The following is a 113,483-nucleotide window of genomic DNA, read 5'->3' on the forward strand; positions in this document are numbered from 1 at the left end:
GATCCCGGAACCTTCGCAACGCGGCTCATACGACCCAGACCACCGGAAGCGTCGTCTGGAAGCGTGTTCCACGGTCGGACCTCGGTCACTTCACGTGCCGAGGGCCTGTCGAGTAAGATTGCCTCGGCTCGCCGGGGTACCGGCGCTGACCAGCCGGTGTAGCTTCAATTGGTAGAGCAACGCACTTGTAATGCGTAGGTTGCGGGTTCGAGTCCTGTCACCGGCTCCATACGCCCGGCCTTTGGCCGGGCTTTTTCCTTGTCCCAGTTCAGCTTTCGGAGTCGTCGGGCGCGGTCCGGCGGCACCAGGTCCGGGCTTCTGCGGTCGCCATCGAGGCGATGAGGGCGAGTGGGACCAGGACCAGCAGGGCCAGGACCAGCCAGGGGTCGGTGCCGTCCTGGGCGAGGTTCAGGATCGCGGCGATGATGAGCCAGGCCGTATAGGCCGCCGCGAGGACGAGCGTGGCCCAACGGGCCCAGTTCCGGTGGTATGAGAAGGCGATGTTCAAGGCGCCATGGACGATCGCGAGCAGCATGATCGCTCCCGCCGCCCAGGCCGATCCTTCTTCGGCGAGGTCCGCTTCCTCGCCCGCCAGCGCGAGGAGTCCGGTCGAGCCGACGTAGAGGGCGACGCCGGTGGCGGTCCAGAGGATGAGGAGCGAGGCCACGACCTGGTGGGGCGGCTGCGCGGCGCCGCCGATCCTGGGGCTGTGGCGGGGGGCGTCGCAGTCGCACCAGTCGCGTGCGGGGCGCAGGAGCAGGAGGACGAGGAGCAGGGCGAGCAGGAGGGTCCCGGCGGCGCCGGTGCCCGAGTTGACCCCGGTTCCGGTCAGGATCGCGGCGGCGAGGGCGATCGCGGTCACGATGACGACGACGCGGCGGGCCCAGTCGCGGCCGCTGCGGACTTTGACCGCGAAGAGCCCGAAGAGGACGGCCACGGTCGCGATGAGGGCCGGTTCGACGAATTCCAGCGGGCTCCAGGCGCCGGCGTAGCGCACGCTGACTTCGAAGGCGGTGGCCACTGCCGACACGGTCGCGATCCAGGCGGTGAGGATCGCCAGCAGCCAGAGCAGCGTGATCGCGATGAGGACGGTCGCGGGAGTGCGCGGCTTCGGCGCCTGTGCCGCCTTGGGCGGTACGGGCGGTGCCGACGGCGGCTCGGACTCGGGCGACGCGGGCGGTTCGGCTCGGTCCATGTTGCGGCTTTCCCTCGGCTGTGGGCTATTGGCGATGGGATTCCTTCTGACGTTAGGGCATCCGGCGCGTCCGCACCACGTGCGCGCGCGGATCGGTGCGGGCCGGTTGTGAGTGCGGCTCGTGTTCAGGTCGAGTGGCGGACCCGTGTGGGAGGGCCATCCCATTGCTTCGGTCGGTCGGAGGTGGATGCGGGTGGGCACAGGGGCATGCCCTATGCCGCGGCGGGCTGCTCCCTCAGTCCTCCACCGTCGCCGTACCTGAGACCAGGCCCGCTGCGGCCTCGGCCGCGAGGGCCTCCGCGTCCGCCTCCGCCTGGGCGAGTGCTGCCCGCAGGTCCTCCAGCGCCGTGTAGGCCGCGCCGCGCCGCCGCTGGTCCGCCAGGGTCAGCCGCGGGATCTTCACTGAGAGCAGGCGTCGCTTCGCGCCGGTCGCGGTGCGCTTGGTCGCGGTCGGGAGGCGGGCTGCGAGGGCGGCGGCGATCCAGCCGAGGTCGACGGTCGGTTCGCAGCTCACGGTCCACTGGGTCTCGGTGGCCTCGCCGCGCCCGCCGAGGCGCACCTGCGGTTCGCCGACGGGATCGACGATGACGCACCGCACGTCGCCGGCCGCGCTGGACGCGGGTTCCGCGCCTCCCGGGGTGATGATCAGGTGGCCGTCGCGTTCGAGGTCGGCGAGGCTCGTCTCGGGGGCGCTCTCTTCAGCGCCGGTGCCGAAGCGCGGCAACGGGTGCCGTGCGAGTGCGTCCAGCCGGCCGCTGAGGCCCGAGACCGCTTCGGCGAGGCTGGCGGCGTCTCCGGCGGTGCCGGCGAGGTAGACGGCGGGGGAGATGTCGACGTCTTCATCCCAAAGGCGCATGAGCGGCACGGTGGTCGAGTCGGCGGTGGCGAGCGGGGCGTCGGGGGCGGCGGTGAAGGACTGCCAGGCTTCGGCGAAGTCGCCGCCGCCGGAGACGAGGAGTTGGGTGGTTTCGCCGCGGGGGGCGAGGATCCAGATGTGCGCCTTGGCTTCGGGGGAGTCGACGACGGCGCGCAGTGCGCCCCAGCGGAGCAGTTCGGAGCGGATGCGCCGCCCGGTGCGGCGGTGCGCGACCTGGGCGGGCATGCGTACGACGGCGTGGCCGCCGGGGGCGAGGAGGGCGACGCAGTGCAGGGCCCAGGCGAGTTCGGGTTCGGTGCGGGGCGGGGTGCCGTACGCGAGGCGCGGGTCGTCGCCGATCGCGTACTGGTCCGCGCCGCCGTCCTTGACGTTGAACGGCGGGTCGCACACGACCAGGTCGTACTGTTCGGCCGGGACGGGCCGCAGGAGCGAATCGCCCACGCGTGCTGTCACTTCGGCGTGCTCGTCGAGGAGTCGCAGGCGTTGTTCGGCGATCGCGGCGCGGGGTGCGGAGAGGTCTTGTCCGCTGAGGACGCGGCAGGGGCCGGTGTGTCGCGCGACCTCGGCGAGGAGGTCGCCTTCGTCGCAGGCCGGGTCGTGGACGGCGGGGGTCGCGGTGCCCGCGGTGACGACGGCGGCGATCTCGGCCAGGGGCGCGATGCCCGGCGGGACGCCGGTGCCCGCGGCTTCGCGGGCGCGTTCGATGAAGAACTCGAACAGCGCCGCTGCGGGCGTCTCGCGTCGCAAGTCCTTGAGTTCCTTGACGATCGCGGGTTCGCCGTGGCCGTCGAAGGCCGCCGCGACTGCGCCGAGGGCGGCTCCAGCGGTCGGGTGCGAGCCGGCGAGTGCGAACCAGAGACGGTCGGCGCCGGTGAGGTGCAGTGTCCGGCCGTGCCGTTTCGCCCACTGCTCGAGTTCGTGCAGCGAGAACCTGGGGCGCCGGACCGATTCGTCCACGGGGGAGGGGAAGTCGGCTTCGCGGCGGCGCCAGTTGCTGACGGCGTTGCGGCCGACGCCAGCGAGTCGGGCGAGGTCGGTCAGCGTGATGGTCTCGCCTGAGCTGGCGTCACGGGTGGTCATGCGGCTCCCCTGTCTGGATTTATCGAATCGTAACCCACCCCGCGTTGCGGAGGTTCGACACAGTCCATTATTCTCGTGAAGTGAGTTCACAAGACTTGAGCCACGAACACCACTCCACAGAAGGTAGATCATGAACCTCGAATTCCCCGAGTTCTCCAAGCGCCTCCTCGCCGCTTCCGGTGCCGGCCTCATCGCCCTCGCAGCCCTCTCCGCCTGCAGCCCTGAGGACACCGGCTCGGGCGACACCTCGAGCAGCGCCGACGAAGCCGCCACCGAAGCCGCCGCTGAAGAAGAAGCCGCCTCGACCGGCGACGGCACCAGCCCCGACGCCCCGCTCGCCGCGGGCGCCACCCTCGAGGTCGGCGACTGGACCGTCACCGCTTCGGAGGCCACCCTCGACGCGACCGACGCGATCCTCGCGGCCGACGAGTTCAACGAGGCCCCGGCCGACGGCTTCCAGCAGAGCCTGATCACCCTCGACGGCACCTACAACGGCACCGAGACCGGCTCGCTGTGGCTCGACGTGACCTTCGGCGTCTGGGCCGACGGCACCTTCTACGACAGCATCGACTGCATGAACCTCGTCGAGGACGAGATCACCCTCGCCCCCGACGTCTCCAGCGGCGGCACCTCCACAGGCTCGGCCTGCGTCGAGGTCCCCGCGGACGCCGAGTCCTACCTCCTCTACTTCGAGGACATCCTGAGCATGGACGGCACCCAGTACTTCGTCGAGATCGGCTGAGTACTCCTGAACCGGAGGACGCGGCGACCATTGGGCGGAACCCGCGTCCTCCTTTGCGCCCCAAGAAAACCGACGAAACCGTTGAGGTTCCTTCCGGCTTGACCGAATTGCAACCGACGTGATCCTCGCCATGGATATCGTGTCGCGGTTTCACGGCGGTCGCGAATCCCCAGGTCACCAGCGAGACCACCGCTGTGGTAACGATCCCTGCCGCCTCAGTAGTTGAGTCTCTCCCATATCGTCACGCTGAATTCCCGAACACCGCCCCAACCCGAATCGGCGGTGACCCACAGAAAGCAGCTCATGAACCTCAACACCGAGACCTTCGGCCCCATCCGCCGTCTCCTCGCCGTCGGCGGCGTCGCCCTCGCGGGCACCGTCGCCCTCTCCGGCTGCGGCATCCTCGAGGACGCCGCCTCCGACAGCACGACCGGCAACGAGGTCAGCGACGAGCAGGTCGACGCCGTGGCCGAAGCCGCCGCCGGTGACTGCCTGCCCGAAGAGATGATCAGCACGGGCGACACCTTCGCCGTCGACTGCTCCGACCCGACCGCGTTCTGGACCATCACCGCGATCGAGGCCGACCCGGGTCTCACCGCCGCCTCCGACGGCTCCAGCCTCACCGACCCGCAGCCGATCTACGACATGTGCGGCGAGGAAGTCGGCGCGCAGGTCCCCGGCGCGACCTGGACCGACTGGAGCATGGTCTACGACCAGACCACCCTCGACGTCAACTACATCTTCTGCGTCGAGGCGAACGGCGTCCCCAGCACCGAAGGCGTCACGCCGACCGTGCCCGCCAACGCCGGGGACTGCACCCTCACCTCCACCATGCAGTGGAACTATGGCACCATCGACTGCGCCGCGGGCGACGCCGCGATCCTCGACGTGATCGAGGTGCCCCAGGCCGAGTGGGCGACCGCCGACGTCGACACCATCGCCATGGAGTGCACCGGCTCCTCGTACATGGGAGCTGAAGACCAGTTCGGCCGCACCGCTTCGGTGTTCTGCCTGGAGTAGCACCCCGCCGGGCTTCCGGCCCGGCACTCAGCGCGCTCGCGAAGCGGGCGGCGATCTCGGCCCCGAGGCAGCGCCTCGGGGCCATTTCGCTCGCCCCGCTTACGGAATGAAAACGCAGTACTCGCGAAGATGATGCTCGAAGGTCGGGCTGATCTCGATCACCAGCATCACCTCGCCGAGACTGCCGAACGGCCCCGACTGCTGCACCCAGTCCTGGATCTGCCGAGCGCTGCGCTCGGTCACCCCCGGCAGCGTCGTGAGCACATGCAGCGGAGCGTGGTTGAGGTCGACCAGGCCGCCGTCGTCGAATTGGCGCGGCAGGTCCGGCCGCCCGACGCCGAGCCGCTTGGCCAGCATCGGATCCGCCTCGGCCGTGCGGCGGGCCTGCTCGCGGAGCTTGCGCGCCCGGTCCACCACCTCGTCGCTCGGCAGCCGCGCCACCAGCACCTCAGGACCCGAAGGCGCCGCCCACACAGCCGAGCGGATCACCAGCAGGTGCGCGCTGGAACCGAGCGCCGTCAAGGCCATCGTCGTGCTGAAGATCGTGAGGGCCCACGACGGCATGGGATCGCCCGTCGCGTACACGGCGGTGCACCCCGAGAGGATCAGCGCCGAGTGGACGATCAGCGCGATCAGGGTCAACCGGTCGCGACGTCTGCCGAGCGCCGTGCCGAACGCGATCGGCGCGGCGTACCCGCAAGTGAGGAGCGGCATCAGCGCCCAGAGATAGGTGCCGATCGTCCTGAGTCGGCGGCGGCCTGGAGACGGAGGCTGGTGGACGGGCGGGCGGTACGGACCGAGGGCGGTCATCGAGGAGGACTCCCAGGCGAGGTGTGGGGCGGTACCGGCCATGCGGGACCCGCCGGGGGCGACACGGTCCAGGTCCGCAGCAGCCGTTCGGCTTCGATGGTATCGGCATCGGCGGGACCGAGCGCCGCGGCCATCTCGTGTACCACTGTGGAGAGTTCGCGGTGGGCTTCGGGGCCTCTGCCGAGGACGGCGAGGAGGTCGGCGGCCACGCGGCGGGAGCGGAGGGTGGAGCGGGCGCGTTCGCCCTCGAGTCGGCGCTGGCGTTCGATGACGCTGGTGAGGCCGGTGAGCGCGCTGGCGGCGTTCCCGAGGGCCGCAAGGCATTGGGCGGCGCGCATTTGGCAGTGGAGGGCGAGTGCGGGGTCGGGGCTCTCGAAGTCCTTGGCCAGGGTGCGGAATGCGCTGAGGGCGCCGTTGTAGTCGCCGATGCCGAAGGCCCGGTCGGCTGCGGCGATGCGTTCGCGCCGGTCGGGGGCGGCTGGGACGGGCCCTTGCGCGGCGGCGACGGCGGCGACGCGGGCGGGTGCGAGTGGGGCGCGGAACGGCCAGGTCGGGTCGCCGCAGTCGTGCGCGGGTGCTTTGGAGGCGGGTTCGGCGGCGAGGAGCGCGGCGAGTCGCAGATGGATGTGGGCGGCGTCGGAGCCGCGTTCGGCGGGTTCTTTGGAGAGGAGCCGCGAGACGAGTCCGTCGAGTTCGGTGGGGAGGTCGGGGCGGTGGCGGCGTACGGGGTCGGGGAGTTCTTTGAGGTGCGCGGTCTGGACCTCGTAGGCGGAGCCGCGGTCGGCGAAGAGCCGTTCGCCGGTGGCCATCTCGTAGAGGAGGGCGCCGAGGGCGTAGAGGTCGGCGGCGGGCCCGGCGGGCTGGGCGCGGATCTGCTCGGGTGCCATGTAGTTGAGGGTGCCCGGCTTGTCGCCGGTCATGGTGAGGCGCGAGACGTCGGGTTCGAGGACGGCGGCGATGCCGAAGTCGACGACGTGGACGAGTCCTTCCAGGCCGACGATGATGTTGGCGGGCTTGAGGTCTCGGTGGACGACCTGCTTGGCGTGGGCGGCGGTGAGGACGGAGGCGAGTTGCGCGCCGATGGCGAGGGTCCAGTCGCCGGGGAGGGCGCCGGTCTCGTCGAGGAGGTCGCGGAGGTTGAGCCCGGGGAGGTAGGCCATGACGAGGTAGAGCTCGCCGGAGTCCTCGTCGAGTCCGGCGTCGAAGATCGCTGGTACGCCGGGGTGCTGGATCTGGGCGGTGACGCGGGCTTCGCGGCGGAAGCGGGCGGCGGCCTCGTGCCGCTGAGGTCCGTCGAGGAGGTCGGGCTTGACCACCTTGACGGCGACTTCGCGTTCGAGATGCAGGTCGAGGCCTTGCCAGACGCGGCCCATGCCGCCGGCGCCGACCGGCCGGACGAGCCGGTACCGGCCGCCGAAGACCTGGGGAGTGCTCACGGTACAAGCATGCCGGGCGCGGCGCGGAAGGCGAAGGCCGGACCCTCGGGGAGGCGGGGGTCCGGCCTTCGCGGTCGGGAGGCTTCGGTGGAGCTCTCGTCGTCGCAGGCGATCGGGGCGGGCCGCTCGAGCGATAGCGGCTGATGGCGACGACGTCGTGCCGGAACTGGACGTACGCGCCTGCGCCGGTGTCGTCGTACTTGGATTCGATGGCGGGCGGGTGACGGGGTGCTGGATCTGCAGGGTCTCGGACAGGAAGACGCCGACCGTCGGCCACCGGTTGTCCCACGTTGCAGTGATCTGGATTACTTCGCTTGCATCACACTGGAACTCGAAGGAATCCTGCGTGAACGAAGAGCGGCCGGGCCCGCGGTCGGCGGGCCCGGCGCGCGTCGCTCAGTCGCAGATCCAGACGACGGCCTTGAGGATGTGGACGTCGGCCTCGTCCTGGCCGGCGTAGACCTGGCCGGCGATGATCTCGCCGTCGTCGTCGATCTCGGTGGCGTAGTCGCCGAACCAGTTGCCGGCGGGGGCGACGAGGCCCGGAAGCTCGACGACCTTCCCGTCTGCCTCCTGGAAGACCGCGTGCGGCTCCACCGCGCCCGCGACGGTGCCCTCCTCGTTGATCGCGAGGCCCGTGACCACATCGGTGACCTCGACGGTGCCGTCCTCCAGGTTCCAGCGGACGCCGGTGTCGAGGCCCGCCGAGTACACGTTGCCGCCGACCCATCCGTCGGCGATGCTGGAAGCGGTCAGGAACATTTCGGCCGGATCGGTGCCCTCGGGCGCCGGCAGCTCTTCGCCGGTTCCGTCCGGGTGCCACACGTACGGCCGGGAGAGCCCGTCCTCAGTGTGGTAGGTGCCGACGATCGTGCCGTCCTCGTCGATCGACGAGGCGATTCCGGAGACCGCGCCCTTCGGCAGCGGCAGGGTCTCGGCCTTGAGGCTGTCGTCGCGCCAGACGACCGGCTGCGTGTAATCCTCGTCGGAGTAGCCGGCGATGTCGCCGTGCTCGTTGACGTCGGTCGCCTTGCCGCCGCCTTCCACGCCGAGCTCCCACAGCTCGCCGTCGCGGAAGACATACGGGACCAGAAGACCGTCGACCCAGGTCGAGCCGACCGCGACGCCCTCGGAGTTCACCCCGGTCAGAATCTGGTCGATGCCCGGCAGCGGCACTTCGACGGCCTCGCCGTCTTCATAGAGGTAGGTGGCGCGTTCCTGCCCGTCCAGCCCAGGCGGGTAGACACGGTAGGCGATGACGTCGCCGTCGCCGCTCATGGCGGTGACGATGCTGAAGTACCGGTCCGCCGGCATCGGCAGTTCCCGGAGGACGCAGGCGTCGTCGTCCGCGGGGGCCGCGCTCGCGGCCTGGTAGGGGACGACCGTCGCCGCCGCGGCGGCGAGGAATACACCGCCCACAGCGAATGCTTTGCGCCGCTTGAGGTTTCGATTGGAGTGGCGGTCGACGTCGTGCTCGTGCGTGAACGACACGGGGGTCCTTTCGTCGATGTTCCCCGGGCCCGGACGGCCCGATGCCCTCCAGTACGCGGCCCGGTACGACCCGGGTTGCCCGCGCTTCGCCGGATCGTGCCCGAGCCGCCCGTTCGTTGTCGAACGGTGTCGAACGAACGTAGTTACCCGTCGGTTCGTTTCACCTCTCGGGACACTTGCGACTCACGCGCGGCAGCAGTGAAACACCTGCGTAACCCGTAGATAGAACCTTGAAGATTTCCTCTGTCCGCGTTGACTCGGGCATGTGTCGGACGCTACAGTTCTTCACAATCACCCTTCCTAGTGAACGCGCATTCACCCCCACCGGTGAACCCCAAGTGGTAGGGAGCCCTATGCCGACGGCGATCTCAGACCAGCGAAGCGTTCGACTGCGCACAGTGGACGGGCTCAGCGCGCTCGGCATCCCCGCGCCCCCCGCGCAGTTCCCGCTCCCGTTCCCCGCCGGCCAGCTCCCGCGCATGCGCCCCCGAGGGCACGTCGAGGCCCGCGCCGCGATCCTCAACATCGTCCAGGCCCGCGTCTTCGACATGCCCGAGGAACTGGCGATGCGCTGGCTCCTCGACGCGCACGTCCTCGACCACCTCTCCCCGGACGAATGGGGCTTCATCGCCTGCGGCCGCGGCGAACGCTCCCGCTACGCCGACCAGCTCGAGAGCCTCTACACGGTCTCCTGGCTGCTCGGCCTCGTCGACCACCTCGACCCCGCCGTCCCGTGCAGCGAAGAGCTCCCCGAGCTCCTGCCGGACCTGCGCCGGCCCGAGTCCTTCGGAGCCTGGCGGGACCGCCAGCTCACCCCGACGCGCGACCCCGCCGTGATCGCCGAGATGCTCGACCTCTACTACTGCCTCGACTGGGTCTGCGACCAGGCCCGCCGCGCCGGGCAGGCCCCGCCGCGCGGCGTCGACGACAACCTCGTCTGGCACCGCCGCTGGGCCCTCGAATGGGCCGTGGTCTTCGCCGACGAGCGGCCCGTCCACTGGGACGAAGTCCGGCTGTGAGGCAGGCACGCGTCAGCGGCTGACTATATTCATGGGATGAATTCCACGGCTTCGAACGTCCCCACCCATGACCAGCTCCGCGCGGCACCCAAGGTCGTGCTCCACGAGCACCTCGACGGCGGCCTGCGCCCGCAGACGCTCATCGAGATCGCCGACGCGATCGGCCACACCTTGCCCACGACCGACCCCGAGGCGCTCGCCGACTGGTTCTACGACGCCGCCAACTCCGGCACGCTGGAGCGCTACCTGGAGACCTTCGCGCACACGGTCGCCGTGATGCAGACGGCCGACCACTGCTACCGCATCGCCGCCGAAGCCGCCCAAGACCTCGCCGCCGACGGCGTCGTCTACGCCGAACTGCGCTACGCGCCCGAGCAGCAGCTCCTCGGCGGCATGAGCCTCAGCGAGGTCGTCGAGGCCACCCTCGCCGGCTTCGAGGCGGGCGAGCGCCTCGCCGCCGACTTCGGCCACCAGATCAAAGTCCGCACGCTGCTGTGCGGCATGCGGCACACCGACCGCGCCCTCGAGATCGCGAAGCTCGCGGTCGACTTCCGCGACAAGGGCGTCGTGGGCTTCGACATCGCCGGCGGCGAGATCGGCAACCCGCCCGAACGGCACCTCGAAGCCTTCGAATTCCTGCGCCGCGAGTCGATGCCGTTCACCATCCACGCCGGAGAGTCCGTCGGCGTCAAGTCGATCTGGGGCGCGGTCAACGTCTGCGGCGCCAGCCGGATCGGCCACGGCATCAAGATCATGGAGGACGTCACGTCCGGGACCACGGACCAGCTGGGCCGGGTCGCCGAGTACCTGCGCGACCGGCGCATCGCCCTGGAAGTGGCGCCCTCGTCGAACCTCCAGACGGGCGGCGCCGGATCCATTGCCACGCACCCGATCAACGAGCTCTACCGGCTCGGGTTCAACGTCACCGTCAACAACGACAACCGCCTCATGAGCCGCACCCACACCTCCCGCGAGTTCCAGCTGCTCGTCGAGAACTTCGGATGGGACTGGTCGGATGTCCGGCGCTGCACGGAGAACGCCATGGAAGCCGCCTTCCTGCACTACCCCGATCGGGTGGCGATCCTCGATGAGGTGATCCGCCCCGCGTACGCCGCGCTGGAGTCCGTCCACCCTGAGTAAGCTCGGCTCCATGCACGTTTACACCGCCCCTGTCGTCGTCCCCGTCGCGGACGAGCCGATTCGCGAGGGCGCGGTCGGGGTCGACGACGGGCGGATCGCCTACGTCGGCCCCGCCGCCGACGCCCCCGAAGCCGAAGCGACCACCGCCTTCGAAGGCGTGCTCACCCCCGGGCTCGTCAACGCCCACACCCACTTGTGCTACTCCGCGTTCGCCGACATGTACGGCAACGAGAAGGAGTTCTTCGAGTGGATCCAGGACTTCGCGCGCCGCAACCCCGAGACCGCCGACGACGCCTGGAAGGCCTCCGTGCAGCTCGGCATCGACGAGTCGATCGGCCACGGCGTCACCGCCGTCGCCGACATCGTCACGCCCGCAGCCGGATTCGAACCGCTCTTCGCCTCCCGTCTCGCGGGCGTCGCCTACTGGGAGGCCTGCTTCATCGACGGCGCCGCCTGGGAGGTCCGCCGCAGCGCCTGGCGGGAGATCGTCACCGACAGCCGCGCCGTCAACAACTCCGACGTCGCCGTCGGCATCAGCCCCCACACGCTGTACACGCTGGGCACAGAGGTCGGCAAGAGCCTCGCCGAACTCGCGCGCACGCTCGACATCCGGCTGCACCCGCATCTGGCCGAGACCATGCACGAGGACATGTACGTGCGCCGCGGCTCCGGCCCGTTCGCGTTCATGAACCGCCGCGCCGGGCTCGAGCTCGAACTCGCCGACGGCGGCGCCGGGCACTCCCCGGCCGCCCAGATGGAGAAGGTCGGCTGGCTCGGCTCCGAGTCCCATGTCGCGCACGGCGTCCACCTCGACAAGGCCGACCGCGAACTGCTGCGCAACCTCGGCACCGCCGTCGCCCTGTGCGCCCGCTCGAACGCCCGCCTCGAAGCCGGCGAGCCGCCCGTCGCGGCTTACCGCGCCGAAGGCAACGTCATCGCGATCGGCACCGACTCGCGCGCCTCCAGCCCCGACCTCGACGTCGCCGCCGAATGGCCCCTGCTGCGCAGACTCGCGCTCGCCCAAGGGGACGGCGGCGAAGGCCTCAACGAGTGGCTGGTGCGCGCCGCCACCGAAGGCGGCGCGAAGGCCCTCGGCCGCGACGACATCGGCGCCATCAAGGTCGGCGCCCGCGCCGACCTCGCGGTCTTCGACGTCGACACCGAAGGCGACCCGTACGCCGCCCTCGTGAACGACGCCGCCGGGAACTGCGCCGCCACCGTGCTCAAAGGCGATCTCATCCAGCGGTAGACCGTGAATAACGCTTCGATCTCGGCACTTGTCGATCGGCGCCGCGTCCGCAATGCTGAATGGGGCCTGAACGCAGGCTGAACGACTTTCCGCACCGGAGAGGTCCGCCTCTCTGTGTATCCCCTGGAGAAGGCGGGGCGCGCATGCGCGCCCCGCCGTTTTTCATCCCGGACACCGGCCCGCAAAACGGCGGAACCAGCGGTTATCCGACGAACACATACGAGCACGTCGCACCCTGTGACAACCGGCACTCCATTGCTATCGGAAGGGTTACACGGGATAACGGTTCGGCTTCATAGATCGACATCACAGCCTTCATGCGTCAATGTGGTTCTGTAGCGCAGACCGCACTCGGGGGATCTCTCAGGGTCATCCCAGCCGGGATCGACACCGGTCCGCGCACCGGCGAACCGAAGACGACAAGGAGGCGACGATGCACCGCACACCCGCGTACACCGCAGCGCCTTCCGGTGCGCCCCAGGCGCTCCCGTCCCACCCCGAGGTTCGATCCTCAGCTTCCCTACCGGGCGAGCGCGCGGCCGCACCCTGCTCCCTCTTGGCCGCACGCGTCGCGTTACCCCGCGCGCGCCCGATATAACCCCTTGATCCGCCGGGGCCCACACCGACAGGGCTCCGGCGGATTTTCTGTTTCCCGTGTGCAAGGCTGTGCGAGTGATCGAGGCGAACGAAGCGAATACCCCGCGTAAAGAACCCGGCCGCATCGCGGCGATGTTCGACCGGGTCGCGCCGGGCTACGACCGCACCAACACCGTGATGGTCGCCGGGCAGGACAAGCGCTGGCGCAAGGCGACCCGCGAGGCACTGAGCCTCCAGCCGGGCGAGCGCTGCCTCGACCTCGGCGCGGGCACCGGCGTGTCCACGGCCGAGCTCGCGAAGTCGGGCGCCGACGTCATCGGCGTGGACTTCTCGCTCGAGATGCTGAAGCACCACCAGGACCGCCAGGTGCCGCTGGTGAACGCCGACGCGCTGCGCCTGCCGTTCGCCGACGACGCGTTCAACGCCGTCACCGGCTCCTTCTTCATCCGCAACGTCGTCGACCTCGACGCCTGCCTCACCGAGATCCGCCGCGTCCTCGCCCCCGGCGGGCGCATGGTGCTGTGCGAGGTCTCCCAGCCGGTCTGGAAGCCCTACCGCAAGGCCCACGGCGTCTTCGTCAAGCACGTGCTGCCGAAGGTCGCCTCCCGCGTCGCCTCCGACCCGGAGGCCTACAAGTACCTCTCCGAGTCGACCATGGCCTGGCCCGACCAGGCCGAGTTCGCCGACCGCATCGTCAAGGCCGGCTTCCGCAAGGTCGCCTGGCGCAACCTCGCCGGCGGCGCGGTCGCCATGCACCGCGGCTTCAAATAGGCGGCGCTGCAAGTAGACGGCGCGCATAGGTGCGCCGTCCGGCCGCGAGGTGGGTGCGGCGCGGACGGCGCGTGCGGGCTGGGATTTGACGATCACCTGCCCGCGGCTTTCGAGCCCGCCCCGTGGTCGGGCCGAACTTGTATTCAGTTCAACTGGAACGAGCGCTTCGAGAGGCCCATCCAGAAGCCGTCGATGACGGTGGCCGCCGCCTGCTCCTGCTCGGTCGCGGCCCCGTAGGTCACGAACAGCGGCACGTAGTGGTCCACGGTCGGGTGCGCGTACGGCATCCCCGGCGCCTGCGAGCGGTAGCGGGCCAGCTCCTCGATGTCCCCGCGCGCCAAGGCGTCCGAGGCCCAGTCGTCGAAGTCGGCCGACCAGCCGGGCACGTTCTCGGGGCGGTGGAAGTCGATGAACGGCAGACCGTGCGTCATGAACCCCGAGCCGACCACGAGGTAGCCCTCCTCGCGGAGCGGCCGCAGGCGCGCGCCGATCGCCATGAGGCGGTGCGGGTCGTGGGTCGGGATCGACATCTGGAGCACCGGCACGTCCGCGTCCGGGTACATGACCTTGAGCGGCACCCAAGCGCCGTGGTCGAGGCCGCGGCTCGCGTGCCGGTGCAGCGGCTCGGTGTCCGGCATCGCCGCGGCGACGCGCCGCGCCATCGCGCTCGCGTCCGGCGTCTCGTACCGCATCTGGAAGTAGCGCTGAGGGAAGCCGCCGAAGTCGTACACGAGCGGGGTCCCCGCCGCGGGGCTGGAGATCATGAGCGGCGCGGCCTCCCAGTGGGCCGAGACGATGAGGATGCCCTTGGGCCGCGGCAGGCCCTGCGCCCAGGCGAAGAGCTCGCCCATCCACGCGGCCTCGTCGAACAGCGGCGGCGCGCCGTGGCTCAGGTACAGCGCGGGGAGGGCGCCGTCCTCGGGCGTCCAGTCGCGGCGCTCGGCGGCGGCGGGCGCGGTGGTCTCGAGGAAGGCGTCGAACGCGGCGCCGGGACGGTCAGCGCGCATCTACGGCTCGCGAGCTTCGCCGAGGATCATGGGTCACTCCTGCTTCATTGAACCTTCAACCAACCTAGCGCGGGATCCTTGATGTATCAAGTAGTCCAGTTAAGCTTGTTGCATGAGTGATGAAGCGCCTTGGCTCGACGAATCGGAGATGGCGACCTGGTTGGCGTTCATCGGTGTGGTCATGCGGCTTCCCGGGACCCTTGAAGTGCAGCTGCGCCGCGACGCCGACCTCAACCACTTCGAGTACAGCGTCCTCGTCTTCCTCGAGCACGCCGAGGGCGGCACACTGCGCATGAGCGACCTCGCCTTCCTCTGCAACGGCTCGCTCTCCCGCCTCTCCCACGTCGCCCGCCGGCTCGAGAACGACGGCCTCATCGAGCGCTTCGCCTGCCCCGACGACGGCCGCTCGACCCTCGCCCGCCTCACCGACGCCGGCCGCGAACGCCTCGTGAAGGCCGCCCCCGGCCACGTCCGGCTCGTCCGCGAACTCGTCTTCGACGAACTCGACCCCGACGAGATGCGCCAGATGGGCGAGTTCGCCAAGCGCATCCTCGCCCGCATCCAGGCCTGACGCGCCGCCCCGCCGGGAAACTCGGCGATTTCATACACCCTCTGTGTGGTTTCGAGCCGTTATAGTGAGCGAAAGATTCGTTCCTATTCCCCGAGGACTCGAACCATGCCCCCTGTGCCCCATGTAACTTCGACGTACTCGAAGGCCGCCCATGGCAGGCGCTGAGGTCTTCGTCATGGACCCCGACGAGGTCCGCAAATCCGTCGAGATCCTCTTCGCGATCGAATCGGAAGTCGACGCGCAGGCCTCCGCCATCGCCACCTCGAACGCCGACACCGCCGGGCCCCTGAAGGAAGCCCACACCGCGCTCGGCCCCGCCCTCGAAGCCGCCGGCGAATGGTGGCAGGGCGAGCGCGCGTTCGGCTTCGGCAGCCTCCTGGGCGACACCGGCGAGTACCTCGCCGTCTGCGCCGAAGAAGCCGTCGAGGTCGACGACTACAACGCGGGCGCCTTCGCGTCGGTCGCCGGCGACCTCTACCCCGAACGCGGCAACGCCGACCTCGACGCGCGGCCGGACCGGCAGGGCCCATGAGCGACCTCACCTGGGAACGCCTGCGCGACCTCGACTGCGGTGCGATCCGCGCCCTCGGCGACACCTGGAAGTCCTATGTGGAGCAGCAGCTCGCCCACACCGACCGCCTCCGCGCCGAGGTGATCGACGGCCACCTCAGCGCCGAGCACTTCGAGTCCGACACCGCCACCCGAGTGCGCGAGCAGATCGGCATGACCGCCGACCGCTACGAGGACGACCTCTCCGACTACGCCAGCACCCGCATCGCCACCACCCTCTTCGAAGTCGCCGACGCGTTCGAGAAGGAGCAGAACGAGCTCAAGGAACTCGTCCCGCTCATCGACCAGCACCAGTTCGACATCGAAGGCCCGCACCACGAATACGACGTCAACCTCTCCGGCGACCTCCACCGGGCGATCCTCACCCTGAACCCGCCGCAGTGGCTGTGCGACATGTGCGGCGTGCAGAAACCCGACGGCTTCTGGGACGTCGACACCATCAAGGTCCTCTTCAACGGCGTCGACCTCTACGGCACCGCCATCGGGCTCGCCGGCCAGTACCAGGACTGGCTCCGCGCCGTCATGTCCCGCGCCCACGACGCCGACGACGAAGCGGCCGCGGCCCTCGCCGAAATGCGCGAGAACCCCACCGAACTCCCGCCGCAACTCGGCGCCACCTATGACGACCTCGTCGACGACTACAAGCAAGGCGTCAGCGAAGAAGTCGCCGACGAGGCGAAGTCGATCGCCGAAGGCACCTCCGGCATGTCACCCGAACAGGTCAACCAGTGGTGGGAAGGCCTCAGCGAAACCGAACGCCAGGCCCTCATCGAGGAGCACCCGGAATGGGTCGGCCCGGTCGACGGCATCCCCACCGAGTCCCGCGACACCGCCAACCGCACCCTCCTCGACAACCAGATCGACGGCCTCGGCGTCCAGATCGCCGCCAAAGAGCAGGCGCTCCAAGGCATGGACCCCGACTCCGACGAGTACGAGCGGGCGAAGGAGGAACTCGACGACCTCAAACAGGACGAGAAGGACCTCGCCAAGCTCCAGGGCCGCATCACCGACGACGACGGCACCCCCGCCCTCGCCGAAGGTCCCGAACCGAAGCAGCCGTACTACCTGCTCGGCTTCGGCACCCAGGACAGCGGCCGCGCGATCGTCTCGGTCGGCGACCCCGACACCGCCGACAACGTGAACACCTTCGTCCCCGGCACCACCGCGGACCTCGGCAGCGCCACCGGCATCCTCAACCGGGTCGAGACCATGCAGAGCGACGCCCAGCTCGCCGCCCCCGGAGCGTCGAACGCCACGGTCATGTGGCTCGGCTACGACGCCCCCGACACGATCGTGCCCGAGGCCATGCAGGAACGCTGGGCCGACGGAGCGAGCGACGACCTCGAGCGGTTCACCCGGGGCCTCGACGCCACCGGGCAGCCGGACACCAACCACACGCTCACCGGCCACTCATACGGCACCACCGTGATCGGGCACGCCGCCACCCAGGACGGCGTCAACGCGGACAACCTCGTCTTCGTCGCCTCCCCGGGCGTCGGCACGGACACCGCCAGCGCCCTCGGCGTCGACGAGGACAACGTGTGGTCCACCACGAACTCCCTCGACCCGATCCAGCTCTCACCGGACGTCCTCCACGGCGCCAACCCGGCCGACGACGACTTCGGCGGGAACACCTACCACAGCGACACCGGCGCGTGGAACGCCAACAACCACAGCACGTACTGGGACGACACCAACATGGCCGGACGCGAGACCCTCGCGGACATCGCCACCGGACAGCGATGACGAATGCCGCGCCGACCCCCTCCCGGCCCGCTGTGGCGCAAGGCCCTCGCGTCCCTCGCCTCCCTGCCGCCGGTCCGTTCGATCGTGGAGCACCTCATGGACAACCCGCCTGAACCCCGGTACACGCAGGCCGAGGCCTACGCGCCCATGGAAGCCGCCGCCGCGGAAGCCGTCGCCGCCCTCCCCGACTTCCCCGGCTTCAAGGAGCGGATCTGGTCGGAGCTGCCCGCGACGAGCGGCGGCATCGACGTCCCGGGCTTCACGATCGTCGAGATCACCTATGTCTTCTCGCTGCCCGACTCCGGCACGCCGCTCGTCCGCGAAACCTATGTCGACGTGCTCCGCGAGCATTGGACCTCCCTGGGCTACACCGTCACCCGCGACGCCGTGAAGGAGAAGGCCGGTCGCACCGACCGCAGCCTCGTCGCGATCAGGCCGGACGGGATCGCCCTCTGGTACTGGGCTGCGGGCCACACGGTGCTGCGGGTGCAGTCCGGCCCGGTGACGGTCAGCGAACCCGAAGCGATCGAGTACGTCCCGCCCTCGGGCGGCGTGATGCCGGGCGGCCGGTACGACAAGGTGGCAAGGTACTTCCCCGGCGGGATCCCGGCCGACCGCGACGCGGTGGATCCCTTCGACTCGCCCGACTCCTACGAGGACGACCTGTGAGCCGCGTGAGACTCGCCGGGCCGATCGCGGCGGCGCTCGCGCTCGGGCTGGCTTCGGCTTGCACCGGCCCGCAAGTGAACGAGGAGTTCAACGACACCGAGGCGCTGGCCGCGATGGAGGCGTTCCTGGCGGAGTCGATCGCGCAGTTGGAGGGTTTCCCCGGGTTCCAATCGCGGGTCGTCGAACTGAAGGACTGCCTCCACGGCGTGGACCGCAACGAGGTGCTGGAAGGCCAAGACACCGTTCACCTCTCGTACGTCTTCCCCGAAGCGAGCTGGGAGGATCCGCTGGTGCGGGAGACCTATCCGGAGGTGCTGGCGGATTTCTGGGAGACCGAGGGCCACGAGGTCGATATCGACCGCGACGACACGGGCGCCGTCTCGCATGTGAGCGCCGTCCGCGAGGACGGCATCGGCCTCTATTACATGGTCTGGGGCCAGGTCGTCATGGAAGCCTCGCTCGGCGGCGGCCCGGAGTGCGTCGAAGTGGACGACGAGTTCTCAGTCCCCGCCCCGCTCGGCGGCGTCCAACCGGATCACGACAGCGTCCCGGAAGGCGGACACGACGATGGCCGATGACCTGCGGTTCGGTCTTCGGGGCCGGGCGGCGATTCGACCCGGGTTCGAACTGGCAGCGACGGAAACGCGAGGTAGCACCTAAGGCTCCGTCTCCGGGGCCGGGCGGCGATTCGACCCGGGTTCGGACTGGCAGCGAAGGAGCGGCGGGCGGTGGCCTGGGGGTGGGCCGCCGAAGCGGGGCCGGTGGTCGCTGCTGGCAGAGCCGATGAGGCCGGGCCGGTGGTCGCTGCTGGCCGGGCCGGGTGGGTCCGGCCTGATGCCGCAGCGGCGGGGCGGTTGGCGGCACGGGAGCCGTCAGCCGCCGAGTTCGGCTCGGTTGCGCTCTTGTCCATGTCCGTGTGCATGGTCGTGGTCCTCATGCGCCTGTGTCGCCTCCTTCCCGCTGTTCTACTTGCTTCCCTCGCTGGCCCTGCTGGCCCTGTTGGTCTTGCTTGGGCTTCCGGTTCCGGCCCTTCGGCTTTCGCCTGGCCGCGCGCCTTCCCTGCCGGGGCGGGTGCTGGTGCTTGCCGTCCCTGAGGGAGTGGTGCGGCCTCCCGGCGGATGCCGGTGGCGTGCCCGGTGGTCTTCCGGGTGGTTGCCGGTGGCGGGTTCGCCTCCCGAGGATCGCTTGCCGTTCCTCGGGGTCCGTCCTGCAGTCGCGTGGGCTTGCGGGCGCGGCGCTGCCGGGGCGGAGGTGGTGCTCGCCATGGACGTGCTGGTGCTGCCCGGGCCGAGTCCTGTAATGCTCGGTCTGGCTTCGCCCCTCACGCTGGCGGGTCGTGCTCGGATCGCGTATGCCGTCGTGTACGGCATCGCCTGCTGGTTGGGGTGATCCCAACTAGGATCGTCCACCCAGTCACGGCCCGTCGGGGGCGCGGACAGCTGCGGGCGATGGCACGGGGGTGAGATCGGACGCCTCCAGTGGAGGAGCACCCTGGCTTGCGGGGTCGTCGCCTCGAAACAAGTCGGTTTGTCGGATCGGCCAGAGGCTTGTCGTAGTCTGCTTACACCTACCCCGACACCTGTACAAGTTTCCTGTCCCTGTACGTACCTCAAGTATCCCCCATGCAGCCCCCGACTGTCATCACCCACAAGTGGAGAACATCCTCACGTTCCCCCACCAAACCGACTGGGCCGCAACCGAACCGCGCCTTCGCACCCCGCTCTCGGGCGTGTCACCCGCCCACCCCGCCCACCCCGTCCACCCCGTCCACCCCGTCCACCACCCAACCTCACACCCGCCACCTGACCCCGCTCCACCACTCACCTCTTCGTCGCTGACTGCTTGAACCCCGACCAAAGACCAACCCCGATTGACGACGACGAACGCCCGCCCGGTCTCCTTATGCCATAGGAGGACCGAGCGGGCGCGCGAGGTATGCGGCGAGGTGCGGTGTTAGGAGGCGAGCGCGGCGCGGCCGGCCTTGAGAGCGGCCGCGGTCGCGACGACGCGCTCGGCCTGGGCGGCCGCAGCGGCGAGGGTGGTGTCGTCGATGTCGGCGCCGTTCCAGTGGGAGACACCGTAAGGCGAGGCGTTGGCGAACAGCGTCTCGTTGGCGTAGCCGGGGGCCACGACGATGCCGCCGAAGTGGTGGAACGAGTTGTACAGCGCGAGCAGCGTGGACTCGTTGCCGCCGTGCTTGCCCGAGGCGGCGGCGAAGCCGGAGTAGACCTTGCCGGCCAGCTTGCCCTGGAACCAGAGGCCCCCGAGGGTGTCGATGAACTGCTTCAGCTGCGAGGCCACGTTGCCGAAGCGGGTGGGGGAGCCGAGGAAGACCGCGTCGGCCCATTCGACGTCGTCCGGGGTGACCTCGGGGATGTCGGCGATGTTCTTGACGTTCTCGGCCCAGGCCGGGTTCGAGTCGATCGCGGCCTGCGGGGCCAGTTCGGCCACGCGGCGCAGGCGCACTTCGGCGCCGGTCTTCTCAGCGGCAGCGGCGATGGCGCGGGCCAGGCCGGTGACGTTGCCGGTGGCGGAGTAGAAGGCCACGGTGACCTTGACAGGCTCGGACATGTTCCTACCTCTTCCAAGAGAGCGAGCTTAAGTAGTTCAGATTTGAATTACCCATCGACCATACGGGCCCCTCGGAGAAGTTTCAAATTTGAACGATGTGTCGCTGGCCACGTTGCCCCGCTGATCGATCTGCCTTGCGGCGATTGCGCCCTCGGCGCGTGTTACGAGAGTGTTTCGGGGTGTCCTGTGGTGCAAGGGTATTCGACTGTCGGCTTTATCACTTGCCGAGTGCGCGTCACCTGAGGCGCTCCCATCGCTCGTGCAACTCTGGTTCAAGCACGCCTGTATGCATCGTGACCTCGAATAATGACAACTTAGGCGGACCTAAGTGACAGGGCGCAGTTATCGGAGTTCTAGACTTGCGGCAAACGCTTGTGAAGAGCTTCACAAGCCGGATGGTCGTTAAAAGGATCACCGCCCCGTTCGCCTGAGAGGACGCCCGTGACCACTCACGCAACCCCGGAGGCCGACGTCATCGTCGTCGGCGCGGGACCTGGTGGTTCGGCCGCGGCCTACCACCTGGCCTCCCGGGGGCTCGACGTACTGCTGCTGGAGAAGACCCGCTTCCCCCGCGAGAAGGTCTGCGGCGACGGCCTCACGCCCCGAGCCGTCGCGCAGCTGCTCAAGATGGGCGTCGACACCTCCGAATCCGCCGGATGGATCCGCAACCGCGGCCTCCGCGTCGTCGCCGACGACATCGCCATCGAACTGGACTGGCCCACGCTCCAGGACTTCCCGAACTACGGCCTCGCCCGCACCCGCCTCGACTTCGACCAGATCCTCGCCGACCGCGCCGTCGCCGCCGGAGCCGAGCTCCGGTGCGGCGTCAAGGTCACCGCGCCGGTCTTCGACCTCGCCGGGCGCGTCTGCGGGGTCACCGCGGTGCAGGACGGCGAGCAGGTCGCCTATCGCGCGCCGCTCGTGATCGCCGCCGACGGCGTCTCCGGCCGCCTCGCACTCGCCTTGGGCCTCAAGCGGAACGAGAAGCGCCCCATGGGCGTCGCGGTACGCCAGTACTACAAGTCCGAGGCCAAGCACGACGACGACTACCTCGAGTCCTGGCTGGCGCTGCGCACGGCCGCCGAGCCCGACGTGCTGCAACCCGGCTACGGCTGGATCTTCGGCCTCGGCGACGGCCGCGTCAACGTCGGACTCGGGGTGCTGAACTCCTCCGAGGGCTATGGCAAGACCGATTACCGTGCGCTGCTTCGCGATTGGCTCGCCAACACTCCCGAGGAGTGGGGCCTCGCCGATGAGGCGAACGCCGACGGCCCGGTCCGCGGCGCGGCGCTTCCCATGGGCTTCAACCGGACCCCGCACTACAGCCGCGGCCTCATGCTCGTCGGCGACTCCGGCGGCATGGTCAACCCCTTCAACGGCGAGGGCATCGCCTACGCCGTCGAAGCCGGTGAAGTCGCCGCATCCGTCGTCGCCGAAGCGTTCAAGGCCCGCTCCGTGCCGCGCCGCGAAGCCGTCCTGCGTACCTACGCCGACAAGATGGACGAGCTCTGGGGCTCCTACTACCGCATGGGCGGCATCTTCTCGCATCTCATCGGCAAGCCCGCCGTCATGAAGCTGTGCACCGAGCACGGCCTGAAACGTCCCGCGCTCATGCGCGTCGTGCTGAAACTGCTGGCGAACCTCACCGACCGGCCCGGGCGCGACACCGCCGACCGGATCGTCAACGGGATGCGGATCGTCACGCCCGGCCTGGGCAGTTCGCAAGTCCGGCTCGCAAGCCTCGCCGCCCGAGCCGACGTTCGGCTCGCAAGCTTCGCCGAAAGAAGGGTCTGAGAACGTGGAAGTCTATGTGCCCGTTGTCATCATGTTCGCGATCGGCGCAGGGTTCGGCATCGTCTCGGTGGTCGCCTCACGCATTACGGGCCCCCATCGCAGGAACCGCGCCAAGTACGACCCTTACGAATGCGGCATCGAGCCGGCCCCCACGTCCTCGGGGCCCACGAAGTTCCCGGTGAAGTTCTACCTCACCGCGATGCTGTTCATCGTCTTCGACATCGAGATCATCTTCCTCGTGCCGTGGGCGGTCCACCACGACGTCCTCGGGATCTTCGGATTCTGGGCCGTCCTCATGTTCATCGCCGCGCTGTTCGTCGCGTACGCCTATGAATGGCGTCGCGGCGGACTGGACTGGGACTGAGGTTCCGAAATGGGTGTAGAAGAAAAACTCCCGCAGGGCATCATCCTCACCTCTGTTGAGGCACTGGTGAACTGGACCCGCAAGGCCTCGATGTGGCCTGCCACGTTCGGGCTCGCCTGCTGCGCCATCGAGATGATGGCCACCGGTGCCGCCCGCTACGACACGGGCCGCTTCGGCATGGAGGTCTTCCGCGCCTCCCCGCGCCAGGCGGACCTGATGATCGTGGCCGGACGCGTGAGCCAGAAGATGGCCCCCGTCCTGCGCCAGATATACGACCAGATGCCCGAACCGAAGTGGGTCCTCTCGATGGGCGTGTGCGCCACCTCCGGCGGCATGTTCAACAACTACGCGATCGTGCAGGGCGTCGACCACGTCGTGCCCGTCGACATGTACCTCCCCGGCTGCCCCCCGCGCCCGGAGATGCTGCTCGACGCGATCCTCAAGCTCCACGAGAAGGTCCAGCACGAACCGCTGGGCGACAAGCGCCGCCAGGCCCTCGCCGACCTCCCCGAGCCCGTTGTCAAACCCGGCGCGATGCCCTCCTCCTACCGTTTCGACAAGCAGCGCAAGAAGGAGTGGGCCGAGGCCGTGGAAGCCGGGACCGAAGAGCAGCTGCGCATCCGGAAGGCGGTGGCGAAGCGATGAGCACCGATCCGACCGGGACCGGCGCCTCCGGCCCCGACGACGTGCAGCCCGTCGGCATGCAGCGCAAGGGATTGTTCGGCGTCACCGACTCCGGCGACACCTCCGGTTTCGGCGGCCTCGTGCAGGCCGCGCCGACCGCGGGGGAGATCGTCTCCACCCCCGAACCGCTCGGCGGCTACTTCGACGAGGTCGTGGCGGCCCTGCGCGAGGCCCACGGCGACGAGATCACCCGCGCGGTGGTCGTCGACCGCGGCGAGCTCACCATCCACATCGCTCCCGACCGCGTCGCCGACGTCTGCAAGACGATGCGCGACGACGAGAGCCTGCGCTTCGAGCTCTGCAACTCGGTGTCCGGTGTGGACTACCCGGACCAGCGCAACCGGCTCCACGTGACCTACCACCTGACCTCGATGACCTACCGGCGCCGCGTGCGGCTCGAAACGGCCGTGGGCCTCGAGCACCCGACCGTCCAGTCGGTGACCGAGGTGTACCCGACCGCCGACTGGCAGGAGCGGGAGACGTACGACATGTTCGGCGTCGTCTTCGAGGGCCACCCGCACCTCACCCGCATCCTCATGCCCGACGACTGGGAGGGCTTCCCGCAGCGGAAGGACTACCCGCTCGGAGGCATCGCCGTCGAATACAAGGGCGCGCACATCCCGCCGCCCGACGAGAGGAGGGCGTACAAGTGACCGCCACTGAGAATGCCGCCGACGCCTATGCCGCCGAACGCGACACGACCGAAGGCCGCGTCTACACCGTCACCGGCGGAGACTGGGACGAACTCGTCGCCTCGGTCGACCCGGTCAGCGAAGAGCGCCTCATCGTCAACCTCGGCCCGCAGCACCCGTCCACGCACGGCGTGCTCCGCCTGGTCTGCGAGCTCGAAGGCGAGACCGTCCGCTCGGTGCGCCCCATCGTCGGCTACCTCCACACCGGCATCGAGAAGAACCTCGAGTACCGCAACTGGACACAGGGGACGACCTTCGTCACCCGCGCCGACTACCTCGCGCCGATCTTCAACGAGACCGCGTACTGCCTCGCCGTCGAGAAGCTGCTCGGCATCACCGTGCCCAGGCGCGCCGACGTGATCCGCGTGATCATGATGGAGCTCAACCGCATCAGCTCCCACCTGGTCGCCCTCGCGACCACGGGCATGGAGCTGGGCGCGCTCTCGATGATGATCTACGGCTTCCGCGACCGCGAGAAGATCCTCGACATCTTCGAGGCCGTCTGCGGCCTGCGCATGAACATGGCGTACGTGCGCCCCGGCGGCGTCGCCCAGGACCTCCCGCGCGAGGGCATCAAGATGATCCGCGAGTTCGTCGACTACATGCCCCAGGGCCTCGACGACTACGAGGGCCTCCTCACCGGCAACGCCATCTGGCAGGAGCGCACCCAGGGCGTCGCCTACCTCGACGTCTCCGGCTGCCTCGCCCTCGGCGTCACCGGGCCCGTGCTCCGCTCCGCCGGCCTCGCCTGGGACCTGCGCAAGACCATGCCGTACTGCGGCTACGAGGAGTACGACTTCGAGGTCCCGACCCACAACGGCGCCGACGCCTGGGCCCGCTACGTGGTGCGACTCGATGAGATCCGCGAGAGCCTCAAGATCATCAGCCAGGGCCTCGACAAGCTCGAGCCCGGCCCGGTCATGGTCGAGGACAAGAAGATCGCCTGGCCCGCCCAGCTCGCCCTCGGCGCGGACGGCATGGGCAACAGCCTCAACCACATCCGGCACATCATGAGCCAGTCGATGGAGGCGCTGATCCACCACTTCAAGCTCGTCACCGAGGGCTTCCGGGTCCCGGCCGGGCAGGTGTACACCGCCATTGAGGCCCCACGCGGCGAACTCGGCATCCACGCCGTCTCCGACGGCGGCACGAGGCCGTTCCGCGTCCACATGCGAGAGCCCTCCTTCATCAACCTGCAGTCGATCCCCGCGCTCGCCGAAGGCGGCCTGCTCGCGGACGTCATCGCGGGCGGGGCCTCGCTCGACCCGGTCATGGGAGGTTGCGACAGGTGAACTACCCGGAGAAGATCCGCGAGCAGGCCGAGGCCATCCTCGTCCGCTACCCCGAGGGCCGCGAGCGCTCGGCGCTCCTGCCGCTGCTCCACCTGGTGCAGTCGCACGACGGCTACGTCTCGGACGACGGCATCGCCTTCTGCGCCGAGGTCCTGAACCTCACCAAGGCGCAGGTGCAGGCGGTCTCGACCTTCTACACGATGTACAAGCGCGAACCGGCCGGCGACTGGCTGGTCTCGGTGTGCACCAACACCCTCTGCCAGGCCAAGGGCGGACAGAAGGTCTTCGACGCGCTCAGCGACGAACTCGACGTCGGCCACGACGAGACCACTGTGGACGGCAAGATCACGCTGGAGCACGCCGAGTGCCTCGCCGCGTGCGACTACGCGCCCGTCGTCACCGTCAACTACGAGTTCTTCGACGACATGGACGAGGCGAAGTCCCTCGATCTCGTGCGCGAGCTCAAGGAGGGGCGCCGCCCGATCCCCGACCGAGGCGCTCCACTGTGCACACTGCGTGAGATCTCGGTGCAACTGGCCGGGTTCGACGAGGAGCGCACCGCCGGGCTCGAAGGCAACGCCCAGGGCGACCCCACGCTCGCCGGGGCCCGCCTCGCGGCCGAAGCGGGCATCACCGCCCCGACCTTCGACCCCACCGCGCCCCTGCTGGCCAAAGAACCCGAGGAAGCGAAGTGAGCGTTACCGTGCCCGGTCCCAGGCGGCCCCGCGAGGACGCCCTCAACAAGCTCAAGCCCGTCGTCACCAAGCGCTGGATGTCCCCGGGCGCGTGGAAGCTCGAGGTCTACGAGCAGCTCGACGGCTACAAGGCGCTTCGCAAGGCCCTCAAGTACGCCGAAGGCGACCTGATCGCCTTCATGAAGGAGTCCGGCCACCGGGGGCGCGGCGGCGCCGGGTTCCCCGTCGGCATGAAGTGGCAGTTCGTGCCCGACGACGGCCAGGATCACTACCTGGTCGTCAACGCCGACGAAGGCGAGCCGGGCACCTGCAAGGACCTGCCGCTCATGATGAACGACCCGCACTCGCTCATCGAGGGCATCGTCATCGCCTCCTACGCCATCAAGGCCAGCCGGGCGTTCGTCTACGTCCGGGGCGAGGCCGTCCACGCCGCCCGCCGCCTCCGCAACGCCGTGCGCGAAGCGAAGGAGGCCGGGTACCTCGGCAAGGACATCCTCGGCTCCGGCTTCGACCTCGAAGTCGTGATCCACTCCGGCGCAGGCGCTTACATCTGCGGCGAGGAGACCGCCCTCCTCGACTCCCTCGAGGGCAAGCGGGGCCAGCCCCGGCTGCGCCCGCCCTTCCCCGCGACGCACGGCCTCTACGACAAGCCCACCTGCATCAACAATGTCGGCTCCATCGCCGCCGTCCCGCACATCGTGCTCGGCGGCGCCCAGTGGTGGAAGGACCTGGGCTCCGAGAACGCCGCGGGCACGATGATCTACTCGCTGTCCGGCCGCGTCAAGCGCCCCGGCCAGTACGAGTGCTCGATGGGCACCACGCTCCGCGAGCTCATCGAACTCGCCGGAGGCATGGAGGAGGGCCACGAGCTGAAGTTCTTCACGCCCGGCGGCTCCTCCACCCCGATGCTCTCGGCCGACTCGATCGACGTGCCGCTCGACTTCGACAACGTCGCGAAGGCCGGCTCGATCCTCGGCACCACCGCGGTCATGATCTTCTCCGACCAGGACTGCCCGGTGATCTCCTGCTGGCGCTGGATCAAGTTCTACGCCCACGAATCCTGCGGCAAGTGCACGCCGTGCCGCGAGGGCAACTACTGGATGGTGCGCGTCTACGAGCGCATCCTCACCGGCCAGGGCTCCCTCGGCGACCTGAAACTCCTCGAGAGCGCGTGCAAGAACCTCCTCGGCCGCTCCTTCTGCGGCCTCGGCGACGGCGCGACCTCGTGCGTCACGTCCTCGCTGAAGTACTTCCGCCAGGACTACCTCGACTACATCGAGGGGCACAAGCCCGCACCCTTCGACGCTGCAAAGATCGGAGCGCACTGACATGACCGATCAAGTCACGTTCACCATCGACGGCGTCGAAGTCACGGTCCCCAAGGGCACCTTGATCATCCGGGCCGCCGAGCAGCTCGGCATCGAGATCCCCCGGTTCTGCGACCACCCGCTGCTCAAGCCCGCCGGGGCCTGCCGCCAGTGCCTCGTGGACGTCCCCGACATGGGCAACGGCCGCGGGATGCCCAAGCCCGCCGCCTCCTGCACGACCACCGCCATGGAGGGCATGGTCGTCAAGACCCAGCACACCAGCGAGGTCGCCAAGGAGGCCCAGGAGGGGATCATGGAGTTCCTCCTGATCAACCACCCCCTGGACTGCCCCGTCTGCGACAAGGGCGGCGAATGCCCGCTCCAGAACCAGGCCATGAGCACCGGCCGCACCGAGACCCGCATGGAAGCGGCCGACAAGCGCACGTACAAGAAGGCGCTGCCGATCTCCTCCCAGGTGCTGCTCGACCGCGAGCGCTGCGTGCTCTGCGCGCGCTGCACCCGCTTCTCCGACGAGATCGCCGGCGACCCGTTCATCGAGCTGATGGAGCGCTCCGCGCTCGAGCAGGTCGGCGTCTACGAGGACGAGCCGTTCGAGTCCTACTTCTCGGGCAACACCGTCCAGATCTGCCCGGTCGGCGCGCTCACCGGCACGCAGTACCGCTTCCGCTCAAGGCCTTTCGACCTCGTGTCGAGCCCGAGCGTGTGCGAGCACTGCTCGGCCGGGTGCGCGCAGCGCTCGGACCACCGCCGCGGCAAGGTCCTGCGCCGCCTCGCGGGCGAGGACCCGGCGGTGAACGAGGAGTGGAACTGCGACAAGGGCCGCTGGGGCTCCTCCTACATCGAGGCCGCCGACCGCATCACGAAGCCGCTGGTCCGCGACGAGGACGGGTCGCTGCGCGAGGCGTCCTGGCCCGAGGCCCTGCGCCGCGCGGCGGCCGGGCTCAAGGAGGCGGCCGGCCGGGTCGGCGTCCTGCCGGGCGGGCGGCTCACCGTCGAGGACTCCTACGCGTACGCGAAGTTCGCGCGGGTCGCCCTCGGCACCAACGACATCGACTTCCGCTCCCGTCCGCACTCCACTGAGGAGTCCGAGTTCCTGGCGCACGCCGTCGCCGGGGTCTACCCGTCGAGCGGCGCGGTCACCTACGAGGACCTGGAGAAGGCCCCCGTGGTCGTCACGGTGGGCCTCGAGGTCGAAGAGGAATGCCCGATCGTGTTCCTGCGCCTGCGCAAGGCGGTCCGCCAGCACGGGCAGCGCGTGCACGTGGTCGCGCCGTTCGCGACCCGCGGCACCGCCAAGCTCAACGGGAACCTCATCGAGGCCCTGCCCGGCGAAGAGGCCCAACTCCTCGACGGCTGGAGCCGCGGCGGTTTCGTGCGCGACGCTCTGGGCGAGGACGGCGCGGTCATCCTCCTCGGCGAGCGTCTCGCCACTGTGGAGGGCGCGTTCTCGGCGGCGGTCCGCCTGGCCAAGTCCACGGGCGCGCGCCTCGCCTGGATTCCCCGGCGCGCGGGCGACCGCGGCGCGGTCGAGTCCGGTTGCCTCCCCGGGCTGCTGCCCGGCGGCGGCCTGGCCTCGTATGCGGCCGACCGCGAGCAGCTCGCCGAGTACTGGGGCGTCGCAGCGCTCCCCGACGGCGACGGCCGCGGCGCCTGGGACATCCTGCAAGCGGCGGCGGACGGCGAGATCGACGCGCTCCTGGTGGGCGGCGTCGACCCGTACGACTTCGCGGACGCGCCCGCCGTCGAGGCGGCGCTGTACGCGGCCCGCTTCGTGGTCTCGCTGGAGCTCCGGCACTCGGCGGTCACCCGCGTGGCCGACGTGATCCTGCCGGTCGCGCCGGTGACCGGCAAGCCCGGCGCGTACTTCGACTGGGAAGGGCGCCTGCGGACCTTCGACACGGTGATCCCCACCGATCTCATGTCGGACCACGCGGTGCTCGACACGCTCGCGGCCGCGCTGGGCGTCGAGCTCGGGACGGCCGAGACCCACACGGTGCGTGCGGAACTCGCCGGACTCCCGGACCCGCTCACGCGCCAGCCCGCGCCGGACTGGACCGCCGACAAGCCCGCGCACGCCCCGGCGCGGGTCGACAGCTCGCAAGCGTCGCCGAAGGGGGACGGCAAAGCGGTCCTCGCGACCTGGCGCCAGCTGCTCGACGGCGGCTCCCTCCAGGAGAACAACCCGCATCTCGCCGGATGCGCGCCCGACCCGGTGGTGCGCTTGAGCGCCGCCACCGCGAAACTGATCGGCGCGAGCGAGGGCAACGGCGTCACCGTGGCGACCGCGATCGGCGGGATCACCTTGCCGCTCAAGGTCACCGACATGCCCGAGGGCGTGGTCTGGCTGCCGCAGAACGCGCCTGGTCGCGGGATCTTCCGCCACCTCGGCGCCGGTTCGGGCGATGTGGTCACGATCCGCGCCTACCCGAACGTCCCTCGCCCTGCAGCAGCAGGAGAAGCCGTGGAGGCGGTCAAGTGATGAACGATCCGATCTGGCTCATGCTCGTCAAGGGCGTGCTCGTCTTCGTGGTGCTCGTGCTGCTGGTGCTCTTCACCATCTGGTTCGAGCGGCGCGTGGTGGCGATCATGCAGGTGCGGCCGGGGCCGAACCGCAACGGGCCCTTCGGTCTGCTGCAGTCGCTCGCGGACGGCCTGAAGCTCGCGTTCAAAGAGGACGTGATGCCGCGGACGGCCGACAGGGTCGTGTTCATCGCGGCCCCGGTCATCGCGGTGGCCTGCGCGTTCACGGCGTTCGCGGTGATCCCCTTCGGGCCCGAGGTGAACGTCTTCGGGATCGAGACGGAGCTGCAGCTCACCGACTTCGAAGTGAGCGTGCTGCTGATCCTGGCGTGCTCGGCGGTCGGCGTCTACGGCATCGTGCTCGCGGGCTGGTCCTCCGGCTCCACCTATTCGCTGCTGGGCGCGCTTCGCGCCGCGGCACAGGTGATCTCGTACGAGATCGCGCTGGGCCTCGCGGTCCTGACGGTGTTCTTCCAGTCGCAGCTGATGTCCACCGGCGCGATCGTCGAGGCGCAGGCGCAGGGCCTGCCGCTGAACTTCGGCGGCGCGGAGATCACGCTGCCGGGCTGGTACCTCATCATCCTCGCGCCGAGCTTCGTGATCTTCGTGATCTCGATGGTCGGCGAGACGAACCGCGCCCCCTTCGACCTTCCGGAAGCGGAGTCGGAGCTGGTGGCGGGCTTCGCGACCGAGTACTCGAGCCTGAAGTACGCGTCGTTCTTCCTGGCCGAGTACGTCAACATGGTCACGATGTCGGCCCTGTGCGTGACGCTCTTCCTGGGCGGTTGGGCCGCGCCGTTCCCGAGCTCGTGGTGGCCGGGCGCGAACGAGGGCTTCATGCCGCTCGTCTGGTTCTTCGGCAAGGTCCTGGCGTTCCTGTTCTTCTACGTGTGGCTGCGCGGCACGCTGCCGCGCCTGCGCTACGACCAGTTCATGCGCCTGGGCTGGAAGGTCCTCGTCCCGGTCTCGCTCGTGTGGCTCATGGTCCTGGCGGCCATGAACATCGGCCTCGACACCGAGAACGAGCTGCCGACCCGGATCGCCTTCGCGGGCGGTGCGGCGATCGTGGTCATGGCCCTGATCTTCTTCTGGCCCAACCGCAAGCAGTACGAAGAGCCGGCCGAGCCGGACACCGGCCTGGGCGGCTTCCCCGTCCCGCCGATGGACCTCGCGGTCCCCCCGAACCCGAGGGCCCTCAAGGAACTCGAACCCGCCAACACCAGTGCTCCACAGATGCTTGACTCGCAAGCTTCGCCAAGGGGTCCCATCAACGGCTCGCGCCCCACCGACAAGGGAGAGGAGGAGTAATGTCCGGTTTCGCAAAAGGCTTCGGCGTCACCTTCTCGCACATGTTCAAACCGAAGGTCACCGTGGACTACCCGGAGGAGCCCTCGAAGCTCCAACCGCGGTTCCACGGCCGGCACGTGCTCAACCGCCACCCGGACGGGCTCGAGAAGTGCATCGGCTGCGAGCTGTGCGCCTGGGCCTGCCCGGCCGACGCGATCTACGTCGAAGGCGCGGAGAACACCGAGGCCGAGCGGTTCTCGCCCGGCGAGCGGTACGCCAAGACCTACCAGATCAACTACGCGCGCTGCATCTTCTGCGGCCTGTGCATCGAGGCCTGCCCGACCCGCTCGCTCACCATGAGCAACGAGTACGAGCTGGCCCGCGACGACCGCCGCGACCTCATCTTCACCAAGGAGGAGCTGCTCGCCCCGCTCATCGAGGGCATGGAGCAGCCGCCGCACCCGATGCGCCTGGGCGACAGCGAGAAGGCGTACTACGCCTCGGGCCCGACCAATCCGGGTGCGAGCGAGGGCGCGGAGTTCTCGCTCACGGAGATGCTCTCGCAGAAGAACGGAGGCGTGCAGTGATCGACCTCGCGCAGACCGTCGCCCAGAACGCCTCTGCGGGCGAATCGGTCTTCTTCTGGATCCTCGCGCCGATCGCGCTCGGCGGAGCCATGGGCCTCGTCCTGGCCCGCTCGGCGATCCACGCGGCGCTGATGCTCGCGATCACCATGATGTGCCTGGCGGTCTTCTACATCATGCAGGCCGCCCCGTTCCTCGGGTTCGTGCAGATCATGGTCTACACGGGCGCGATCATGATGCTCTTCCTGTTCGTGCTCATGCTGTTCGGGCGCGACTCGAAGGACTCGATGTTCGAGACGCTGCGCGGGCAGCGCCTCCTCGCCGTGTGCCTCGGCATCGGCCTGGCGGCGCTCCTGGCCTCAGGGCTCGCCCGCGCGGTCTCCGGCATGACGATCGCCGCCGACCCGCGCTGGGCCACTGGCGCCCAGTCGAACGTCGAGGCGATCGCCGAGGCGCTCTTCACGACCTATCTGTTCCCGTTCGAGGTCGTCTCGGGCGTGCTCACCGTGGCCGCGGTCGGCGCCCTCATGTTCGCGCACGTCGCCAAGAAGGGCGGCCACCGCGGGCAGAAGGAGCACAGCCGCGAGCGGTTCGCCTCCGGCGTCTACCCGGGCCCCAAGCCCGGACCCGGCGTGTTCGCGACCTCGGACTCGACCGCGACGCCCGCGCTGCGGCCGGACGGTTCGATCGAGCCGGCGTCGCTCTCGGCCTACGTGCCGCCGCGCCAGCTCACGGCCGCCGAGTCGGCCCCGAAGCACACCGAAGGGCGGGAGTGATGAGCCCCGAGTACTACCTGATCCTGGCCGCCGCGCTGTTCACGATCGGCGCGGTCGGCGTCCTGGTGCGGCGCAACTCGATCGTCGTGTTCATGTGCGTGGAGCTGATGCTCAACGCCGGGAACCTGACCCTGGTCACCTTCTCCCGCACCAACGGCAGCATCGACGGGCAGGTGATGGCGTTCTTCGTGATGGCCGTGGCCGCCGCCGAGGTCGTGGTGGGCCTGGCGATCATCATGGCGATCTACCGGTCCCGGCGCTCCGCCTCCGTCGACGACGCCAACCTGCTGAAGGCCTAGAGGGGAAACAGTGGACGAAATCTCGTACGCACCGGCCGAAGGGCTCCTCTCGCTGGCTTGGCTGCTCATCGCCCTGCCCGCGTTCGGCGCCGCGGTCCTGCTGCTCGCGGGCCGCAGAGCCGACAAATGGGGCCACTGGCTCGGCGTCGCCACCATCGGCGGCGCCTTCGCCCTGGCCCTCGCGATGTTCGCCTCGCTGGCGGGCCTTGACGACAAGAGCGCGAACCTCGACCTGTTCACGATCCTCTCGGTAGGGGACCTGGACATCGAGGCGAACCTGCTCTTCGACCCGCTGAGCGCGGTGTTCTGCCTGCTCATCACCGGGGTCGGCTTCCTCATCCACGTCTACGCGGTCGGCTACATGTCGCACGACCCCGGGCGCCGGAAGTTCTTCGCCTACTTCAACCTGTTCGCCGCCGCGATGCTCGTCCTCGTGCTCGGCGGCAACTACTTCATGACCTTCATCGGCTGGGAGGGCGTGGGCCTCGCCTCCTACCTCCTCATCGCGTTCTGGCAGCTGAAGCCCGCCGCCGCGACCGCCGGCAAGAAGGCCTTCCTCACCAACCGCGTGGCCGACGTCGGGTTCCTCCTGGCGATGTTCACCATGATCGGCACACTGGGCACTGTGGACTTCGCGGGCGTCTTCAACGGCGCCGCCTCGCTGTCCACCGGCACGAGCCTCGCCATCGGGCTGCTGCTCCTCGCGGCCGCCTGCGGCAAGTCCGGCCAGTTCCCGTTCCAGACCTGGCTCCCGGACGCGATGGAGGGCCCGACCCCGGTCTCGGCCCTCATCCACGCGGCCACCATGGTGACCGCGGGCGTGTACCTCATCGCCCGCTCGCACGTCATCTTCAGCCTCAACGCGGACGTGCAGACCGCCGTCGTCATCGTCGGCGCCCTCACCCTCCTCTTCGGAGCGATCGTGGGCTGCGCCAAGGACGACATCAAGCGCGTCCTCGCCTGGTCCACGGTCTCGCAGATCGGCTACATGTTCCTCGCGGTCGGCCTCGGCGGCGGGGCGTTCGCGCTCGGCATCATCCACCTGCTCGCGCACGGCTTCTTCAAGGCCGGGCTGTTCCTCGGCTCCGGCTCGGTCATGCACGCCATGAACGACCAGACCGACATCCGCCGCTTCGGCGGCCTCTGGCGGAAGATGCCGCTCACCTACGCGACGTTCGCGGCCGGATGGCTCGCCATCATCGGCCTGTTCCCGTTCTCGGGCTTCTGGACCAAGGACCCGATCATCGCCTCCGCCTTCGCCCGCGAAGGCTGGCAGGGCTGGGCCGTCGGCGGCGCGGCGCTCCTGGGCGCCGCGCTCACGGCGTTCTACATGACCCGCGTCTTCGTGCTCACCTTCCACGGTCCCAAGCGCTGGACCGATGACGTGCACCCGCACGAGTCCCCGGCGATCATGACCGTGCCGCTGGTGCTGCTCGGCCTGGGCTCGCTCGGCGCGGGCGGCCTCATGGCCTCCTCCGTGACCACCTGGCTCACGCCCGTCTTCGGCGAGGCCCATGAGGTCCACGGCCACCTGAGCCACACGCAGGTCACCGTCGCCACCACCATCGTGGTGGTCCTCGGCGCGGCCCTCGGCTGGCTCCTGTTCCGGGGCGGCACCGACGAGGTGCCGCGCGCCGCCGCCTGGCCGGTGCGCGCCGCGCGCGCCGACCTCGGCGGCGAGGCCGTCAACCGCGGCCTCTTCGAACGCCCGAGCCGCTTGGCCGCCAGCGCTTCGGTCGCCATGGACGGCCGGGTCGTCGACGGTGCCGTGAACGGCCTGGCCGCGGGCGTAGGCGGCACGTCGCGCCGCCTGCTGGTGATGCAGACCGGCTTCGTGCGCTCCTATGCCCTGTCCATTCTGTCCGGCGCCGTCATCGTGGTGGCCGCGCTCATGGTGGTGGTTATCCAGTGAACGAACTCCCGTTGCTGTCGGCGCTGGTCGCCGTGCCCCTGATCGGGGCCGTGGTCGTCGCGTCGATCCGCCGCGAGAACGCCGATGCGGCCCGCTGGACCGCGCTCGGCTTCTCCGGTCTGGTCGCGCTGATCGCGGCGTTCGTGGCGATCGGCTTCGACTACGCCGCAGGAGCCCCGTGGCTCCAGTTCACGGAGTCCTATGCGTGGGTCGAGGCCTGGGACCTGAACCTGTCGTGGGGGGTCGACGGCATCGCGCTGCTCATGGTCCTCCTCACGGTGGGGCTGACACCGATCGCGATGCTCGCGGCCTGGCGGGACCTGGACGCGGTGAAGCGCTCGGTCCCGGCGTTCTTCGCGCTCATCCTCGCGCTGGAAGCGGCGATGCTCGCGACGTTCCTCGCCTCGAACGTGCTGCTGTTCTACTTCTTCTTCGAAGCGATGCTCGTGCCGATGTACTTCCTCATCGGCTCCTACGGCACCGGCGCGAAGAAGCAGTACGCGGCGGTGAAGTTCTTCCTGTACTCGCTGCTGGGCGGGCTGTTCATGCTCGTGGCCGTGATCGCCCTGTGGGTGAACAACGGCGGCGTCTTCGACTGGCAGACCCTTGTGGACACAGAGGCGATGGCCGACGGGACGCTGCAGAACTGGCTGTTCCTCGGCTTCTTCATCGCGTTCGCGATCAAGGCCCCGTTCTTCCCGTTCCACACCTGGCTTCCGGACGCGGGCGGTGCGGCTCCGGCCGCGGTCGCCGCGCTCCTGGTCGGCGTGATGGACAAGATCGGGACGTTCGCGATCCTGCGCTACTGCCTTCCGCTGTTCCCGGATGCGACGCAGACGTTCGCGCCGTGGATCATCGGCATGAGCGTCATCGGCGTGGTCTACGCCGCGTTCGTCGCGATCGGACAGACCGACCTGAAGCGACTCGTGGCCTACACGTCGATCGCCCACTTCGGTTTCATCGGCCTCGGGATCTTCGCGTTCACGCAGGCCTCCGCGACGGGCGCCGTCCTCTACATGTTCAACCACGGCCTCGCGACGGGCCTGCTGTTCATCGTGGTCGGCTTCCTCGCGATCCGCCGCGGCTCGGCGCAGATCGCGGACTACGGCGGGGCCGCCAAGACCCTGCCGGTGCTCGCCGGGATCTTCCTGTTCGCCGGGCTCGCCTCGCTCTCGCTGCCGGGCACCGCGCCGTTCATCTCGGAGTTCCTGGTCCTGTTCGGCGCCTTCACCGGCAACGAGCCGGTCGCGGTCGTCGCGACCCTGGGCATCATCCTCGCCGCCGCGTACGTGATCTGGATGTACCAGCGCACCATGCAGGGCGACCGGAATCCCGCGCTCGACAAGATGCCCGCGATGAAGCGCGACCTCACGTTGCGCGAGAAGGCGCTCGTCGCGCCGCTGGTGATCGCGATCCTCGGTTTCGGGTTCTTCCCGCAGCCCTTGATCGACACGGTCGAGCCGGCGGTCGACAACACGCTCCTCTTCATCTCCGGCGAACCCGGAGACCTGCCCGCCGCCGAAGGAGTCACCAATGAATGAGGCCCAGCAAGCGGGGCTCCAGATCGACTGGGCCGGTTTGGCCCCCATGATCATCGTGTTTGTCGCGGCCTTCGCCGGGCTTCTCGTGGAGGCCACGGTTCTCAAGGCCCGCAGGCTGGTCGTGCAGGTCTCACTCGCGGTGCTCGCCCTCGCCGCCGCGTTCGCCGCGGTGGTCATGAACGCGGGCAAGAACAGCGCCGCCTTCGAGATCGAAGGGGTCGGGATCGGCTCGGTCGTCCTCGACGGCCCCGGCCTGTTCCTGCAGGGCACGCTGGCGGTGCTCGCGATCATCGCGGTCCTGCTCCTGGCCGAGCGCCGCACCACGCGCGGCGGCGACTTCGTCGCCGAGGCCGCCGTGGTCGCCGACTCGGCCGCGGACAGGGCCCAGCGGCGCGAGCCCGGTGCGACGGAGATCTTCCCGCTGACGCTCTTCGCGGTCGGCGGCATGATGATGTTCGTGACCGCGGGCGACCTGCTCACCATGTTCGTCGCCCTCGAGATGCTGAGCCTCCCGCTGTACCTGCTGTGCGGCCTCGCCAAGCGCCGCCGCCTCATCAGCCAGGAGGCCGCGCTCAAGTACTTCCTGTTGGGCGCGTTCGCTTCCGCGTTCTACGTGTACGGCATGGCCATGCTCTACGGCTTCGCCGGCACCGTGGACCTCGCGGGCATCAACCAGGCGGGCACCGATTCGGGCCAGCCGCGCATGTTCCTGTACATCGGCGTCGCGATGATCGCGGTGGCGATGCTCTTCAAGGCCGCGGCGGTCCCGTTCCACATGTGGACGCCCGACGTCTACACGGGCGCGCCGACCCCGGTCACCGCCCTGATGGCGGCCTGCGTCAAGGTCGCGGCCTTCGGCGGTCTCCTGCGGGTCTTCAACGTGGGCCTCGCGTCCTCGGCCTGGGACTGGCACCTGATCCTCACGGTGATCGCCGTGGCGACGATGCTGGGCGGCGCGATCTTCGCCGTGACGCAGCGCAACATCAAGCGGCTCCTGGCCTACAGCTCCATCGCCAACGCGGGCTACCTCCTCATCGGAGTCATCGCCCTCGGCGAAGCGGTCGGCCAGACCATGTTCTACCTGGCCGCCTACGGTTTCACCGTGATCGCCGCGTTCGCGGTCGTCTCGCTGGTCCGCGACGGCGACGAGGAGGCGACCCACCTGGCCCGCTGGGCCGGGCTCGGCAAGAAGTCGCCGGGCACCGCCGTGGTCGTCACGATCCTCATGCTGGCCCTGGCGGGCCTGCCGTTCACGAGCGGCTTCACCGCCAAGTTCAGCCTGTTCAGCGCCGCGCTCCAAGCCGACGAGCTCGGTCTCGTGATCGTCGGCGTGATCTCCTCGGCCATCCTGGCGTTCCCCTATCTGAAGGTGGTCGTCCTGCTCTGGCTCAACGAGCCCGCGCCCGACGCCCCCACCGTCAACCTGCCGAGCCCCATGGCGGGCACCGTCGTCGCCGCGGGCGTCGCCGCCACGCTCGTCCTCGGCGTAGCGCCCGGCTTCCTCCTCGACATCGTCGATCAGGCCAGCATCTTTCTGAACACCTAGACTGAGAACGGCATCGACGCCGCGGGGAGCGATCGCTCCCCGCGGCGTTCGCATTTCCCGCTTCCGCCCGAGCCGGACAGGACCCCGCCTTGATCGACGCCGCTCTCCTCCACAGCCTGGCCTGGGTACTGCCGTTCGTCGCTCTCCTGGTGTGGCGCAAACACATTCCCGGTCTCAACGGCATGGCCGCCTTCAACACCGTGCCGCCGTTCCGGGCCTGGACCGCCCGACCCCATCCCGACGCCGCCATCCCCGTCCAGACAGGACGCCGAGTCGGCGCCGCCGCAGACGACCCGACCCGCGCCACCGTCATCGTCCGCACGGCCTGGGGCGCCTACCCCGGCAAAGGCGAAGGGCCCGGCTGGAGACAGGCCCGCCCGCTCACCCCGGTGATCTACGCCGACGGCCGCCCCGCCGCCTCCGGCTGGGGCACCACCCGCCTCACCCTGGACCCCGGCCCGCACCTCGTCGCCGTCGCGGGCAGCCACTCCGGCTGCTACGAGCACCTCGACCTCCAACGCGGCGAGCGACGCGAACTCGACTACCGGTGCGTCATCGGCGGCAACGCGCACCAGTACGAAGAGGGCTACGCCGGCCACGACCTCGGGACCTACCTCACCGCCCGCTCCCGCAGCCTCCGCGGCGGCAACCGGGTCAAGCAGGTCCTCTTCGGGGCCGTCGGCCTGTCGATGCTGCTGTTCCTCGTCATCTTCATGCTCCCCGACGACTTCCCGATCGCCGACGACAAGCTGCTCCTCCTCCCCGCGCTCGTCGTCCCCGGCATCGCCGGAGTCGGTCTCGCCGTCGCCGCGACCGTCCGAGGCTTCCGCGCGACCCGCCCCGTCGTCGCCGACCCACCGCCTCCGGGTGCGGCCCACCAGCTCCGCATCCTCGACGGCGGCGCCCCCGAGCTCACCCCCGCCCCCGGCTGGGCCGCCCTCGGCCTGCGCCTGCGCTTCCGCGTCGACCCCCATGACGCCGCGACCCTGAGCGCCCTCGCGGGCGGCAGGCTCGGCCTGCTGCAGCGCTGGCGCACGATCCGCGTCGGGGAACCCGAGCTCCCCGCCTGCCGTCCTTGGATTCCCGCACCCGAGGTCCACATCGACGGACGACCGGTCGACACGGGCTGGACCCGCTCCTGGATGCAGCTCCCGCCCGGCGAACACGACGTCCGCATCCGCGTCCTCGCCCCTGAGACCCAGATCGGCCCGCGCACCGCGCTCGACCTCAGCCGCGCCGAATGGCGGCACCGCGTCGTCCTCACCGCCGGAGAGACCCGCGACGTCGACCTCGTCGCCGACATCACCGCGACCCCGAGCCCCGACCGGCGCGAACTCGCGGCCTACCGCGTCCGCCTCTGACCCGGGCGCGGGGGTCACGTTCGAGCCGAAAGCCGCGTGGAGCGATCGCTCCCCGCGGCAGCCGTGCACGGCTGCTAGCCGACCTTGGACGCTTCGTGCTCGGCGGTGCTGGTGAGCTCGCGGTCGATCTCCTCGAAGAGTGCTTCGGCGGCGAACCAGGCCTTGGACGCGCGGGTGCGCAGGAGCAGGAGCGTCGCCGTCGGGAACGACCCGCAGACGACGAGCATCGCGGCGGCGCTGATGAAGAAGGGCGCGTCATCGGGGAACGTCGCGAAGTACGCGCGCCCGAGGATCCAGAGGTACATCGCGCCCGGGATGATCGCGAGGGCCCACCAGGCGGCCTTGACCGCGTGGGCGCGGCGGCGGCCGAGGCGGGCGGCGATGAAGGGCATCGAGACCGTGACGGCGACGCTGAGGAGGATCGTGACCAGCCGTTCGAGGTCGATCGAGCCGATGACGTCGAGCATCGTGTCGTGACTGGAGGAGGAGCTGGTCGCGTCGAACAGGAACCGCACGCCGATCGAGTAGAGCAGCAGGATCGCGGCGAACTGGAGCCAGATGACGCCTTGCGCGGCGAGGACGGTCTTCGGCTTGGCAGAGGGCCCGTGGTGTCGGGGTCGCACTGCGCTCCCTTCTCGGCCGCGAACGCGGTCCGAAGGATCACCCGACGGACTTCGCAGTCGACGTCGGGACTCTGAGCTAGAGGCACGGCTCGCAAGCTTCGCCGCGGCTGGGGGTGCCGCTTCCTGGGGAAAGCGACCTTTGAACGATAGCGAACCCCGGCCACCCGCAGGGACCCGGTGCGATCCAGAACACGTTCCGTGCTCGCATGACTGCGCCTTGACAGGCCAAATTCTGAAAGCTACTGTCAAATGACAGCTACTTCCAGAATTGAGGCGCCAATGGCACCCGCATCCACCCGCCGCCGCTGGTGGGCCCTCCTCTCACTCCTGTTCGGCCTGCTCGTCGTCGGGCTCGACGTCACGATCCTCAACGTCGCCCTGCCGACCCTCGCCGTCGACCTCGACGCCTCCACCGCCGAGCTCCAATGGCTCGTCGACGCCTTCATCGTGGCGCTCGCCGCCCTGCTCCTGCCCGCCGGGCTCCTCGGCGACCGGCTCGGCCGCAAGAAGGTCCTCCTCGCCGGCCTCGCGATCTTCGGCGCGGCCTGCGCCCTCGCCACCGCCGCCGACACCGTCGGCGTGCTCATCGCCGCCCGCGCCCTCATGGGCGTCGGCGCCGCCGTGGTCATGCCCGTGTCGATGGCGGTGGTGCCCAGCATGTTCAGCGGTGCCGAGCGCACCCGCGCCGTCGCACTGCTGACCGCCGGCATGGCGATCGGCCTGCCGCTCGGCCCGCTCCTCGGCGGCTGGCTCCTCGAGCACTACTGGTGGGGCTCGGTCTTCCTCATCAACGTGCCGCTCATCGTGATCGGCTTCCTCGCCATCGCCTTCCTGCTCCCCGAATCCACCGACCGCAGCGCCCCGCGCCTCCAGCCGTTCGCCGCGCTCGCGGCCGTGCTCGGCCTGGCCGCGCTCGTGTACGGCGTCATCGAGGCGCCCGTCGACGGCTGGCTCTCCCCGGCGACGCTCATCGGCGGGCTCGGGGGCTTCGCGCTCATCGCGCTGTTCGTCGTCTCGCAGGCCCGGTCCGCCGCCCCCATGGTCGACCTCGGCCTGTTCCGCGACCGGGCCTTCCTCTGGGGCTCGGTCATCGCCACCGCTTCGTCGATGCTCATGATGGGCGCGCTCTTCCTGGTGCCGCAGTACCTGCAGATCGTCGAGGGCCACAGCGCCTTCGGGACCGGCCTGCGGCTGCTGCCGATGATCGGCGGCCTGATGGTCGGCGGCCTGGGCGCCGAGCGCCTGGCCGTCCGGTTCGGCTACCGGGCCACCGTGATCAGCGGTCTGATCCTCTGCGCGGCCGGATGCGTCGCCGCGATGGCCACCGATCCGGGTACGGGCTTCGGCCTGGTCGCCGTGTGGCTCGGCGTCCTGGGCGCGGGCTTCGGCATGTCCCTCGTGCCCGCGACGGACGCGGTCCTCGCGTCGCTCCCGCCCGACCGCGCCGCGATCGGCTCCGCCCTGATGCAGACCCTGCGCCAGACCGGCGGCGCGATCGGCGTGGCCGTGTTCGGATCGATCGCCTCCAGCGTCTACCTGGCCGAACTCGACCTTCCGCCGCTCCCGCCCGAGGCCGAGGCCGCCGCCGAGGACTCCGTGGCCGGTGCCGCCGCGGTCGCCGAAGCGCTCGGCTCGCCGGAGACCGCGCAGGGCGCGTTCCACGCGTTCACCGACGGGATGGGCGCGGTCTTCCTGGTCTGCGCCGTGCTCGCCGTCGTGGTCGCGTTCGCGGCGGGCCCGAGGTTCCCGAAACGGCCCGAAGCGAGCGAGGCACAATCGCAGCATGAACCGTCCCGGGCTGCGTGAGCGCAAGAAGATCGAGACCCTGCACCGGTTGCAGGAGGAGGCCCTGCGGCTCTTCGACGAGCAGGGCTACGACGAGACGACGATCGAGCAGATCGCCGCCGCCGCGGGCGTCTCCCCCTCGACCTTCTACCGCTACTTCCCGGTGAAGGAGGACGTGGTCGTCCAGGACGAGTACGACCCGCTCATCGTGAACGTCTTCGAGAACCAGCAGGAGGGGACCGCGCCGCTCGAAGCCCTGCGCGCGGTCCTCGCGGTGCTCTTCGCGGCGTTCACCGAGGACGACATCGAGCGGGTGCGGCGCCGGGTCCGGATGATCTTCGCGGTCCCGGCCCTGCGCGCCCGCCAGGTGGCCCAGTCCGAGGCCACCGAGCGGCTCCTCGCCGAGATGATCGCCGAACGCACCGGCCGCGCGGCGAACGAACTGGAAGTCCGCCACTTCACCGCCCTCGTGGTCGCCTCCTGGACGACCGCGATCAGCGCCTGGGCCGAAACCGAAGGCACCAAGGACGACCTCGCCGCCAACCTCGACCGCTGCCTGGCCCACCTGGAAGCGGGCGCCCCGCTCTGAGCGGGTCGAGCGCTCAGTCGTTGAATGCCGAAGTGTCGAGCTCGAAGTCGAAAGGTGCGGGGACCGTTACGGGTTTACCGAATGCGACCGTCGTATGAGTCTGGTAGCCACGCTCTGACGGGTCGGAGTACACCGTCAAATCCTGCTTCTTCATGTCGAATAGCAGGTAGATCGGTACGGATCTGCCGTAGACGTCGAGCTTGACCGTCAGGTCGTTGCCACGCGTGGAGGTCGAGGTCATTTCGCCGACCAATGCGAGTGACCGGGAACGTCCATGTCGTCCGCGAAGACCAGTCGCTCACGGAACTCCCGCTCCGTCTCATCAAAGTCAGTTGCGCCGTTTGTCTCCCGTGCGAGGGCCATGACCATCTTCGCCTCCTCGGTCACCTGCGGACTCAATTACGCACCACGATTGTTGCAGGTCTTTCCCGGATTCGCGTCAGGCGTCGCGTTCGATCATGTAGTCACAGATGTCGACCAGGGCCCTCTGAGCCGGGCCTTTCGGGAGGGCTTTCGCCAGGCCGCGGGCCCGCTGCTGATACTGCAGGAGGGTGGCCCGCGCTTTCTCCAAGGCCTTCGAGCCGCGCAGGAGCTCCAGGGCTTCGGGGAGGTCCGCCTCGGAGACGGGACCCGCCACGAGTTCGCGCAGGCGCGCCTCTTCCGGGTCGTCGTCGGCGAGGGCGTAGAAGACCGGGAGGGTCGGGACGCCTTCAAGAAGATCGGTGCCGGGGGTCTTGCCCGACGAATCCGAGACGATGTCGATGATGTCGTCGGCGATCTGGAACGCCACGCCGATGACCTCGCCGAACTCCTCGGCGGTCGCGATGGTCTCCTCCGAGGCCCCGGCGAACCACGCCCCGAATTTGGCGCAGGTGGCGATGAGCGAGCCGGTCTTCTCGGAGAGGATCTCGAGGTGCCATTCGACCGCGTCGATGCCCTCGGGCTGCGGCATGGTCTCGTTGATCTGCCCGCGCACCAGCCGGGCGAACGTGGCGGCCTGCAGGCGCACGGCCTCGATGCCGAGATCGGCCATCATCTGCGCGGCCTGGCTGAACAGGTAGTCGCCGGTGAGGATCGCGACCGAGTTGTCCCAGCGGGCGTTCGCGCTCGGGGCGCCGCGGCGCACGGCGGCCTCGTCCATCACGTCGTCGTGGTACAGCGTCGCGAGGTGCGTGAGTTCGAGCGCGACGGCGGCGTCGAGGATCCCGGGCCGGGCCGGGTCGCCGAGGTGCGCGCACGCGAGGGTGAGCATCGGCCGGAAGCGCTTCCCGCCGGCGTGGATGAGGTGGGACCCGGATTGGCGCAGCAGCGGCTGGTCGGTGTCGACGGCTTTGAGCAGTCGTTCCTCGACGAGATCGAGCGAGGCTCGGATCTCTTCGGCGAAGGCCTCGTCTGAGAAGGTCAGCGCGGTCTGGGCGCGTCGGGTGGTCACCACAGCCTCACCTTATCTTGTACACGCCCCGGACTGCTCGGCACGGGAAGCGGGAGTCGCGCGCGCCGCAACGAGGAACGTCAATGCGCGATTCGTTTGCCGACCGTGCTGCCCGCCACGATGAACAGGGCCGACGCCGCCATCGACGCGACCGTGGCCGTCCACCCGACGCCCCAGCCGACGTTGTCCACGATGAGCCCGAAGCAGATCGGCCCCACCGCGCCGCCGAGGAAGATCCCCGTCTGCGTCACCGAGGTCGCCAGCGCCGGGGCGTCCGCGTAGCGCTGGACGACCGCGTGGTTCATCAGTCCCGGCCACGCCCATCCGAGCCCGTATGCGGCGGCGGTGCCGAACGGCAGCAGCCACGGCAGTTCGAACAGGTACGTGGCCAGCCCGGCGGCGCCGGCGGTGAGCATGAGCGCGATGATCTGGAACTCGCCTCCTCTGCGCGCGTCCGCGAGGGCGCCGAAGCCGGTGCGGCCGATGACGCCCGCGATGCCGCCGACCATGAGGACCAGGCCCGCGTAGCGCTCCGACCCGCCGACGTCGACGGTGAAGGTCGTGATGAACGAGCCGATGGGCGTCGCGGCGAGCGAGCCGAGGAAGGTCGCCGCGGCGAACAGCAGCAGCTGCAGATCGAAGGACCGCGCGCCCTTGACCTTGGTCCGCACGGCGGGCCGTCCGAGGCCGGCGAGCGGGATGAGTGCGAGCAGCACCAGCCCGGCGCCGATGACGAACGCCCACCGCCATCCGAGCGTCAGCGCGACGACCGGGACGCTGAGTCCGCCGAGCATGGTGCACAGCGGCACTGAGGCCTGCTTGGCGCCGAACAGGAGTCCGCGGCGGCCTTGCGGCGCCCATTCGCTGAGGACCGTGTTCGAGGCGAGCTGCCCGAGTCCGTTCGCGGGCGCGCACAGCACCATGAACGCGGTGAGCACGATCGGGTCGTGCGCGAATGCGGCGATGCCGAGGAGTCCTGCGGCGGACATCGCGATGGCGACGCGCGCGGTCACGAGCGCGCCGAACCGGTCGACGAGCCGCCCGGACGGCACGGTCGTGACGGCGGTGACGGTGAAGTAGATGCCGGAGATCCAGCCGATCGCGCTGAGGCCCATGCCGAGTTCGCCGGTGATCTGCACGGCGAGCCCGCCGAAGAGGAAGAGCGGGAGGACGGCGGCGACCTGGACGGTCATGGCGGCGGTGACGGTGGTGGCGATCCGGGGCCGAGTGGGGGCGGAGGTGGACACGACGGCAACCGTACTCCGCTTATCTGATAGCCGAATGCCTCCGCACAAGTGAGGATTGCTCTTGTGCGTCCCCCGTTCGCGTGATCTGTCTTGACGTGACCACACAACGTGTGCGACTGTTGCCTCTGCACGACGGCTTTTCCAACTGCAGAGCTTTACGACAGTCGACTTCGGCCCTCAACAGTTGCCCGCCACCAGCGGTTCCGTGCCGGACCCGCCGCATCGCCGCTCTCCCAAGACATCGGGGGCATGCGAAACGCGGCGGCCCTGGTGGGAGGGAGCCGCCGCGTTTCGTTTATTCGAATGTTCCACGGCGGCGACGAGGAAGTTTGGTGGGGACTCGACGCCGCCGCCGCGGTTTGTCCGCGACCGGCGCGAGCCGGACCGCGAACGGTGCTGACACTTAGATAGTGCCCTGTATGCGACGGTGACGCAACCGGCTGTTGTTTATATAGTTAGATCACGGCCGGTCCGACCGGCGTCGTACCCGGCGCCCCACGTTGGATCAACTGGTGCAAATTGGAGCGGCGGCATGGTGGAGCAGCGGCGACCAGGGGACGAACCGCACAGCGGCGTCCCGAACTACAACGGCGTGCCCAGACAGCAGGCGACCAAGAACCGGCCCGCGCCACCGGACCACAAGCCCGGCAAGGGCGCATCGGCGGCCAGCGCCTTCCCGAGCGCGCAGAGCGAGCCGACCAAGATGATCCAGAGCGTCCAGAGGGCACTGCGCATCATGGAGCTCGTCGGCCGCCACGCCGACGGCGTCACCGCCCCGCGCATCGCCTTCGAGTGCGGCCTCAACCGCGCCACCGCCTACAACCTCCTGCGCACCCTCGTCTACGAGCACTACCTGCGCCGTGACGAGAACGGCCGCTACACGCTCGGCCTCGAAGTCTCCGACCGCTACTCCGAGCTCACCCGCGCCATCGCCGGGCCGAGCACCTGCGGCGAGTTCATGCGCCGCATGTCGACCGAGACCGGCTACTCGACCTTCATCGCCCGCTTCGTGGAGGGCCGACCGGCCGTCACCGACGTCATCGAAGGCCACCGCAGCCCGCACGTGGAGGAGCTCATCGTCGGCTTCGACGACGGCGCCCACGCCACCGCGCTCGGCAAGGCCCTCCTGGCCACCCTCCAACCGCACGACCGCGCCCGCTTCCTCAAATCCGCCGGGATGCGCCCGTTCACCCGCCGCACCCTCATCGAACCCGACGCCCTCGAATACGACCTCGCCGTCTACGGCGAGTCCGGGGTCTACGCCGAGATGGGCCAGTTCCGTGACGGCGTCGGCTGCGCCGGCGTCATCGTGCGCGAAGGGGACTCGCCGAACGAGCGGATCGTCTTCGCCGTCGCCCTCCCGCTCGAGGAGATCCACACCTCTTGGCCGGCCCTCACCGGACGACTGCGCGACGCCGCCGTCGAACTCGAACCGCTCCTGTAGGACGAAGCAGGCAACCCGACCGCGAGAGGCACGCGTACTCAGGAAGTCGAAGACGCTTCGACGTCACCTGAGAGGAACGCGGATCGATGCTACGCAAGACCCGAGCCGCCGGCGCCGTCGTCGCCGCGCTGGCACTGGCGGCCGCTGCCGCCTGCTCTGACGATGCGAAAGGCGGCGGCGACGCCGCCTCCGAGGGCGCGGAGGCGGAGTTCGAGGCGCCGCGGCTGGTCGACATGGTCAATGAGAGCAACCGGCTGCTGTACGAACTGGAGTCCGCGGAGGTCCGGATCGTGCAGGCCTGCATGGAGGACAAGGACTTCACGGTCCACGACCAGTTCTGGTTCTCGGTCGCCGAACCCGAGCCGCAGGAAGCCCTCTTCGGTCCCGACGACTGGGGTGACTGGATTCCCTCGGTCGACGAGGCCTCCGAGTACGGTCTCGGCGCGTGGGTCCACGACGAGGACGCGGACCCCGATGAGGTCGAGGAGTACGAGGCGTACCAGGGCCACGACATCGCCGGCTCGCCGGAGGAGGAGCGGGCGATCGAGGGGGGCGGGGGTCTGCCCGACAACAGCGATTTCGAGGCGCTCGATCCCCAGGACCAGTTCGACTGGTACGTGGCCTACCAGGGTGAGGCGGCCGCGCTGGACGAGAACGGCTGGCTGATCGGCGAGGAAGGCCCCGTGGCGAGCGACGATGACGAGGTCTACACCGGCGACGAGTTCTCCTATGTGCAACCCGAACCGGGCGGCTGCCTGCGCGAGATGATCGACGCGCTCTACGACGACCTGCGACTGGTCGAGGACCCCGAGGGCGGGAAGCACCGCGGTGCGTATTGGCACTACCGCCCGGTGAACCCGATCGACGACTTCGCGAACGCGGAGGACTCCCAGACCATGTACGACGAGGCGATCGCCCCGGTCCAGGTCGAACTGGTCGACTGCCTCGACGCGCACGGTGTTCACGGGTGGGAGTTCGACGAGGAGGGCTCCCTGCCGGTGACCGATTACATCTACGAGCTGTACGAGGGCGAGGGCAGCGTGGTGGGCGACCACCCGAACCTGCCCGATGACGCCCCCACCGACTTTGAAGGCAAGAAGGCCTTCGAGATCGCGTTCGCCGTCGAGTTGGCCGAATGCGGGGACGAGACCGGCTACCGCGAGATTGCGGAGCAGGCCTGGGCCGATTCCCAGGAGGCGTTCTACGCCTCGATCGAGACCGAGGTCTACGCCTGGCAAGTGGAGGTCCGCGGCATCTTGACCAAGGCCCAGGAGACGCTCGAAGGCTAAGCGGCGCATACGAAAGCGGGCCGGACCTCGAAAGGTCCGGCCCGCTCGACGTCGCCTACCTAGAGCACGGTCCAGGTGTCGCCCGAGTGCAGGAGCCGTTCGAGGGCCTCCTTGCGGTCGACGCCCGTCGCGGCCTCGTCGACCTGGGAGCGCACGCCCGCATCGTAGGTGGGCCGCTTGACGTTGCGGAACACGCCGATCGGGGTGTGGTCGAGGGCTATCCCCGAGAGCCGCGACAGCGCGAACGCGTAGGCCGGGTCGTCGACGTCGGCCTTGTGCACGACCACGTCGGCCTCGTCCACCTCGGACGCGTCCTTGACCTGGAGCCCGTAACCGGACTGCACGACGACCTTGTCCCCGAACCGGATCGGTTCGCCGTCCTGGAGCCGGATGATCGACTCGTCGCGGGTCTCCGGGTTCTTCAGGACCTCGAACGCGCCGTCGTTGAAGATCGGGCAGTTCTGGTAGATCTCGACGAACGCGCTGCCCTCGTGCTCGGCCGCGGCCCGCAGGACCTCCTGCAGGTGCGCCCGGTCGGAGTCGAGGGTGCGGGCCACGAACGTGGCCTCGGAGCCCAGCGCCAGCGACAGCGGGTTGAACGGCGAGTCGACCGAGCCCATCGGGCTCGACTTGGTGAGCGTGCCCGGCCCGGAGGTGGGGGAGTACTGGCCCTTGGTGAGGCCGTAGATCCGGTTGTTGAACAGCAGGATCTTCAGGTTCACGTTGCGGCGCAGGGCGTGGATGAGGTGGTTGCCGCCGATCGACAGCGCGTCGCCGTCGCCGGTGACGACCCATACCGACAGGTCCGGGCGGGAGACCGCCAGGCCCGTGGCGATGGCCGGGGCGCGGCCGTGGATCGAGTGCAGCCCGTACGTGTTGAGGTAGTACGGGAATCGCGAGGAGCAGCCGATGCCGGAGATGAACGCGATCTTCTCGCGCTCCAGGCCCAGCTCGGGGAGGAAGGACTGGACGGCTGCCAGGATGGCGTAGTCGCCGCAGCCGGGGCACCAGCGCACCTCCTGGCTCGACTTGAAGTCCTTGGCCTTCAGCTTGGGGGCGTCGAGCTTGACGTCAGCCATTCTTGATGACCTCCTCCAGGGCGTCCTGCAGTTCGTTGGAGGTGAACGGCAGCCCGCGCACCTTGTTGTAGCCGACCACGTCCGTGCCGGGGAAGTTGTTGCGCAGCAGCATGGTGAGCTGCCCCAGGTTCATCTCGGGCACCACGACGCGGTCGTAGCGCGCGAGGACCTCGGCGGTGTTCTTCGGCATCGGGTTGAGGTAGCGCAGGTGCGCGCGGGCGATCGGGACGCCCTTCTCGCGCAGGCCGCGCACGGCCGCGCCGATGGGGCCCCACGTGGAGCCCCATCCGAGCACGAGGGTGGTCGCCTCGCCCGCGTGCGGGTCGTCCGGTTCCAGGTCCGGCACGTCGACGCCGGCGATCTTCGCCGCGCGGGTGCGCACCATGAAGTCGTGGTTCTCCGGGTCGTACGAGATGTCACCGGTCTTGTCGGCCTTCTCGATGCCGCCGATGCGGTGCTGGAGACCGGGCGTGCCGGGAACGGCCCACGGACGCGCGAGCGTCTCGGGGTCGCGCTGGTACGGCAGGAAGACCGGCTCGCCGGCCTTGTCGACGCCGTTCGGCTCGGTCGCGAATTCGACGCCGATGTCGGGCAGCTCGTCGGTCCCGGGGAGGCGCCACGGCTCGGCGCCGTTGGCGATGTAGCCGTCCGAGAGCACCATGACCGGGGTCCGGTAGTGGAGCGCGATGCGCGCCGCCTCGAGCATGATGTCGTAGCAGTCCGAAGGGGACTGCGGTGCGAGGACCGCGATCGGGGCCTCGCCGTGGCGGCCGAACATGGCCATCACGAGGTCGGCCTGCTCGGTCTTGGTCGGCAGGCCCGTCGAGGGCCCGGCGCGCTGCACGTCGACGACCAGGAGCGGCAGCTCCAGGGACACGGCGAGCGAGATGGTCTCCGACTTGAGCGCGATGCCCGGGCCCGAGGAGGTGGTGACGCCGAGCGCCCCGCCCCACGAGGCGCCGAGGGCCGCGCCGACGGCCGCGATCTCGTCTTCGGCCTGCACGGTGGTCACGCCGAAGCGCTTGTGCTTCGAGAGCTCGTGCAGGATGTCGCTGGCCGGGGTGATCGGGTACGCGCCGAGGAACACCGGGAGGCCGCTCGCGACACCGGCGGCGGTGATGCCCCAGGCCAGGGCCTGGTTGCCGGTGATGTTGCGGTACGTGCCGGCGCTGAGCCTGGCCGGCGGGATCTCGAAGCGCACGGCGAACGCCTCGGTGGTGTCGCCGTAGTTCCAGCCGGCCTTGAGCGCGGCGATGTTCGCCTCCGCGATCTGGGGCTTGGCCTTGAACTTGCCGCGCAGGAACTCTTCGGTGGCCTCGGTCGGGCGCGAGTACATCCACGAGACGAGCCCGAGCGCGAACATGTTCTTGGAGCGCTCGGCGTCTTTCTTCGAGACGTCGAACTCCTTGAGCGCCTCGATGGTGAGGGACGCGAGCGGCACGGCGTGGACCTGGTAGTCCTCGAGCGAGCCGTCTTCGAGCGGGTTCGCGTCGTAGCCGACCTTGGTGAGGTTGCGCTTGGTGAACTCGTCCGTGTTGACGACGATGGTGCCGCCCGATTTGAGGTCGCGCAGGTTCGCCTTGAGCGCCGCCGGGTTCATCGCGATGAGCACCTCGGGCTGGTCGCCCGGGGTGAGGATGTCCGTGTCCGCGAAGTGGATCTGGAAGCTCGACACGCCGGGGAGGGTGCCGGCGGGGGCCCGGATCTCGGCGGGGTAGTTGGGGAGGGTCGACAGGTCGTTGCCGAGCTTGGCGGTCTCCGCGGTGAAGCGGTCACCCGTGAGCTGCATCCCGTCGCCGGAGTCCCCTGCGAAGCGGATGACGACCCGGTCGAGCTGCCGGACGGTATTCACCTAGATCTCCTCATGCGGGTTCTGGGGCACGCAAGGACTGCGGCGTTCGGTTCGGGGAGCGGGGGCTCCGCCGTGTCTGCTACTTGCGATGCTACGCGGGCGTCACGTCGCGGTGCCAACCCTGCGACTCGGGCGCGATGTAGGCGACACCACTTTCGGCGATCTGGCTCACATGCTGAGACGGGCCGGAGTCCGCAGTGACCTGGACCTCTCGTTTCGGCTTTCCTCAGGCCGCTTTCACGGCCGAGCGCCGTCCCGGATCGTGGACGCGGATCGCGTCGGCGACACGCCGGAGTCGGAAACCCGACGGTGCCTCCGACCCGAACGTGTCTCCTATCAGGACCCGGTGGAGGAGGTCGACTCGGCGGACTCGTCCGCCGTCGGCGTCTCGGCCGGGGCCGGGCTGCTGATGCTCTCGGTCGGCGTCGGCTCGGTGGTCGCGGCCTCCTCGACCCGGGCGAAGGCCCCGGTCTCGGGGTCCCACACGTACCTGGACTCGCCGGAGTGGTCGGGGGCGTTCACGTCGTCCGCGTCGACGGTGACGACACCGTCCGCGACCGAGACCACCGCGACGGTGCCCTCGATCGAATGCGGCTCCCACACCCAGCCGAGCTGCTCGAGCGCGGTGCCGTCCTCGTTCCAGGAGAACGCGGCGACGCCCGCGAAGTACACGATGTCGGAGGGGTCCCGCCTGCATTCGAGCACGGCGGTCACGTCTTCGGCGCCGTCGCCGTTCACGTCGCCGCGCACCGGCCCGACGCCCGCTTCGGCGTCGAACGCGATCGCCCAGGCCGTCTCGTCGGCGAACGTCCAGTCCTCGCGCAGCCCGAACGTGCCGGTCTCGCAGTCCTCGCCCATCGCACCGGGGTCGGTGATGACCAGCGCCGTCTCGGGCGGGATCGTGGCCTCTTCGGTCGGCGCCGCGCCGCCGGAGGAATGCGGGCTCACCGGGTCGCCGAGGCTGAGGCTCTGCGACTCCTGCGAGGTCGAGACCTCGGCGGAGGAGTTCTCGGTGCCGGACGGCTCGGGGCCGAACGCGATCGGGCCGATCGTCTGGGCCACGGCGAAGCCGCCCGCGGTGACCGCGGTGCACGCGCCGGCGATCGCGGCCAGCGACACGAGCCGGCGGCGGCGCTTCGCGGCCGGGGCGCGCCCGAGCAGCTCGTTGACCGGCGGCGGCGGGAACTGCGCGGAGGCGTCCGCCTTCAAGCTCGCGAACGCCGCTGCGACCTTGTCGTCCTCAGGGTCGAAGGTCATGAGCGGTCCTCCTTCACGGAAGCTCGGCGGTTCGCGGCACGGGCGCCGGGGATGGCGCGCTTGATGCGGATCGGCATGGTGTCGGGGTCGGCGGGCGCCGCGGCCTTGGCGGGCTTCGCTTCCGCGGCCTCATCGGTGAGCAGCGCGGCCAGCTCCTTGCGGCCGCGGTGCAGCCAGGACTTCACGGTGCCCTCTTTCGCGCCGGTCGCCGCGGCGATCGCGCTCACCGTCATGTCGGCCATGTAGTGCATGACGAGCGCTTGGCGCCGCTTGGCGGGGACCAGTTTCAGGGCGGCGACGAGCGCGACGTGGTCGGGGCTCGCGGCCGGGGACAGCTCCGGCGCGGAGGACTTCTGGAGGAACTTGCGCGCCACCTGGTTGCGGCGGTGCCTGCTCGTGGCGAGGTTCCACGCGACGCGGCGGACCCACGCGACCGGCTCCTCGTAGCCGCCGACCTTGTCCCAGCGCTGCCACGCCCGCAGGAACGCCTCCTGTACGAGGTCCTGGGCTTCGGTGGCGTCGCCGAGGTAGGCGCATACCTGGGCCGCGAGCTCCGAGAAATGCTTCTCGTAGAGGTCGGTGAACTCCGCCTCCGTTCGCACATCCGCTCCAGCGCAGGTAGGTGGGACAAGGGAATCTTCCGGGTCATCGCGTTCGTGCCCGGCGGCCACTATTGTCGCGTTCGGGAAGGCGGAGATGCGAGGCGGGGTCGTTATGTCGACAATCCTCTCAACGTCCGGACCGTCCGGGACGTCGAAGACGCCGCCGAAGTCCACGGGCCGGTCGAGCAGCATCGTGCCGGACTCGGTGCGGCCCCGGGTCAGCGTCGGTGCGCCGGCGGCGGTCATGTGCGGTGATCCCATTTCCTGTTGCCTGTGCGTTCGCGTGTTCGGTCCCGCATTGGGGGACTTCGCCGCGTTCGGAGTGAATCCTCTTCGTACAACAACACGCCCCTGCGTGCCGGGCGGTTGCGCCCGGTGCGCCGAAGTTCCTCGGAATCGGATCGGAAACGCGTCGATTCGGCCGCGCGCACGGGTATCGCGAGGGGCTGTGCGGCATTAAGGTGTCCTTATGCACACGACCCGGTTGAGCGATTACGCCGTATTCGGGGTGCTCCTGCTCGCCGGATTCGCGTTCGTCGCCGTCGCGATGACCGCCAATCGACTCCTGCGTCCCAGCGTGCCTTCCAAGGAGAAGGGGCAGACGTACGAATGCGGCGTGGACCCGGTCGGGAAGGACTGGGCGCAGGTCCAGATCCGCTACTACGTCTACGCGTTCCTGTTCGTGCTCTTCGCGGTGGAAGCGGTGTTCCTGTTCCCGTGGGCCGCCGTGTTCCGGGCCTTCGGCCCGGCCGCGGCCGCCGAGATGGGCGTCTTCGTGGGCGTGCTCGCCCTCGGCCTCGCCTACGCCTGGAGGAAAGGGGTCCTGCGATGGCGGTGAAACTCCCATTCCCTTCCCGCCCAACGGAAACCAACATTCTCGGCGAGCCCATCCGCTTCGTCCTGAACTGGGGCCGACGCTATTCCCTATGGGTCTTCAACTTCGGACTCGCCTGCTGCGCCATCGAATTCATCGCCGCCTCGATGAGCCGCCACGACTTCATGCGCCTCGGCGTGATCCCTTTCGCGCACTCACCGCGCCAAGCGGACCTCATGGTCGTCTCCGGCACCGTGACGGACAAGATGGCACCCGCGATCAAACGCCTCTACGAGCAGATGCCCGAGCCGAAGTACGTGATCTCCTTCGGCGCCTGCTCCAACTCCGGTGGGCCCTATTGGGACTCGTACTGCGTCACCAAAGGCGTCGACCAGATCATCCCCGTCGACGTCTACATCCCCGGCTGCCCGCCCCGCCCCGAAGCACTCCTCTACGGCATCGGCGAACTCCAGAAGCAGATCGCCGCCGAGCCCCTGCGGCGAAGCTCGCGAGCCGAACCGCCGGCAGCGCGCAAGCCGAGCCTGCGCCCGCCCGTGAGGAGGCCCGATGCCTGACTTCTGGGAGGACCGCGTCCGCGCCGCCCTCGGCGCGCTTCTGGACGGCGCCGCAGCGCTCGGCGTCGACGGCCCGCGCTCCGTGGCCGACGTCGACCCCAAGGACTGGCACGAGGCCGTGCGCGCCTGCCGCGACGAGGCCGGCTGCGACTTCTTCGACTGGCTCTCGGTCGTGGACGAGGGCCCGGCCGAACCCGAGACCGAGGACGCCCCGCCCGGCCCGATCCGCTTCCGCATCGTCGCCCACCTCTGGTCGGTGACCGAGCGGCGCGGCGTGCTGCTGCGGGCCCTCCTCACCGAAGGCGCCGTCGCCTCGGTGGTCGACCTCTATCCCGGCGCGGACTGGCACGAGCGCGAGACCCACGAGATGTTCGGCGTCGACTTCCCCGGCCACCCCGACCTCCAACCGCTCCTCCTCGCCCCCGAATTCGAGGGCCACCCGCTCCGCAAGGACTTCATCCTCGCCTCCCGCGTCGTCAAACCCTGGCCTGGCGCCAAAGAACCGGGGGAAGGGCACGGCACGGTCCGCAAGCGAGCCCCGAAGCGCCCGCCCGGCGTCCCAGAGGACTGGATCGAACCCGCCGGTCCCGCCGACCCGCGCACGGTGCCGATCGACGACTCGCAAGCGCCGCCGAAGGGGCGCCCCGATGCTTCTTGAGGCCGCGGTCAAGCTCGCCGCCGTGCTCGCCGCGTTCCTGGTGCTGCCCTTGCTGGTCGGCCAGACCGAGCACAAGCTCATGGCCCACATGCAGGGCCGCCTCGGCCCGATGCACGCCGGGCGCTTCCACGGCTGGGCCCAGCTCATCGCCGACGGCGTCAAGTTCGCCCAGAAGGAAGACCTCGTCCCCGACGCCGCCGACAAGCCGGTCTTCAGGCTCGCGCCCGCCGTCGCGCTCCTGCCGTACCTGCTCGTCATCCTCTTCATCCCGCTCGGCCCCGGCGACCTCGTCGGATCGAACCTCGACATGGGGCTGTTCATCGTCATCGCGCTCGTCGGCGTCGGCGTGCTCGCGGTCCTCATGGCCGGGTGGTCCTCGGCGAACAAGTACACGCTGGTGGGCGCGCTGCGCGGGGCCGCGCAGCTCATGGCCTACGAACTGCCGCTCGTGCTCGCCGCCGCGTCCGTCGCCGTAGCGGCCGGGACGCTCAGCCTCCCCCAGATCGTCGAGGCCTGGAACCCCTGGTGGCTGCTGTGGCAGGCCCCGGCCGCGATCGTGTTCTTCACGGCCGGGCTCGCCGAGATCCGCCGTCCGCCGTTCGACGCGCCGGTCGCGGACTCCGAGCTCGTCTTCGGCTACCTCACCGAGTACGCGGGGCTGCGCTTCGCACTGCTGCTCCTCGCCGAGTACGTGGGCATCGTCGTCATCTCGGCGCTCACCGCCGTGCTCTTCCTGGGCGGCTGGAAGGGCCCGGGTCCTGAATCGCTCGGCTGGCTGTGGACGCTCCTCAAGACCGGGGCGCTCGCGGCGGTCGTCATCTGGCTCCGCGTGGCCTGGCCTCGCCTCCGGGTCGACCAGATCCAGGCCCTCTGCTGGAAGGCACTGGTCCCGATCGCGCTGGCGCAACTCGTGCTGACCACATCCGTCGCACTGGCCATCTGAGGCGCACCTGTCCCATTGGGAGGCCTTGGTGGCGACGCAACCGTTTGGCGAGCTTCGGGCGTATTCCTCAACATGGAGTCAGGTCGAGACGTTACCGAGACCGAAGATCCCGGCCGCACGATCAACTTGCGGCCCTTGAGGAGACGGCCCAAGGCCGCCCCCGGTGAACCACCCGGCGAGAAGCCCTCTCGGATGAGGCCGAAGCACCGCCGCAAGAAGCGCAAGATCGCCGCACTCGGCCTCGCGGTCCTGGTCCTCGCCGCCGCCGCCTTCGTCGTCGGATCGGTCTTCTACGCCACCGTCGACCTCCCCGAAGCCCTCGACGACGACCTCAGCCAGGGGTCCACCGTCTACTACAGCGACGGCACCACCGTCATGGGCGAGCTCGCCGCTGAGAAGCGCACCTCCGTGGACCTCGACGAGATCGCCGACGACGTCGAGAACGCCGTGGTCGCGGCCGAGGACGCCAATTTCCACAAGCATCCCGGCGTGGACGCCAAAGGCGTGCTCCGCGCCATCGTCAACAACCTCAAAGGGGGCGACCAGCAGGGCGCCTCCACCCTCACCCAGCAGTACGTGGGCCTCGTGGCCGACATCCGCGGCGACGGCTCCTACCTGCGCAAGGCCCGCGAAGCGGCCATGGCGATGAAGATGGAGGAGGAGTTCACGAAGGACGAGATCCTCAACCACTACCTCAACATCGTCTACTTCGGACGAGGCGCGTACGGGGTCGAGGCCGCCGCGCAGGAGTTCTTCGGCCTCTCGGCCGCCGAGCTCTCCACCTCCCAGTCCGCGCTGCTCGTCGCCCAGATCAAGTCCCCGGACGGCCCCTACGATCCGCGCGACCCCTACGGCCAGGGCGGCAACGTCGAGGAGGCGACCGAGCGCTGGGAGTACGTGCTCGACCAGATGGTCGCCACCGGCAGGCTCGAAGCGGTCAAACGCGACGCGATCACCGCGCTCCCCGAGACCCTCGACCCGACGAACGACCCCGAGGGCCTCGGCCCGGAAGGCTTCATCACCAACGGCTTCGTGCTCCGGGAACTCGCGGAGGCCGGGATCGGCACCGACGAGGTGCTGCGCGGCGGGTTCGACATCGTGACCACCCTCGACGCCGACCTGCAGGAACTCGCCGTCGAGCGGACCGGCATCCGCGAGGTCGCCGCCGAGGACGAGAACATGGCCGCCGCACTCACCGCCCTCGAACCCGGCACCGGCGCCGTCCTCGCCTATTACGGCGGTGAGAACGGGGCCGGGCTCGACCTCGCCGCCGACGTCGGCCACCGGCCCGGCACCTCGTTCAACACCGTCGTGCTCGCCGCCGCGCTGGAATTCGGCATCGACCTCTGGTCGCCCGAATTCGACGGCTCCTCGCCCCGGCGGTTCGAGACCTACGTCGACGACCAGGGCGAGCAGATCGACCTCGTGAACATCGGCGGCGCCCAGGACCACGAGGTCAGCCTGGCCGACGCGGCCGCACAGAAGCTCGACACCCCCGTCTACGACGTCGCGGAGGACATCGGCGGCGATCTGATCGCGCAGACCGCCGCCGCCCTCGGCGTCGACCGCATGTGGAACCCGCACGACGTCGACGAGCACGGCGTGGCCGCCGAGATCGACCCGGCCGAGCCGCACGAGGTCCACCCCGACATCGGGATCGGCGCCTACCCGATCACCACGCTCGACGCCGCAGTGATGCACGGAACCCTCGCCTCGAACGGGACCGTCGCCGAGCCCTATTTCGTGGCAACGGTCAACGGCCCCGAAGGCGAGCTCTACCAGGCCGAGCCCGAGTCCGACCAGGACATGGTCGATCCGGGGACCGCCGCCGAGGCCGCGAGCCACATGCACATGAACGCCGCCGAGGCCGCCTTGTCCGTCGAATCCGGCCGCGTCGTCGACCTCGATGTCGCCGTGAACGCCTCCGCGACCTGGCACACCGGCTTCGCCACGGGCCTCTCGCTCGCCGTCTGGGCCGGGGACGAGAAGAAGGAGGGCGACGGCTCCTCCCACGAGGGCACCATCGCCGAGCGGATCTGGTGGCAGGTCATGGACGGCCGCTCCGACAAATACCGCTGGAGCCCCGAAGAGGCGGATGCGGCCTTCGCGGAAGAGCAGCGGGCCAAGGAAGAGACAGAGGAGGAGGAGCAGCCGCCAGCGGGCGAGTCGGTCGACACGGAGGAGGCCCCGGAGACCTCCGACACCGAAGAGGCGACCACGCAGCCGACCGAGCCCACCGTCGAGGAGCAGTCCGAGTCCCCGACCGACGAGGAGACCGGCCTCGGCTGGTTCGGCGGCGACGACGACTGAACGACGAGTGCCCGGCCGCCGAGCGGCCGGGCACTGCACGTTCATGGTTCACGGGCCTCGATGAGGCCCGGCAGCCCGGGTGTCCGAGGGCGGCGTTCCCGCAGGCAAGGGCCTGAGACCCTCACCGGTCAGGAATCAGGCGGCCTTCGCGGCGCTGCCGGAATCGGACTTCGCGGCGGCCGCGGCGGGCTTCGCCTCGCTCTTGCCCTCACTCTTCTTCGCCCCGTTCTTGGAGCCGTTCGAGCTGAGGGAGCTGGAGTCGGTGGACCTGGAGTCGGTGCGGTAGAAGCCGCTGCCCTTGAAGGTGACCCCGACGTTCCCGAACACCTTCCGGAGCGCGCCCTCGGCCTCGCAGCTCGGGCAGTCGGAGAGGCGCGCTTCGGAGAACGACTGGTGTTTGTCGAACTCGTAACCGCACTCCTTGCAGCGGTATTCGTAGACAGGCACGTCCCAGACCTCCAGCAGTCAACACGGATCTCGATCGACATTAGCAGTCAACGCCGAAGAGTGCTAATCCCATCCGCCTGAGCAGTGTGGCCTATCTCAACGAGACGAATCCCCTGGCAGGCGTGACCACACCCGTCACCGGGCGATCGTGCGGCTCGGCCGGCACCATGTAGCCGAACTCCCCGTCGCGCAGCAGCGCCACCACCGGCACGTCCGGGCCCACCCGGGCCAGTGCCCGGTCGTACGAACCGCCGCCCCTGCCGAGCCTGATCCCATCATCTGAGACGGCGAGGCCGGGGACGATGACCGCCGCCGCCTGCTTGATCCCTTCCGGCCCGAGCACCGCCCCGCCCGGGTTCGGGCCGTCGCCGCCCTGCGAGTTCGCGTCCGGTTCCCCTTGCCCCCCAGGGCCTCCGGCCTCCCGCCAGCTGAGGTCCTTGTCCGGCAGGAGGACCGGTTCGAGGACCTTGTAGACCACCGCGAGCCGTTCGGGCAGTTCGGGTTCGAGCGCCGCGCCCGGTTCCGATCCGAACGGCCGGTAAGCCGCCACCACGGCGCCTTCGTCCACGACTTCGATCAAGAAGTCCCGCAACGCCTTCCATGTCGCCAGATCGGCGTATCCGCGCTGCTCCCCGGGCATCGCGTTCCGTGCCGCGAGCAGCTGACGACGCGCCGCAGTCTTCGCCTCTTGCATGCCGTTTCCTTCCTTCGATGGCCGGTGCCTGGGAGGATTCCCCTTAACGGACACCCCCACTCACCCATTCGGGCAGTCCCGTTTACATATGCCTGCCGTGTCGTGTCGAGTCGGTAGCTCTAGGTAGTCTTCTAAGTAGTGAACTTGAGGGGGATTCGGTGTCGCTGCGCTCACGGCTCACCACGGCGTTCCTCGTCGTCGTGCTCGGGCCGGTCCTGGTGGGGGCCGTCTTCGTCGCTGCCGTCATGTCCCATCTAGCGGACTCCCGCGGGGAGGCGCTGGCCAACTCGGCGGTGACGATGGTCGACTCGACGCTCGGCACCATCTGCGAGCGCATCCAGGCTTCGGCCGCTGCGGTGGCATTGAACTACCGTAACGGCGATCAGGAGAACGCGGTCGAAATGGCCCAACTCCTCGTCGACCGCGCGGTGGTGGACGGCGTGGTCTTCTCGAGCCTCGCCAGCGTCGGCACCGACCCCGGCATGGACATCGGCGCGGAGGCCCCCCAAGGCTCCTGGGTCGACTGCGGCGAGACCGTCGCCTACGCGGGCACGGAGCCGATCGTGGCGCTCGGCGCACAGGCCGAGGTCCAGAACGCCGACGGCTCCACGTCCGTGTTCAGCGCCTTCCGCGAGGTCGACCAGGAGTTCCTCGCGCGCCTCTCCCGCGTCGCGGACGCGGACCTCATCCTGCAGGACGCCCGCCCCGCCCCGATCGAGGTCGGCAGCGCCGACGCCGGGCGCTGGGACTTCACGGATACGTTCCTGCCCTTGAGGATCGGCACGGCCGCCACCGATGTGACCCCCATGTACTGGACCCTCGCGGCGATGGTCTTCGCCTCGGCCGTGTGCGCGGTCGCCCTCGCCACCTGGCTGGCCCGCTCGACGACGAGACCGCTCGCCGAGCTCTCGGCCGCCGCCGAACGCGTCGCCCACGGCGACCTCACCGTCCGGGTCCCGGTGCACGGCCGCGACGAGGTCGCCCACCTCGCGTTCGCGTTCAACCGCATGACCGCCCAGACCCAGTCGTACGTCAGCGCCCTCACCGCCTCACGCGACCAGATGCGCGGCCAGCTCGGGCGCCTCGGCCAGACGCTCACCGCGACCCTCGACCTCGACCGCATCCTGGAGGTCATCCTCGACACGGCGATGGTCACGGCCGGGGCCGAGGCCGGGGTCATCATGCTCGTCGACGTGGACGACGCCGACCAGCTCCGCGAACGCGCCGGTGAAGGCGACCTCGGCATCACCGAGCCCGCGACCATCCGCATCGGCGAAGGGATCATCGGCGCGATCGCGGCCGGAGGCGTCCCGGCCCACGGCCGCATCGTCGACGGCCGCTTCGAGGGCCGCCGCCGCGCCGACACCGAGCCCGACGCCCACACGATCGTCGCGGTGCCATTCAGCGGGCGTCAGCCCGTTGATCATGAGTGGAGTAGCGGGCGTCAGCCCGTCGACCATGGGCGCAGCACCAGTCGCCACTCCACCGAACTCGAACGCGGCCGTCCCGCCGACGGCGAGTACGGCGGCGCGCCGCGCACCGACGCCGGGGTCCTCGGCGTACTCGTCCTCTACAACCGGATCGCCGGAGACGACTTCGAGCCCGGCGACGTCGACACCCTCAAGACCTTCGCCGGGCAGGCCTCCGTCGCCGTCGAGAACGTGCTGCTCCACCGCCACGCCGAACGCTTGAGCCTCACCGACCCCCTCACCGGCCTCTGGAACTACCGGTTCATGCAGACCTCCCTGCGCCGCGAGGCCGAGCGCTCCCGTCGCTACCAGCGCCCGTCCGCGCTCCTCGCGATCGACCTCGACCGCTTCAAAGACGTCAACGACACCTACGGCCACCCCGTCGGCGACCAGGTCCTCGCCGAGCTCGCCCGCCGCGTCACCGCGCAGATCCGCGAAGTGGACCTCGCGTTCCGCCACGGCGGCGAGGAGTTCATGGTCCTGCTGCCGGAGACCGACGCGGCCGGCGCCGCCGTCGTCGCCGAACGCCTCGGCAAGGCCGTGAACGCCCGCAAGTTCAAGGTCAACGACGCCTCCGGCGGCCGCGAACTCAACATCACCGTCTCCATCGGCATCGCCGTCCTCGGCGAGCACGCCGACACGGCCACCGGCGTCCTCGCCGCCGCCGACGAAGCCCTCTACGCCGCCAAGGCCGCGGGCCGCGACACCTGGAGGGTCGCGGTGGCCTGAACCGCCCGGCGAGCGGCGGGCACAAGGTTCCCCGAGCTGCGCGGCGCCGACGAAGTCGGCAGGCCCGCATACGGACCCGAGGGCGGTCGAGCAGCCGGGGCCGCGCCGGGCCCGGACGAGAGGCGAGCCTCGGCGCCGTCGCACAGCCTGGGGAACCTTGGACCATCCGACACGAACGTTCACCCGCTGTTCGGGAGGGTGGCTGACCGCCGACGCAGCGTGTGCACGCTACCCTCGCGGTATGTCAGCAAACGCGCCTCGCGCCACCAAAGCCGTCATCCCCGCGGCAGGTTTCGCCACTCGCTTCCTGCCGGTCACCAAGGCCATCCCCAAGGAACTCCTGCCGATCGTCGACAAGCCCGTCCTCCAGTACATCGTGGAGGAGGCCGCCGCCGCCGGCGCCGACGACGTCACCCTCGTGACCGCCCCCGGCAAAGACGCCATGATCGACTACTTCGACGCGCGCGCCGACCTCGACAACGCCCTCAAAGCCAAGGGCAAGAACGAGATGCTCGCCAAGGTCAAAGCCCCCGAGTCCATCGCCGAGATGACCGCCATCCGCCAAGGCGGCGCCAAGGGCCTCGGCCACGCCGTCGGCCGCGCCGCCTCCCACGTCGGCGACGAGCCCTTCGCGGTCCTCCTCGGCGACGAGTGGTGCCACCTCGACGACAAGCTCCTGCCGCGCATGATCGACCTCCAGTCCGAGACCGGCGGCATCGTCCTCGCCCTCATCGAAGTCCCCGACGACCAGGTGAGCCGCTACGGCGTCGCCGCCGTCCAGGCCACCGACGCCGAGGACATCGTCGAAGTCACCGGCCTCGTCGAGAAGCCCGCCCTCGAAGACGCGCCGTCGAACCTGATCCTCATCGGACGCTACGTCCTCCCCGGATCGATCTTCCCCGTGCTCGAGCGGACCGAGCCCGGCAGCGGCGGCGAAATCCAGCTCACCGACGCCATGGAGGCCATGCGCGCCAAGGGAACCCCGGTGCACGCCGTCGTCTTCCGCGGCCGCCGCTACGACACCGGCGAACCCGTCGCGTACCTCCAGACCCTGGTCGAGCTCGCAACCCAGCGGGACGACTTGCCCGGCTTCAACGCCTGGCTGCGCGAATTCAGTGCGACACTTGACTGACCCGGCGACCGCGAGGCGGCGCTGAGAGGAACTTGACCGACGGGGGGATGAGGAGTGAAGGGGACCGGCGAGGCGACACCATTGGCCGACTTCCTGGCGAAGGCGCTGGCCTTGGTGCGACCCCTGCCCCCGGTCGACATCGACATGACCCAGTCGACCGGGTCGGTCCTGGCCGAGAACGCCGTGAATCCCGGCCCGCTCCCCGCCTTCGACTACGCCGCGATCGACGGCTACGCGTGCAACGGCGACGACATCGCCGGGGCCAGCCCCGAACGCGGCGTAGGCCTCAAGGTCCTCGGCGACCTCGCCGCCTCCTCCTGGCGCCCCGTGCGCCTCGTCTCCGGCACCTGCTTCTCCGTGGCCGCCGGCGCGGCGCTCCCGGTCGGCGCCGACATGGTCGTGCCCCTCGCCTGGACCGACGAGGGCATGGCCACCGTCGACGTCCGCCAAGTGCCGCGCCGCGGCCACGGCGTGCGCCGCATGGGATCCGAGCGGCCCTCAGGCGAGATCCTCGCCCACGAGGGCCGCCGCGTCACCCCCAACCTCATCGGGCTGCTCGCCGCCGCCGGCATCGCCGACGTCGTCGTGCGCCCCACGCCCCGTGTCGTCGTCATCGCCACCGGCGACGAACTCGTCGACACCGGCCGCCCCTCGCAGCCCGGCCAGCTCATCGACGTCAACTCCCACCTCGTCACCGCCGCCGCCTCCGAAGCCGGAGCGCACGCGTACCGCGTCGGCATCTGCGACGACGAGCCCGACGCGCTCCGCTCCGTCCTCGACGACCAGATCCTCCGCGCCGACCTCGTCATCACCACCGGCGGCACCGGCCTCGGCCCCGGCGACATGGTCCGCCGCACCTTCTCCCGCGACGGCGCCGTCGACTTCAACCCCGTCGCCGTCTACCTCTGCGAGACCATGGGCTTCGGCACCATCGGCCCCGAAGAGGTCCCCGTCGTGTGCCTCCCCGGCGACCCCGTCGCCGCCACCATCGCCTTCGAGGTCATCGCCCGGCCGCTCATCCAGCGCCTCGCCGGAGCCGAGCCCGTTTTCCGGCCCAGCGTGCGCGCCAACCTGACCGAGCCCGTATCCTCACCGAGCGGGCTGCGCGAATTCCGGCCCGTCCGCGTCGCCGAGAGGCGCGGCGGCGGCTACACCGTCGCCCCGCTGGGAGCCACGTCTTACACGCTCTCCGGACTCGCCGAGGCGACCGGCCTCATGACGATCGGTGAGAACGCGACCCGGGTGCCCGCCGGGTCGACCGTAGACGTGCTGCTCCTGGACCGGAACCGATGATCAACAATCCGCAGTTGGACAACGAATGACCCTCTCCAACCCCGGTTGGCCCGTGCACTTGAACCACGGCGACGTGAGCGTCCGCCCCTTCCGCCGCTCCGACGCCGCCCGCTGGTCGGAACTGCGCCGCGCCAACGAGGCCTGGCTCGCCCCTTGGGAACCAGGCACCGGCACCACCTGGCACGAAGCCCACTCGCCCGCGGCGTTCCGCGCCATGCTCCGCGGCCTCAAACGCTCCATCAAGGACGGCACGAGCTGGCCCCTCGCCGTCTGCTGGCAAGGCCGGCTCGCGGGCGGCCTCACCGTCGGCAACATCGTTCGCCGCGCCTTCGGCTCCGCGTACGCGGGCTACTGGATCGACCGCGGCCACGCCGGGAAGGGCATCACCGCGACGGCGCTGGCGCTCGTGATCGACCACGCGCTCACGGTCGGCCGCCTGCACCGCATCGAGGTGAACATCCGGCCCGAGAACGGCCCGTCGAACCGGGTCGCCGAGAAGCTCGGCCTGCGCCGCGAGGGCCTGCACAAGCGCTACCTCTACATCGACGGCGACTGGCGCGACCACTACGGGTACGCCGTCACCGCCGAGGAGATCGCCACCGAGCGCATGATCGACCGCATGGCCCGCCTCGCCCGGACCGACGCCGAACATTGAAGGTTCCCCCGGCAGCGTGACGGCGCCGGAGGCGCCAGGTCCGCGAAACGGCGCCGAAGTCGACCCGCTCACCGCCGATCACCTCGGCCCGAAACGGAGATGGCCGGGCGGTGTGGTTCGGGTTCATCGGCGGGCCTGCCGACTCCCTCGGCCCCGCGCAGCCTGGTGAACCTTCAGTTCCGCGCCGTCAGGACGATCGGCCCGTCCTCGGTGATCGCGACCGTGTGCTCCATGTGCGCGCCGCGGGAACCGTCGGCGCTGCGCAGCGTCCAGCCGTCCGGGTCGTAGACGATCTCGTCGGTGGTCTGCAGGAACCACGGCTCGATCGCGATGACCAGGCCCGGCTTCAACTTCATGCCCCGGCCCGGGCGCCCGTCGTTCGGGACGTGCGGGTCGCCGTGCATCGTCCGGCCCACGCCGTGCCCGCCGAACTGCGTGTTCACACTGAGGCCGTCGCCGCGCGCCACCGTGGCGATCGCGTGCCCGATGTCGCCCAGTTTGTTCCCGGCCCGCGCCGCGCCGATGCCCGCCTCGAGCGCCCGCGCCGTCGTGTCGATCAGGTGCAGGTCATGCTCGCTCGCGTTCCCGACCACGATCGACAGCGCCGAGTCCGCGACCCAGCCGTCCACTTCCGCCGCGAAGTCGAAGCTCACGAGGTCGCCGTCCTTGATCTTGTAGTCGAACGGCAGGCCGTGCAGCACCGCGTCGTTCACCGAGGTGCACAGCACCTTCCCGAACGGGCTCCCGCCGAACGACGGGTGGTAGTCCACATAGCAGGAGACCGCGCCGGCCTCCTTGATGCGCCGCGCGACCAGGTCGTCGAGCTCGAGCAGGTTCATGCCGACCTCGGCGGTCCGCTCCAGCTCGGAGAGGATCCCGGCCACGAAACGACCGGCCGGACGCATCGCCTCGATCTCGGCGGGGGAGTAGTACTCGATCATGGCGGCCCTTCGGAACTCGGCTCAGCGGTGTCCCCTCCATCATCACCGCTTCCGCCCGCCGCCGCCGCGAGCCCCCGCAAACTGCGACCGCCGAGACATCCCATCATCCTGTAAGGGCCCAGGTCACGCCGCGTCCCGAACGCCGAGCCCGAGGTCGGGGCCCGGGTTAGGCTCTGGCCGTGGACGCCGCGACGCAACTTCCGACGGTGGGCATGATCGGCGCCGGTCAGCTCGCCCGCATGACCCACCAGGCCGCCATCGCCCTCGGCCAGAGCCTCAGAGTCCTCGCGGGCGACCCCGCCGAGAGCGCCGCGGTCGTCACCCCGGCGACCACGCTCGGCGACTACCGGAACATCGACGACCTCCGCGCCTTCGCCAAGGGCTGCACCGTGCTCACCTTCGACCACGAGCACGTGCCCCAGGACGCCCTGCGCGCCCTCGTCGACGAAGGCGTCGAAGTCCAGCCCCGCCCCGAGGCCCTGCTGTACGCCCAGGACAAGCAGGCCATGCGCACCCGCCTCGCCGAGCTCGGCCTGCCCCAGCCCCGCTGGGCACCGGTCGACTCGATCTCCGACGTCGAGGCCTTCGGCCTCCCCTGCGTCCTCAAAGCCGCCACCGGCGGCTACGACGGCAAGGGCGTGTGGATGATCGACACGCCCGCCGACGCGCAGGCCGTGCTCGCCTCCGGCATCCGCCTCATCGCCGAAGAGCGCATGGCGCTCCAGCGCGAACTCGCGATCCAGATCGCCCGCTCCCCGCGTGGCGAGACCGCCGTCTACCCGGTCGTCGAGACCGTCCAGACCGGCGGCATCTGCACCGAGGTCATCGCCCCCGCACCGCGCCTGAGCGACGACACCGCCGCCGAAGCCCGCCGCATCGTCGAGACCATCGCGAGCGAACTCGGCGTCTGCGGCATGCTCGCCGTCGAACTCTTCCAGACCTCCAAGGGCCTGTTCGTCAACGAGCTCGCCATGCGCGCTCACAACTCCGGCCACTGGACCATCGAGGGCGCCCGCACCAGCCAGTTCGAGCAGCACCTCCGCGCCGTCCTCGACTACCCCCTCGGCTCCACCGAGACCGCCGCGCCCTACACCGTGATGGCCAACGTCCTCGGCGGCGCCCCCGGCGGCCCGCGTCTCGACGAACGCCTCCAGCACCTCCTCGCCGACGATCCCGGCGCGCACGTCCACCTCTACGGCAAGGCCGTGCGCCCCGGCCGCAAGATCGGCCACGTCACCGTCTGCGGCGACGACCCCGACGTACTGCGGCGCCGCGCCCTGCGGGCCGCCGAACGGCTCCAGGAAGGCGAGTAATGGCAGAGCAGAAACCCCGGGTCGGCGTCATCATGGGCTCCGACTCGGACTGGCCCACAATGGAACCGGCCACCGAGGTCCTCAAGGAGTTCGGCGTCCCCTACGAGGTCCGCGTCGTCTCGGCCCACCGCACCCCCCACGGCATGCTCAGCTACGCCGACTCCGCCGCCTCCCGCGGCCTCCAGGTCATCATCGCCGGCGCCGGCGGCGCCGCCCACCTCCCCGGCATGGTCGCCTCCGCGACCCCGCTGCCGGTCATCGGCGTGCCCGTCCCGCTCAAATACCTCGACGGCATGGACTCCCTCATGTCGATCGTCCAGATGCCCGCGGGCATCCCCGTCGCCACCGTCTCGATCGCCGGAGCCAAGAACGCCGGGCTCCTCGCCCTCCGCATCCTCGGCGCGAGCGACGAGCCGCTGCGCGACAAGCTCTCCAACTACCAGGTCGACCTCGAACGCATGGTCACCGAGAAGGACTCCAACCTGCGCTACCGGCTCGCCCACCCCGAGTGACCCTGCGAAAACCGGTTCCTGCGCAACGGCAACGGCCATAGACTCGCGGTGTGTCTGACACTGAGCTGCACCCCACCGGGGGATACGAGCATGTGACCGTGGTCGAGGCCGGGCGGCTGGCGATGCTCGCCGGGCAATGCCCCGTCGACGCCGACCAGCAGGTGGTCGGCATCGGGGACCTCGACGCCCAGATCGACAAGACCGCCGCAAACAGCCTCGCCGCACTCGCCTCGGTCGGGGCGGCGCCCGACGACGTGGTCCGCTCCGTCGTCTACGTCGTGAGCGCCGACAGCGCGGTCATCGGCGCCGCCTGGCACCGGTTCTCCGAGCAGACCGACCTCGGGCCCGCCTTCAAGGCCGCGAGCACCGTCATCGGCGTCACCGCCCTCGGCTACCCGGGCCAACTCGTCGAAGTCGACCTCACCGCACGCCTTCCCTGACCGCGTCCACCCAAGACGCAGCGAAGGCCGGGAACCGCTCGTGGCGGTGCCCGGCCTTTCTCTCGTGCCGGTGCCCGCTCGCGGCGGTGCCCGACCTCGTCTTCGGATCCTTCGCGGCTCAACGCTCGCTGTCGGGGCGGCGGCCGAAGATCTTCCGGTCCGACTCCTCGATCTTCACGTCGTTGATGCTCGCCTCGCGGCGGCGCATCAGGCCCTCGGCCGTGAACTCCCACATCTCGTTGCCGTGGCTGCGCCACCACTGGCCCTCGTCGTCGTGCCACTCGTACTGGAACGTCACCGCGATGCGGTCGTCAGTGAACGCCCACAACTGCTTCCGCAGTGCGTACTCGTGCTCCCGCTCCCACTTGCGGGCCAGGAAGCGCTTGATCTCCCCACGACCGGACAGGAACTCGGAACGGTTGCGCCACACCGAATCCGGTGTGTAAGCCAGGGACACTCGTTCAGGATCGCGGGTGTTCCAGCCGTCCTCTGCCGCCTGGACTTTCGCGGCGGCGGTCTCGGCCGTGAACGGCGGGAGCGGTGGTCGGGTCTCGGACATTTCGGTATTCCCTTCTGGACGGCGCCACGGGAGCGCGGTCGCGATTGCGGCCGTCCGGATCGACGGCCCGAGACGGCCCGGCGCCGGGTCGTCGCTCGTGCCTAGTGGTCGTGCCGGACGACCGGCCAGTCGATGTCGGTGTCGGCGGTCTTGTTGAAGTAGTTGGTGAACACCTGGAGCGCGACATTGGCGACCACTTCCGCGATCTCCTCGTCGGTGAGCCCGGCTTCGCGGGCGGCCTTCAGTTCGGTGTCGTCCACACCGCCCTTGCCGCGCAGCACGGCGGCGGCGAACGCGAGCGCGGCGGCGGTCTTCGGCTCGTCGGCCTCGCCGCGGCGGGCCTGGGCGATCGCCGTCTCGCCGAGTCCGGCGGTCTTGGCGGCCAGGTAGGTGTGGGCCGAGAGGCAGTAGTCGCAGCCGTTCTCCTGCGCCGAGAGCAGTGCGATGCGCTCGCGGAGCGGGGCGGGGAGCGCGCCGCCGGCGAGTTCGCCGGAGAGGCCGAGGTAGGCCTTGAGGACCGCGGGGCTGTTGGCCATCGCTTTGGCCATGTTCGGGGTGACGCCGAGCTGCTTCTGGACGCCGGTGAGGAGCGCGGCGGCTTCGCCGGTGGCGGTTTCGGCCTGGATCAGAGGGAGGCGTGACATGGTTGGTGCCCTTCGGGTTTAACCGTCTAACTTGATTTAGCCGGTTTAGTAGTGAGAACACTAGCGGCCCGTCCAACCACCTACAAGAGTTTTGGTGGTTACAATTGAGAGATGACCGTCACGCGCCCGCTCATGGGAGAACCCCTGCCGCTCGACCTGCTCGACACCGTCTGGATGGAGAACGGCTCCCTCCGCGATGTCTTCGACACCCCTGGGGCCCTGCAGGGATGGCTCGCCGAGCACGAGTTCCCCGTCGACGCACCCGAGAGGGAAGTGCGCGAACACCTCACCGAGGCCCGCGAGTCGATCCGCGCCTTCCTTCAGAAGCACGACGACGGCGAGGCCAGGCTCAACTCAGTCCTCGCACACGGCACGCGGAACCCGCGACTGGTCGACGGCCGCCCGGAAGTGGTGGACTCCGTCGACGACCCCGCGCACCTCCCGGGTTGGAATTGCGCCGTCGAGTTCCTGGACCTCCTCGAGCGCAAGCCGGACCGCATCCGCAAGTGCGCCAACCACGAATGCGTCCTCTGGTACCTCGACACCACCCGCAACGGCAGTCGCCGCTGGCACTCCATGGAGACCTGCGGAAACAGGGCAAAAGCCAAACGCTTCCATGACCGCCACGCCTCGGAGCCCCCCAAATGAGTTCTGAGACCGCCCGGAATCTCGACGATGTGGGCGCTGGCGGCGAACGCCGAGATCGGTGTGGGAAACCGGCAGCGATGCCATGCGCCCGCGCCCTGTCCCGTACCCGCATCGCGAGGGTGCAGTGCGGCAAGAGCGCGCCAGGGCGGTAGTACGGCAAGACGCTGTCTACCAGTGGCTCGGCCTTCTCCTGGACTGTTTGATGCAGCTCCAGAAGTCGGGGCGAGGGGACCACTCCGAGGAACATCGGAGACTCATCGGTCAGGAAGAACCCGAGTGACGCCGACGGCAGCGAAACTCCGACAGTCTCGGCGAGTATCGGCCGAACATGCTCGGCGACCTCGCCGACGTCCTCGCAATCGAACACCGACAACGTGACATGCGGGTGATAGTCGGCGTCAGGTGCACTCGCCAGCGACTGAATGCCCCCGCATCGAGCGCCGCCCAGATCTGACGGACCCGCCGGTCGGCATCATCGTCGAGGAACAGTTCGATCGCGTACAGCACGGCGCCTAGGCCTCCTGGCAGAGGATCGCGGCGTGGGCTTCTCCCAGCCGCGTCAGCACTAGGGTCGCCTCGTTGTCGCCCTTGAGCTTCAACTGCTTCCTCAGCGCGGCCGGGTCGATTCCCGTTCCCCTCTGCTTGATCGTGAGGCGGCCGATCCCGCGCTCCGCCAGCAAGGCCTTGAGCTTCTTGGGGTGCAGGGGCCAGACCTCCTCGATCTTCCAGACCCTCGCGAACGGGGTGTCGACAAGCCGATCGCTGTACAGGTAGGCGATGGCCTCATGCGCCGTGTGGGCTTCCAACGCTTCCGCCAACTCGGCGACCAAACCCGCACGGATCACCGCTCCGTCCGGCTCGTGCAGGTACTCGGCGACCTCGCCCACCTCGGCGAGCTCCTCGCCGCTGCCCGTCAGCTCGTGCCACTCGCCCGCCTTGCACAAGCTCGCCCTGCGCGGCACCTCTGCCGCCTCGCCCAACCACAGGCAGGCCTCCACGACGTCCCGGTCCACCGAGACCCATTCCGCCTCGGCGCCTTCCGGAATCCACTCGTGGCTGATGCCCGGCCCGAGTTTCAGCGCGGCGAACCCGGTCTTCGACATGTGCGTCAGAAGGTCGTTCAGCGGCGGCGAGTATGCGGCCGGGTTGAAGTTCCTTCCCGCTCCCGACCGCCTGGCCGGGTCCGCGAACGCCGCTTCCAGCAGCGGCGTCTTCAGCGCGTCGCCCACCGCGATCCCGACCGGCAATCCCATCGCCTCGGCGTTCGCCGTCGCGTACGCCGCCGTCTCCTCGCTCATGTCCACGGCCTCGACCCGCAGGCCCGCCTCCGCGAACGCCAGCGCCTCCGTGCCGAGCCCGCAGCACAGATCGGTCACCGCCTCCGCGTGACGGGCGAACCGCGCCGCCCTGCGCTCTGCCACGACCCACCGCGTGGCCTGCTCCAGGCCCGCCCGCGTGAAATAGAGCTCCGCCGCCCGTTCGCCGAACTTTCCCCGGGCCTTCTCCCGCAGCTCGGCCAGCGTGAGGGCCGCCGCCGCGAGGTCCGGTTCCACGCCGGCCTTCCGGAGGGTCAGGGGCGCCCGGTCGCCGTCGCGCCGTAGGGCGTCGGCGGCTTGCGTCTGGAGTTCGGGGCGGGCCCTGATGGCGGCGAGCAGGCTGGTGTCCACGTGCCTCATCGTATGACGTTCGAGACCCCGGGTTGACGCTCCCCACCTGGGCGAATTATCTTACGCCTTAGCACTCGCAGACCGAGATTGCTAAGCGCTATGATCGGCTTGGCACTCTCGCCTAGAGAGTGCCAACAGCCACGGGCCGGTGCCTCGGCACCCGCGACGACGAGACCCGAGCCGTCGTGGCGATATCCGTTTTTGAACACGCAGGTTTGGAGAAACCAAGTGAGCAAGGCTGCCATCAAGCCGCTGGGCGACCGCATCGTTGTTCAGGCGAACGAGGCCGAGACCACGACCGCCTCGGGCATCGTCATCCCCGACACCGCCAAGGAGAAGCCCCAGGAGGGCACCGTTCTGGCCGTGGGCCCGGGCGCCTTCGACGACAAGGGCAACCGCCTCCCGATCGACGTGAAGGTCGGCGACGTGGTCATCTACTCCAAGTACGGCGGCACCGAGGTCAAGTACAACGGCGAGGAGTACCTCGTCCTGTCCTCGCGCGACGTCCTCGCGGTCGTCGAGAACTAGCACGTCTCGGGCCCTTCAGCTGAAGGGCCCTTTCGTGTCTTAGGAAGGGAAACCATGCCGAAGATTCTCAACTTCGCCGAGGACGCGCGGCACAACCTGCTGCACGGCATCGACCAGCTCGCCGACACCGTCAAGGTCACGCTCGGCCCGAAGGGCCGCAACGTGGTCCTCCAGCGCTCCTTCGGCGCGCCGCTGATCACCAACGACGGCGTGACCATCGCCAAGGAGATCGAGCTCGCCGACCCGTACGCCAACCTCGGCGCGCAGCTGGTGAAGGAGGTCGCGACCAAGACGAACGACGTCGCGGGCGACGGCACCACCACCGCGACCGTGCTGGCCCAGAAGATGAGCCACGCGGGCATCAAGGCGGTCACGGCCGGGGGCAACCCGATCGCGATCCGCAAGGGCATCGAGGCCGCGGCGAACGCCGTGTCCGAGGAGCTGCTCCGCCAGGCCATCCAGATCTCCGACCACGAGAACATCGCGCAGGTCGCGGCGGTCTCGGCGCAGGACCCGGAGATCGGCGAGCTCATCGCGAAGGCGATGGACGCGGTCGGCGTCGAGGGCGTCATCTCGGTCGAGGACGGCTCCAGCCTGGAGACCGTGCTCGAGGTGACCGAGGGCATGCAGTTCGACAAGGGCTTCATCTCGCCGAACTTCATCACCGACCAGGACGCGCGCCAGACGGTCTTCGAGGACCCCTACATCCTCATCACCAACTCCAAGGTCGGCTCCATCGAGGAGCTGCTGCCGGTGCTGGAGCGGGTCGTCGAGACCTCGAAGCCGCTGCTGATCATCGCCGAGGACGTCGAGGGCCAGGCCCTCGCGACCTTGACGGTGAACGCCCTGCGCGGCACGCTGCGCGTGTGCGCCGTCAAGGCCCCGGCCTTCGGCGACCGCCGCAAGGCGATCCTGGGCGACATCGCGGCCCTCACGGGCGCCGAGGTCATCTCTTCTGAGGTGGGCCTCGAGCTCAAGCAGGCCGACCTGTCGCACCTGGGCCGGGCCCGCCGCGTCACCGTCTCCAAGGACGCCACCACGATCGTGGACGGCGCCGGGGAGCGGGAGACCGTCGACGCCCGCATCGCGCAGATCAAGCAGCAGGCCTCCACGACCGAGTCGTCCTGGGACCGCGAGAAGCTCGAAGAGCGCCTCGCGAAGCTCTCGGGCGGCGTGGCCGTGATCCAGGTCGGCGCGGCCACCGAGGTCGAGCTGAAGGAGCGCAAGCACCGGATCGAGGACGCGGTCAACGCGACCAAGGCCGCGGTCGAGGAGGGCATCGTCGCCGGCGGCGGCGCGGCCCTGGTGCACGCGATCGCGATCCTCGAGAAGGTCGAGCTCGACGACCCGGAGGCCCGCGTGGGCCTCAGGATCGTCGCCGAGTCGCTCTCGGAGCCCCTGCGCCGCATCGCGATCAATGCCGGTGAGTCCGGCGACGTGATCGTGAACGCGGTCGAGGGCAAGGGCTGGCGCGAAGGCTGGAACGCCGCCACCGGCGAGTACGAGGACCTGGTCTCGGCCGGCATCCTCGACCCGGTGAAGGTCACCCGCAACGCGCTGGTCAACGCCGGTTCGATCGTCGGCATGCTGCTGACGACCGAGGTGACGATCGTGGACAAGCCCGAGGAAGAGGAAGAGCAGGCCGGTCACGGCCACTCGCACTCCCACGGCGGGCACAGCCACTCGCACTAGCGCCGGGCCGGTCTGACCGGCGACGGGAACGAACAGCAAGGCCGCCGACCTCGTCGGCGGCCTTGCTCCGTCTCCGGTCCCGGGTTTAACCGCAGGTCGGACGCGGGCTCGGAACCTCAAGTGTCAACATCCCGACAGTTAGTCGCACTACTGTCGGGAAACCGATAGAGTTCAAGTGCCTTCGCGGCCTTTGGGGATCGGAGCCGCGAAGGCGCTTTTCTACCCAGAAACCGATGGTTCGACCCTCGGTCCCGGCGCCCCCGACCCGCAGGCCCGATCCGCAAGGATCCCGGCCTCATTCGCTCTCGCGCACTCGCAGCTCCCGCATCCGGTTGAGGGTCGCCGCCACCTCGTACCGCCGCGGCACCGCCAGGTCGATCTCCCTGACCCGCAGCAGCTCCGCCTCGCCGCCGGCGTCCAACGCCTCGTCCAGTCGATCCAGGACCTCTTCGACCGTGGCCTCGCCGTCGATCCACCCCTGCCGCACGGCCGCTTCGATCGCCAGGCCGATCCCGGTGGTCATCGCGGGGTCGGTGATCTGCTCCACCGATCGAACATCCACATCGGACTCGCCGAAGCGCAGCCCGTCCGTACCGCCGGCCTTGATCTTCTGCTTCCCTCGCGACGCCGACGACACCGACCGCGGGTCGATCACACGCGCCCGCGGCATCCGGAACCCCTCGGCCTCGACCCGCCGCCCGGTCGGCTCGGCCGCCAAGGCCTTCGCCCGCTCCGTCACGTCCTCGGGCCGGTACGCGTCCATCAAGATCACCCGATCGGCGACGTCCATGTAGTCGCCCGAGCCGCCCATCACGAGGATCGTCGCCACCCCGTGCTCGTCGGCCATCGACCGCACCAGGTCCACCAGCGGCGTCAGCGGCTCGCGGTCCTTCGCCACCAGCTCCTGCATTCGCGCGTCGCGGATCATCAGGTTCGTCGCTGCCGTGTCCTCGTCGATCAGCAGCACCTTCGCCCCCGCCTCAAGGGCTTCGACGATGCCCGCGGCCTGCGAGGTCGAACCCGACGCGTTCTCGGTCGTGAAATGCCGGGTGTCGTCACCGCTCGGCAGGTGGTCGACGAACGCGTGCACGTCGACGCCCGTCACCGCGCGCCCGTCCTCGGCCCGGATCTTCACCGCCGACCGGTCCGCGACCACCAGGTCCCGCCCGTCCCCGGGCACGTGGTCCCACACCCCGGACTCCAAGGCCCGCAGCAGGGTCGACTTCCCGTGGAACCCGCCGCCGACGACCAGGGTCACGCCCGGCCCGATCCCCATGCCCCGCACCGTCCCCGCATGCGGCAGCTCGAACTCGACCGCCATCGACGCCGGGCTCGCGAACGGCACGCCCGACTCCATCGGCCGATCGTCCACACCCGAACGCCGCGCGAGCATCGCCCCGTCCGCCACGAACGCGACCAGTCCCGCCGCCGCCACGGCCTCCCTGAGCGCCTGCACGTCGTCGGCGTGGCGCGTCCACACCAGCACGTCCTCCTCGCTCACCGAGAGCGCCTCGTCGGCCGCGTCGGGCAGGACCTCGCACAGCAGCCGCGCGGCCTGCCGCCCTGCGATCCGCCGCCCGTGCCCGGGGAACTGCGCCCCGAGCCGGAACACCACCGACCCGTCCGCCCCGACGGTGCACGAGGCCCGCCGCAGGATCTCCTGCCCGCCCCCGTCGATCCGCAGGTCTCTCGTGGGACACGCCTTCCGGAACCGCTTGGCGAGCAGCACCGCCAGCGCCCGCCGCCGCTCCTCCGTCGCGTACCAGTCCGCGACCAGGTCAGCGGCCTCCGCGTCGAACTCGAGCGCCACGCGGCTCGGCGGCGCGTACGGGTCCGACTGGACCCGCAGAATGTCCAGAATCGCCGGGCCTGCCCACCATTTGCCACGCAAGGATTTATATCGGCCGTAACTCGTACCTTCCAGGGCCGTTAGTTCGTTAGACAAGTCATGGCGAGGTGGATGTGAACGATGGTCACCAATATCGCGGGACTCGGCTTGATACGGTCGTCCGCCTCTTCGCTGTGTCATGCCCCCAGTTTCCCATCCGGGTCGAGGAACTCGCGTCAAGCGAACCGGAACACCATGCGTATGCGCCCCGGCCCCGAAACCTCGCAAAGTCACTCGAAAAATTCGCGCGAACTCGCGTCATGGCGGCGGACCGCCTGCGTGCTGGTAACAGAGAGCCACGCACGGCCTACCGCAGCGAAAGGTAGAACAAAGTGAGAACCGTACTGGTCTGTGTTAAGACTCCTCAAGCCGGACAGAAGATCTCGGCCTGCGCGACCCGCATGGGCTTGGCGCAGGCGGTCAAGTCGGTTGAGGGCTCGCCCGAGCTCTTCCTCGAACTCGGACGCCGCCAGGTGGACGTGGTCCTGGTCGACGTGGCCCTGGCCGCGCCGGACCCGGTCAAGTTCGTGAAGACCGTCCGTGCCCGCTCGCCCCGGACAGGAGTCCTCCTGTCCGGAGCGGCCGATCCGCGCACGGCGGCCATGGTGGTCGCCGCGGGCGCCCGGGGTGTCATCCGCACCCCGTCCAACAACTCCGACGACCTGCTGGTCGCGCTGGCGCAGGCGATCATGTTCGCCTCGCCGACGCTCCAGCGCGTCACCGAGACCGTGCCGCGGCAGCGCTCGACGCTGCAGGGCATGAAGCTCACGGAACGCGAACTGCAGGTCCTGCGGGGCATGAGCGAAGGGAAGTCCAACGCGGAGATCGGGCGCGACCTGTTCGTCTCCGAAGACACCGTCAAGACCCACGCGCGGCGCATGTTCCGCAAGCTCGGCGCCCGCGACCGAGCCCACGCGGTGGCCGAGGCCTTCCGTTCGGGCCTCGTCTGCTGACCATCCACTGACGACGCACGCGTCCCGACTGGCAGGAGAGGACGCGCCCGTCCCCCGGAGAGACATGCGCGCGAGGCGACGGCGGTGACCGGCAGGGTTACGCACCGGAGTTCGCCTACCGGCGCGGCAAAGCGAGCGAGAGCAGCGCACGCTCGACAAGCACGGCGACAAGCATCGAACGGTGACCAGTGGGGACCGAGGAATCCGCGGGGCGAGGGGCCCCGCGGCACGGCCCGGTCCATGAGGTTCACCAAGCTGCGCGACGGGGCCGGAGGCGCCGGTTCCGCGAAACGGCGCCAAGGGCTTCCTTCGGGCCGCGTTCCGTCCTCGGGTCCGTGCGCGCCTGCCGACTCCGCCGGCGCCACCCAGCCTGGGGAACCTTTCCTCCTCAGGCCAGTTCGAGCAGCCGCTCGTCGCCGCCCGGTGCGGCCACGAGCTGGAGGCCGACCGGCAGACCGTCGACCGTGCCCGCCGGCACGGCCAGACCCGGCGCGCCCGAGAGTCCCGCGATGCACGTCAACCGCACGATCGCCTCGCGGTCGGGCGAACCGCCGATCATGAACGCCGGTCCCGGCGCCGCCGGGATCGCCAGCGCCGTGCCCTCCGGCAGCCGGTCGCGTACGAGGGCCGCCACACCGCTGCGGACCCGCTGCGCCGCAGCCACCTCCGCGCGGTCCAGCTTCGCCGCGTTGGCGAACCGCGCCGCCACGCCCGGCCCGAACACCGGGTCGTTCGCCTCGATCCACGCGCCGTGCGTCTGCCACGCCTCCCACGCCTGCAAGGTCGCATAAGCGACCCGGGCGGTCTCCAGGGGCGCCGCGTCCCCGCTCTCCGGGAACAGCGGCTCACGGTCGATCGTCAGCCCCAGCGACTCGACCTTCGGCATCACGGCCGCCCGCGTCGCCTCCGGGATCTCGCCCCAGACGTCCTGCGGCGCCAGCAGCCTCGTGATCGGCCCGGCTTCCCCGGTGCCCTCCAACAGCACGCCCATCGCCAGCCGCAGCGTCGCCGCCTCCCGCGTGAGCACCCCGGCTGTGTCGAACGACGGCGCCAGCGGCACCACGCCCTCCAGGCTCACCCGTCCGTGCGTCGGCCGCAGCCCGAACAGGCCGCAGTAGGATGCCGGGACGCGGATCGAACCGCCCGTGTCCGTCCCCAGCCCGATGTCCGCCCGCCCCAACGCGACCGCCGAAGCCGACCCCGACGACGACCCGCCCGGCACCCGCCCCGGCGCGGCCGGGTTCTCGGGGGTCCCGTAGTGCGCGTTGGTGCCGTTGAGGCTCCACGCCAGCTCGTCCGTGATCGTCTTCCCGACGACCTTCGCGCCCGCGTTGCGCAACAACGCGACCGCCGCCGCGTCCTCGGTCGGCACCTCGTGCGTCTCGAGCCAGCGCGGGTTCCCCGCGCCCGTCGGCACGCCCGCGAGGTCGAACAGGTCCTTCACCGCCAGCCGCAGACCCGCAAGGGGCCCTTCGCGTCCGGCGTCCTCGATGGTCCTGATGAACGGATCGGTCAAGGTTCAGCTCCTTCGGAAGTGCGCAGTGGACCTTGACGAGCAAGTCCTCGTCGAGCCCGGTCGTGATCCAGTGTTCCCCAGTCTCGGCGAACGGCCCGCCGAGGGACGTCGCGAGTCGGCGTGTCGGAGTGCAGTGATCCGCGCGGGAGCCCCCGCCTACTCGTGATCATCGTCCACACGACGGGGCCGTGACGGGACCGGGACGGACACATGACCGTTCGCCGCAAGCTCTTGGTCGAGGACCACCCCTTCGATCAGGAGCGCCCATGGAAGCGAACGGCCCGCACCGCGACGACGACAACGCCCGCAAGTCCCCGAAGCACGACAAGAAGACCCGTCCCACTGGCCGGTCCGCCGAGGACGAGAACGGCACGGCAGGCATCGGACTGACCTTCGGTGTCGGCGCACCCCAAGCGGCCGACCCGAACGGGGACGGCCCCCACGTCAACATTCCCTCCGGCGAGGCCGCCAGTCTCGGCCTCGACCCCGACCGCGGCGTCTCCGGCAACATCCCGCTCGCCGACGCGCAGATCCCGGTCCCGGCCGGCGACCAGGTCGTCCCGGTGAAAGCCGTGCTCGGCCTGACGCTGAAAGGCTGGGCCGCGATCGGCGGCCTCATCCTCGCCGGCGCCGTCGGCCTCAGCGTCGCGAACGCCGAAGACGGCACCGAACCGGGCTCGTTCCCCGACACCGCAACCGAATCGAGCGGCCTCGGCACCGAAGGATCCGATCCCTGGGGCGGTGACGAGGCGGCCGAGTACGTCGAGCCGGATCCGGTGGCGGAAGCCGGGATCGGCGACTGCTACTACGTCTCCGGCGACCTCTCCGACGTGGAGGTCGACATCGAATCGACCTACTGCGGCGCCGGAGCGTTCGAAGTGATCGACATCGTCGAGGGCACCAACGACCTCGGCGCGTGCGACGGCGAAGAGGACTCCGACCAGTCGGTCACCTCCACGGTCACCGCCCGAGTCCTGTGCATGGCCTACATCGCCATCGACGGCGACACCGCCTACCGCGCCCAACCCGGCGAATGCGTATACGGGCCCAACGACTACAGCTCGGCCTGGACCATCACCGACTGCGACACCGGCGCATTCCGCGTGCTCGAACGATATGAGGGCCGATCGGACACGGACGCCTGCGCCAACGACGCCTACGGCGACCGCGCACGGACCTATGCGGCCGCGGACTCCTACTTCGATGTGACCCTGTGCCTCCAGATCGTCTACCCCGACGACATCGGCTACGCCGAGCAGTACACCTGCATGGTCCTGTACGAGGACGACACCTTCGCGTTCGCGGACAGCTGCGACACCGCGAACGTCCGTGTCGTGGGCCGCACCAGCGACTACGAGGCCTCGGGCTTCTGCGAGGGCTACGGCTGGTCCACCTGGCGCAACCCCGATTTCCCCGAGCACGGTTACACGGTCTGCTGGGAGTGGTACTGAGCCCGCGCCCGTCCCGAAACGGGTTACGCCGCCGTGCCAGGAGGCACGGCGGCGTGAATACATACGGCTCTCAGGCGTTCAGGGCCTCGGTGATCTTGCGGGTCATCTCGGCCATGCTCGGGCTCGGCGCGCCCTTGTGCGCCCGGTTGGCCGCTTCGACCGCGACAGTGACCGTGGCCCGGAAGTTCGCCGCCTCGCTCGCGTCCTGCGCCTCGAGCAGCCGCACCGATTCCGTCAGCGCGGGCAGCACCTGGTCGGCCAGGGCCGCAGCGGACTTCGCCTGCAGTTTGAAGTCGTTCTTCTTCGACGCCAGCACATGACCGACGACGCCGGTCGCGGAGGCGTAAGCCAGGCTCCCATCGGTCGCGACCTTGTGCGCCGACCCGGCGATCCCGGCGTACGACAAGAGCGTGACGGCGCCGAAAGCGGCGGTGCGGATGGTGGTCTGGTCCTGGGCGGTGAGGTCGACGTTCATGTCTTGCTCCGTTTTCGTTTCGGTCTTGCCTGCTGATGAGGCAACTATCGACCGCCCGCCTTGCACTGCCCTGACACCGACCTGACACCCTCACTGACATGAACGACCGACGGCCGAGACTGGTGCTCATGTGCGGTCTGCCAGGTGCGGGGAAGACGACGCTCGCCATGCGACTGGAGCGGGAGATACCCGCGATGCGGATGTGCCCCGATGAGCGCCTCGCGAATGAAGGCTTCAGTCGGTTCGACGAGGAAGCACGGGCCCGCATCGAGCGGCGCCAGTGAGAGGAGGCCCAGGATCTCCTCGTCGCAGGGGGCAGCGTGATCCTGGAGAACGGCTTCTGGGGCCGCGCGGAACGCGATGCGAAGCGCCTCCGCGCCCGCGAACTCGGAGCCGACGTCGAACTGCGCTACCTCGCAGTGCCAATGGCCGAGCTGGAGCGCCGCATCGCAGCCCGGAACCGGGAGCCGGAATCGGTCCCTTTGACTTCGGCGATGCTCCGCCAATGGCAGGGCTTGTTCGAGACCCCGACGCGGGCCGAACTCGACCTGTTCGACCCGCCGCTGCCCTAGTCCGGTTGCAGGAAACTGGAACTAGAGCGGCCGCTCGAAACTGCGCACAGTTGCCGTCCATGAGCGATGGCTGGAAGGGCGAGGAACCCGTCCGACTCACGTCCTGACGCAGGTTCACTTCCTCCAGAACAGGTGGTGCGTCACGCCGCTCGAGCTGGGGACGATCTCGAGGTTGAAGCGGTCGGTCAGGTCATCAGGCGACTCCCAGAGCCGCACACCGGAGCCGAGCTCGACCGGCGCAACGGCGACGTGCATCGTGTCGACCAGGTCGGCATCGAGGAATTCCCGGATCACGGTCGCCCCACCGCCCAGTCGAACGTCCTTGCCCTGCGCCGCCTGCTTCGCCGCTTCGAGGACCGACGCGGGGTCCCCGTGGGTGAAGTGGAACGTGGTGTCCGACAGCGTGAACGAGGGGCGCAGGTGGTGGGTCATGACGAACACCGGCGTGTGGAACGGCGGCTCCTCGCCCCACCAGCCCTGCCAGTCCAGGTTCTCCCAGGGGCCGCGGTGGGGGCTGAACTTGTTGGCGCCCATGATCTCCGCGCCGATGTTGTTCTTGAAGTCGCGGGTGAAGTAGTCGTCGAGGCCGCGGGTCCCGCCGGGGTCGGTGCGGTTGGGCCAGCTCGCCGTGGCGCCCGCCCAGGACATGAACGCCCCGGGATCGGCGTGGCCGAATGGCCGCTCGAGGCTCTGGCCCTCACCAGCGCCGAACCCGTCCAGCGAGACGACGAAGTTCTGGACTCTGAGGAGCTGACTCATGTGTTTGCCTTCCCTGGTGACCGTCGTTGATGTTATTGAGACTCCGTGCTCCCCGCAGACTCATCGCCGCAACGAAGCCGCTGTCACTGGAGAGCGAGTTCATATCGGCTGACCCGAATGGGTGGGCCGAGCAGGAGCCGCTGATCGGGGGCTGTCTTGACGAGCGCGTCGCCGCGATGGACGAAGCCGCGGCTCTCATAGTAGGTGCGCAGTCGGCTGTTCGATGCCACGCAGTCCAGGCGCAGGAAGCCAGCACCGTTCTTCTGCGCGGAATCGGCCGCCCAGTCGAGCATGAGGGCTCCGAGCCCTGCTGCCGTTCGGCGCGTTGCCAAGCGGCGCACGTACCCGGCCGACCTGTCGGCATCGGCCCATAGTGGGTCATCCCAGTCGAGTGTGAGAGTTCCCGCTGGCACGCCCTCGATCGTCGTCAGCCACGTCTCCCCGCGGGCGATCGCTCCCTGCACCCAGGCCGGATCAAACTGTGGAGACCACTGCGTGATGCGGCGCGCGTGGAGCCACGCCGCTGCCTCATCGAGCACCTCCAGCACCTCGGCGATGCGGTCGATTCGGACACGTTCGAAGATGATGTCAGCGCCGCTGTGTCCCATGGTCGAGGGTATTCCCGCAATGTTCGCAGCACCGTCAGCCGGCTGTCGAGCCGATTGCGCTTCGCCGTTTCCGACATTGGCTTTGCTCTGACGGTTGGTCAGAAGTCATCGAGGAGCGGGAGGGTCTCGGTGTAGTCGAGGCTTCGCCCGACCCATGTGGCGAGTGTGGTGTCGGAGGTCAACGCATGGGCGTCCAGACGGATCCATCCACCGAAACCGCGAGAGCTCATGGGTAGCGGCTTGGCGCCGGGTTCGGCCCCGAAGCCCGCGTGGTCGTCCTTCGCGATCCTGACCATGAGCCCGCCGTCGCCCTGCATGGTGACCGCTGTGCGCCCGTTGACGCTCCACTCGTACGTCACATTCGTCCAGGCGCCGTCGCCGTGTGCCCGCTCGGTGACGTTTGGGCGGGCGGCGATTACCTTGCGGATGCGGTGGGCCATCGTGGCGGCTTCGACCATGCACTCATTCTGACATCACTCGCTGGATCTGTACTGGCGGAACGACTCGGCTGAGTATCGACCTCGATATTTCTGAGTCTTTTGTGGTTTGAGTGGCGGCCGGGTGGGGAGGGCTTGGGTCCGTCGCCGTCTGACAGGTTCGATTCGAATCCGGTGCGAACGGGCAGCGACGACAAAGCGGGGGCGGAGCTTGGGCCCATCTCCGGTTCCCTGCCCGATCGAGTCGGGGTTCGGGCGGGCAGCGACTGGCAGGATGAGGGGGTCGGGTCCGTCTCCGACCTTCCGGTTCGGTGAGGGCGAGGTTCAGGCGGGCGGCGACGACAGGGTGGGGTGAGCTTCGGGTTCGTCTCCGGCCTCTCGGCCTGATCGGGTTGGGGTTCGGGCGATCAGCGATGGGTGGGTCCGTGCGGGTGCTGGGGTGTGTTGGGGTGGGTTTCCTGGTGTGGGCATGCCGAGGGCCCGAACCCTCGCTTGGGGGTTCGGGTGGCGCTGCGTGGTGTGGCGGCGCTTCCCCCCAGCAGTCGCCTGCTGGGGCAGGGTAAGAACGGCGGGTCGCCGTAGTCGTCGGTTGCTGCCCTTGCAGCTGTCGCTGTCGCTGTCGCTGTCGATGTCGGTGGTGGGGGTGCCTGGACTGCTTCCTCGGCCCCCGGGGGTTGGCTGATGCTGAACTTGGCTCGGCATTGCGCTTTCGAGTCTCGCATGGCTTTGACCGCCCGGTCCCGGTCGATGGCCTCGGCGATCCCGTCGAGGTCGGGCTTCAACGTTTCGGACCATTCGGTCCGGTAGAGCCCGGTGGGGAACACGTCCCAGTCCGAGCCTGCATGCTCGGCGTCCATGTCGGCATCGGTGCGCCAGTCGGAGCAGCCGCACCCGGCCGAGGCATCGGCGGGGCCGCTCTGACCGGTCCCGGCCGCTGCTGCGTGGCCGTCGTGGTGGGTGATGATCGCCTGGCCGGGGCCGGTCTTCTCCACACTCCACCCGGGGGTGTGGATGCGGCCGTGATGGAACCGGCACAGCAGGATCAGATTCTCCGCGACCGTCGGGCCGCCGTCGGCCCAATGGGTGATGTGGTGCGCCTCAGTCCACGCGATGGGCCGGTCACAACCGTGCCAAGCGCAACCCCCTGGCTGCTCGAGCTCGAGCTTCCGCCGCAGCGCCGCGTTCGGCAGACGCAGGGCCCGACCCAGCTCCACCGCTTCACCCTTGGCGTAGTTGAACACCGAGGGGATGACGACGCCTTCACAGGCCAGCAGCCGCGCCCGGGCGACGCTGATCGGCCGGCCTTCCAGGAGGGGGAGGCGCCCGGTGTCCTTGCCCTGCAACGTCTCGATGTCGACGGTCAGGTCGAGGGTCGCGGTGTGCCCGTGCCGGGTCGCCGCCTGCGGGGAGGACCCGTACCCGGCCAGGAGCTGGTGGAAGGCCTCGGCATGCCGGTTCGCCTGCGGCGGCAGCAGACCGCCGTCCTCAGGGTCGCCCTCATCCTGGCGGGGCGGCGGGCAGGCAGTCTGCAGATACTTGTCGAGCATCCGCCCGGTCGCATTCGAGAGGTGCCCTTCCAGCGCCCACATGCCATTGCCGCACTCGATCAACTCCAGGCGCTGCATCGACTGCTCGCCGAGCCCATCAAGCAGCTCAGTCTCTCCGGCGATCGCGGCCCACAGCCCCTCAAGGTGACGACGCAGGTCCTTGAAGGAAGCATGAGCGCAGTACTCGACCACCATCGCCTCCGGCGTCGCACAGAGGGTCTCGGGGTCGAAGGGGGAGACGACAGGGGCCGTGAAAGGAGTGCGGGCGAACAGACGCATCGCCGGAGTCTGGTCAAGCTGTCGGACAGCGTAGGCAACCTGGTCAATCCGGGCCCTCCCCGACACCGCCGCCGAAGCAAGAAGACGGAACTTCCCCGACAACCGCGCGATCGCGGCGATCGCGCTGGCGGTGTTGAAGGTGAAGTCGAACTGGGACAGGAGCAGGTCGCGGAGGGCGGAGAACCCGAACTCGGAGCGGTGCAGGTTCGCTTCTTTCATCGCGATCACCGAGGCGAGGACCGACGCGTGCTGGGCGTTGATGAGGGCGGCGGCCTCATCGAGGGTCGAGCGGATCGCCGCAGCCTGGGAGCGGCGGTCAGGGGAAGCGGAGAGGAGCGAAGCGGCGGGGAGAACCGGAGCGACCGGGCTGGTGGTGTGGCTGGTGCAGTGGCTCATGGTTCCTTCGCCTCCCTTCCGCTGTTCTCGAATGTCCTGCCAGTTTTCGGTTCCTTGTTCGTAGTTCAATGATGACAGAATGCCGTGCCGGTGTCATCACCCAACCGGGTGACTATTCCATGAGGGACACTCACGACACCCCGCTACTCCACCTGGGGCGCAAAGCAAACCAGGGGCCAAATGGGCCTCCGCCACCCCTCCCCCCGCGCTGCCGGGCAGCCGCACCGCACACCCCACCACCATGCGACCCTTTTGTCGCCGCCCGCCTGAACCTCAACCAAGACGGCGCGGAGTGCGCGCTACGAACTCGTCCGGTGGGTTCCGGCTGCGGCAAAAGGAGATTGGCGCGGTTGCTTCAGGCCGACTGGGTCTCTTCGATTGGTGGGGTCTTCACCGGCGAGGCCGGGGGGAGGCGGGGACGTATGGGTTCGGTTGCGACGGCTACCGCGACACCGATCCAAAGGATCTCGATGAGCGTTCGGATCAGCAGAGGTTGGGGTGCGGCGCCGTTGAGCTCGATGCCGTTGAGGCTCGCGTAGATGTTCGCGGGGAACATCGCGAGCATGAGCAGCGTCAGGCAGATCGCGGCAGCGCGACGAAACGGGCGAACCCAGAGTCCAACGGCCCCAAGCAACTCCAGCACACCGGTCACAGCGACGAGCGCTTCCGGCCAAGGCAGCGCCGGGGGCACCATCGCGATCAAGCCTTCCTTGAATCCGGGGACGAAGTGGACGATCCCGGTCGTAAAGAACAGTGCGGTCAGCCCGCCTCGCATTGCGGGACGCCAGGCGTTGAACCGAGCGAACTTGATCCGCCCGAGCAGTCGCAGCACGAGCGTGGTTGCGACGAGTGAAATCAGGGGTGCCATGACTGAATCTCCAGATCTAGACGTTGTCAAGTTGAAGCCTAGGCGAGAATCTTGTCAATGGAAAGATAGGGGCGAGTGATACGGCCCTCAATGGGGTTGTGAAGTCCTGGGCCGGGAGGTCGAAGATCGGGGAGTCGCTGCCGAGCTTGGAGTCGAGGAGCTCGAAGCCTGCCGGGGCGGGGCGGGCCTCGACACAGTCGCCGTTGCCGGTGTCTGCGCTTCGGATGCTCCTGTGCCAGATTCGCTGCTGACCGGCCCTTGATTCATTCGCGTCTCAGCAACTCGGGGGCGATGCGCTCGGCGCTTGCCTTGGAGCTGAGGGCTACGTCGTTCCATCCGGCAACTTGAACACGGTGCAACGCCTCGGGCTAAGCAGATGCGTTTCGGGGACTGCGCATTGTGGCCAAACGGGCTATCCTGAGGACAATCCGATTCCGCCGCTCCACCGCACACCGAGCGAGGCCGAATTGTCCGATGCATATGCCCACGATGCCGACCGGTACTGGAACGACGATCATCCCGTCCTCGAACTGATCCGATCCCGTGGGGCCGCAGGCTCTGTGCCCGGTTCGCGGGCCGACGGGTTCAAGCTGGGCCTGGCCGTCGAGGGCGGCGGGATGCGCGGGGTCACCTCCGCCGCGATGCTCGTCGCCCTCGACGACCTGGGCCTGCGCGGGGTCTTCGACGCCGTCTACAGCACCTCATCGGGTTCGATCAACGCCGCCTATTTCATGGCGGGCGGCGACTGCTGGTATCCGCTGACGATCTACTTCGACGACCTGTGCACGCGCGAATTCGTGGATATGCGGAACATGTTCACCAAGCGCCCCATGCTCAACCTCGAATACGCCTTCGAGAAAGTCCTGGAGGCGACCAAGCCGCTCGACTTCGAGAGGATCCTGAAGAGCCCGGCCGAGTTCCACGTCGCGATCAGCCTGGTGGACAACCTGACCGCGATCGGCCCGCACGAGTTCGAGTCCAGAGAGGACTTGAAGTCGGCGCTGAAGGCGAGCTGCTGGATGCCCGTCGCCGTCCCAGGCACCGGCGTGTTCCGAGGCCAGCGCGCCCTCGACGGCGGCGTGCTCACCGCCCACCCCTCCCTTCTGGCCTTGGAAGACGGCTGCACCCATGTGCTCTCCCTCAGCACCAAGCCGATCAAAGCCCCGCCCACGCGGCTCTCCCCGGGCCGCCGCTACTCGGTCGCCTATCTCGATCGAATCCGGAAGGGACTCGGCCAGGCTTACGTCGCCTCCCAATTCCAGTACCGCACGCAGCGAAAGCAGTTGCAGCGCTGGATGACCGAGCCCGACCCCGGCCCGAAGGTGCTCGATCTCGCGCCGCTGCCGTGGATGAAGGAGGTCGGGAACCAGACCAGGGACCGCGACGCGCTCATGACCGCCGCCCGCCACGCGCACGCGGTCATGGCCGCCGCGATCCAGGGCATCTCGGTCGAGGAGATCCGGGACGGGTCCTTCCGGTCCGTGCCCCGCATCGTCACCGTGAGGACCGCCAATGGCGAACGCGTCGATTGACCAGCTCTCCGTCGCTTGCGCGCACCTTCACGGCCGCACCGGAAAGCGTGCGGCCACGCCGGATCTCGACGAGTGGGACGTCGAGGACTGGCGCGCCGCGTTGCTCGACATTCCGCTCGACGAGCGCGCCTACGCCGACCGGTTGGGAATCGACAGGTCCACCGAGATAGGCCGGCTCTGGGCTTGGTGGACGGATCCAGGTCCGAACCTGCGGGTCAATTCCGCGACCGCCGGCTTTCTGGGATGCTTCCTGCTGACCCTCATCTCGATGCACCGTTCAGACCGGATGCGGTATCACGGTGAGACCTACGAGAAGGGCGAGATCGCCGGTGAGTCGCCGGACGCGCTGTGCCGCCAGTTGGTCGCCGATCCGGCGGTGCAGGACGCGATCACGCTGCTCTACTCGCCACCCGCATGGGACCGTGAGGCGGCGGCGGTCTGGGCCACGATCGACTTCTCGACCATGGCCTTCCACCGCCAGGGCACCACCTCGTTCATCCTCACCGTGGAATCGATGACCCGTGCCGTCGGCCGAGCGGAACGGTACGCTCTCAAATGCCTTATCTACCCCCACCTGCGCATCCCTGCGATCGTCAAGGCCACCAGGAGTTACCGGCGCGAGTTCGGCGGAGTCCGCCCTGAGAAGTCGCCACTGGTCACGGTGTGGGCCAGCCACGACAGCTGGGTGCTGATGGACTTCGTCGAGGGGACGACCCTCGCGGATTACCTTCGCGCGATCGCGAGGAGCCGTACACCCCCGAAGGCGGAGATCCTGCGGCCCGTCGACATCGAGCGGCTACGGGCCCTCGGCACCCTCCTGCTCGAGGCGATGATCGTGCTCGCGGAGAAGGTCGGACACCACAACGACCTCACGCCGTCGAACATCATCGTCCAGGAGGAGAACGGCACCCCTGTCCGGCTCAAACTCATCGACCTCGGGGTGAATTTCCTCCACACCAGGACGCTCGCCGGTGCCGAATCCCGCGAGTCCGTCTTCATCGCGCCGGAGGTGAAGGCCTCCGGTGCCGGCGGGCCACTCTCGGACCTCTACTCGGTCGGCATGGTGCTCATAGCGATCGGCGGGATTCCGCACGGTGCGCCGGGCACCGTCCCCGACCAGTTCTACGTCGCCTCGGTCGGTCTCGCGCGCCTCCTCGAGGACCTGGTCGACGCCGAGCCGACGCAGCGCCTCGCCGTCTCGGGGGTCGATGCGGGCGACGGCCGCTTCGCCGAGATCCGCGACCTCTTCCTGTGCGAGATCGAAGTGCTGGAGGCTGCCGACAAGGACCGGCCGAAGACGCGCGTCGAGCGGTTGAAGGGCGCCCTGCCCGGTGCGGGCGCGGTCAAGCGGCAGCGCGAGATCTGGAAGGTCCGTCGCAAGCAGGTCGAGTCGACCGACCAGCGGGCGCGCCCGGTGCAGGCCCACCACCTGCGGCAGGCGAGGGGTCTCAAGCGCTGGGCCGTCGTCTGCGCGCTGCTGTCGTGGATGACGCTGGCGCTGGTGCTCACCTGGTGGTCGCGGGACCTCGACTTCTTCTGGCAGGCAAAGTGGGTGGAATACGCCAACGGCCTCCTCAACCGCTCCGGAGACCAGGGCATCCCGCTCCTCGACGACATCCGCGCCGCCGACTACGTGATCCCTGCGGCGTGGGACAACCTGCCGGTGCGGATCGTGGCCCTCGCCTACGCGATTCCGGGCTTGCGGCTGTACATGAACATCTTCGCGGACATGACACCGCATTCGTCGATCCGCAGGCGCGGCTGGAAGGGCGTGCGCACGGCGGCGGCCTCGTTCATGATGCGGGCCTCGGCGGTCTACCCGACCGTGTACATCCTGCTGCCGACGCTCGTGCAGCGGAAGTGGTGGTTCCTGTTCGCCCCGTTGGGGATCATCACGGTGGCGACGATGATCTCGGCGTGCCTGTGGTTCGCGAAGGACGCGAACGCGCGGGCGCGCGCCTGGGACGGCGGCAAGGGCCTCTCAACCGTCCCCAGAGGAGAGATCATGACGCTGCAGCGCTTGGAGTCCTGGCAGCCCGCCGCCTGGCTCTACGCCGTTCCGGTGGTCATCCTCGGGATCTTCCTCTACAACGACCGGCTGCAGGACGAGCTCATGTACGCCATCGCGATCGGCTTGATCAACATCGGCATCTGGACGATCAAGAACACCGGCTCCGACGCTCCGTACGTGCGGGCCGGGCTCACGCGGGCGATCCTCGCGGCCGAGCGGCTCGATGTGCTGGAGGCGAACTTGAAGACGAAGGCGGCCGAGGCGGCCCCGAAGCCCCGCGAGCGCGAACCGGAGAAGGAGGCGGTCGGCGAGGCTGCCGCCTAGTCGGTTTCCTCGCCGTTCGCCTTGAGCCAGCAGTCCGAGAAGCCCCGGGCGTAGTCCCAGGTCACATAATGGGTCGGATCAGGGTCGTAGGCGGGCTCGTGAACCTGCGCGCAGTTGGCCTCCAGGAGGCCGCGCAGGTTCGACATGAGCAGGCCCCAAGTGAAGTAGTGGGGTTCGTCGCAGTCGTCGCAGTCGACCACGACGCCGCGGTAGCCCTCCGGATGGAGGACCTTCTCGAACAGCTCCAGTTCGTGGAGGTCCTCGAGGAGGTCCGCGCGGTCGTCGTCGTCCAGTTCTGGCTCGAACGGGGCGAGCGCCTCCGCGTGGTCGGGATCGTCGGCGAACGGGTCGCGTGGCTCCTCATACACATTCACCAGCCTAACCCTTGGCGACGACCTTGCCGGGTGAGCGCGGTGCGCGGGTGGTGACTCCCGGATGCGTGCCAGCCTCGGCTCCGCGTGCCGACACTGCGCGGTCCGCTCGTTAGCATGGGCCGCAAGTCAACCCGCTAACACTGAGGAGACGGCCATGGACGGCTTCGGCGAGAACGTAGAAGAGATCTTCGACGATGTGGTGGACGGTGTCGCGGACGCCGTGACCGACATCGACGCCACCGAGGTCTGGGAAGACGTCAGCGACGCCGCAGGCGACGCCTGGGACGCCGTGTCGGAGTCGGACGCGTTCGAGACCGTCTCTGAGGCCGTCTCTGAAGGCGTCGAAGACATTTTCTAGGACATACCGGTTGAAGCCGTAACGGGCCTGTCGGCACTGCCGCCGGGCCCGTCCGGTCATCCCTCCAATTCGCGGTGTTTCCGCTGCGAATCACACCTCAAGGGGACGTGTGCGCTTCGGAGCGACGCAGGTTACGGCACTACGATTGGTGCATGGCGTTCTCAGGGGATTTCGGAATTCAGGGGCACGAGGGTGCCGCCGGTGAGCGGGTCGGAGGCACCACGGTGCCGATGGGCGCGGCCAGTGCCATTCCACTCGGCCTGACCTTCGACGACGTACTGCTCCTGCCCGGCGAATCCGACGTGATCCCGTCCGAGGTCGACACCTCTTCGCAGCTCACCCGCAACATCCGCATCTCCGTGCCGCTGCTGACGGCCGCGATGGACACCGTCACCGAGGCCCGCATGGCGATCGCCATGGCCCGCCTCGGCGGCCTCGGCATCCTGCACCGCAACATGTCCGCCGAAGAGCAGGCGCAGCAGGTCGACCTCGTCAAGCGCTCCGAGTCGGGCATGGTCGCCGACCCGGTCACGTGCTCGCCGCACGACACGCTCGAGCAGGTCGACAAGCTCTGCGGCAAGTACCGCATCTCCGGTCTCCCCGTCACCGACGAAGACGGCAAGCTCATCGGCATCGTCACCAACCGCGACATGCGGTTCGAAAACGACATGTCCGTCACCGTGGCCTCCGTCATGACCTCCCGCAACCTGGTCACCGCCCCCGAGGGCGTCTCCAGCGAAGAGGCCCTGGCGCTGCTCAAGGCCAACAAGATCGAGAAGCTCCCGATCGTCGACGCCGAAGGCCACCTCCGCGGCCTCATCACCGTCAAGGACTTCTCCAAACGCGAAGAGTTCCCGAACGCCTCCAAGGACGACATCGGGCGCCTGCGCGTCGGCGGCGCGATCGGCGTCGGCGACGAGCAGTACGCGCGCGCCGGACAGCTCGTCGAGGCCGGGATCGACCTCCTCTCCGTCGACTCCGCGCACGGCCACTCGCGCGGCGTGCTCGACATGATCTCCCGCGTCTCCAAGGACTTCGGCGACAAGGTCGACATCATCGGCGGCAACATCGTCACCGCCGCCGCCGCGAACGCCATGATCGACGCGGGCGCCGACAGCATCAAGGTCGGCGTCGGCCCCGGCGCCATCTGCACCACCCGCGTCGTCTCCGGCGTCGGCGCCCCGCAGATCTCCGCGATCATGGACACCGTCCGAGTCGCCCGCGAACGCGGCGTCCCGGTCATCGCCGACGGCGGCATCCAGTACTCCGGCGACATCGCCAAGGCCATCGTCGCCGGCGCCTCCACCGTCATGATGGGCCAGCTCTTCGCCGGTTGCGCCGAGAGCCCCGGCGACCTGATCTACATGAACGGCAAGCAGTTCAAGTCCTACCGCGGCATGGGGTCGCTCGGCGCCATGCAGTCCCGCGGCGAGGCCAAGTCCTACTCCAAGGACCGGTACTTCCAGGGCGGCGTCGAGTCCAACGACAAGCTCGTCCCCGAGGGCGTCGAGGGCCAAGTGCCCTATCGCGGCACCCTCGCACAGGTGGTCTACCAGCTCGTGGGCGGACTGCGCAGTGCCATGGGCTACACCGGGGCCGGTACCATCGAAGCGATGCATGAGCGCGGCCGTCTGGTCCGGATCACCGCTGCGGGCCTCAAGGAGAGCCACCCGCACGACATCCAGATGACCGTGGAAGCACCCAACTACCACACACGGTAGTTCGGGCCCTGTAGGAGGAGAGACTGTGCGGGAATTGGTCGAGATCGGCCCCGGCAAGATCGTGGCGCGCGGCTGGCGGCTGTCCGAAGTGGCGCTCGTGCCGACCCGGCGGACCCGGGACATCGACGACGTCTCCACCGAATGGCAGCTCGACGCCTACCGGTTCGAGATCCCGGCCATGGCGCACCCGTCCGACGCGACGATGAGCCCGGCCTCGGTGATCGAGATGGGCCGCCTCGGCGGCCTCGGCGTCCTCAACGGCGAAGGGCTCTGGTGCCGCTACGTCGACCCGAGCTCGCTGCTGAAGGAACTCGCGGACACGCCCGCCGAGAACGCCATCGAGCGGCTCCAGGAGATCTACGCCGAGCCGGTGAAGCCCGAGCTCATCGCGGAGCGGATCGCCGAACTGCGCGCGGGCGGCATCACCACCGCCATCCGCTTCAGCCCGCAGCACACCGCCGAACTCGCGCCGCTCGCGGTCGAGGCCGGGGTCGACCTGCTGGTCATCCAGGGCACCATCGTCTCGGCGGAGCACGTCTCCTCCAACGGCGACGTCCTGAACCTGAAGCAGTTCATCGCCGACCTGGACGTGCCCGTAGTCGTGGGCGGGGCCACCAACTACAAGACCGCGATGCACCTGATGCGCACCGGCGCCGCCGGTGTCATCGTCGGCGTCGGCTCCGACGACTGGTCCACCACGGACACGGTCCTCGGCATCGACGTCCCGATGGCCTCCGCCGTCGTCGAAGCCGCGGCCGCTCGCCGCGACTACCTCGACGAGACCGGCGGGCGCTACGTGCACCTCATCGCCGACGGCGAGATGACCAACTCCGGCGCCATCGCCAAGGCCATCGCCTGCGGCGCCGACTCGGTCATGCTCGGCTCGATCCTGGCCGACGCCGCCGAGTCCCCGGCCGCCGGCGCCTGGTGGCACTCCGCCGCCTCGCACCCGAAGCTCCCGCGCGGCCGCTTCCGCCCGGGCGACTCCGGCGACATCGAGGTCCCCGACCTCGAGGCGATCCTCTACGGCCCCAGCAATTCCTCCGACGGCAGCCAGAACCTCTTCGGGGGCCTGCGCCGCGCCATGGCCAAGACCGGCTACACCACGGTCAAGGAATTCCAGAAGGCCAGCCTGGTCACCACCTGACAGCGAACCAAGGGCCCGGAGCGTGAAAGCGTTCCGGGCCTTTTCGTCTTTCGCGTCCGGCCCGTCCTGTGGGAGTATCGGCCGATGCTGAAACTCACCGATTTCATCATCGACTGCCCCGATACCATGAAGCTCGCGGCTTTCTACGCCGAGGTCACCGGTCAGCCGGTGAAAGACGGCAGCACCGACTCCTGGGCCGGGATCAAGTTCGGCGAGATCGAACTGGCCTTCCAGCGCGTCGACGACTTCCGCCCCCCGAGCTGGCCCGACGACGAGCACCCCAAGCAGTACCACCTCGATTTCGAAGTCGACGAAGTCGAACCCGAGCAGCAGCGCGTCATCGCCCTCGGAGCGACGCTCCAGAAGAGCTTCATCAACGACGACGGCTACGGCTGGCAGATCTACACCGACCCGGTCGGCCACCCGTTCTGCCTCTGCCGCAACAAAGGCGTGACCTGGAAAGACGGCAGCCCCGTCTGGCCGTCATGAGCGCGCTGCCTGAGTGGGTCGGTTCGTTCGCTTCGGGCCGAGGCGATCTCGCCGAGCGGCACGAGGAGATCCTTCGCGATGAGCGCGACGAACTGGGAACCTCAGGGCCTCAGGAGGAAGCGGGTTCGGCAGGTGCGTGAAGGCGAAGGTCCTGGCGGCGGCATCGGAGGAGGAGGATAGCTGCGGCTCATCTATGGGCTTTCGTTGTCGGAGACCGATGTCGGACGGGGCTCTGTGAGGGCATCCACGAAGGCGCGCCAGTCCTGCTTGTCGAGGTACCAGCGCGGGATCGCGATGCGGCGCCGACTGCCGTCAGTTCTGATCTGGTAAATCCTTGCGTCGTAGACGGAGTACTCGATGCGGTCGAATCCGCGTCGGGGGTGGATACTCCGCTGGCGCCAGTTTCCCGGCCCGGCGGTGAGCCTTCGGGAAACCGGGTCGAAGACCAGGTATCGATGGGAGCTGAGCAGCAAGACGGTGCCCGGCACGCCAGGGATGAACGCTGTCAACGACGCGACGAGGAGAAGCCACTCGGCAAGGACGTCGTCGGGGCTCTCCGGGTCGACCAGGATGAACAGGAAGCACAACGGCAGGCCGACCGCCGTGACCCATAGGCAGCGGCGCCGGTTGGAGCGGACTGCGATCGGCTTATGGAGATTCGGCGGTGGTGCCGGATCGGCGGAGCCTCGGGCACCCGGATCCGGATTCATCGGACCCGCTCCTGGATCAAGTCGGTGAAGTGCTTCCAGGTCTTGGGGTCAAATTGCCAAGAACCCGTCACCAGCCGCCGCTTGCCGTCGGCGCGCACTTCATGGATGGCGTCGAGGCGGGCCGAGTATTCGAGGTGGTCGTATCCGCGGCGCGGGAACACGCGTCCGCCGGACATGCGTCCTTTGACGACGAGAGTGCCCTGCTGCGGATCGAAGACGGCCACCTGGTTGAAGAGCAGCATGACCAGGCCGAAGCTCGTCAACATCGATGGCAGGACCACGAACAGGCTGTAGGACTCCTGCACTAGGCGCAGCAGTGGCAGGCCCACACATCCCGCGAGGTTCAGGGTGAAACCGGTAAGGAAAGCCCAGAGAAACGGTTTCCGGTTGGAGCCGATGCGGATCGCCGCGGAGGAGGGCGGGAGCCAGTCAGGGCCGGTTCTCCTGATGTGGATCCAGTCCGGAGCGGAGCGTTCACAGCCAGAAAGCAGGCCGTCAAGTTCGGTCCAATCATCGCTGTGTGCCCACCAGCGGGGAAGCGGCAGGCGGCGTGTGCCGTCCGCGCTAGCCTCGACGATCCAACCCTCCTGCATCGAGTACGTGACTCCTGTGCGGCCGCGCCTCGGGTAGGAGCGGCACCACCACCAGCCGCCAGGGCCGCGCAGGACCCGGCCGGCCGAATCAAGGGTCAGGTACGGCTGGTGGAACGGCGCGGACACGCAGAGGATCGACATGCACAACATCGAGGCGGAAGGAACCATCAGCAGGTTCGCCCAGTGAAACGGGGCTTGTTTCGACGCGACTGACAGGACGCACCACAGTAGGAAGCAGCCGACGGCGACGGCCAGCAGCCGCGCTCGGTGGTACCGGACGGTGTACGTCGTCCCGCTCGGTTCGGCGAAGGTAGGCACTTCGGGCATCGGTATCGGGCGTTGAGGTTCGAGGGGTGACGCCATATGGGGGCTTTCGTTCTTGGAGCCCGTGAGGGGTCGACTCGGTTGAGAGGATTTTATCGGCTGGGGGCGGGGCGGTGGGTCCTGCCGGATCGTCCGGTACGGGGCTCGCGGGGGTCGGCCTTTTGGCTGATCGGCCCTCCTGCTCTCGGGGAATTGTGCCTCTGCACACAGGTATCTGTCAGCTAGGCCACGTATCCTTGCCAGCGTGAAGCGCAAGAACCACCCCATTCCCACAAGGAGTGGGGAACAACACACCCTGCCCTCGGCGTTGGTGCTGCTGTGACCTGCCCATTCTGCTCCGTGCCCACCGTGCCCGGCGCGCGCTACTGCCACAACTGCGGAGCACCCCTCTCCCCTGAGGCCACCGCCCCGCAGACCGAGCGCCGCTACGTCACGGTGCTCTTCGCCGACCTCTCCGACTTCACCACCTGGTCCGAGAGCCTCGACCCCGAGCGGGTCTCGTCCGTCACCGACCGTTTGCTGGCGGAATGCGTCTCCGCCGTCAACGAGTTCGGCGGGCACGTGGACAAACTCATGGGCGACGGCCTCATGGCCGTCTTCGGCGCTCCGCTCTCCCATGAAGACGACGCCGAGCGCGCCGTCCGGGCCGCTCAGGCCATGCAGAAACGGGTGCGCCGTCTCCTCAAAGCCGAGTCCGGTGGTGGTCTTCCCATCGGACTTCGCATCGGGCTGCGCTCCGGTCTCGTCGTCGCGGGCATGCAGGCGAACCTCGAGTACACGGTCATCGGCGACACCGTGAACACCGCCTCGCGCATCTGCGCGATCGCCTCCGTCGGCACCATCTGGGCCGGCGAGGAGACCATGCGCTCCACCAAGCACGCCGCCGCCTGGCGTCGCCTCACTCCCGTGCGCCTCAAGGGCAAGCGCGAGCCGGTCGAGGTGTTCCAGCTCCTGGGCCTCGAAGACGAGCCCGGGACCCGTGCCAGCCTAGGCGACACCGCCCCCTTCATCGGCCGGGACGCCGAGATCGGCCGTGTCAACGGTCGGCTCGAAGCCGTCATCGACCGCGGCGAACCGCTCGTCCTCATCCACACCGCCGAGGCGGGGATGGGGAAGACCCGCTTCGCTCGCGAAGTGCGGACCGTCGCCACCGAACGCGGAGCGCGCGTCCTGACCGTCCGCGTCGCGCCCTACGGCGAAGGCCGCCGTTTCGGGCCGCTGGCCGATCTCGTTCGCAAGGCCGCCGGTCTTCGATTCGACGACGACCGCGCCACCGCCGAAGCGAAGCTCCGGCGGATCGCGGACGGCCACGCCGACCACGGCGAATGCCGCCTCAACATCACGCTCCTCCTCGGGCTGCTCGGGCACGGCCGCCCCGGCGCCGCCGACCGCGTCGGCGGATTCACCGGGCAGCAGTCCGACGCCTACACGATCCCTGAAGCCGTCGCGGAGCTCATCACGCACATGGCCACCCAGGGGCCGCTGGTCCTGAACATCGACGACCTGCACACCGCCTCGGCGGCCGGTATCGATGCGCTCGGCGTCGCGCTCTCCAAGATCCACGGGCCCGTGCTCGTGCTGCTGTACGGGCGCCCTGAGCTGACCCGCTCCTCCGGCGTCCTCACCCGGATCTCCGAGGCCGAAGTGCACCCGCTCCCGCCGCTCGCCGGCGCCGATGCGGCCCGTCTGCTCCGCGAGTTCCTCGGCGGCGGGCGCATGCCCAAACCCGACGAGGACCGCCTCCTCGGCTTCGCCCAAGGCAACCCCTACTACCTCGCCGAGCTGGTCACCCTACTCACCGAGCAGCGGCTGCTCGCCGGCGACGGCGAGCACTGGCGCCTCGCCGCCGGTTCGCTCACCGGCCGCGTGCTCTCCCGCGACCTCGCGCAGGTCCTCGGCGCGCGCATCGACGCCCTCACCCCCGCGGCCCGCGCGCTCCTGCGCGCCGCCTCGATCTTCGGCGACGCCGTGCCACCCGAAGCCGCGCAGCTCCTCGAGAAAGAAGTCCCCGGCGAGTTCGACGCCGCCCTCCAGGAACTCCTCGACCGCCGCATGCTGCGCCGACGCTCCTACGGCGGCTACCGCTTCGTCACCCCGCTGCTGCGCCAGGCCGCCTACGCGCCCATCGGCAAAGCCGACGCCGCGCACGCGCACGCCGAGATCGCCCGCTGGGCCGCCGACACCGAACTCGAAGGCCAGAGCGCCGACGACCTCGTGGTCTTCCACGCCGAGCAGGCCGTCACCCTCGCCAAGGAAGTCGAGATCGAAGCGCTCGACGAGGTCTGGAACGTCCTCCCGCTCGCGGTCGAAGCCGTCCGCAAGCAGGCCGCCCGCGCCATGGACGCCTCCGAGCCCGAACGAGCGGTCGCGCTCCTCAACGGCGTGGAACGCCTCGCGCCCCTGTCCTTCGACGACCGCCTCCTGCGCGGCCGGGCCCTCACCCGCCTGGGCCGCACCGTGGAAGCCGAGTCCGAGATCGAGGGCCTCGCCATCGACATCGGCCTCATCGTCCCCAGCGACGACCATGAAGAGCACCCGTCCGGGCGCCTCTTCGGCGACGACTTCGCCGAGGACGAGGCCGAGCTCGTCGCCCAACTCCTGCTCCTGCGCGGACGCCTCCACCGGTACAAGGGCGAACTCCAGGACGCCCGCACCGCTTGGACTGCGGCCCTTGCACTCTCGAGGCGCGAAGGACTCGCCGGCCCCCGCTGCGACGCGCAATGCCGCATCGGCCTGCTCGACTTCCTCGCCGGGCACCTGAACGAAGCGGAGACCCGCTTCCTCGACGCCTACGACACCGCGTTCGGCGTCGGCGACGACAGGCGCCTCGCCTGGGCCCTCCAACACCGCGCGTGGGTCCTCGTGGCCCGCGGCGACTTCGACGGCGCCGACGACGTGCTCCGCGAGGCCGCGAAAGCCTTTGCGCGCCAAATGGACCTGGTCGGCCGGGCCTGGGTGCGCGGAGTCTCCGCGTTCGCGCTGCTCATGGCCGGGCGCTTCACCGAGGCGAAGCGGCTGTCCGATGTGTTCATGCCGATCGGCGAACGGTCGGGCGACGTCTTCGCCGTCGGGCTCCTGCGCGCGATCGGCGCCGCCGCCCAAGTGGCCCTAGGCCACCCGGAAGGGGCCGACGCGGCCGCCCGTGCGTCCTTCCGCGACTTCGAGCGCATCGACGACGACTGGGGCCGCGGTTTCGCGAAGTACGTGCGCGCCCTCGCCGCCCGCTCGATCGGCGCGCTCGACCACGCCCTCGACCTCGCCCAAGGCGCGGAGGAGTACGGCACCAAGACCGGCCATCCGCTCCTGATCTCCTTGGCGCACAACCTGAGAGGCCAATGCGCCCTCGAGCTCGGCGACACGGCCGCCGCCGAGGCCGCCGCGGAAGAGGCGCTGGCGCTCGTCACCGACGACGTGCTCGAGCCGGGCCGCGCGGCCAACACCGCGCTCCTGGCCGACGTGCACGCCGCCAAGGGCGACCGCGCCGAGGCCCTCCGAATGCTCGAACCCATCGCGGCGCACCACGACGAGCCCGCGCTGGGCCGTCCGCGCCGGGAGATCGTGGCCCGCTACGCCCGTCTCCTGGACGAGGACGGCCAGGTCGAAGCGGCCCGCCGGTGGGCGCGGACGACCCTGAAGTCCTTCGGGGAAGACCCGGCGTCGACCGCCTGGGCCGAGGGCTATCTCGAAGCCGCCAAGGTCTCCTGAGGGAACGCACACCATGTACGCCGAGCCTGCTCAGGAAGCTGCGATGCTTGCCGCAGTGTGGGAGACGCAGCGGGTGGACGGGCGGCCCTTGCGGGCCGAGGCCTTGCGGCACGGGGCCCGTTCCAGACGGACCGCCCGTCCTCCCGCGCGCCGCACGGGGGATGCATTCACTATGGGCTACCGGCAGTTCGCCCAGTGGAAGCGACATATCAACCGTTCGGCCAGTTATCGCTGGCTCTTCGTCCAGGGGTATACAGAATCGTGGGCGTGTTGCCGTAACGTTATGCGTCAAAGGTCCCATGACTCGGTTCCCCCAGGCCCGAGTGCCGCGACCTGAGGTCCGGAACAACCCCCGCGCCGATCGGCTCGATCGGCGCACCGACCTGCACCAGGCAAGACGCAGCACGGTTCACACCCGTGCGCGTCGCCGAGAACGGAGGCTGTATCACAGTGGACACCATCTCGTCCTACGGTGCTCCAACCGATCCCCACCTCGCCCCATCCACCCCTCTCACCCCTCCGGGCCCCCGATCCGGGGCCGACCCCGAATCCCTCTTCCAGGGCATCGAGCGCCTCACCGGCTTCCGCGAGATCGACCGCGGCGCCTACTCCATCGTCTACAGCGCCACCCGCTACGACGACGGCTCCGAAGTCGCCGTCAAGGTCGAGGCCAGGCCGCTCACCGACGACGCCGCCCGCGAGCGCTTCCGCCGCGAGGTCCAGACCGCCGGGCGCCTCTCCGACCACCCGTGCGTGGTCAAGATGCTCTCCGCGGGCCTCACCCACCAGGCGAACCCGTACGTCGTCATGGAGCGCTGCCGCGGCACCGTGGCCGACCTCCTCGACCGGCACACGACGATCCCGCCGCACCGGACCATCGAGATCGGCATCCGCATCGCGGACGCCCTCGCCGCCGCCCACGAGGCCGGCATCGTCCACCGCGACGTCAAGCCCGCGAACCTCCTCGTCGACCACCACGGCCACGCCGTGCTCGGCGACTTCGGCCTCTCGAGCCTCATCGCCGCGCCCCGCCCCGGCGAGCCCGTCTCGACCATGGCCACACCCGCGTACGCGCCCCTGGAGGTCTTCCAGATGCGCGAGGTCGGCCCCAGTGCCGACGTCTACTCGCTCGCGGCGACGCTCTACACGATGCTCTCCGGCACGCCCCCGAGGTTCCCCGTCGACGGGGTGCTCGACATCAACGACGTGGCGGCCCTGTTCGATCAGCCGATCCCGGCGATCCCCGGTATATCGCCGCTCCTGCTCGAGATGCTCCGCACGGCGCTCATCAACAACCCCGGCGGCCGCCCGACCGCGGTCGAGTTCCGCGAGTTCCTCGCGAGCATCCCCGAGGCCTCCACCGGGCTCCTCCCGCGCATCACCGACGACCCTCCGCCGAGTTCCCCCGCGCCCCAAGGCGTCGGCGTCTTCGGTGCGTACTCCTCGCCGCCGCAGGACCTCAGCCCCGCCTCGCCCCCCGGCTACGCCCAGCTCGACCCGAGCGCGTTCCCCGACGCTCCCTCGACGCTCCGGCTCGCCCCGAGCAAGCGCCGCCGCGAACCGCAAGCAGCGCAAGCGTTCACGGCCGGGACCGAAGCGCCGTTCACGTCGCCGGTCGTCGCCGACCCGAACGCGCGGATCCCGAGCCCGCCCGTCAGTCCGCCCATGAGCCCCGCGGCCCCCGACCGCGACGTCGCCGCCGAGACCACCGCCTGGAAGTCCTTCGCCTCCGGCGGCAACCGCGACGACCAGGACTCGCGCCTTCCGGTTCCCGTGCCCCGCAACGAGTCCGGCCTGACCCGCCGCGAGCGCCGCCTCAAAGAAGGCGACACCGGATCCAGCGTCGGCCGCCTCATCGGCATGGGCGTGGGCGCCCTCGTCGTCCTCGGGCTCCTCATCGTCGGCGGCATCTGGCTCTTCGGCGGCGAAGAGGCCCCCGGCCTCGAGGAGCAGTCCAACGCCGGCGACTACGTCGCCGAATGCACGCTCACGACCGAAGGGGTCGGCTGCGTCTCGAAGCCCGCCTGCTTCGACGCCGAGTTCGCCTCCGCCAGCTGCGACACCGCCCACCAGTGGGAGGCCTACGCGACCGGTCAGCTCCCCGAAGGCGTCACCGACGCAGACGGGGCCCGCGCCGACGCGACGGTCGCAGCGGCCTGCGTCGACGGCCAGCTCGAAGGCGGACCGCTCTCGCAACTCATCGGCGGCGACTCGTTCAACTGGACCACCGACGTCTACGTCCCCGGCGACGGCACCTTCCAGTGCGTCGCCCAACTGCAGGACGGCTCCCAGGCGACCGGAGCCACCTTCGCCCGCCAAGAGGCCTAGCAAAAGCAGGGAAAAAGGGCCCGACGCCATCGGCGTCGGGCCCTTCACCGCGCATGGGAGAACTTGCGCGGCTTCAGATCAGAACTCCTCGTCGAGGTCGACCTTGCCTTCCACGGCCACTTGGTAGGCGGTCGGGCGACGTTCGAAGAAGTTCGTCAGCTCTTGCACGTCCTGGAGCGCCATGAACGGGAACGGGTTCTCCGAGCCCCACTTCTTGGGCATGCCGAGGCGCACGAGGCGCTGGTCGGCGGCGTACTCCAGGTACGACTTCATGTCCTTGACGGTCATGCCGGGCATGCCCTCGCCGATGAGGTCCTCGGCGAACTGGAGCTCGGCCTCGACGGCCTCCTCCATCATCGCGACGACCTCCTGGTGCATCTGCTCGTCGAACAGCTCGGGCTCTTCCCGCCGCACCTGGTCGACCACGCTGAACGCGAAGTTCATGTGGCAGGACTCGTCGCGGAACACCCAGTTGGTGCCGGTGGCGAGTCCGTCGAGCAGGCCCCGACTGCGCAGCCAGTACACGTACGCGAAGGCGCCGTAGAAGAACAGGCCCTCGATGCACGCGGCGAAGCAGATGAGGTTGAGCAGGAAGGTGCGGCGGTCAGAGGCGGTCTTCAGCTCGGTCATGTCGAAGGCCGAGTCGATCCACTTGAAGCAGAAGTCGGCCTTGCGCTTGATCGACGGGATGTTGTTGACCGCGTCGAACGCCTTCGCGCGCTCCTCCGGGTCGGGCAGGTAGGTGTCGAGCAGCGTCAGATAGAACTGGACGTGCACGGCCTCCTCGAACAGCTGCCGCGACAGGTACAGCCGGCCCTCGGGGGAGTTGATGTGCTGGTACAGGTTGAGCACCAGGTTGTTCGCGACGATCGTGTCGCCGGTGGCGAAGAACGCCACGAGGCGGTGGATGAGGTGCTGCTCCTGGGGCGTGAACTCGGCCAGATCGGTCAGGTCGGACGCGAGGTCGACCTCCTCGACGGTCCAGGTGTTCTTGATGGCGGCCCGGTACTGGTCGTAGAAGTCCGGGTACTTCATCGGTCGCAGGGTCAGGTTCATGCCCGGGTCGAGCAGCATTCTCGGGTCCTCTCTCGTTGCGGTGGGCGGGGTGGCACGGGACGGGCGGGGCCTCGGAAGGCCCCGCCCCTCCGGGGTCTTACTGGCAGGCCTCGCAGCTCTCCGGGTTCTCCAGCGAGCACGCGATGTCGGCCGGGATGACCTCGAGCTCGGTCGGGACGGCCGCGAGCTCGGTCGGCTTCTCGGCCGCGCCGGCGGCGCTCACGGTCGTCTGGTTGATCCGCGTGGCCGGGCGGCTGCGCAGGTAGTACGTGGTCTTGAGGCCCGACTTCCAGGCGTACCGGTACATCGACGAGAGCTTGCCGATGGTCGGCGAGGCCTGGAACAGGTTGAGCGACTGGGCCTGGTCGATGAACGGCGTGCGGGCCGCGGCCAGGTCGATGAGCGCGCGCTGCGGCAGCTCCCAAGCGGTGCGGTACCGCTCCTGGAGGTCCGAGGGGATCGCGTCGATGCCCTGCACGGAGCCCTCGGCGAGCACGATCGCCTGGCGCACCTGCTCGTTCCAGATCCCGCGCTCCTTGAGCTCGGTGATCAGGTGGCGGTTCACCTGCAGGAACTCGCCCGAGAGGGTCTCGCGCTTGAAGACGTTCGAGACGACCGGCTCGATGCACTCGGCGCAGCCCGCGATCGAGGCGATCGTCGCGGTCGGTGCGATCGCGATCATCAGCGAGTTGCGCAGGCCGTGCTCGCCGATCTGCGCCCGCACCGCGTCCCAGCGCTCGCCCAGGGTGATCCGGGCGTCCGCGAAGTGATCGGTGTGCAGCACGCCTTCGGCCGCGCGGGTCTCGTCGAAGTTCGGGTGCGCCCCGAGCTCGGCGGCGAGCTTCGCGGAGGTCTCGTAGGCCACGATCGCGATGCGCTCGGCGATCGCCGTGGAGAGCGCCAGCGCCTCCTCGGAGTCGAAGTTCAGCTTCAGCTTGAAGAACACGTCGGCGAGGCCCATGCAGCCCAAGCCGATCGGGCGCCACTTGCGGTTGGCCTTCTCGGCCTCGGCGGTCGGGTAGAACCCGAGGTCGATGGTGCGGTCGAGGAACTTGACCGCGGTGCGCACGGTCTCCTCGAGGCGTTCGAAGTCGAAGCCGGCCGGCGAGGTGTGCTCGGCCAGGTTGACCGAGCCGAGGTTGCACACGGCCGTCTCGGAGTCGTTCGTGACCTCGAGGATCTCGGTGCACAGGTTCGAGAGGTGGATGACGTTCTCTTTGCGTGCCGTCTGGTTCGAGGTGCGGTTCGCGGTGTCGGAGAAGGTCATCCAGCCGTTGCCGGTCTGCGCGAGGGTGCGCATCATGCGCCCGTAGAGCTCGCGGGCCGGGACGGTCTTGCGCGCCTTGCCCGCGGCTTCGGCGGCCCGGTAGGCCTGGTCGAAGTCGTCGCCCCACAGGTCGACCAGCTCGGGGGTCTCCTTCGGGTCGAACAGGGACCACGGGGCGTCGTTCTCGACGCGGCGCATGAACTCGTCGGGGATCCAGTTGGCGAGGTTCAGGTTGTGGGTGCGGCGCTCGTTGTCGCCGGTGTTGTCGCGCAGCTCGAGGAACTCCTCGATGTCGGCGTGCCAGGAGGCGAGGTACACGCACGCGGCGCCCTTGCGGCGGCCGCCCTGGTTCACGGCGGCGACGGACGAGTCGAGGGTGCGCAGCCACGGCACGATGCCGTTGGAGTGCCCGTTCGTGCCCCGGATCAGCGACCCGCGCGAGCGGACCCGCGACCAGGCGATGCCGATGCCGCCGGCGTACTTCGAGAGGCGCGCGACCTGGCTGTAGCGCTCGTAGATCGAGTCGAGCTCGTCCTTCGGCGAGTCGAGCAGGAAGCACGAGGAGAGCTGCGCGCGGCGGGTGCCGGAGTTGAACAGGGTCGGCGACGACGGCAGGTACGAGAGCGTCGACAGCAGGCGGTAGAGTTCGGCGGCCTCCTCGACCGACTGGCTCAGCCCGCACGCGACGCGGAGCATGAAGTACTGGGGGCGCTCGAGCACGGTGCGGTGCTCGGGGTGGCGCAGCAGGTAGCGGTCGTACACGGTGCGCAGGCCGAAGTACTCGAAGCGGTCGTCCGCGGATTCGTCGATCACGGCGTCGAGCGCGGCCGCGTTGGCGTTCACGAACGCCACCAGGTCGTCCGCGAGCAGGCCGTTCGCGTTCGAGGCCGCGATGGAGGTCGTGAACGAGGTGACGCCCTCGCCCGCGGTCTCGTCGGCGATGTGCTCGGCGAGGAGCCGCGCCGCGAGCTTCGAGTAGGTGGGTTCGGAGGCGACGGTGGCCGAGGTGATCTCGATGGCCCGCTCGCGCAGGGCCTGCTCGGTCGCGCCGGGCCAGAGGCCGGCCTCGATCTGGGCGATGACCTTCTCGGCGTCCACATCGGGCAGACCTGCGGCGTGCACGCGGAGGCGCTCGGCGATGAGGGCGGCGGGACCCGGTTCGGGCTCCCGCTGCTGCGGTGCGGTGGTGGTGGCGGATGGCGTGGTGGCGAGCCCGGTCATCTCTGCATCCCCTCGGTGCTGTGCGTCTGCAAGACGCGGCGATCTGCTGCGGCGGCGCGGCGGCGCCGCCCTCCCCGCGCAGTGGGAACGGGAGCTGACAGCACCGACCTGACAGAGCAGAATCATACATGTAGTGGTCGGCGCGTGGGGTCGCCCCAAGATGTTGCGGTCTTCCGGAGTTTCGTACACCGAACCTGCAGCGTGTCAGCTAGGCTCGGGGGTTTCCGCGGGTCAGCCTAGACCCGCCGGACGACATTCTTCCCGCGAAACCGCCGTACTCGCCCGGGTGTGATCCTCACCGGCCAAACCGGCTGCGATGCCGAGTCCGGCAACTGGTACCATCGTCCCGGTCCGACACGTCGGACGACCGCCTCCGTAGCTCAGTGGATAGAGCACTGGTTTCCGGGACCAGGTGTCGCAGGTTCGAATCCTGCCGGGGGCACAAGCTGCAAGCCAGGTCAGAGGCCGAATTCCTTCCAGAATCGGAAGATCGGACGGTCGGCCCGGGCGGCAATGGTGGCCAAAAAGGGGGCCCATGCGGATTCGCATGGGCCCCTTCGGCTGTCAGCGGGTCGGGGTCAGCTTGACGCGGCGCAGGAGCTGGGCGTTGAGGGCGACCACGATCGTGGAGGCCGACATGAGCACCGCGCCGATCGCGGGGCTGAGCGTGAACCCGGCCCAGGCCAGGACACCGGCGGCGAGCGGGATCGCCACGACGTTGTAGCCCGCGGCCCACGCGAGGTTCTCGATCATCTTCCGGTAGCTCGCCTTCGACAGCCGGATCACCCCGGTCACCCCGCGCGGGTCCGAGGACGCCAGCACCACTCCGGCGGACTCGATCGCCACATCGGTGCCCGCGCCGATGGCGATGCCGACGTCGGCCCGCGCCAGTGCGGGCGCGTCGTTGACGCCGTCGCCGACCATCGCCACCCTCAGGCCCTGCGCCTGGAGCGCCGCCACGGCCTTGTCCTTGTCGGCGGGCAGGACCTCCGCGAAGACCTCGTCGCGGCCCTCGACGAACCCGAGGTCGGCGGCGACCGCTTCGGCCACGGCCTTCGCGTCGCCGGTGATCATCGCGATCTTCTGGACGCCGGCGGCGCGCAGGTCGGCGATGGCCTGCCGGGCCTCAGACCGGACCTCGTCCTCGAGGGCGATGGCCCCCAGGATCTTCGGCGCCTCGCCGAGTGCGATCAGATAGAGGACGGTGGCCCCGCGGCCCGACCAGGTCTGGACCTCGTCGAGCAGGTCGTCGGGGATCTCGGCGTCGAGTTCGGCGAGCAGCGCCGGTCCGCCGACCGCGAGCCTTCTTCCGTCCACAGTGGCTTCCACGCCGCGGCCGGTGCGCGACTTGAAGTCGCTCGCCACCGCGTTCGCGCCGCCGTGGGCGTGCCCGTGGTGGGCGACGATCGCGCGGGCGAGCGGGTGCTCGGAGTCGGACTCGACGGCGGCGGCCAGGTGCAGCACCTCGTCCCGGTCGGCGCCCGCGGTGCCGCTGACGCCGGCGACGGTGTGCTCGCCCTTGGTCAGCGTCCCGGTCTTGTCGAACAGGACGGCGTCGACGGTGCGCATCCGCTCGATCGCGAGCCGGTCCTTCACCAGGATCCCGGCCTTGGCCGACACCGCGGTGGAGATGGCGATGACCAGCGGGATGGCCAGCCCCAGCGCGTGCGGGCAGGCGATGACGAGCACGGTCACGGTCCTCACCACGGCCTCGGGGACCGTGCCGAAGGCCGACCAGAGCGCGAACGTGAGCACGGCCACCGCCATCGCGATATAGAAGAGCGCGGCGGCGAAGCGGTCGGCGAGGACCTGGGCTCGGCCCCGCGACTCCTGCGCCTGCGAGACCAGCCGCTGGATCCCGGCGAGGGCGGTGTCCTCGCCGATAGCGGTGACCTTCACCCGGATCGCCGAGTCGGTGGCGACGGTGCCCGCGACGACCTTCTCGCCCGGGCCGCGCGGCACCGGGCGGGATTCACCCGTGATCATGGACTCGTCGAGTTCGGCTTCGCCCTCGGCGATCTCGCCGTCGGCGGGGACGCGCGAGCCCGATCGGACCAGCACCAGGTCCCCGAGCGACAAGTCCGCGACCGAGACGGTTTCGATTGCGCCGTCGGACCCGACGCGCTCGGCCTCGTCCGGCAGCAGCGCCGCGAGCGCGGCCAGTGCGCCCTGGGCCTGGCCGATGGCCTTCATCTCCTGCCAGTGGCCGAGCAGCATGATCGTGACCAGTGCGGCCAGTTCCCACCAGAAATCGAGGTCGAAGGCGCCGAAGGCGGTGGCGAGGGACGCGCCGAAGGCGACGGTGATCGCGGTGGCGATCAACAGCATCATGCCGGGGGCGCGGTCGCGGACCTCGCGGTAGGCCCCTTCCAGGAACGGCCAGCCGCCGTAGAGGAACACGAACGTGCCGAGGACCGGCCCGACGAAACCGATTCCGGGAAAGTCCAGCGTGTACCCGAACCAGTCCATGATCATGTCGCTGGTGAGGATGATCGGCACGGTGAGGATCAGGCTGAGCCAGAACTTGCGCCGGAACGCCTCCGGGTCGTGCCCGGCGTGCTTGTCGTGGCCTTCATGACCGCCGTGCGCGGTGTGCGCGTCGTGGGTTTCGGTCTGTGGGGCCGCGACGGTGGCGTCGTGTGACGCGTGCTCGCCGTGTCCGGCCTCGTGGCCGTGGTGTTCGTGGTGCCTCTCGTCGTCGCCGTGCGCGTGGTGGCTGTTCACCGGAGGCTCCTTCCCTAGATCGGTATCCGTTCTGACAATATACCCCTAGGGGGTATGTCGCAAGCCTGTTCAACCGCTCCGCCCGCGTCGGTATTCCCCGCCGGTCGCGCCCGAAACGGCGACCCGTCGCGGAGGCCGGGGTTCGGACCGGCGACAGCCGGCCCGCACCCCCGCCCCGCCCCGCGACCCCCCCCCCCGGGTCTCCCGCAGGGGGGCGCGGCAGGGGGCGCCCCCCAACCGCCGCCCCGCCGGGGCGGCGGGGGTTGGGACGGGCGCCCGCCGCCCCCACCCCCGGCCCGGCACGGCTACAGCCGCGCCTGGATCTCCTTCAGGGTCGCGATCTCGGCGGTCTGGGTCTCGATGACCGCGTCGGCGATCGCGGCGGCGTCGGCGTTCCGGCCCCCGGCGTGGTGCTCCTCGGCCATGACGACCGCGCCCTCGTGGTGGACGATCATCAGCTCGACGAACAGCCGGTCGAAGTCGGCGCCCTGAGCGGCCTGGAGTTCGGCCATCTGGTCATCGGTGGCGATGCCGCCCATGGACATGCCGTCGTGGCCCTCCATCGCCGTCGGCTCGCCCCACTCCTCGAGCAGGCCGGTCATCTCGTCGATCTCGGGCTGCTGGGCCGCGGCGATCTGCGCGGCGAGTTCGACGACCTCGGGGTCGGCGGCCTGGCTCTGCGCGAGTTCCGCCATCTCGACGGCCTGCTCGTGGTGGGGGATCATCATCTGGAAGAACGTGACGTCGGCGTCGTTGAAGTCGGCCTCTGCGGAAGCGGACGCCGGCGCGTCCCCGCCCTCGTCGCCGCCGTCGGAGCAGGCGGCGAAGGTCAGCGCGGCGAAAGCGGCGATGCCGGCGGACAGCGCGCGGCGCACGGTGAAGGTCTTGCTCATGATCGTGGATCTCTCCTGTCGAAGGTGTTGTCGCATACGAAGGTCGAAGCGGTCCTGCGGACCAGCGGTTCGGCCTAAATGCGAAACACCGAGAGTTCCATGTGGGACAGCCGGCCTCCGGGAGGAAGCGAGGCCGGCATGTCCGGTGCGGCGCTCCAGGGGCGCGTTTCCCGGCGGCCGTCGGCGAGGAGCCTCGCGAAGCGTCGGATCGCCCACAGCGACACCGCGATCGCGAGTCCGCTGAGGATCGCCATGCACACCTGCATGGGGTTCATGCCCCCGCCGGGATGCTCGTGGCCGCCGCCGTCATGGCCGTCGGCGGCGTGCGGGGTCGTGGCGGCCGCGACGGTGAGCGCGTCGGTGTGGCAGACGCCGTCGGCGCAGGCGTGCCCGGTGGTGTGCATCAGGGCGACTCCGACGGCCACCACGATGAGCGTGGCCTTCCAGAACTCCCGCAACCAGGTCAAGCCGTGCGCCTTCCTGTCGTTCCGATACCCCGAAGGGGTAGGACGCGCTCATGGTAGTCGACCGGCCGAAGCCGTCTCACGGGACCTGAAGTCGGACGCTTCCTATGGCCGGTAAAGGGATCGCAGACTGGCGACGAGGATGTCGGGGGCCTCCTCGGTGGTGAGGCGGCCCGCGGAGATCTCGTCGGAGGCGGCGTGGACCAGGCTGTAGAGGGCCGTGACCATCCACGGGAGCGGGAGGTCGGCGCGGAAGGCGCCCTCGTCCCGGCCGCGTGTGATGAGGTCCTCGACGCGTTTCAGGATCGGATCGTGGCGGGCGCGCAGCCACTGCGGGGACACGTCGCCGACGATGTTGTCGCGCAGGTTCCGGTTGCGCTCCATGAGGTACCACTGCTCGCGCAGGACCCGTTCGAGCGCGTCCCCGGCCGGCCCTCCGGTGTCGACGTCCTGCCAGGCCGCTTCGGTCTCCTCGAACGCCCGGCCCATGAGGGCTTTGGCGAGTTCGGTCCGGGAAGGGAAGTGGCCGTAGAGGGTCACGCGTCCGACGCCGGCCGCTTCGGCGACCTCGGCGACGCTCACCCCGGGCCGCGAGCTGTAGAGCCTGAGCCCCGCGTCGAGGATCTTGTCGATGTTGCGCTGCGCGTCGGCACGGCGCTGCCCGCTGGGCCGCCGTGCCGACGCGGTGGTCTTGCCGTCGGCCATGCCTGAAGGGTAGCTAGTGCCCGTGGGGCCCACCGCTCATCTCGACCTTCCCTCCGGGGACCAGGACCAGCGCGACGAGCGCGGCGACGCCGGAGGCGACCGCGCAGACGAGGAACGCGTCGGTGAACCCCGAGAGCGTCGGGGCGCTCGCGCCGATGCTCGCGGCCGCGACGGTCGACATCACCGCGACGCCCACGGATCCGCCGAGTTCGTGGAAGGTGGTCACCATCCCCGAGGCCACACCGGCCTCGTGCGGGTCCACGCGCGACAGCGCCGTGGCGTTGGCGGTGATGAACAGTGTGCCGAGTGCGAACGCCCCCAACGCGAGTCCCGCCACGACCGTCGCGGAGCCGCTGTCGGCCTCCAGCATCGCGAGCCACGCCGACGCGGCCGCGGCGAGCACCATTCCGGCCACGGCGATCGGCCGCGGCCCGGTCTTCCCGATGAGGTGCGCGGCCAGCTGCGCGCCGATCGTGGTGGCGACCGCGACGGGCAGGAAGAGCAGGCCGGTGCGCAGCGCCGAGTATTCGGCGAAGTCCTGGAGGTACAGCGATCCGAGGAAGAAGAACGAGATCAGCAGCGCGGTCGCCATGAGCATGAGGAACGCGCCGGTGACGACGGTGCGCCGGGCCAGCAGCGCCACCCGCATGAGCGGTGCGGCCGTGCGCCGCTCGACGAGACCGAAGACCGCGTACAGCACTGCCGCCGCGGCCAGAGCGCCGAGTGTCGCGGCCGAGGTCCACCCGTCGTCGCCCGCCCGGACCAGGCCGAAGATGAGCGCGGCGGTGGCGGCGGTGACCAGCAGCGCGCCGGGCACGTCGAGGCGCTCACGCTGCGCGCCATGGACATCGGCCGGGAGGATCGTCGGCAGGAGCGCCAGGATCACCGCGCCGATGGGGACGTTGATGTAGAAGATCCACTGCCAGCCGGGCCCCGCGGTGAGCACCCCGCCGATGAGGACGCCGAGCGCCGCGCCGCCTCCGGCGATCGCCGACAGCAGCCCCAGCGCGCGGTGGCGTTCGGTGCCGTGGAACGCGGTGGTCACGGTGGAGAGGATCGCGGGCGCCATGAGCGCCGCGCCGAGGCCCTGCGCGAGCCGCCCGCCGAGCAGCACCGGGCCGGTCTGCGCGAGGCCGGCCGCGAGCGAGGCCGCGGTGAACAGCGCCAGGCCGGTCAGGAGCATGCGGCGGCGTCCGAAGAGGTCGGCGAGCCTGCCGCCGAACAGCATGAGGCCGCCGAAGACCAAGGTGTAGCCGGTGACGATCCAGGTCAGCGCCTCGCGGTCGAGGCGGAGCTCGGCGCCGATCGTCGGCAGCGCGATGTTGACGACGGTGATGTCGATGATGAGCATCGCCTGCGCGGTGCACAGCAGGGCGAGCATCAACCAGCGCCGCGGCAGCGGCGGCGCCTCGCTCGCGGTCTCGGGGTGGTGGATCGCGGACACGGTCACTCCTTAACTCGAACATTCATGTACGAGTTGTAGCGTACTCCGATCTCGTCATAACTCAAACATCAGTGTTCGAGTTATCAAAGGGAGGTCGACCCGGGCCGCCCCGGGACTGCGCCGATCGGTGCTGAGCGGGCCGCGACTGCGCCGCCGGCGGTACGCCCGAATGACGCCGTCGGTCCGATGTCCCAAGGGACGCAAGGCGAGAGGCTTGCACCCGACAGGCAGTCAACGAAAGCGGGAACGCCATGATCCTCATTACCGGTGCCACGGGCACCGTCGGCCGTCCGCTGGTGGCGGCGCTCGCCGCGCGCGGCGTACCGGTACGCGCCCTGACGCGCGACCCCTCACAGGCCCGGTTCCCCTCCGGGGTCGAAGTCGTCGCGGGCGATCCGTCGCGGCCGGATTCGATCGCCGCGCATCTGGCGGGCGTGCGGGCGGTCTTCCTCAACTCCACGGCGATCCGCGAGGCCACCGGCGAGTTCGCGGAGGTCGCGAAGCGGTGCGGCGTGCGCCGGCTGGTCGCGCTCGCGGCCTACAACGTCGACCAGGACCTGTCGCTCCAGCCTTCGCGGTACGTCGGCGACCGCAACCGCGAATGCGAGGCGGCCGTGGAGGCGAGCGGCCTGGAATGGGTCAGCCTGCGCCCTCAGGTGTACGCGAGCATGGCGGTGCCGCTGTGGGCCGGGCAGCTGCGGCTCGGCGACACGGTCGACTGGCCGTACGCCGACTTCGCCGAGGCCGTGGTCGACCCGCGTGATGTCGCCGAAGTCGCCTCGCACGCGCTCACTTCCGATGGGCTGCTCGGGCGCAGGCCCGTCCTCACCGGACCGGAATCCCTCTCTCACACTGGGATGGTGCGGGTCATCGCCGAGGTGACCGGGCGGAGGCTCCGGTACCGGGAGTCGACGCCGGTGGAGTTCGTCGGGCGTGTCGCCTCCATGGGCCTGCCGCCGGAGATCGCGGCCTCCTTCGTGGCGCGCTACGCCGCGTTCGATGGCCGGGCACCGGAACTCACCGACGAGGTCCCCCGCCTCCTGGGGCGCTCGGCGCGCTCCTACCGCGACTGGATCACCGACCACGCCGCCGCCTTCGCGGCGCGATGACCGGTCCGGCGGGCGCCGCCCGCCGGACCGGTCGCCTGCTACGCGACGTAGCCGAGGGCGGCCATCATGCCGACTTCACCGTGGTAGAGGTTGTGGCAGTGGAGCATCCACAGGCCCGGGTTGACCGCGTCGAAGTCGACCTCGAGGGTCTGTCCCGGTAGGACGATCGCGGTGTCCTTGCGCAGGCCGGTGTCGGCGAGCGCGAACGTGTGGCCGTGCAGGTGCATCGGATGCCACATCGCATCGCCGTTGATGAACCGCAGCCGGACCCGCTCGCCCTCCTCGACCGGGTAGGGGTTCGCGAGGTCGTGCGGGCGGCCGTTGATCGCCCAGTCGAACATCATCATGGAACCGGTGAGCTCCAGGTCGATGGTCCGGTCCGGTGCCTTGCCCGGCAGCGCGACCGGATCGGCCGGGGCGAGTTCGGCGTAGGAGGGGACGTGCCCGGTGAGCTCCGCGGGCGCGAAGTCGGCCGCCGGCGCCTCGCCGCCTCCGGTCCGGACGAGCGCGCGGCCGCGGGCGCTCTTGCCTTCGGCCTCGGCCACGAGCGCGAAGACCCCGTCGTCGAGCGTGACGAGGACGTCGTACCGCTCGCCCATCCCGATCAGGACCGCGTCGGCTTCGACCGGCTCGCATGGGAAGCCGTCAGTATGCGTCACGGTGAGCCGGTGCCCGGTGAGCGCGACCCGGTAGGCGGTGTCGGCTCCGGCGTTGATGATCCGGATCCGCACGCGCGCACCCGGTTCGGCCGCGAACACCTCGGGGTCGGCCGGGACGCGGCCGTTGACGAGATGGTGCGGGTACCGCACGTCCCCGGCGTCGGCGCCCAGGAGGTCGGACTCGGACCCGTGCAGCAGGAACGAGTCGCTCGTCGGGGCTTGGCCGTGGCCGTCGTGGCCGCCTCCGGAGCCGACCTCGCCCAAGTCCATTCCCCGCGCGAGCTCGGCGAGCACGTCGTCAGGAGTGCCGGTGACGCCGTCCATCCAGTCGTCGAGGACCACCGTCCACTCCAGGTCCCAGGTGACGGCCTCGTCGGGGTCGTCCACGATGAGCGGCGCGTACAGGCCCCGGTCGAGCTGGGTGCCCATGTGCGGGTGGAACCAGTACGTGCCCGCGTCGGGGGCCGTGAACTGGTACGTGTACGTCGCGCCGGGTTCGATGGGCTCCTGGGTGAGGTCGGGGACGCCGTCGGCGTCGCAGCGCATCTGGAGGCCGTGCCAGTGCACGGTGGTGGCTTCGGGCAGGCCGTTGACCACGACCGCCTTCACCTGCTCGCCCTTGGACGCCCTGAGCGGCGCACCGGGGATGGCGCCGCCATAGGACCAGGTGGGGACGACCAGGCCGCCGAGGTCGGTCTCGGCGGCGACGGGATCGAGCCGGAATTCGCGGACCGTGCCGGGGTTCCGGGCGGCTTCGGCCGAGGCGACCCGCTCGGAGTCCGGCGCGACGAACGAAGGAGCGGCGGGTTCGTCCTCGCCGCAGGCGGCGAGAGCGGCGACGGGGAGCGCGGCGGCTCCGCCGCGAAGCACGGAACGACGTGTCAGTGCACGCATGATGATCGGGCCTTTCGGATGACGGTGAATCTGGAAGCGGAGGCGTATCCCCTCGGCGGGGGCCGCGTCTAGATCCGCAGCACCGCGATCCGGTTGAGCAGCAGCGAAGTAGGCCTGAGCCTGATCGGTGGACGCCACTGGCGGGTTCGCGCGGGTTCGGCCGCGATCGCCTCGGCGATCACCGCGAGCGTCCGGTCCAGCAGCGGGCGCAGGAACGCCACGGCGATCCGGATCAGCATCCCGCCGCACAGGACCATGATTCCCAGCAGCGACAGCAGCCCGCCCGGTGTCTCGTCGCCGTCCGGTTCGGCTTCCTCTCGGCCGTGATGGGACATGCCCGCGTGGTGCGCCATCGCCGAGACTGAGGCCGGTTCGGTCTCGGTGGCGGCGGTATGTCCGCGCTGACCCCATGAGTGCATCGCGACCAGGCCCACCATGAGCGCCGCGACCAGCGCGATGCGCGCGATCCTGCGGGCCATGGGACCACCTTGACGTTCAAGCGGGGCAGGCGGTGCGATGGACCGCTGCGTCTGCCGTGTCCACCGATCATACCCCTCAGGGGTATGTGCGCGCTATTGCGTCCG

Annotated in this window: 98 protein-coding genes, 2 tRNA genes and 4 pseudogenes; 60 read left to right on the forward strand and 44 right to left on the reverse strand. The window is 69.6% G+C overall.

The window, feature by feature from the left end; all coding sequences use genetic code 11:
• Positions 1-152: 152 nt before the first annotated feature.
• Positions 153-229 (forward strand) — tRNA-Thr (locus JHY01_RS02860).
• A 39-nt stretch (positions 230-268) separates the two neighbouring features.
• Here the strand turns inward: JHY01_RS02860 and JHY01_RS02865 are convergent.
• On the reverse strand, positions 269-1,195 hold the full coding sequence (locus JHY01_RS02865; protein WP_205324100.1) for a hypothetical protein: 927 nt from the start codon (positions 1,193-1,195) through the stop codon (positions 269-271).
• A gap of 235 nt (positions 1,196-1,430) precedes the next feature.
• Positions 1,431-3,152, reverse strand: a complete 1,722-nt coding sequence (locus JHY01_RS02870; RefSeq protein WP_205324101.1) for an N-6 DNA methylase — start codon at positions 3,150-3,152, stop codon at positions 1,431-1,433.
• 130 nt (positions 3,153-3,282) lie between these two features.
• On the opposite strand from JHY01_RS02870, the gene JHY01_RS02875 reads away from it, so the two are divergent.
• Both JHY01_RS02875 and JHY01_RS02880 read left to right on the forward strand, forming a co-directional pair.
• The gene (locus tag JHY01_RS02875; protein WP_205324102.1) at positions 3,283-3,894 is read left to right on the forward strand and encodes a hypothetical protein; all 612 of its coding nucleotides are present in this window, start codon (positions 3,283-3,285) and stop codon (positions 3,892-3,894) included.
• 303 nt (positions 3,895-4,197) lie between these two features.
• Entirely contained in the window at positions 4,198-4,914 is a 717-nt protein-coding gene (locus JHY01_RS02880; protein ID WP_205324103.1) for a hypothetical protein, read from the forward strand.
• Between the two features lie 99 nt (positions 4,915-5,013).
• Here JHY01_RS02880 and JHY01_RS02885 read toward each other — a convergent pair whose 3' ends face one another.
• From JHY01_RS02885 to JHY01_RS02895, 3 genes are all read right to left on the reverse strand, one after another.
• Positions 5,014-5,724: a helix-hairpin-helix domain-containing protein gene (locus JHY01_RS02885; protein WP_205324104.1), complete on the reverse strand. Its 711-nt coding sequence runs from the start codon at positions 5,722-5,724 to the stop codon at positions 5,014-5,016.
• Complete coding sequence (locus JHY01_RS02890) at positions 5,721-7,160, reverse strand: serine/threonine-protein kinase (protein WP_205324105.1); 1,440 nt, start codon at positions 7,158-7,160, stop codon at positions 5,721-5,723. Before JHY01_RS02890 ends, JHY01_RS02885 begins: the two co-directional genes overlap by 4 nt.
• Before the next feature lie 396 nt (positions 7,161-7,556).
• The gene (locus JHY01_RS02895) at positions 7,557-8,651 is read right to left on the reverse strand and encodes a hypothetical protein (RefSeq protein WP_205324106.1); all 1,095 of its coding nucleotides are present in this window, start codon (positions 8,649-8,651) and stop codon (positions 7,557-7,559) included.
• A 398-nt stretch (positions 8,652-9,049) separates the two neighbouring features.
• Here JHY01_RS02895 and JHY01_RS02900 point away from each other — a divergent pair, with 398 nt between their 5' ends.
• From JHY01_RS02900 to JHY01_RS02915, 4 genes are all read left to right on the forward strand, one after another.
• Entirely contained in the window at positions 9,050-9,670 is a 621-nt protein-coding gene (locus JHY01_RS02900) for a DUF4272 domain-containing protein (protein WP_205324107.1), read from the forward strand.
• A gap of 36 nt (positions 9,671-9,706) precedes the next feature.
• Complete coding sequence (locus JHY01_RS02905; RefSeq protein WP_205324108.1) at positions 9,707-10,810, forward strand: adenosine deaminase; 1,104 nt, start codon at positions 9,707-9,709, stop codon at positions 10,808-10,810.
• A gap of 10 nt (positions 10,811-10,820) precedes the next feature.
• Positions 10,821-12,059: an amidohydrolase family protein gene (locus JHY01_RS02910; RefSeq protein ID WP_205324109.1), complete on the forward strand. Its 1,239-nt coding sequence runs from the start codon at positions 10,821-10,823 to the stop codon at positions 12,057-12,059.
• Positions 12,060-12,788: 729 nt separating this feature from the next.
• Complete coding sequence (locus JHY01_RS02915; RefSeq protein WP_205324363.1) at positions 12,789-13,427, forward strand: class I SAM-dependent methyltransferase; 639 nt, start codon at positions 12,789-12,791, stop codon at positions 13,425-13,427.
• A 143-nt stretch (positions 13,428-13,570) separates the two neighbouring features.
• On the opposite strand, the gene JHY01_RS02920 is transcribed toward JHY01_RS02915, so the two are convergent.
• On the reverse strand, positions 13,571-14,434 hold the full coding sequence (locus JHY01_RS02920) for a dioxygenase (protein WP_205324110.1): 864 nt from the start codon (positions 14,432-14,434) through the stop codon (positions 13,571-13,573).
• Between the two features lie 112 nt (positions 14,435-14,546).
• Between JHY01_RS02920 and JHY01_RS02925 the strand changes: the two genes are divergently transcribed.
• The 5 genes from JHY01_RS02925 to JHY01_RS02945 all read left to right on the forward strand — a co-directional run bounded on the left by JHY01_RS02925 (position 14,547) and on the right by JHY01_RS02945 (position 18,568).
• Complete coding sequence (locus JHY01_RS02925) at positions 14,547-15,005, forward strand: MarR family winged helix-turn-helix transcriptional regulator (protein WP_205324111.1); 459 nt, start codon at positions 14,547-14,549, stop codon at positions 15,003-15,005.
• 151 nt (positions 15,006-15,156) lie between these two features.
• A complete protein-coding gene (locus JHY01_RS02930; RefSeq protein ID WP_205324112.1) occupies positions 15,157-15,537 on the forward strand; it encodes a hypothetical protein in 381 nt (126 codons plus the stop codon).
• Positions 15,534-17,321, forward strand: a complete 1,788-nt coding sequence (locus tag JHY01_RS02935; RefSeq protein WP_205324113.1) for an alpha/beta hydrolase — start codon at positions 15,534-15,536, stop codon at positions 17,319-17,321. Before JHY01_RS02930 ends, JHY01_RS02935 begins: the two co-directional genes overlap by 4 nt.
• Positions 17,322-17,324: 3 nt before the next feature.
• Positions 17,325-17,990 carry a hypothetical protein gene (locus JHY01_RS02940; protein ID WP_205324114.1) on the forward strand — a complete coding sequence of 222 codons (666 nt, stop codon included), beginning with the start codon at positions 17,325-17,327 and terminating at the stop codon, positions 17,988-17,990.
• Positions 17,987-18,568 carry a hypothetical protein gene (locus JHY01_RS02945; protein ID WP_205324115.1) on the forward strand — a complete coding sequence of 194 codons (582 nt, stop codon included), beginning with the start codon at positions 17,987-17,989 and terminating at the stop codon, positions 18,566-18,568. The genes JHY01_RS02940 and JHY01_RS02945 overlap by 4 nt, the downstream gene beginning before the upstream one ends.
• A gap of 1,375 nt (positions 18,569-19,943) precedes the next feature.
• Here JHY01_RS02945 and wrbA read toward each other — a convergent pair.
• Entirely contained in the window at positions 19,944-20,561 is a 618-nt protein-coding gene (gene wrbA / locus JHY01_RS02950) for an NAD(P)H:quinone oxidoreductase (RefSeq protein WP_205324116.1), read from the reverse strand.
• A 441-nt stretch (positions 20,562-21,002) separates the two neighbouring features.
• On the opposite strand from wrbA, the pseudogene JHY01_RS02955 reads away from it, so the two are divergent.
• From JHY01_RS02955 to JHY01_RS03030, 16 genes and pseudogenes are all read left to right on the forward strand, one after another.
• A pseudogene (locus JHY01_RS02955) lies at positions 21,003-22,274 on the forward strand (geranylgeranyl reductase family protein); the annotation flags it as partial.
• Positions 22,275-22,359: 85 nt separating this feature from the next.
• Complete coding sequence (locus JHY01_RS02960; RefSeq protein ID WP_205324118.1) at positions 22,360-22,719, forward strand: NADH-quinone oxidoreductase subunit A; 360 nt, start codon at positions 22,360-22,362, stop codon at positions 22,717-22,719.
• Positions 22,720-22,728: 9 nt separating this feature from the next.
• Complete coding sequence (locus tag JHY01_RS02965) at positions 22,729-23,364, forward strand: NADH-quinone oxidoreductase subunit B family protein (RefSeq protein ID WP_205324119.1); 636 nt, start codon at positions 22,729-22,731, stop codon at positions 23,362-23,364.
• Positions 23,361-24,056 (forward strand): NADH-quinone oxidoreductase subunit C, encoded by a 696-nt coding sequence (locus JHY01_RS02970; protein ID WP_205324120.1) that lies wholly within the window; start codon positions 23,361-23,363, stop codon positions 24,054-24,056. Before JHY01_RS02965 ends, JHY01_RS02970 begins: the two co-directional genes overlap by 4 nt.
• The gene (locus JHY01_RS02975; protein WP_205324121.1) at positions 24,053-25,387 is read left to right on the forward strand and encodes an NADH-quinone oxidoreductase subunit D; all 1,335 of its coding nucleotides are present in this window, start codon (positions 24,053-24,055) and stop codon (positions 25,385-25,387) included. Before JHY01_RS02970 ends, JHY01_RS02975 begins: the two co-directional genes overlap by 4 nt.
• Positions 25,384-26,061, forward strand: a pseudogene (nuoE, locus tag JHY01_RS02980) (NADH-quinone oxidoreductase subunit NuoE); the annotation flags it as partial. The gene JHY01_RS02975 and the pseudogene nuoE, both read left to right, overlap by 4 nt.
• A gap of 98 nt (positions 26,062-26,159) precedes the next feature.
• Entirely contained in the window at positions 26,160-27,410 is a 1,251-nt protein-coding gene (gene nuoF, locus JHY01_RS02985) for an NADH-quinone oxidoreductase subunit NuoF (RefSeq protein WP_205324364.1), read from the forward strand.
• Between the two features lies 1 nt (position 27,411).
• Positions 27,412-29,889 carry an NADH-quinone oxidoreductase subunit G gene (locus tag JHY01_RS02990; RefSeq protein ID WP_205324123.1) on the forward strand — a complete coding sequence of 826 codons (2,478 nt, stop codon included), beginning with the start codon at positions 27,412-27,414 and terminating at the stop codon, positions 29,887-29,889.
• Positions 29,889-31,238 (forward strand): NADH-quinone oxidoreductase subunit NuoH, encoded by a 1,350-nt coding sequence (gene nuoH, locus JHY01_RS02995; RefSeq protein WP_205324124.1) that lies wholly within the window; start codon positions 29,889-29,891, stop codon positions 31,236-31,238. The genes JHY01_RS02990 and nuoH overlap by 1 nt, the downstream gene beginning before the upstream one ends.
• The gene (gene nuoI / locus JHY01_RS03000) at positions 31,238-31,804 is read left to right on the forward strand and encodes an NADH-quinone oxidoreductase subunit NuoI (protein ID WP_205324125.1); all 567 of its coding nucleotides are present in this window, start codon (positions 31,238-31,240) and stop codon (positions 31,802-31,804) included. Before nuoH ends, nuoI begins: the two co-directional genes overlap by 1 nt.
• Positions 31,801-32,577, forward strand: coding sequence for an NADH-quinone oxidoreductase subunit J (locus JHY01_RS03005; protein WP_205324126.1), 777 nt, complete (start codon positions 31,801-31,803; stop codon positions 32,575-32,577). Before nuoI ends, JHY01_RS03005 begins: the two co-directional genes overlap by 4 nt.
• On the forward strand, positions 32,577-32,876 hold the full coding sequence (gene nuoK, locus JHY01_RS03010; protein ID WP_205324127.1) for an NADH-quinone oxidoreductase subunit NuoK: 300 nt from the start codon (positions 32,577-32,579) through the stop codon (positions 32,874-32,876). The genes JHY01_RS03005 and nuoK overlap by 1 nt, the downstream gene beginning before the upstream one ends.
• 10 nt (positions 32,877-32,886) lie before the next feature.
• A complete protein-coding gene (gene nuoL, locus JHY01_RS03015) occupies positions 32,887-34,788 on the forward strand; it encodes an NADH-quinone oxidoreductase subunit L (protein ID WP_205324128.1) in 1,902 nt (633 codons plus the stop codon).
• Positions 34,785-36,329, forward strand: coding sequence for an NADH-quinone oxidoreductase subunit M (locus JHY01_RS03020; protein ID WP_205324129.1), 1,545 nt, complete (start codon positions 34,785-34,787; stop codon positions 36,327-36,329). The genes nuoL and JHY01_RS03020 overlap by 4 nt, the downstream gene beginning before the upstream one ends.
• Entirely contained in the window at positions 36,322-37,875 is a 1,554-nt protein-coding gene (gene nuoN, locus JHY01_RS03025; RefSeq protein WP_205324130.1) for an NADH-quinone oxidoreductase subunit NuoN, read from the forward strand. The genes JHY01_RS03020 and nuoN overlap by 8 nt, the downstream gene beginning before the upstream one ends.
• A gap of 89 nt (positions 37,876-37,964) precedes the next feature.
• On the forward strand, positions 37,965-39,236 hold the full coding sequence (locus JHY01_RS03030; protein WP_205324131.1) for a hypothetical protein: 1,272 nt from the start codon (positions 37,965-37,967) through the stop codon (positions 39,234-39,236).
• Between the two features lie 74 nt (positions 39,237-39,310).
• Here JHY01_RS03030 and JHY01_RS03035 read toward each other — a convergent pair whose 3' ends face one another.
• On the reverse strand, positions 39,311-39,859 hold the full coding sequence (locus tag JHY01_RS03035; RefSeq protein WP_205324132.1) for a hypothetical protein: 549 nt from the start codon (positions 39,857-39,859) through the stop codon (positions 39,311-39,313).
• A gap of 279 nt (positions 39,860-40,138) precedes the next feature.
• Here JHY01_RS03035 and JHY01_RS03040 point away from each other — a divergent pair, with 279 nt between their 5' ends.
• Positions 40,139-41,665 (forward strand): MFS transporter, encoded by a 1,527-nt coding sequence (locus JHY01_RS03040; protein WP_205324133.1) that lies wholly within the window; start codon positions 40,139-40,141, stop codon positions 41,663-41,665.
• Positions 41,643-42,233 carry a TetR/AcrR family transcriptional regulator gene (locus tag JHY01_RS03045; RefSeq protein ID WP_205324134.1) on the forward strand — a complete coding sequence of 197 codons (591 nt, stop codon included), beginning with the start codon at positions 41,643-41,645 and terminating at the stop codon, positions 42,231-42,233. Before JHY01_RS03040 ends, JHY01_RS03045 begins: the two co-directional genes overlap by 23 nt.
• 13 nt (positions 42,234-42,246) lie before the next feature.
• Here JHY01_RS03045 and JHY01_RS03050 read toward each other — a convergent pair whose 3' ends face one another.
• The 4 genes from JHY01_RS03050 to JHY01_RS03065 form a co-directional block, all read right to left on the reverse strand.
• Complete coding sequence (locus JHY01_RS03050; RefSeq protein ID WP_205324135.1) at positions 42,247-42,474, reverse strand: Uma2 family endonuclease; 228 nt, start codon at positions 42,472-42,474, stop codon at positions 42,247-42,249.
• Entirely contained in the window at positions 42,471-42,620 is a 150-nt protein-coding gene (locus JHY01_RS03055) for a hypothetical protein (RefSeq protein WP_205324136.1), read from the reverse strand. The genes JHY01_RS03050 and JHY01_RS03055 overlap by 4 nt, the downstream gene beginning before the upstream one ends.
• A gap of 52 nt (positions 42,621-42,672) precedes the next feature.
• Positions 42,673-43,668 (reverse strand): polyprenyl synthetase family protein, encoded by a 996-nt coding sequence (locus JHY01_RS03060; RefSeq protein WP_374199482.1) that lies wholly within the window; start codon positions 43,666-43,668, stop codon positions 42,673-42,675.
• Positions 43,669-43,745: 77 nt separating this feature from the next.
• Complete coding sequence (locus tag JHY01_RS03065; RefSeq protein ID WP_205324137.1) at positions 43,746-44,912, reverse strand: MFS transporter; 1,167 nt, start codon at positions 44,910-44,912, stop codon at positions 43,746-43,748.
• A gap of 703 nt (positions 44,913-45,615) precedes the next feature.
• On the opposite strand from JHY01_RS03065, the gene JHY01_RS03070 reads away from it, so the two are divergent.
• Positions 45,616-46,356 (forward strand): IclR family transcriptional regulator, encoded by a 741-nt coding sequence (locus JHY01_RS03070; protein ID WP_374199486.1) that lies wholly within the window; start codon positions 45,616-45,618, stop codon positions 46,354-46,356.
• 86 nt (positions 46,357-46,442) lie between these two features.
• Positions 46,443-47,645 (forward strand): hypothetical protein, encoded by a 1,203-nt coding sequence (locus tag JHY01_RS03075; RefSeq protein ID WP_205324139.1) that lies wholly within the window; start codon positions 46,443-46,445, stop codon positions 47,643-47,645.
• A 59-nt stretch (positions 47,646-47,704) separates the two neighbouring features.
• Here JHY01_RS03075 and JHY01_RS03080 read toward each other — a convergent pair whose 3' ends face one another.
• The 4 genes from JHY01_RS03080 to JHY01_RS03095 all read right to left on the reverse strand — a co-directional run bounded on the left by JHY01_RS03080 (position 47,705) and on the right by JHY01_RS03095 (position 52,681).
• The gene (locus JHY01_RS03080) at positions 47,705-48,724 is read right to left on the reverse strand and encodes a 2-oxoacid:ferredoxin oxidoreductase subunit beta (protein ID WP_205324140.1); all 1,020 of its coding nucleotides are present in this window, start codon (positions 48,722-48,724) and stop codon (positions 47,705-47,707) included.
• Complete coding sequence (locus JHY01_RS03085) at positions 48,717-50,576, reverse strand: 2-oxoacid:acceptor oxidoreductase subunit alpha (protein WP_205324141.1); 1,860 nt, start codon at positions 50,574-50,576, stop codon at positions 48,717-48,719. The genes JHY01_RS03080 and JHY01_RS03085 overlap by 8 nt, the downstream gene beginning before the upstream one ends.
• Before the next feature lie 336 nt (positions 50,577-50,912).
• Positions 50,913-51,833: a hypothetical protein gene (locus tag JHY01_RS03090; protein ID WP_205324142.1), complete on the reverse strand. Its 921-nt coding sequence runs from the start codon at positions 51,831-51,833 to the stop codon at positions 50,913-50,915.
• Positions 51,830-52,681, reverse strand: coding sequence for an RNA polymerase sigma factor (locus JHY01_RS03095; RefSeq protein WP_205324143.1), 852 nt, complete (start codon positions 52,679-52,681; stop codon positions 51,830-51,832). Before JHY01_RS03095 ends, JHY01_RS03090 begins: the two co-directional genes overlap by 4 nt.
• Positions 52,682-52,904: 223 nt before the next feature.
• On the opposite strand from JHY01_RS03095, the gene JHY01_RS03100 reads away from it, so the two are divergent.
• The 5 genes from JHY01_RS03100 to JHY01_RS03120 all read left to right on the forward strand — a co-directional run bounded on the left by JHY01_RS03100 (position 52,905) and on the right by JHY01_RS03120 (position 57,735).
• On the forward strand, positions 52,905-53,273 hold the full coding sequence (locus JHY01_RS03100; RefSeq protein ID WP_205324144.1) for an NADH-quinone oxidoreductase subunit A: 369 nt from the start codon (positions 52,905-52,907) through the stop codon (positions 53,271-53,273).
• Positions 53,264-53,824, forward strand: coding sequence for an NADH-quinone oxidoreductase subunit B (locus JHY01_RS03105; RefSeq protein ID WP_275889656.1), 561 nt, complete (start codon positions 53,264-53,266; stop codon positions 53,822-53,824). The genes JHY01_RS03100 and JHY01_RS03105 overlap by 10 nt, the downstream gene beginning before the upstream one ends.
• Positions 53,817-54,482 carry an NADH-quinone oxidoreductase subunit C gene (locus JHY01_RS03110; RefSeq protein WP_205324145.1) on the forward strand — a complete coding sequence of 222 codons (666 nt, stop codon included), beginning with the start codon at positions 53,817-53,819 and terminating at the stop codon, positions 54,480-54,482. The genes JHY01_RS03105 and JHY01_RS03110 overlap by 8 nt, the downstream gene beginning before the upstream one ends.
• A complete protein-coding gene (locus JHY01_RS03115; RefSeq protein ID WP_205324146.1) occupies positions 54,472-55,425 on the forward strand; it encodes a complex I subunit 1 family protein in 954 nt (317 codons plus the stop codon). Before JHY01_RS03110 ends, JHY01_RS03115 begins: the two co-directional genes overlap by 11 nt.
• 192 nt (positions 55,426-55,617) lie before the next feature.
• Positions 55,618-57,735, forward strand: a complete 2,118-nt coding sequence (locus JHY01_RS03120) for a transglycosylase domain-containing protein (RefSeq protein WP_205324147.1) — start codon at positions 55,618-55,620, stop codon at positions 57,733-57,735.
• Positions 57,736-57,870: 135 nt separating this feature from the next.
• Here JHY01_RS03120 and JHY01_RS03125 read toward each other — a convergent pair whose 3' ends face one another.
• Together JHY01_RS03125 and JHY01_RS03130 are read right to left on the reverse strand one after the other, a co-directional pair.
• Positions 57,871-58,182, reverse strand: coding sequence for an FmdB family zinc ribbon protein (locus JHY01_RS03125; protein WP_205324148.1), 312 nt, complete (start codon positions 58,180-58,182; stop codon positions 57,871-57,873).
• A gap of 91 nt (positions 58,183-58,273) precedes the next feature.
• Positions 58,274-58,876, reverse strand: a complete 603-nt coding sequence (locus JHY01_RS03130; protein WP_205324149.1) for a 5-formyltetrahydrofolate cyclo-ligase — start codon at positions 58,874-58,876, stop codon at positions 58,274-58,276.
• A gap of 158 nt (positions 58,877-59,034) precedes the next feature.
• Between JHY01_RS03130 and JHY01_RS03135 the strand changes: the two genes are divergently transcribed.
• The 4 genes from JHY01_RS03135 (at position 59,035) to JHY01_RS03150 (ending at position 64,154) form a co-directional block, all read left to right on the forward strand.
• Positions 59,035-61,074 carry a diguanylate cyclase gene (locus JHY01_RS03135; RefSeq protein WP_205324150.1) on the forward strand — a complete coding sequence of 680 codons (2,040 nt, stop codon included), beginning with the start codon at positions 59,035-59,037 and terminating at the stop codon, positions 61,072-61,074.
• Between the two features lie 241 nt (positions 61,075-61,315).
• Entirely contained in the window at positions 61,316-62,206 is an 891-nt protein-coding gene (locus JHY01_RS03140) for a UTP--glucose-1-phosphate uridylyltransferase (protein WP_205324151.1), read from the forward strand.
• A gap of 54 nt (positions 62,207-62,260) precedes the next feature.
• Positions 62,261-63,499 (forward strand): gephyrin-like molybdotransferase Glp, encoded by a 1,239-nt coding sequence (glp, locus tag JHY01_RS03145; RefSeq protein WP_344469270.1) that lies wholly within the window; start codon positions 62,261-62,263, stop codon positions 63,497-63,499.
• 25 nt (positions 63,500-63,524) lie between these two features.
• Positions 63,525-64,154: a GNAT family N-acetyltransferase gene (locus JHY01_RS03150; RefSeq protein WP_205324152.1), complete on the forward strand. Its 630-nt coding sequence runs from the start codon at positions 63,525-63,527 to the stop codon at positions 64,152-64,154.
• 173 nt (positions 64,155-64,327) lie between these two features.
• Here the strand turns inward: JHY01_RS03150 and map are convergent, their stop codons facing one another.
• Positions 64,328-65,095 (reverse strand): type I methionyl aminopeptidase, encoded by a 768-nt coding sequence (gene map / locus JHY01_RS03155; protein WP_205324153.1) that lies wholly within the window; start codon positions 65,093-65,095, stop codon positions 64,328-64,330.
• Between the two features lie 179 nt (positions 65,096-65,274).
• Here map and JHY01_RS03160 point away from each other — a divergent pair, with 179 nt between their 5' ends.
• The 3 genes from JHY01_RS03160 to JHY01_RS03170 are packed head-to-tail and all read left to right on the forward strand — an operon-like array spanning position 65,275 to position 67,360.
• Positions 65,275-66,408 carry a 5-(carboxyamino)imidazole ribonucleotide synthase gene (locus tag JHY01_RS03160; RefSeq protein WP_205324154.1) on the forward strand — a complete coding sequence of 378 codons (1,134 nt, stop codon included), beginning with the start codon at positions 65,275-65,277 and terminating at the stop codon, positions 66,406-66,408.
• Positions 66,408-66,920 carry a 5-(carboxyamino)imidazole ribonucleotide mutase gene (gene purE / locus JHY01_RS03165; protein ID WP_205324155.1) on the forward strand — a complete coding sequence of 171 codons (513 nt, stop codon included), beginning with the start codon at positions 66,408-66,410 and terminating at the stop codon, positions 66,918-66,920. Before JHY01_RS03160 ends, purE begins: the two co-directional genes overlap by 1 nt.
• A gap of 50 nt (positions 66,921-66,970) precedes the next feature.
• Complete coding sequence (locus JHY01_RS03170; protein WP_205324156.1) at positions 66,971-67,360, forward strand: RidA family protein; 390 nt, start codon at positions 66,971-66,973, stop codon at positions 67,358-67,360.
• Between the two features lie 118 nt (positions 67,361-67,478).
• Here JHY01_RS03170 and JHY01_RS03175 read toward each other — a convergent pair whose 3' ends face one another.
• Together JHY01_RS03175 and JHY01_RS03180 are read right to left on the reverse strand one after the other, a co-directional pair.
• Entirely contained in the window at positions 67,479-67,919 is a 441-nt protein-coding gene (locus tag JHY01_RS03175) for a nuclear transport factor 2 family protein (RefSeq protein ID WP_205324157.1), read from the reverse strand.
• A gap of 101 nt (positions 67,920-68,020) precedes the next feature.
• The gene (locus tag JHY01_RS03180; RefSeq protein ID WP_205324158.1) at positions 68,021-68,563 is read right to left on the reverse strand and encodes a carboxymuconolactone decarboxylase family protein; all 543 of its coding nucleotides are present in this window, start codon (positions 68,561-68,563) and stop codon (positions 68,021-68,023) included.
• A gap of 111 nt (positions 68,564-68,674) precedes the next feature.
• Between JHY01_RS03180 and JHY01_RS03185 the strand changes: the two genes are divergently transcribed.
• Positions 68,675-69,211, forward strand: coding sequence for a CGNR zinc finger domain-containing protein (locus JHY01_RS03185; RefSeq protein ID WP_205324159.1), 537 nt, complete (start codon positions 68,675-68,677; stop codon positions 69,209-69,211).
• A gap of 97 nt (positions 69,212-69,308) precedes the next feature.
• Here JHY01_RS03185 and JHY01_RS27970 read toward each other — a convergent pair.
• Together JHY01_RS27970 and JHY01_RS03195 are read right to left on the reverse strand one after the other, a co-directional pair.
• Positions 69,309-69,659: pseudogene (locus JHY01_RS27970) on the reverse strand (2'-5' RNA ligase family protein); the annotation flags it as partial.
• Positions 69,660-69,723: 64 nt separating this feature from the next.
• Entirely contained in the window at positions 69,724-70,878 is a 1,155-nt protein-coding gene (locus tag JHY01_RS03195; RefSeq protein ID WP_307814194.1) for a class I SAM-dependent methyltransferase, read from the reverse strand.
• Between the two features lie 228 nt (positions 70,879-71,106).
• On the opposite strand from JHY01_RS03195, the gene groES reads away from it, so the two are divergent.
• Entirely contained in the window at positions 71,107-71,406 is a 300-nt protein-coding gene (gene groES / locus JHY01_RS26280; protein ID WP_091037834.1) for a co-chaperone GroES, read from the forward strand.
• Between the two features lie 54 nt (positions 71,407-71,460).
• The gene (groL, locus tag JHY01_RS03205; protein WP_205324162.1) at positions 71,461-73,098 is read left to right on the forward strand and encodes a chaperonin GroEL; all 1,638 of its coding nucleotides are present in this window, start codon (positions 71,461-71,463) and stop codon (positions 73,096-73,098) included.
• Positions 73,099-73,393: 295 nt separating this feature from the next.
• Here the strand turns inward: groL and JHY01_RS03210 are convergent, their stop codons facing one another.
• Entirely contained in the window at positions 73,394-75,127 is a 1,734-nt protein-coding gene (locus JHY01_RS03210; protein ID WP_275889657.1) for an ABC-ATPase domain-containing protein, read from the reverse strand.
• 191 nt (positions 75,128-75,318) lie between these two features.
• On the opposite strand from JHY01_RS03210, the gene JHY01_RS27580 reads away from it, so the two are divergent.
• Complete coding sequence (locus JHY01_RS27580) at positions 75,319-75,939, forward strand: response regulator transcription factor (protein WP_081912923.1); 621 nt, start codon at positions 75,319-75,321, stop codon at positions 75,937-75,939.
• Between the two features lie 388 nt (positions 75,940-76,327).
• Here the strand turns inward: JHY01_RS27580 and JHY01_RS03220 are convergent, their stop codons facing one another.
• Positions 76,328-77,455 carry an amidase gene (locus tag JHY01_RS03220; RefSeq protein WP_205324164.1) on the reverse strand — a complete coding sequence of 376 codons (1,128 nt, stop codon included), beginning with the start codon at positions 77,453-77,455 and terminating at the stop codon, positions 76,328-76,330.
• 266 nt (positions 77,456-77,721) lie between these two features.
• Between JHY01_RS03220 and JHY01_RS03225 the strand changes: the two genes are divergently transcribed.
• A complete protein-coding gene (locus JHY01_RS03225) occupies positions 77,722-78,906 on the forward strand; it encodes a hypothetical protein (RefSeq protein ID WP_205324165.1) in 1,185 nt (394 codons plus the stop codon).
• A 70-nt stretch (positions 78,907-78,976) separates the two neighbouring features.
• On the opposite strand, the gene JHY01_RS03230 is transcribed toward JHY01_RS03225, so the two are convergent.
• Positions 78,977-79,381 (reverse strand): hypothetical protein, encoded by a 405-nt coding sequence (locus tag JHY01_RS03230; RefSeq protein ID WP_205324166.1) that lies wholly within the window; start codon positions 79,379-79,381, stop codon positions 78,977-78,979.
• A gap of 98 nt (positions 79,382-79,479) precedes the next feature.
• On the opposite strand from JHY01_RS03230, the pseudogene JHY01_RS26290 reads away from it, so the two are divergent.
• Positions 79,480-79,953 (forward strand): annotated as a pseudogene (locus JHY01_RS26290) (AAA family ATPase).
• A gap of 114 nt (positions 79,954-80,067) precedes the next feature.
• Here JHY01_RS26290 and JHY01_RS03245 read toward each other — a convergent pair.
• From JHY01_RS03245 to JHY01_RS03270, 6 genes are all read right to left on the reverse strand, one after another.
• The gene (locus JHY01_RS03245; RefSeq protein ID WP_205324169.1) at positions 80,068-80,712 is read right to left on the reverse strand and encodes a dihydrofolate reductase family protein; all 645 of its coding nucleotides are present in this window, start codon (positions 80,710-80,712) and stop codon (positions 80,068-80,070) included.
• Between the two features lie 83 nt (positions 80,713-80,795).
• On the reverse strand, positions 80,796-81,320 hold the full coding sequence (locus tag JHY01_RS03250) for a GNAT family N-acetyltransferase (RefSeq protein ID WP_205324170.1): 525 nt from the start codon (positions 81,318-81,320) through the stop codon (positions 80,796-80,798).
• A 98-nt stretch (positions 81,321-81,418) separates the two neighbouring features.
• Positions 81,419-81,778, reverse strand: a complete 360-nt coding sequence (locus JHY01_RS03255; protein ID WP_205324171.1) for a hypothetical protein — start codon at positions 81,776-81,778, stop codon at positions 81,419-81,421.
• Positions 81,779-82,164: 386 nt separating this feature from the next.
• Complete coding sequence (locus JHY01_RS03260; RefSeq protein ID WP_205324172.1) at positions 82,165-83,979, reverse strand: HNH endonuclease signature motif containing protein; 1,815 nt, start codon at positions 83,977-83,979, stop codon at positions 82,165-82,167.
• 355 nt (positions 83,980-84,334) lie between these two features.
• Entirely contained in the window at positions 84,335-84,847 is a 513-nt protein-coding gene (locus JHY01_RS03265) for a DoxX family protein (RefSeq protein ID WP_205324173.1), read from the reverse strand.
• A 16-nt stretch (positions 84,848-84,863) separates the two neighbouring features.
• A complete protein-coding gene (locus JHY01_RS03270; protein WP_205324367.1) occupies positions 84,864-85,088 on the reverse strand; it encodes a DUF397 domain-containing protein in 225 nt (74 codons plus the stop codon).
• Positions 85,089-85,314: 226 nt separating this feature from the next.
• Between JHY01_RS03270 and JHY01_RS03275 the strand changes: the two genes are divergently transcribed.
• Together JHY01_RS03275 and JHY01_RS03280 are read left to right on the forward strand one after the other, a co-directional pair.
• Positions 85,315-86,379, forward strand: a complete 1,065-nt coding sequence (locus JHY01_RS03275) for a patatin-like phospholipase family protein (protein WP_205324174.1) — start codon at positions 85,315-85,317, stop codon at positions 86,377-86,379.
• Positions 86,360-88,714 carry a hypothetical protein gene (locus tag JHY01_RS03280; protein WP_205324175.1) on the forward strand — a complete coding sequence of 785 codons (2,355 nt, stop codon included), beginning with the start codon at positions 86,360-86,362 and terminating at the stop codon, positions 88,712-88,714. The genes JHY01_RS03275 and JHY01_RS03280 overlap by 20 nt, the downstream gene beginning before the upstream one ends.
• Here the strand turns inward: JHY01_RS03280 and JHY01_RS03285 are convergent.
• Complete coding sequence (locus JHY01_RS03285; protein ID WP_205324176.1) at positions 88,711-89,082, reverse strand: DUF5319 family protein; 372 nt, start codon at positions 89,080-89,082, stop codon at positions 88,711-88,713. The two genes, JHY01_RS03280 and JHY01_RS03285, sit on opposite strands and share 4 nt — an antisense overlap.
• Positions 89,083-89,242: 160 nt before the next feature.
• Here JHY01_RS03285 and JHY01_RS03290 point away from each other — a divergent pair, with 160 nt between their 5' ends.
• The 4 genes from JHY01_RS03290 to JHY01_RS03305 all read left to right on the forward strand — a co-directional run bounded on the left by JHY01_RS03290 (position 89,243) and on the right by JHY01_RS03305 (position 92,803).
• Positions 89,243-89,446 (forward strand): hypothetical protein, encoded by a 204-nt coding sequence (locus tag JHY01_RS03290; RefSeq protein ID WP_205324177.1) that lies wholly within the window; start codon positions 89,243-89,245, stop codon positions 89,444-89,446.
• Between the two features lie 230 nt (positions 89,447-89,676).
• Positions 89,677-91,167 carry an IMP dehydrogenase gene (gene guaB, locus JHY01_RS03295; RefSeq protein ID WP_205324368.1) on the forward strand — a complete coding sequence of 497 codons (1,491 nt, stop codon included), beginning with the start codon at positions 89,677-89,679 and terminating at the stop codon, positions 91,165-91,167.
• 25 nt (positions 91,168-91,192) lie between these two features.
• Positions 91,193-92,314 (forward strand): GuaB3 family IMP dehydrogenase-related protein, encoded by a 1,122-nt coding sequence (locus JHY01_RS03300; protein ID WP_205324178.1) that lies wholly within the window; start codon positions 91,193-91,195, stop codon positions 92,312-92,314.
• A gap of 84 nt (positions 92,315-92,398) precedes the next feature.
• Positions 92,399-92,803 (forward strand): VOC family protein, encoded by a 405-nt coding sequence (locus tag JHY01_RS03305; protein WP_205324179.1) that lies wholly within the window; start codon positions 92,399-92,401, stop codon positions 92,801-92,803.
• A 191-nt stretch (positions 92,804-92,994) separates the two neighbouring features.
• On the opposite strand, the gene JHY01_RS03310 is transcribed toward JHY01_RS03305, so the two are convergent.
• Both JHY01_RS03310 and JHY01_RS03315 read right to left on the reverse strand, forming a co-directional pair.
• Positions 92,995-93,513: a hypothetical protein gene (locus JHY01_RS03310; protein ID WP_205324180.1), complete on the reverse strand. Its 519-nt coding sequence runs from the start codon at positions 93,511-93,513 to the stop codon at positions 92,995-92,997.
• Complete coding sequence (locus JHY01_RS03315; protein ID WP_205324181.1) at positions 93,510-94,433, reverse strand: hypothetical protein; 924 nt, start codon at positions 94,431-94,433, stop codon at positions 93,510-93,512. The genes JHY01_RS03310 and JHY01_RS03315 overlap by 4 nt, the downstream gene beginning before the upstream one ends.
• A gap of 336 nt (positions 94,434-94,769) precedes the next feature.
• On the opposite strand from JHY01_RS03315, the gene JHY01_RS03320 reads away from it, so the two are divergent.
• On the forward strand, positions 94,770-98,135 hold the full coding sequence (locus JHY01_RS03320; RefSeq protein WP_205324182.1) for an adenylate/guanylate cyclase domain-containing protein: 3,366 nt from the start codon (positions 94,770-94,772) through the stop codon (positions 98,133-98,135).
• Between the two features lie 450 nt (positions 98,136-98,585).
• Positions 98,586-100,463, forward strand: coding sequence for a serine/threonine-protein kinase (locus JHY01_RS03325; protein ID WP_205324183.1), 1,878 nt, complete (start codon positions 98,586-98,588; stop codon positions 100,461-100,463).
• A gap of 78 nt (positions 100,464-100,541) precedes the next feature.
• On the opposite strand, the gene JHY01_RS03330 is transcribed toward JHY01_RS03325, so the two are convergent.
• Both JHY01_RS03330 and JHY01_RS03335 read right to left on the reverse strand, forming a co-directional pair.
• On the reverse strand, positions 100,542-101,537 hold the full coding sequence (locus tag JHY01_RS03330) for a ribonucleotide-diphosphate reductase subunit beta (RefSeq protein ID WP_205324184.1): 996 nt from the start codon (positions 101,535-101,537) through the stop codon (positions 100,542-100,544).
• A gap of 79 nt (positions 101,538-101,616) precedes the next feature.
• Positions 101,617-104,007 (reverse strand): ribonucleoside-diphosphate reductase subunit alpha, encoded by a 2,391-nt coding sequence (locus tag JHY01_RS03335; protein WP_205324185.1) that lies wholly within the window; start codon positions 104,005-104,007, stop codon positions 101,617-101,619.
• Between the two features lie 369 nt (positions 104,008-104,376).
• On the opposite strand from JHY01_RS03335, the gene JHY01_RS03340 reads away from it, so the two are divergent.
• Positions 104,377-104,449: transfer RNA gene (locus JHY01_RS03340), tRNA-Arg, on the forward strand.
• Between the two features lie 122 nt (positions 104,450-104,571).
• Here JHY01_RS03340 and JHY01_RS03345 read toward each other — a convergent pair.
• The 5 genes from JHY01_RS03345 to JHY01_RS03365 form a co-directional block, all read right to left on the reverse strand.
• A complete protein-coding gene (locus JHY01_RS03345; protein WP_307814201.1) occupies positions 104,572-106,731 on the reverse strand; it encodes a heavy metal translocating P-type ATPase in 2,160 nt (719 codons plus the stop codon).
• A gap of 305 nt (positions 106,732-107,036) precedes the next feature.
• Positions 107,037-107,624 (reverse strand): DUF305 domain-containing protein, encoded by a 588-nt coding sequence (locus JHY01_RS03350; protein ID WP_240192336.1) that lies wholly within the window; start codon positions 107,622-107,624, stop codon positions 107,037-107,039.
• 74 nt (positions 107,625-107,698) lie between these two features.
• Entirely contained in the window at positions 107,699-108,091 is a 393-nt protein-coding gene (locus JHY01_RS03355) for a hypothetical protein (protein ID WP_205324186.1), read from the reverse strand.
• Positions 108,092-108,193: 102 nt separating this feature from the next.
• Positions 108,194-108,793, reverse strand: a complete 600-nt coding sequence (locus tag JHY01_RS03360; RefSeq protein ID WP_205324187.1) for a TetR/AcrR family transcriptional regulator — start codon at positions 108,791-108,793, stop codon at positions 108,194-108,196.
• A 13-nt stretch (positions 108,794-108,806) separates the two neighbouring features.
• Positions 108,807-110,237, reverse strand: a complete 1,431-nt coding sequence (locus JHY01_RS03365; protein ID WP_307814203.1) for an MFS transporter — start codon at positions 110,235-110,237, stop codon at positions 108,807-108,809.
• A gap of 251 nt (positions 110,238-110,488) precedes the next feature.
• On the opposite strand from JHY01_RS03365, the gene JHY01_RS03370 reads away from it, so the two are divergent.
• Positions 110,489-111,346: an NAD(P)H-binding protein gene (locus JHY01_RS03370; protein WP_205324188.1), complete on the forward strand. Its 858-nt coding sequence runs from the start codon at positions 110,489-110,491 to the stop codon at positions 111,344-111,346.
• Between the two features lie 38 nt (positions 111,347-111,384).
• Here the strand turns inward: JHY01_RS03370 and JHY01_RS03375 are convergent, their stop codons facing one another.
• Positions 111,385-112,899: a multicopper oxidase family protein gene (locus JHY01_RS03375; protein ID WP_205324189.1), complete on the reverse strand. Its 1,515-nt coding sequence runs from the start codon at positions 112,897-112,899 to the stop codon at positions 111,385-111,387.
• Positions 112,900-112,967: 68 nt separating this feature from the next.
• The gene (locus tag JHY01_RS03380) at positions 112,968-113,378 is read right to left on the reverse strand and encodes a hypothetical protein (RefSeq protein ID WP_205324190.1); all 411 of its coding nucleotides are present in this window, start codon (positions 113,376-113,378) and stop codon (positions 112,968-112,970) included.
• Positions 113,379-113,483: the final 105 nt, after the last annotated feature.

It is taken from the genome of Glycomyces sp. YM15, from assembly GCF_016918015.1.
Classification (GTDB): Bacteria; Actinomycetota; Actinomycetes; order Mycobacteriales; family Micromonosporaceae; genus Glycomyces.

Excerpts from the sequence above, each read along its gene's own strand:
- JHY01_RS02865 (WP_205324100.1), bottom strand. The coding sequence starts at position 1,195 with ATGGACCGAGCCGAACCGCCCGCGTCGCCCGAGTCCGAGCCGCCGTCG.
- JHY01_RS02870 (WP_205324101.1), bottom strand. The coding sequence starts at position 3,152 with ATGACCACCCGTGACGCCAGCTCAGGCGAGACCATCACGCTGACCGAC.
- JHY01_RS02875 (WP_205324102.1), top strand. The coding sequence starts at position 3,283 with ATGAACCTCGAATTCCCCGAGTTCTCCAAGCGCCTCCTCGCCGCTTCC.
- JHY01_RS02880 (WP_205324103.1), top strand. The coding sequence starts at position 4,198 with ATGAACCTCAACACCGAGACCTTCGGCCCCATCCGCCGTCTCCTCGCC.
- JHY01_RS02885 (WP_205324104.1), bottom strand. The coding sequence starts at position 5,724 with ATGACCGCCCTCGGTCCGTACCGCCCGCCCGTCCACCAGCCTCCGTCT.
- JHY01_RS02905 (WP_205324108.1), top strand. The coding sequence starts at position 9,707 with ATGAATTCCACGGCTTCGAACGTCCCCACCCATGACCAGCTCCGCGCG.
- JHY01_RS02910 (WP_205324109.1), top strand. The coding sequence starts at position 10,821 with ATGCACGTTTACACCGCCCCTGTCGTCGTCCCCGTCGCGGACGAGCCG.
- JHY01_RS02915 (WP_205324363.1), top strand. The coding sequence starts at position 12,789 with ATGTTCGACCGGGTCGCGCCGGGCTACGACCGCACCAACACCGTGATG.
- JHY01_RS02920 (WP_205324110.1), bottom strand. The coding sequence starts at position 14,434 with ATGCGCGCTGACCGTCCCGGCGCCGCGTTCGACGCCTTCCTCGAGACC.
- JHY01_RS02925 (WP_205324111.1), top strand. The coding sequence starts at position 14,547 with ATGAGTGATGAAGCGCCTTGGCTCGACGAATCGGAGATGGCGACCTGG.
- JHY01_RS02930 (WP_205324112.1), top strand. The coding sequence starts at position 15,157 with ATGGCAGGCGCTGAGGTCTTCGTCATGGACCCCGACGAGGTCCGCAAA.
- JHY01_RS02935 (WP_205324113.1), top strand. The coding sequence starts at position 15,534 with ATGAGCGACCTCACCTGGGAACGCCTGCGCGACCTCGACTGCGGTGCG.
- JHY01_RS02940 (WP_205324114.1), top strand. The coding sequence starts at position 17,325 with ATGCCGCGCCGACCCCCTCCCGGCCCGCTGTGGCGCAAGGCCCTCGCG.
- wrbA (WP_205324116.1), bottom strand. The coding sequence starts at position 20,561 with ATGTCCGAGCCTGTCAAGGTCACCGTGGCCTTCTACTCCGCCACCGGC.
- JHY01_RS02965 (WP_205324119.1), top strand. The coding sequence starts at position 22,729 with ATGGGTGTAGAAGAAAAACTCCCGCAGGGCATCATCCTCACCTCTGTT.
- JHY01_RS02970 (WP_205324120.1), top strand. The coding sequence starts at position 23,361 with ATGAGCACCGATCCGACCGGGACCGGCGCCTCCGGCCCCGACGACGTG.
- nuoF (WP_205324364.1), top strand. The coding sequence starts at position 26,160 with ATGTCCCCGGGCGCGTGGAAGCTCGAGGTCTACGAGCAGCTCGACGGC.
- JHY01_RS02990 (WP_205324123.1), top strand. The coding sequence starts at position 27,412 with ATGACCGATCAAGTCACGTTCACCATCGACGGCGTCGAAGTCACGGTC.
- nuoH (WP_205324124.1), top strand. The coding sequence starts at position 29,889 with ATGAACGATCCGATCTGGCTCATGCTCGTCAAGGGCGTGCTCGTCTTC.
- nuoI (WP_205324125.1), top strand. The coding sequence starts at position 31,238 with ATGTCCGGTTTCGCAAAAGGCTTCGGCGTCACCTTCTCGCACATGTTC.
- nuoK (WP_205324127.1), top strand. The coding sequence starts at position 32,577 with ATGAGCCCCGAGTACTACCTGATCCTGGCCGCCGCGCTGTTCACGATC.
- nuoN (WP_205324130.1), top strand. The coding sequence starts at position 36,322 with ATGAATGAGGCCCAGCAAGCGGGGCTCCAGATCGACTGGGCCGGTTTG.
- JHY01_RS03040 (WP_205324133.1), top strand. The coding sequence starts at position 40,139 with ATGGCACCCGCATCCACCCGCCGCCGCTGGTGGGCCCTCCTCTCACTC.
- JHY01_RS03045 (WP_205324134.1), top strand. The coding sequence starts at position 41,643 with ATGAACCGTCCCGGGCTGCGTGAGCGCAAGAAGATCGAGACCCTGCAC.
- JHY01_RS03050 (WP_205324135.1), bottom strand. The coding sequence starts at position 42,474 with ATGACCTCGACCTCCACGCGTGGCAACGACCTGACGGTCAAGCTCGAC.
- JHY01_RS03070 (WP_374199486.1), top strand. The coding sequence starts at position 45,616 with ATGATCCAGAGCGTCCAGAGGGCACTGCGCATCATGGAGCTCGTCGGC.
- JHY01_RS03075 (WP_205324139.1), top strand. The coding sequence starts at position 46,443 with ATGCTACGCAAGACCCGAGCCGCCGGCGCCGTCGTCGCCGCGCTGGCA.
- JHY01_RS03080 (WP_205324140.1), bottom strand. The coding sequence starts at position 48,724 with ATGGCTGACGTCAAGCTCGACGCCCCCAAGCTGAAGGCCAAGGACTTC.
- JHY01_RS03090 (WP_205324142.1), bottom strand. The coding sequence starts at position 51,833 with ATGACCTTCGACCCTGAGGACGACAAGGTCGCAGCGGCGTTCGCGAGC.
- JHY01_RS03095 (WP_205324143.1), bottom strand. The coding sequence starts at position 52,681 with ATGACCGCCGCCGGCGCACCGACGCTGACCCGGGGCCGCACCGAGTCC.
- JHY01_RS03100 (WP_205324144.1), top strand. The coding sequence starts at position 52,905 with ATGCACACGACCCGGTTGAGCGATTACGCCGTATTCGGGGTGCTCCTG.
- JHY01_RS03105 (WP_275889656.1), top strand. The coding sequence starts at position 53,264 with ATGGCGGTGAAACTCCCATTCCCTTCCCGCCCAACGGAAACCAACATT.
- JHY01_RS03110 (WP_205324145.1), top strand. The coding sequence starts at position 53,817 with ATGCCTGACTTCTGGGAGGACCGCGTCCGCGCCGCCCTCGGCGCGCTT.
- JHY01_RS03115 (WP_205324146.1), top strand. The coding sequence starts at position 54,472 with ATGCTTCTTGAGGCCGCGGTCAAGCTCGCCGCCGTGCTCGCCGCGTTC.
- JHY01_RS03120 (WP_205324147.1), top strand. The coding sequence starts at position 55,618 with ATGAGGCCGAAGCACCGCCGCAAGAAGCGCAAGATCGCCGCACTCGGC.
- JHY01_RS03130 (WP_205324149.1), bottom strand. The coding sequence starts at position 58,876 with ATGCAAGAGGCGAAGACTGCGGCGCGTCGTCAGCTGCTCGCGGCACGG.
- JHY01_RS03140 (WP_205324151.1), top strand. The coding sequence starts at position 61,316 with ATGTCAGCAAACGCGCCTCGCGCCACCAAAGCCGTCATCCCCGCGGCA.
- JHY01_RS03150 (WP_205324152.1), top strand. The coding sequence starts at position 63,525 with ATGACCCTCTCCAACCCCGGTTGGCCCGTGCACTTGAACCACGGCGAC.
- map (WP_205324153.1), bottom strand. The coding sequence starts at position 65,095 with ATGATCGAGTACTACTCCCCCGCCGAGATCGAGGCGATGCGTCCGGCC.
- purE (WP_205324155.1), top strand. The coding sequence starts at position 66,408 with ATGGCAGAGCAGAAACCCCGGGTCGGCGTCATCATGGGCTCCGACTCG.
- JHY01_RS03175 (WP_205324157.1), bottom strand. The coding sequence starts at position 67,919 with ATGTCCGAGACCCGACCACCGCTCCCGCCGTTCACGGCCGAGACCGCC.
- JHY01_RS03180 (WP_205324158.1), bottom strand. The coding sequence starts at position 68,563 with ATGTCACGCCTCCCTCTGATCCAGGCCGAAACCGCCACCGGCGAAGCC.
- JHY01_RS03185 (WP_205324159.1), top strand. The coding sequence starts at position 68,675 with ATGACCGTCACGCGCCCGCTCATGGGAGAACCCCTGCCGCTCGACCTG.
- groL (WP_205324162.1), top strand. The coding sequence starts at position 71,461 with ATGCCGAAGATTCTCAACTTCGCCGAGGACGCGCGGCACAACCTGCTG.
- JHY01_RS03210 (WP_275889657.1), bottom strand. The coding sequence starts at position 75,127 with ATGACACAGCGAAGAGGCGGACGACCGTATCAAGCCGAGTCCCGCGAT.
- JHY01_RS03225 (WP_205324165.1), top strand. The coding sequence starts at position 77,722 with ATGGAAGCGAACGGCCCGCACCGCGACGACGACAACGCCCGCAAGTCC.
- JHY01_RS03230 (WP_205324166.1), bottom strand. The coding sequence starts at position 79,381 with ATGAACGTCGACCTCACCGCCCAGGACCAGACCACCATCCGCACCGCC.
- JHY01_RS03245 (WP_205324169.1), bottom strand. The coding sequence starts at position 80,712 with ATGAGTCAGCTCCTCAGAGTCCAGAACTTCGTCGTCTCGCTGGACGGG.
- JHY01_RS03250 (WP_205324170.1), bottom strand. The coding sequence starts at position 81,320 with ATGGGACACAGCGGCGCTGACATCATCTTCGAACGTGTCCGAATCGAC.
- JHY01_RS03255 (WP_205324171.1), bottom strand. The coding sequence starts at position 81,778 with ATGGTCGAAGCCGCCACGATGGCCCACCGCATCCGCAAGGTAATCGCC.
- JHY01_RS03260 (WP_205324172.1), bottom strand. The coding sequence starts at position 83,979 with ATGAGCCACTGCACCAGCCACACCACCAGCCCGGTCGCTCCGGTTCTC.
- JHY01_RS03265 (WP_205324173.1), bottom strand. The coding sequence starts at position 84,847 with ATGGCACCCCTGATTTCACTCGTCGCAACCACGCTCGTGCTGCGACTG.
- JHY01_RS03280 (WP_205324175.1), top strand. The coding sequence starts at position 86,360 with ATGGCGAACGCGTCGATTGACCAGCTCTCCGTCGCTTGCGCGCACCTT.
- JHY01_RS03290 (WP_205324177.1), top strand. The coding sequence starts at position 89,243 with ATGGACGGCTTCGGCGAGAACGTAGAAGAGATCTTCGACGATGTGGTG.
- guaB (WP_205324368.1), top strand. The coding sequence starts at position 89,677 with ATGGGCGCGGCCAGTGCCATTCCACTCGGCCTGACCTTCGACGACGTA.
- JHY01_RS03305 (WP_205324179.1), top strand. The coding sequence starts at position 92,399 with ATGCTGAAACTCACCGATTTCATCATCGACTGCCCCGATACCATGAAG.
- JHY01_RS03310 (WP_205324180.1), bottom strand. The coding sequence starts at position 93,513 with ATGAATCCGGATCCGGGTGCCCGAGGCTCCGCCGATCCGGCACCACCG.
- JHY01_RS03315 (WP_205324181.1), bottom strand. The coding sequence starts at position 94,433 with ATGCCCGAAGTGCCTACCTTCGCCGAACCGAGCGGGACGACGTACACC.
- JHY01_RS03330 (WP_205324184.1), bottom strand. The coding sequence starts at position 101,537 with ATGCTGCTCGACCCGGGCATGAACCTGACCCTGCGACCGATGAAGTAC.
- JHY01_RS03335 (WP_205324185.1), bottom strand. The coding sequence starts at position 104,007 with ATGACCGGGCTCGCCACCACGCCATCCGCCACCACCACCGCACCGCAG.
- JHY01_RS03350 (WP_240192336.1), bottom strand. The coding sequence starts at position 107,624 with ATGAGCAAGACCTTCACCGTGCGCCGCGCGCTGTCCGCCGGCATCGCC.
- JHY01_RS03360 (WP_205324187.1), bottom strand. The coding sequence starts at position 108,793 with ATGGCCGACGGCAAGACCACCGCGTCGGCACGGCGGCCCAGCGGGCAG.
- JHY01_RS03370 (WP_205324188.1), top strand. The coding sequence starts at position 110,489 with ATGATCCTCATTACCGGTGCCACGGGCACCGTCGGCCGTCCGCTGGTG.
- JHY01_RS03375 (WP_205324189.1), bottom strand. The coding sequence starts at position 112,899 with ATGCGTGCACTGACACGTCGTTCCGTGCTTCGCGGCGGAGCCGCCGCG.
- JHY01_RS03380 (WP_205324190.1), bottom strand. The coding sequence starts at position 113,378 with ATGGCCCGCAGGATCGCGCGCATCGCGCTGGTCGCGGCGCTCATGGTG.